Origin of the sequence: Sphingobacterium sp. HSC-15S19 (assembly GCF_050433745.1) — a bacterium.
GTDB classification, from domain to species: Bacteria; Bacteroidota; Bacteroidia; order Sphingobacteriales; family Sphingobacteriaceae; genus Sphingobacterium; species Sphingobacterium siyangense.
Genome location: NZ_JBNPWQ010000014.1, coordinates 1 through 115,343, shown reverse-complemented (window position 1 = coordinate 115,343; position 115,343 = coordinate 1). Strand labels below are relative to the sequence as shown.

The window sequence follows — 115,343 nt, the reverse complement described above, 5'->3', positions numbered from 1 at the left end:
CAAATGAAAGCTGGTGGCGGTATTGTAACCTTTGTTGTCAAAGGTGGTTTTGAGCGAGCAAAAGCCTTTGTAGATCATTTGGAAATGATTTTATATACCTCTAATTTAGGAGATTCAAGATCAATCGCAACGCATCCAGCTTCCACAACACACTCAAAATTGTCGGAAGATGAACGCTTGAACTTAGGCATCAAACCGGGTAGCATTCGGCTGTCTGTGGGTCTGGAAGATCAACAAGATATCATCAACGACATCTTGCAAGCATTAGAAAAAACAAAATAAAAATTCGCTTTGTTATAGTTAGCGAATATACATCAACTAAAAAAGCCTTTGCATAACATAAGCAAAGGCTTTTTAGATTATTCCAAAGTTATTCTTAATTCAAAGATGCGATCGCTGCCGCATAGTTTGGCTCGTCAGCAATTTCTGCAACTTGCTCTTCATACAACACTTTTCCAGTTTCATCCAATGTAATGACAACACGGCTCAACAAACCTGCCAACGGTCCATCGGCGATAGCCAGTTGATAAGCATCTGAAAAGTTTGAATCTTTATACTCCGATAATGTCACCACATTATTTAGACCTTCTGCTGCACAAAAACGACCTTGTGCAAAAGGTAGATCTTTCGATATACATAACACAACAGTATTATCTAACTGCGATGCTTCTTTATTAAATGCACGTACGGAAGCGGCACAAGTTCCGGTATCTAAACTAGGGAAAATATTTAATACAATTTTTTTTCCTTTGAAATCCGCTAGAGATTTATCGGAAAGATCGCCTGCAGTTAATTTAAAATCAGGAGCTTGCTCGCCAACCTGTGGTAAACTGCCTTTCGTGTTTACTGGATTGCCTTTAAAAGTGATTGTAGCCATATAATATGATCGTTTAATTTTTAGTATCCTTGCACTTAAAGGTACGAGCAAAAAAAATATTACACAACATTTATTAATTTTAGTCAAACATTTATTATGTTAGCATTGTATTTGAAAGAGGAATGTTAACCAAAAATAAACACTAGTATGAAGAAACTGCTATTTTCAATACTTTGTGCAAGTCCGTCACTCCTGTTTGCACAAGGATCTCAAGTGAATCTACAAAGTCCCAAAGCTGTGGGAATGGGGGGAGCAGGTTCTGCTTACTTTTTAGATGAGTCTTCCATTTTTTATAGTCCGGGTGCTTTAGCAAAAATGGACCATAACGCTATTTCAGTTGCCGGTAATGCCGTGATGTACAAATCTGCCTTTCAAGAGGTCGGCAGTACAGTTGTTTATCATACTAGAAATCAGATTTCAACTCCTTTTTCATTATTTGCTGCATTCGGCCCTAAAAACTCCTGGTGGAAAGCCGGTATTGGAGTATACACACCTTACGGTGGGGCCGTCGATTGGGGGAAAGATTGGGTAGGTAAATTCAGTTTGGTTAGCCTTTCGCTTCGTGCAATCTATATTCAGCCTACATTAAGTTTCAAACTGACTGAAAATTTTAGTGTCGGTGGCGGTTTTGTATACAACATTGGTACGGTAGACCTCGAGAATTCTGTTCCAGTATTTTACCCAGATGGTCACGCCGGATTGGCGACCCTAAAAGGAACCGGAACTGGTACGGGTTATAACGTTGGTATCCATTATAACCTAGAAGACGAATTCGCCATATCGGTAAGTTACCGTTCTAAAGTTGTCACTAAACTTAAAAATGGTGATGCAACTTTTGACGTGCCTGAATCGGTGGCTAGTAATTTCCCTGCAGGTAACAAATTCAGTGCTGAGCTACCGCTTCCTTCGACATTTGCCGCAGGCATCGCCTTCCCTATTTCGGAGAAATTGAAGATGGCTCTTGATGCAACGCTCATCAACTACGACATATATAAAGCCCTAGATTTCGATTACAAAGAAAACACACCTGTATTGCAAGATACCCATTCACCAAAAAAATACGATAAAGCAGGATCTATTAAAGCAGGATTGGAGTACATTGCTTCTGACTGCCTGCAATTGCGTATAGGTGGCGGTGTGATAGCGACACCGGTACAACAGAGCGCCTATGTCTATCCTGAGACACCCGATAACACGAGATATTTGATATCTGGAGGTTTTACGGTAAAACCATCACCAAAAATTGACGTCACAGGTTCGTTTGCTTACCAACGCATTGTGGCTCGTCCGTCAACTAATGTGGAGAGCCATCTTTCAGGTACATATGTGACAAATATTTTTGCTCCCGGTATTGGTGTAAGCTATAAATGGTAATTAACAGCCAAATTTGACTAAGATGAAAAAAAACAAACTTTATATAGCTGCGGCGTTAGCACTTTTTGCGATCGCCTCATGTAAACCTACATTGGACGAATATACGCCTTCGGCAGGATCGCTTAATTTTTCAAAATATGTTGCCATCGGAAATTCATTGACAGCAGGTTATGCAGATGGAGGACTCTACTTAGAGGGCCAAAAGGTGGCTTACCCCAATTTAATTGCAGAGCAATTAAAACAAGTGGGTGGTGGTGAGTTCAAATCGCCATTTTTCAGTGAAGATCAAGCCAATGGTTCTGGTTATATTACACTTACAGCGCTCGTCAATGGCCAGCCAGTAACGGCACAGGTAACGGATAAATTGGCCTACCGTTCTGCTTCACCAAAATTATTGACAAAATATACCGACCCGATTAACAACCTTGGCGTACCGGGCATGCGTATGGACCTTTCTAGAGTAGCAGGTATGGGTTCGTCCGCCGGAAACATGTATTTTGAGCGCTTGCTGCCCGATGCAGATGCAATGAAAACGTACTTCACTTATTCCACGACTCAAAACCACACCTTCTTTAGTTTTGCGCTTGGAAATAATGATGCGCTCGGCTGGGCGACTAACGGTGGTGTTGTAGATGGACCGACAACTGTGTTGACAGAAACGGCTCAGTTTACTGCGATTCTCAATGGCTATGTACAGGCACTGACTGAGGGGGATAGAAAAGGAGTACTAGCAACAATTCCAGATGTAACAGCAACACCCTATTTTACAACGGTAACCCGTGCTGCTTTATTGGCTGCTGTGAATGCAACAAATCCGCCGACACCGGTAACAAATATCTACATAGCAACCAAGTCAGGTCCCCGTGCTGCTACTGATCAAGATTATTTTTTGCTCCCTTTCTCTTCAACAGGATTATTGGGGAAACCAAATGCGGCACAAATTCCGTACGGCTTACACCCGCTGAACCCCGTGGAAGACAAATACGTGCTTGATGTAAGCGAAACAGCAACGGTCGTACAACGTATCAACGAGTATAATGCTGCTATCAAAGCTGCTGCAAATTCAAAAGGTCTAGCTTTAGCTGATGTGCATGAATTCTTGAATAATGTAAAAGGAGGTGTTCGTATCAACGGACTAGCGGTGAGTGCAAAATACATTACCGGAAATGCATTCTCTTTAGATGGTATTCACTTAACACCAATTGGAAACGCCCTAATGGCGAACATCTTTATCAGCGCCATCAATTCTAAATATGGCTCAAAGATTCCACAGGTTGATGTAGCGAAATATCGCGGTGTCAAACTACCCGATACCGTCACAAAATAAACAGTGATCAACATACTGACAAAAGGCAGACAAATAATCGTCTGCCTTTTTTGTATATTTCCTCTATAAATAAGTTCCTCAATAGGCAGAGGAGAGATCGATAAATTACTTTTATATACTACGCAATTATATTGCATATAAAAGGTAATTTATCTAAGTTTGTTTAGTATAGATTGAACAGAAAAAAACTCGTTTCACGTTCCACAGCCTAAACGAGCAAAAAAAGAATAAAATAAGATGAAAATCAAATTAAACCGTGTCAACCAAGCTGTGCATTTCGAAGCCAGCAGTGAATTATCCCCTGTCAAAGTCAACATCGATGGCTCGGAAGCTATCGGCGGCGAAGGAAAAGGTGTTCGTCCAATGGAATTGGTTTTAATGGCACTGGGTTCTTGTAGCGTCTTTGACCTCCATAGCATACTGGTAAAACAACGCCAGCAAATTGACGATATCCAGGTCGAAGTGGAAGGGAAACGACGCGAAGAAATCCCGCAGGTATTTACAGATATCCACATCAATTTTTTCCTAAAAGGCGAAATTGATGAGCTAAAAGCAGCTAAAGCGGCTGAACTGGCCGTTAAAAAATATTGCTCAGTACATGATATGCTTGCCGCTGGCGGTATTAATATCACGTATTCACTGAAAATAAACTAAGAAATACTTTCCTTGCATCTGATAATCCTCCACATCGCATGTGGAGGATTATTGTTTTTGATCCATGCGGTATTTATTCTCTTTTACAGGCGTATGGAGAATATAACCAAGGAAATAGAATCTGCAGCAGGATTTGACTTTGCCAAAATTAACCGAATTACAAGCGGTTCTGCTCTTCTGTTCTTGTGGGCTGATTGCTGCTCTTGACTTTCTGGTTTCCAAAATGATACCGCAGCGTTAGATTCACCTTTCTAGTATCGCGGTAATCTTTATAAAAGTTGTTTTGGTCACCATATTTGGATGATATCGTCATTTTTTCTGTTTTGAAAATGTCCATAAATGAGAGATTCACTTCAAATTTCTTTTTAAAGAATTTTCGATTTGTCATCACATAGGTACTTGAATACCCTGTAATATGAAATGGCCCCTGTATCGTGGGTGATGTAAATGTATTAACCAGTTCAAGGTTCCAACCGGCATCCTTATTCAGCACATAGTTGGTGCTTACGTTTCCGTTGCCGATATACACATCATTCTTGTGCAATACGTCATCAGTACCCATAAAGTAATTCTGGTTATACATCCCCTCTAGCTGCAGATTCAATCCCCAGCGCCCGGTCAGCTGAAAACTCTTTCCTAAGTCTATCCCTGCCCCTTGTCCTTTCTTGATATTGGTATATTGGAAAATAAGTTGGTGATTGTTGTTATCTTGGCGGGAAATTTCCATATTCGGCCACTTCTCAAATCGGTAGAATAAATCGATATTCCAGTTGTTTTTTGTCCAGGTCAGATTCAGGTTATGAACGATCGTCGCCCTTAAACGTGGATCTCCCTGAAAATAGGAAAAGCGATTATAGTAGGACTTAGCCGGATTAAGCCAGGAGTATGCTGGGCGACTAATACGCTTTCCATAGGAAAAACCAAACTGCTGATCGTCAGTCAAGGCATATTGCATGTAAAATGTCGGAAAGAGCACAAAATAATCACGCTTATTGATATCAGCTGGTTCGGATACAATACCTTCCAAATCGGTATATTCTCCCCTTAGACCTGCTTTCCAGCTCCATTTTTTCCAGGCATAGTCCAATGAGCCATACAAAGCCGCACTACGTTCTTTGTAATCAAACACACTACTTTTATCAGGCCTTTGCTTGAGCTCTCCTGATTCATCATCAAAGAAAGCAAGGGTACTCCTCGTTTTCACATCGCTAAATTTTCCACCAAACTCCAGCCCCAGCATCTTTATTTTTCCGGCGAAATCTATCTGTGAAGAAAAAAGCCGATTTTTATTTCCATTATTACTGATAAATCGGGTATCTGTCGGTTCCTCCTCCTTAAATCGCAGTGCCGTCAGCACGTCTTGATCATTTGTCGAATGATTGTCAGTGAAGTAGGATGACCAATTTATGCTCCACCTGGAATTAAGCTTCTTTGTTACCTGAAGGTAGAGGTTATTCGTTTTTGTCGATCGTTGATGATCATTAGTGGTAAAATAACTAGACTCCTGTACATGATTTTTATCGTATATAATGGTGGGCACTTCATAAATACCATAGGTTTTCGGTCCGTAATATCCATTTAGTCCAGCATTAACCGTCCAGGTTGTATCGGGTGTATAGTCTATCGAAAACACATAGCTGTTCTGACTGTTATTGGTATCAAATCGATCCATGACACCTTCCCATGAGGTTTGCTCATTCGGATAATAAACATAATTCGTTTCATAGCGTGCGTAAGTCCCTCGTCCGAAATTATAAGTACCTCGAAGATTGAATTTTTCATTTTTATAATACTGGGTCAGTCCAAACAGTTGCTTCCAGGTACTGCTTTTTTCGGCCAATGCAACCACCGTGCCTCTATAGCCATATAGGCTGGATTTGGAAAGTTTAATATTGATAATCGTGCTTCCCTCAGCTTCATATTTTGCAGGTGGATTGGTAATAACCTCTATCGATTGCACGTCGCTACCTGCTGTATTCTCCAGATAGATTTTCAGTTCGTCCCCCGTGAGCATTACTTTTCGATCATTAATGAGGACAACAATATTTTTGTTCCCCCGGACCATTAAATCCGCACCATTCACCATCACCAATGGCGTACGCTTCAAAATATCCCAGCTATTGAGTGCTGAAAGATTGGAATTCTGAACGTTGAACTCTAAGCGATCCAACTTGCGGATCAATCGGGGAGCTCGACCCACGACCTGTGCTTCTTCGAGTACCTTTGCTTCGGGAAGGAGCTCAAGTAACAAAGGGCGTGAAATGGTATCGCTGCGAAAAAAAAGTTCCTGAGACTTGAAGTTCAGATAGGTTGTCCGTAGATAGTATCCACTCGGATGATCCAGCGTAACTACAAATTTTCCAAAATGGTCAGTCTTCACTTCACGGATCTCTTGATAGTTGCTATCCAATAGCATAACGGTCGCACCCGCCAGCACAATTTTGTTTGCATCCTGTACTTGTCCCCCGATTTGTTTAGTCTGCGCCGAAAGCAACAGGGGGAAAGTCAGAAAAAATAGGATCAATTTCATGTACAAATAATTAGTCTTTTAATTCTAGTATAGCTTATCCGCATTATTCTATTTGACAATCGCGGCCATTTCATACTGATATGCTATGCTTCAAAAGTGTCTATAGTGACGGCAAATAATGGTTAATAAAGGGTTAATACTGGGTTAAGGTATATTATCTTAGCCCTCAGCAGTTATATTTGTATATGGAATTGAAGCCCAAAAGTTATATCGTTCTCTTTACATTATTTTTTGCCGTTCTTATCGGCATACAGAGCTATCAATTACACAACACCTATCAGCTCAAACAACGCGATATTTTTACCACGGTGAAAAATAAGCTGAGCAAGCTCCATGAAAATGATAGGCTTTTTGATGATGATTTAATGAGCAAAGACATTGCAAGAGATTACTACATCAAATTGGTTAAACATGAGATAACGGCCGAAAAACTAAAAGAGCTATACCGCACAAACGCCCATAAAACATCCCAAAAGCTTACACGATACGTCGACAGCTTATTTAAACCCTTGGGAATGGATGTTATCCTGAAAAAGGAAATTTTGGGTATCTACTTTAAGAACCTAGAAAAACAGATTGCGGCTGGTCCAATCACGGTTTACATAACGAATGGGACATTTCGTCAGCCTGTAGAACTCTCTTCAAGCGAGTGGATAACAGAAAAAACGGAAACACAGAAAGTCAAAGACAGTATCCAAAGCAGGGAGATCTTGTACACCTTTTTTGTTCACCGGAAGACTTCCTTTGAGGTGACAAATCTCAACTGGATATTGTTCAGGGAACTCACTTCGCTTCTACTGAGCACCCTATTTATTCTGGCCGCTTTTCTTTGGCTTTTTTATAGAACCATTCAGAATCTCAGAAAACAGCAGAAACAGATCACTGTACTGCACGATGTCGTCGACAATATTTCACATGAACTCAAAACACCTATTGCAACCCTGAAAATTGCTGCTAAAACACTTCGGAAATCAACAGACGAAAGCATTATAACCGTCATTGAACGACAAGTAAATCGCTTGGAACAAACCCTTGATCCACTTAACGAAAATCTTCAAACTATTGATCAGCCTCCTGTTAAAAGCACAGAACTACAAGCTATTTTCGACGATTTTCAACTGACCAACTCCGCTATTGCATTCCAATTAAGTCTCTTGCCTGACGGCAAACTATGCCTGAGCCCAAATGATGCGACAACACTATTTCAGAACCTGATGAACAATGCCGTAAAATATGGTGCAACTTGGATTAATATCTCTTTTGAGGATCAGAAAGGCAAACTCTCGGTTTATATACAGGATAACGGTTACGGCATGGAGGAGTCCGAGCTACCCTATATTTTCGACAAGTTTTACCGCATACAAAAAGACAATGTTCACGACACCAAAGGCCTGGGAATAGGTCTTTTCCTTGTAAAAAAAATCGTCGATCGTTATCACGGACAACTTACTGTAACCAGCGAACCCAATGTCGGGACTACGTTTAAAATCCAGCTGCCGCATGCGCTTGTCCCATCATCGGAAATATGACCAAAAACAAGGATAAGCTGTGAAAAGACAATAGACGGCCATAGACTAAAGTATTTATATTAACTCAACTACTGAAAACAAAAATGAATAAAATATTACTCGTTGAAGACGATCCCGATTTTGGTTTTATGCTCAAGCAATACCTTGAGCTATCCACATTTAACATAGACTGGATAGCGCAGCCCAATGATCTTACGGAAAATTTCCAGCAGCTAGCCGATTACGATCTGGTTATACTGGATGTTATGCTTCCTCAAATTAGTGGTTTTAGCCTGGCTAAAGAAATCAACGCCCTATACCCCACGTTGCCATTTATCTTTTTAACAGCCAAGGAGCAAAAAATAGATAAGCTCACGGGACTAAAAATCGGTGCCGATGATTATATCACCAAACCCTGTGATCCTGAAGAACTGTTACTTCGCATACAGAATATATTAAAGCGAAATCAGAAAAATAGTACCCCAAAATCGATTGCCATAGGTACGTATATTTTCTATCCCGAACAGTTATTATTAAGCCATGCTTCGAAACAATATAAGCTTACTGAACGTGAATCGCAACTTCTCCTATTTCTGTCGCAACACAATGGTCAACTTGTCACACGCGAAGAAATCCTTGAAAAGGTATGGGGAAACGCAGATTTCTTTACCGGAAGGAGTATGGATGTCTTTATTACCCGAATCCGAAAATACTTAAGCCTAGATCCCAAGCTTAGTATCAGTTCACATAGAGCAGTCGGATTTACGATTCAATTTTAAGGATTATCCGGCAATCTCTTCTTTCCGCTTGTTCCATAATTTCTCTGCCCAACGGCCGACAAACCAAAAGGACACGGCCAAAATTAAAAAGAACACTGCTCTATTGATATTATCCCAGAGATACTCGACATAGCGGGTATAGATATTGAGCACTAAAAATACAAAGCCTACTTCTCTGCTGACGTTATCTTTCGCTTTTAAGCCGTAGACAACCAGGAATACCGACACGGCAGTGGATAAAATACCCCAGTAGAACATATGGTATTGACGTACAGTCGTCCATTCATAGAAATCAGCATAATTTCCAAAAATAGAAAGGGTCCACAAGGATACCATCAGATAGATCAATCCCACAATATAACTGATGGGCTGAAAGATTTGTAGCCTTTCAAACCTGGGTTGAACCCAAACAGCCAACGCGGTTATCAGTGCCCCAAAAATGGTAAAACGCAGCGGATAGTTCATCCCCCAAAACTTAAATCCCCAATTGCTATGGTAGGCGGTCTCGGTCGCAAACCATACGCCCAAGGCCAAAAGCATAAACGTCCAAATCAGCTTACTCTCGAGCTTGACGGCAAGAAAGCCATAAATCGCCACGGAGAGTAAAAATAACAGGGAATAGTGCATCGTATCTTTATCCAATACTTTACCCATAAACCCGATACAGGCCGCAGTTCCGAAAACTCCAATCAGCATCATGGTTTCCGTGGATAGATTTTTATAAGGATAGCGTTTCTTATACCGAAAACCCAGCGTATAGAATAATACAGCCACGGCAGCGAAAAAGAAGCAAAATAGGATATTAGGTGCTTCGTAGAGTGTATCCACAAAGGCCAAGAATGATGCATCTGTAAACAACGAAAAGACAGCGAAGACCAGAGATGCCAAGGCAATCCAAAAGGCATATCTAGCCAGTTGTCCCCAATCAAAACTTTTCACGTCTAAACTATCCATCAGCTCGTTCGCTTTTTGCTCATCTAATAAGTTCTCTTTCTTCCAAAATTGGACAATATCGTCGATCGATTGTTTCTCTTGTTTGCTGACGTCGTATTTTCGCATAAATTTAGATTTACTGTGCAAGGTACATTATTTTTTTAAATCACTTGTATATCACATTTTGTTCCAAAAGTCAGAAAGGCTCGCATAATTCCTTTAAAATCTGTAATTTTGCATGTTTTGCATTTAATCCCTCACACGGGACCTTAAGGAGTTTTCATGGCAGTAAAAAGAAGCCCAGATTTGGGCGAACAAAGTGAAGTTCAGGTATTTGGAGCGCGTGCGCATAATCTAAAAAATATAGATGTTTCTTTTCCGAGAAATGAATTGGTTGTTATCACAGGTTTAAGTGGCAGCGGAAAGTCTTCCTTGGCTTTTGACACCATTTATGCCGAAGGACAACGTCGGTATATGGAGACATTCAGTGCCTACAGCCGTCAGTTTTTGGGAGGCATGGAACGTCCGGATGTGGACAAGATATCGGGCTTAAGTCCAGTGATCTCCATTGAACAGAAAACCACCAGCAAAAACCCGAGGTCCACTGTTGGAACCATTACTGAGGTGTATGACTTTATGCGTCTACTATTTGCCCGAGCAGGAGAAGCTTTCTCCTATGTGACCGGGAAGAAAATGGAGCGTATGTCGGACGATCAGGTTATCGAACGGATTTTGACTGAGTTTGAAGGACAGGCCCTGAACATCCTGGCACCAGTGGTTAAGGGGCGTAAAGGCCACTACCGTGAGTTGTTTGAACAAATCCGTAAGCAAGGCTATGTGAAGGTACGTGTGGATGGAGAAATATTGGACCTTGTTCCAAAAATGCAGGTTGACCGCTACAAAATACACGATATTGAAATCGTCGTAGATCGTCTGAAAGTAGAGCGTGAAGATAAAAAGCGCTTACAGACTTCAGTGATGCAGGCGATGAAAACAGCGAAAGGTATCATCAAGGTCTCCACGAAAGATAATCAGGAGCAATTCTATAGCCGTTATCTCATGGATGCCGAATCGGGCATCTCTTATGATGAGCCACAGCCAAATACCTTCTCATTCAATTCCCCATACGGTGCTTGTCCTACATGTGATGGTTTGGGCTATATTTTTGAAATTGATAAGAATGCCGTTATTCCGGATAAAAAACTAAGTATTCAAAAAGGTGGTTTGGCCCCTTTGGGACCTACCCGGGAAAATTGGACTTCGGAAGTATTGAAAGCTGTCGCAAAAAAATTAGATTTTACGATTACAACACCGCTTGAAAAACTAACTGAAGAACAGATTGATCAGCTTTTATTTGGCAATAAGGAAGAGCCTATCGTTGTCACGGTATCTTATGGAAGTTATGGCACACGTGAATATCGTGTTGAATTTGAAGGAATCTTTAAGATGCTGGAAGAGTTTTCGGGAAAATCATCGGATGAGGCGCCTTCTTTAGATGACTTCAGAACAAAAGTGACCTGTCCAACCTGTGCGGGAGCGCGTCTGAAAAAAGAGTCTTTACATTTTAAAATTGCGGATAAAAACATCCATGAGCTCTCAACGATGGACATTACATCCATCAAAGAATGGTTTGATCAGGTAGAAAGCAAACTTGATGAACGCCAGCTCATTATTGCAACGGAGATATTAAAGGAAATCCGCGCACGTTTAGGCTTCCTGCTGGATGTCGGCCTAAATTACTTGACCTTGGACCGTACAGCTAAAACACTTTCGGGTGGTGAAGCACAGCGGATCCGTTTGGCCACACAGATTGGTTCCCAACTGGTGAATGTACTTTATATTCTGGATGAACCGAGTATTGGGCTCCATCAGCGGGATAACGAACGTTTGATCAATGCGCTTAAAAACCTACGCGATATTGGCAATTCGGTCCTTGTTGTGGAACATGACAAAGACATGATCCTACATGCCGACCATGTTATCGACATGGGACCTGCTGCAGGCGTTCATGGTGGGACTGTGGTTGCCGAAGGTACACCAACAGAAATCCTAAAATCGAACTCTTTAACAGCAGCTTACCTCAACGGGACAAAAGAGGTTAAGATTCCCGAGAAACGCCGTGAGGGCAATGGAAAAACATTGTCATTACATGGAGCAACCGGACATAACTTAAAAAATCTGTCTGTCTCTTTTCCATTAGGAAAACTCATTGTTGTATCGGGTGTTTCAGGTTCGGGTAAATCAAGCCTAATCACAGGTACTTTATACCCGATTTTGAATAAACATTTTTTCAGAGCCAAAGCAATTCCACTTCCTTTCAAAAAAATTGAAGGGTTAGAACATATTGACAAAGTCATCGAGATCGACCAAAGTCCTATCGGCCGTACACCACGGTCCAACCCTTCGACCTATACCGGTGTATTTTCGGATATCAGAACCTTGTTTGTTCAACTTCCAGAAGCTAAGATCAGAGGCTATAAGCCAGGAAGATTTTCCTTTAACGTCAAAGGTGGTCGTTGTGAAACCTGTCAGGGAGCCGGGCTGAAAGTCATCGAAATGAATTTCCTTCCCGATGTACAGGTTCCTTGTGAAACATGTCACGGAAAACGCTACAACCGAGAAACTTTAGAGGTACGCTACAAAGGAAAATCCATTTCCGATGTACTTGATATGAGCATCAACGATGCTGTGGATTTCTTCGAAAATGTACCGAGTATTTACCGAAAGATCAAAACACTGCAGGATGTAGGTTTGGGTTATATCACCTTAGGACAGTCCTCCACAACCTTATCGGGAGGTGAGGCACAACGGGTAAAATTGGCTACTGAACTTTCTAAAAAAGACACTGGAAATACATTCTATATCCTTGATGAACCGACAACAGGTCTTCACTTTGAAGATGTCAATGTCCTTATGGGCGTTATCAATCGTCTGGTCGAGCGCGGGAATACCATTTTGATTATTGAGCATAACCTTGATGTCGTTAAATCGGCCGATTGGGTCATTGATATCGGTCCCGAAGGTGGCAAAGACGGCGGGCAGGTTCTATTTGAAGGAACACCTGAAAACTTAATTAAAAATAATAAAAGCGAAACAGCACGTTTCTTAAAATTGGAAATGTAATGCCTTTGAAACGGCAGCCGCGAAGTATTATGTTTCACGGCTGCTGTTTGCCCGGGATGGCTCGGTTATTGCGCAGGAATGTTTTCCAACTCCTTGGGCTTTGTCTTACAGGGGCAATAGATATCGAACACTGACGTTGACGGCCGAGGAATAGGACACAACTATTTATCAATGCCATCCATTTTCATTTGTATAAATGAACACATTAAAGGTTTTTGCTTTTAAAGAACATACGGAATGTCCAGTTGATTTTCATCAGTGTTTATACGCTGTAAATATGGATATTTCTTAACTTTGTATTATATGTCGGATATTATTCAATTACTTCCAGATAATGTTGCTAATCAGATTGCGGCGGGAGAAGTGGTGCAGCGACCAGCGTCTGCCATTAAAGAATTGATTGAGAATGCTATTGATGCTGGAGCTGACAAAATAAAACTTATTGTTAAAGATGCAGGCAAGTCATTGATCCAGGTCATTGACAATGGCTGTGGCATGAGCGTAACTGATGCTCGTCTTTGTTTTGAACGTCACGCAACATCGAAAATTCGTAAGGCTGAAGACTTATTCGCTATCCGTACGATGGGTTTCCGTGGTGAAGCAATGGCATCCATTGCTGCGATTGCACAGATAGAGCTCAAAACACGCCGCATTGAAGATGAACTGGGTACAGTTGTTGAGATAGAGGGATCAAAAGTTGTCAACCAATACCCGGAAGCTGTTGCTGCCGGAACAAATATTTTAGTTAAAAATCTTTTTTACAATATTCCTGCACGGCGGAACTTCCTAAAGAGCAACTCGGTAGAAATGCGTCATATCATTGATGAATTTCAACGTATTGCTTTATCGAACCCACAGATTTTCCTAACCTTACATAGCGACGGAAATGAGATCTACCATTTGCCGGCAGAGACACTAAAACAACGTATTGTCCATATTTTCGGGAACAATTACAATCAGCGACTTGTCCCTGTGGAAGAAGATACGTCGATCATCAAGGTAGAAGGTTTTGTTGGGAAACCTGAATTTGCAAAAAAAACACGTGGTGAACAGTTTTTCTTTGTCAACAAACGCTTTGTACGTGATCCATACCTGCACCATGCAGTCATGAATGCTTATGAAGATATTTTACAGGCCGAAACATTCCCTTTCTATGTATTATTTATCGACATAGATCCTGCACGCATCGATATCAACGTACACCCTACCAAGACCGAAATTAAGTATGAAGACGATAAGGCTATTTACGCCATTATCCGTTCAGCCGTAAAAAGATCGTTGGGACGGTACAATATCATGCCATCTTTGGATTTTGAACAGGAAACAAGCTTCACCAATCTTATTACAAAAAAGGCATTGGATGAAATTATCGTTCCAACGGTAACTTTTAATCCAGACTTCAATCCATTTGATACAGACAAATCGAAATCCAATTCGAGCTACACCCGTTCAGAAAGCTACGCTGAAGGACTTAACAAGAAAACAGGTGGCATACCTAGCAATTGGGATTCCCTGTACCAAATCGTCGAAGAGGAGGAATCTGTTCAGCTGCCATTGCATGCGGAGCCGGAATTGCATACGGATAGCTCACAGGTCATTCAGGTGGAGGATAAGTCATCCTCAAAGCTCTTTTTTCAGCTCCATAATAAATATATTGTCTCTCAGATTCACTCTGGATTTATTCTAATTGATCAACAGGCTGCACATGAACGTATTCTCTTTGAGCAATTTCTTGCGCAACTGGACCAACATAAAGGGCTGAGTCAGCAAAGTTTGTTTCCACAGACTTTGGACCTAAATGCTGCAGATAATGAATTAATGAAAGATCTCCTGGAAGACATCAATGGCTTAGGCTTTCAAATTCGTGAATTTGGAAAAAATTCCTATATTATTGACGGAATTCCTGCAGACTTAGGGACAGGGTTCGACGAAATAAAGATGATTGAGAAAATATTGGAGGATTACAAAAACAATCAATCTGAGTATAAGCTCGCTAAGCGCGAAAATCTTGCAAAAAGCCTTGCCCGTAATGCGGCCATTAAACCTGGTACCGCGTTGGACAATACAGCAATGGCAGAGCTTGTGGACAGACTATTTGCCTGTCACTCACCCAATATCTCCATCTATGGCAACCCTGTGATTGTAACATTTACACTGCAAGAGTTAGCGGAAAAATTTGGCAAAAATTAGAAGATAAAATATATGTTTCCACAACTGACACCTGTTATCAAGAATTTATTGATCATCAATATCATATTTTATATTGGATCACAACTTGTACCTGTAGCATATGATTATCTTGCGGTCTATTATCCGGACTCCCCTTATTTTAAAATTTGGCAGGTGATCACGCATATGTTTATGCACGACAAGAACAATATTAGCCATATCTTCTTCAATATGTTTTCCCTGGTCATGTTCGGTCCTATGATTGAGCAGGTCCTTGGTTCAAAACGTTTTTTAAATTTCTACCTGGTTTCGGGAATCGGTGCCTGGTTTCTTTATACAGCTGTAAATGGTATACAACTCTATAATTCGACAGGTTCTTTCGCTCCACTTCACGGCATAAGCGGAAACGAACTTATTGCCATGGCCAATACCGGAAATAATGAAGCACTAACCTACCTCATTCCGATGTTGGGGGCCTCAGGAGCCATTTATGGTGTTCTATTAGCATTTGCCTACCTTTTTCCAAACATACCGCTTCAATTTTTGTTTATTCCTGTACCAGTCAAAGCAAAGTATATGATCGGTGGATTCATCCTCATCGAAATTTATATGAGTTTGTCTAGACCAGGGGATTCTGTGGCTCACCTGGCTCATGTCGGTGGTGCACTATTTGGCTATCTACTGCTTAAACTGTGGAAGATTAGAAAAGGAATTTATTAATATCGTGCGCAATGAATAACATCGGTTTAAAAGATTTTTGGAGACAAACCTATAAAACTGGATCGCCCGTACCTTTGGTGATCAGTATTCAGGTCTGTTTATTTGTCCTCATTTATTTTTTAGACCTGCTCTTCGAATTAAAAATTGTACCACAAAGCTTTTTGGAGCCTACGGTGCGTCTATTAAGTTTACCGAGTAATTTCTCAAGCTTTATTGCACAACCCTGGTCATTGGTTACATCGAATTTCGTTTACGTCAAGCTCTGGACCATACTTTTTGATAGTCTCTGGCTCTATTGGGTCGGTCAGATCTTCTTTACCTTCTTAAACAAACGGCAATTTCTATTTGTCTATATCGCCTCATGGCTGCTCGGCAGCGTGCTCTATATGGGCTTTGGGTCACTTATTCCCATGCCAAGTAACTTACAGCTTATGGGAGGTTCTCTTCCCCTGGCAGCGGTATTAGCCGCGATTGTGACTTTGGTTCCCAAGTACGAATTACGCTTTCTCCTTATTGGTACTGTTAAGCTAAAATTAGTGGCCATTGTTTATTTTGGGCTAGAATTTCTTGCCCTTACGATGACCAATCGACCTGCTGCCATCTCGTATTTTGCAGTTATACTTTTTGGAATGGGATTCACTTATGCGCTAAAATCGGGAATGGACTGGTCTACGATTTTTCAGAAAAAACAACAGAAGCCTGCAAAAATGAAAGTCGTTGTAGGTAACAATATTCCGACAAATCGGAAACATCGTTATGACTTACCCAATCAGGACGAAATCGATGCTATCTTAGATAAAATTTCTGTTTCTGGCTACGACAGTCTAACGAACCATGAAAAAGAAACGCTCTTTAGGGCAAGCAATAGTGGTGACAAGGTTGATGGATAAAAGGACATTTTTAAGAAGAAAACTGGGCTTTATAAGTAAAACAATGTTCCTGGCAAATATGCTTGCGATCGTTGCATTGCTTATGAGCTATTCGGCGACCTTCATTAATCCTAAATCTTTTTGGCCCATTGCATTTATGGGCCTGGGCTACCTTCCAATTCTCCTTATCAATATTGGATTTATCTTTTACTGGCTACTCCGCAAACGAAAAATTGCACTTTATTCACTCGTTACAATCCTCATTGGATGGCCTTTTTTAACTAAACATTGGAACATTCGCAAAGAGAATGCCCCTGTATCCTCCGAGACACGTACCCTTCGCATCATGACCTTCAATGCTCATTTGTTCAAAAAAGTAAACGATGAGAAAAAAAACTTTAAAGCCGACGTTGTCCGAATTATTGACAGCATATCTCCCGATGTGATCTGCTTTCAGGAATATATTAGCAAGATTAAAGGAAAACATGTGTTCTCAGAGGAATTCAAAGATAAACTGGGCTATGATTATTTTTTCTTTGAGCCTAGTTCTAAAAACGATTACGAGGCGTATGGAATGGCTGTTCTTTCGCGTTTCCCGATCTATGATTCAGGGACCATCAGAGACAACGATTACGGAATCAACCGGATTAGTTATGTAGATATCAAAAAACAGGATACACTGATCCGCATTTACAATATACATTTACGTTCTTTTGCGCTTCAAAATGAAGACAAGGAATTTATCCAAAATCTGTCGAATAATAATGAATCGGATAATTCGAGGACACGTAAATTGAGCCGTAAACTTAAGAATGCCTTCGAGCTTCGTAGCGAACAGGCGCATTCGTTAAAGAAACACATGAATGAATGTCAATATCCTTATATTGCGGTAGGTGATTTCAATGATACGCCAATGAGCTACTCGGTCAATCTAATTGGAGACAGGCTGTATAATGCATTTAAGGAGAAAGGTAATGGCTGGGGAGTAACCCATCATGCCCTGCTTCCGATATTCCAGATCGATTATATTTTTGCCAGTCCGAAATTTCAGGTAATGAATTATCAGATTGTCAAACAGAAATTGTCGGATCATTATCCTGTATGGTCTGATCTTAGACTTAAACCTTAGGCATTTGATACCCCAACGTTTTAAGACCTATTTCAATAAATTTATCTCTTCGGTTTTTGATTTTGTAATACGCTTCACGACCAAAATAATACCGACCGACCAAGGCCTCGATATCGGATTGAATTAAATCATGTAAGTTTTTTGCTTCTTTGGCTGTGACCGCGATCCGCTTTTGGCTATTAAGATATGAAATGAATAGATCAAATTCTGTTGCTGGCAAGTGATAGCCACTAATAAAATTTTCGATAGAATATGCCGGCAGATGTTTCGTGAAACGATCATAAACAAACTCTTCGATCGCATTGGAATGAAATATCTCGCGGTACTTGGCACTGGTTTCATTGGTGTCAATCGGGATAGTCACGTCCGGAAGAATACCGCCACCACCGAAGACAAGCTTTCCTTTACTGGTTGTAAACATTTCCTTTTGACTGAATTCGGTATCCATTGTCCATAGATCGAAGCCTGTCATGTATTTTGCTGCATCAAAATTAGCGCGTGTGTATTTTCGCTGAATGCATCTTCCAAGAGGGGTATAATAGCGAGCGACAGTCAGATTGATTGCAGAACCGTCTGAAAAATCAAATTGCTCTTGCACCAAACCTTTGCCATAGGACCTGCGGCCGACAATCGTTGCCCGATCCAAATCCTGAAGAGCACCGCTCAAGATTTCGCTTGCTGATGCTGTGCTTTCATTGATCAGCACAATGACCCGGCCATCACCAAAATCGCCCGCCTTCTCAGAATAGAAATCCTGGCGTAGTTCATTCGCACCCTCGGTATACATCAACAGTCTCTTTTCTTTGAAAAATTGACCAGCCAGATCAATTGCCGTATGTACAAATCCGCCACCATTATTACGTAGGTCCAAAATAAGATCTTGAGCTCCGCTTTTTCGTAAGTCAAGGAGTGACTGCCGGAATTCATCTGCTGTCTTATGTCCAAATCTTCGAATTTTCACATAAGCTGTTTTCGGAGCGATCATATACGATGCATCTAAACTCGAAACATTTACCTGATCACGAATGACTTTTATTGGATTGCCCAATACTACTCCATTGCGTTGAATGGAGATCAATACAGCTGTCCCCTTCTTTCCGCGGATCAGTTTTTCAATTTCGGATTCCGCAACCTTTCTTCCGACAAGATCCTTATTTCCGATCTTTAAAATGCGGTCGCCAATACGCATACCTGCTTTTTCAGCGGGACCAGCTGCAACCATCCCAACAACAAGTAGCGTATCTTTCAGGCGAAAGTACTCTACTCCGATACCATCAAATGTTCCCTCAAGAGTTTCTTGCTTTGCTAGCACTTGATTGGGTTTCAAAAAGGTGGAAAAAGGATCCAGGCGGGAAACAACATGCTCAATGGCTTCATCCTGCACGGTGTCTATACTGACATTGTCGACGTAATTCTCGGAAATTAACTGAATGAGATATTGTAATTTATCGGAATTGCCATTGGAGCGCAAACTTGAAAAGGTGGTTTTCTGGTTACTTCCCTGCTCCTCGGCATAATTTTGTCCCAACAGCAAGCCGAGAAGCAATACTGCAGCATATGTAGCGGCTACAAAAATATTTCGTTTAATACTTTTCTGCATGGGAAATCTTCATGAATTACCGAAGATGAGACAAACTATTCAACAATTAATTACTTTATCAAAAATAGCAAGTTTATTCGGTTAAACGAGTTTTTGAACCCATATTTTTACATTAAAAACAAAAAATTCACGACCTTGTTTTGGCTAGCAAACAAAGCTGTCCATGATTAAAAGTCTTTATCAAAAATCATAACCAAACAGCTCGTAGGAGTGCCAAACATTTAATTTCAATAGATGACAATGATCGCTATAATTTAACTTGCAAATTCGCGTAAATTTATCTTAGTTTGAATTGAAAAAGATTCCACTTTATGCACGAAATCGAACCTTATTACAATTGGCGGGACTATTACATTGCCGCTGAAGATGAACAATCCCCATTTTATGGTACAGTCTACAGCGAATTCGATTTTGACAAACAGATCTATAATTTCCTTCTGCACCCACAATGGGACGAATTCGGTTCGCTTACCTTATATCTGAAAATACTATTTGTAGACTATGAAAAACAATACTGTATTATCGAACTGATTGGTGAATGGAATGATGCAATCTACAATGACATCATGTTGCTCAAGCGAGAGATTATCGATGTATTGATCAGTCAAGGGATCAAGTATTTTATTTTAATCGGAGAGAATGTACTGAATTTTCATGCTTCAGACGACTCTTACTACGAGGAATGGTTTCAGGATATCGAGGACGGATGGATTGCGGGTATTGGTTTCCGAGAGCATGTTATTGAAGAATTCCAACAGCAAAATATAGATTATTACATTAATTTCGGTGGTACATTGAACGTAATTCCCTGGCGGACGTTAAAACCGAAACAGGTTTTCCATCATGTGAATGATTCCTTGACAAAACGTCTTGGTTTTTAAAACCTGCTTATTGTGTCTTTATGCTTTAATCCTTGTTCTTTACTGTATTATCCTGTAACTTTGTGAGTGATGTATAATGTGCTTTGCACATATGCTTTTAATTTTTACGTTTTACTTATACTTACATACTATGTCATTCAGAATTGAAAAAGACACAATGGGTGAAGTTCAAGTACCTGCAGACAAATACTGGGGTGCACAAACAGAGCGTTCACGCAACAACTTTAAAATCGGACCGGCAGCTTCAATGCCACACGAAATCGTCGCAGGCTTTGCTTATTTGAAAAAAGCAGCTGCTTATGCTAACCACGAGTTGGGGGTATTACCTGTAGAGAAACGTGATGCGATCGCTACAGTATGTGATGAGATCTTGGCAGGTAAATTGGATGATCAATTTCCATTGGTTATTTGGCAAACGGGCTCGGGTACACAATCCAATATGAATGTGAACGAGGTTGTCGCAAACCGTGCACAAGTATTGGCTGGACATAAAATTGGTGAAGGTGAACCTGTATTAAAAGCAAATGATGATGTAAACAAATCACAATCATCTAACGATACTTTCCCTACAGGAATGCATATTGCGGCTTACAAAGCTGTTGCTGAAGTTACCATTCCAGGTGTAGAAAAATTGCGTGACACATTGGCGAAAAAAGCTGAGGAGTTTAAAAGCGTGGTTAAAATTGGCCGTACACACTTAATGGATGCTACCCCATTGACTTTAGGTCAAGAGATTTCAGGTTATGTTGCTCAATTGAACCATGGTCTGAAAGCTTTAAGAAATACACTTTCGCATTTGTCAGAACTTGCATTGGGTGGTACTGCTGTAGGTACAGGATTAAATACACCAAACGGATATGACGTTGTCGTTGCTAAATATATCGCTGAATTTACCGGCCTACCTTTCGTAACCGCTGAAAATAAATTTGAGGCATTGGCTGCTCACGACGCAATCGTTGAAACACACGGTGCATTGAAGCAATTGGCTGTTTCATTAAATAAAATTGCAAATGATATCCGTATGTTGGCTTCTGGCCCACGTTCAGGTATCGGTGAAATCTTGATCCCTGAGAACGAACCAGGATCATCGATTATGCCAGGTAAAGTTAATCCAACGCAATGTGAAGCATTGACAATGGTTGCGGCGCAAGTGATGGGTAATGATGTGGCTATTACAATTGGTGGAACGCAAGGTCACTATGAACTGAACGTGTTCAAACCATTGATGGCCGCAAACTTCTTACAGTCTGCTCGCCTATTGGGTGATGCTTGTGTTTCATTTGAAGAGCACTGTGCAGCTGGTATCGAACCGAACTACAAACGCATCAAAGAATTGGTAGACAACTCCTTGATGTTAGTAACGGCACTGAACACAAAAATTGGTTACTACAAATCAGCAGAAATCGCACAAACAGCACATAAAAATGGTACTACGCTTAAAGAAGAAGCCGTACGCTTAGGTTATGTGACTCCTGAAGATTTCGATGCCTGGGTAAAACCAGAAGATATGGTTGGAAGTTTAAAATAAGCTGTGACTTTTATTTCAATAAAAAACATACGAACAAAAACATACCTATTGGCACTTGCCATAGGTATGTTTTTCTTTTTTACTGCCTGCAAATTCAATTCGGATATGCAGAACGAAGGCGCACCCTTTTTACAGGGAGAATGGGTCCAAGACAGTATTCCAGGACAACAGCAGATGATGCAATATACCTTGACCGATTTCAAGTTTACCTGTGATTCTGTTTACGCGACCATGCACGTCAACAATAAGGTACAAACAATCCCGGATAGCTGTTACAAAAATGGATCCTGGACAGAACATGCAAAGGGTATTTATGTTTTGCGTGGAGACTCCATCATTGTCGATGGTATTTATACCAAAGAGAATGGCAAGCAGAAAATTTCAGGCTGCTATCTTTCCGGCCAGTATATCCCCCGCTTTAAAGTTGTTTATCATGCTGCGGATTCGGTGGTACTGGAAAGCAGATTAGATCAACGTCAGATCATCTTAAGAAAAACTAAAAATATTACTTGTGTCCCTCAAAAAAGGTATCAATAATTTTTAGTACAATCTATTTATTATCTTCGTACCATTATCGTACAACCTCAACCTTAAAATACAATGAACAAAGGAATTATCGCTTTGGCATTTGGCGGACTTGCCATCGGAATGACCGAATTCACGATGATGGGTATCTTGCCTGATATTGCCAAAGATCTTCATATCGAGATCCCTACTGCCGCGCACCTGATTGCACTATACGCACTGGGTGTTGTTGTAGGTGCCCCAACATTAGTCCTATTTACGGGAAAATATCCGCCAAAGAAGGTATTACTTTTTTTAATGTTGCTCTTCTTTATTTTCAACGGCCTATTTAGTATTGCTCCAGGTCAATTTTTGATCAGCCTCTCCCGTTTTATGGCGGGGCTTCCGCATGGTGCATTTTTTGGTGTTGGATCTGTTGTTGCTGCTCGGTTGGCACCAAAGGGAAAAGAAGCCCAGGCTATATCTATCATGTTCACAGGAATGACCATTGCCAATTTGGCTGGAGTACCGCTAGGAACCTACCTCGGCCATCATTATTCATGGCGTTTGACGTATGGTATCATTAGTGTATTGGGGTTAATCACTTTTGCAGCAATTTATGCTTGGATGCCAAAAATTGAAGCTTCCAAAGGGAATAACATCTTTAGCCAGCTCAACTTCTTCAACAAAAAAATTGCCTGGCTATTAATGGCTATTATCGCCATCGGTACCGGTGGACTTTTTGCATGGATCAGTTACATCGCACCTTTAGTGACCAATGTGTCGGGCATCGCTGCTGATCGCGTACCGTTGATTATGGTCCTGATCGGTGTTGGTATGTTTTTCGGGAATCTTATCGGCGGAAAATTGGCCGATACAATCTCCCCAACCAAAGCTGCGATCGCTAGTTTTTCCGCCATGGCGCTATGCCTTGTGATGGTTTACTTTATATCGCCATTGGGCTGGACAGCCTATCCTTTGGCATTTATTACTGGACTGGTATCCTTCACCATTGGTTCGCCGACACAACTGATGTTAATTCGCGCTTCAAAAGAAGCTGCAACATTGGCTGCGGCAGGTGGCCAGGCTGCCTTTAACCTGGGCAATACCTTAGGTGCATTTTTAGGTGGAATTCCAATAACCTGGGGTTTAGCTTATAACACACCTTCGCTTGTTGGCGTGGGCATGGCGAGCATTGGCGCACTCCTAACGCTGCTGTATTTGAAAGCCTACGACAGTAAAAGTCAATAAAAATAGCATAATCAAATGGCGCGAACCAGTTATATCAGTGTACTACGTATTGTTGCGATATTCCTCGTTATCTTGATTCATTCCTCTTCGGGCTACCTAAACAGCAATGAATTTGAGTCATTCGACTGGAGTTATGCCAATTGGATCAATAGCTTCTCGCGCTTTGCAGTACCCCTGTTTGTCATTATTTCAGGCGCTCTGCTGCTACAGAAAGACGAAAGCACGGGACAATTTTATCGGAAACGTCTGTTAAAAATTGTCCCGCCCTTTCTTTTTTGGACGATCGTCTATCTTCTCTATTATTTTATTCGGTACATTGATTTTGACTACATTGGTTTTCCACAAGTTATTAACATTGTGTTAATTCGCTTAAAATCAGGAACGAATGCACACCTTTGGTATCTATACATGATACTTGGGCTCTACCTTGCAGTTCCTTTCATACGCAAAATTGTTGGCAACTGCAGTAAAAGGGAACTTGAGATCTTTTTGGGATTGTGGTTTGCAGCGTTATTTTTTACGAATAAATGGTTCAATAGTTACCTACCTAATTTTGACCTGACCTTTTTCTCGGGGTATGCGGGTTACCTTGTCTTGGGGCATTATTTACGTAATTATCCAATCCAAATGGTCAAATTATCAAGTTTTACGTTTTTTCTGATCTGTTGTTTAATTACGGCTTCGGGGACATCGCATCTGAGTGTTTCTCGCGGAGAGTTTGACCCGACACTTTACAACTATCTTTCGCCAAATATCGCATTGAGTGCAGGCTTTTTATTCATCTTCGTGCAAGGCCTTAAACTCTCAGAACAGCTCAACCCCTTCTGGGAATTTATCGACATTCACAGCTTTGGCATTTACTTATGCCATATTTTATTGCTGAATTATATTCATCCTTTGCTTCCATTATCCACTTTGTGGAAAATCCCGGCAGCAACAGTGATCACCCTGTTGGCGAGTGCCTTACTGACGTATCTTCTCCGAAAAGTTCCCTACGGTAAATACGTCAGCGGCTAATTCTTTCATCGGAGCTTCGTTTTACAGTTTCTCTCCTTCGACCTTATTGTACACATAGAGATGTGCATTGGGACCATCGATCGCATGGCCTTCCTGATCCAGTCCAATCAGCTTATTTTCGCCGACCTTCAATTTCATATTTGTCTCCTTCCCTGTGAGATGAACAACGGATCCGTTGTCATGCCACATGACTTTGCCAGTATCTTCAACCTTGGTATTTTTATTAATATATTCACTGACGATGGCAAAGGTATTATCATTCTTTAAGGTGATATTGGTTTTGATACCTTCACAATCTGCACAGGGAATAGTAGCTTCATAGGTACCAGCCCAATCCAGTGAGTTTTGCGATGTATGGGCAGTATCTACTGCCGCAGTCTCATGTACTGAAGAATCTGCTGTAGCATGCGGACTCTCTTTTGAAGTTTGATTGCATGCACTTAGCGAAACGGCTGCTAAGCAAAGAAATAATACGGATAATTTCATATCTATTGTTTTTTGATGTACGACACCGTATAGCAAGCAATTTCAGCGCCAAGAAAAATCAGGCGCCCATGCTGATGCTATGAAATAAAAAAGGCTTCTTGAAGAAGCCTTTTTTATTGTAAATAACCGGATTGTTTACAGTTCAAATAATCTATTGGCTACCGCAAGGGCGATAGTGCATAAAATCCTATTCAGATTAGAATGGTAGATCATCATCATCTGATGAACCAGCCAAATCTACAGGAGCAGGCATATCTGCGTAACCTGGAGAAGATGGTGCTGGAGCAGCATTACCCAATTTTGTTACACGCCATGCAACCAATGAATTGAAATAAGTTGTTACGCCATCTTTATTAGTCCAAGGACGACCACGAAGATTAAAAGATACTTCTACCTCTTCACCAATTGCTAGGTTATCAAAAATTGACGTTCTGTCTTGTGTTGATTCAAAACGGATATACTCAACAAATTGTGGGTTTTCGGCATAAGCTACAATCATATCGCGTTTTTTGAATGATTCTGTCACTTGTTGTGTCGCTCCTATCTCGTGTACTTTTCCTCTAATTTCCATAATCAAAAAAATAAATATTAAAGCGTAAAATTAAGCAATTTTTGAGGAAGAGTTTAATTAACTTTGTACAAAATATGATGGAAGTTTTCAACACCCCCAATAAAGTTATTATAACGTGCAATAAGCGCTTATCACCTTATTTGCAACAGGAAGTTAAAGAGTTAGGTTTTGACATTGTCAGGGCATTTCCTACAGGAGTAGAATTAAAGGTCAGTATAAACGATACGATCAAGCTCAATCTGAACCTGCGCACAGCATCTCAGATTTTGTATTCGTTAAAAGAGTTTACGGCCAATAATCCGACGGAGCTCTATGACGAATTGCGTCAAATCGCATGGGAAGAACTCATTCAATTTGACGGATACTTCTCTGTCAGTTCCAATGTGGACAATGAGACAATCAGCACACCATTATTTGCAAACGTCAAGGTTAAAGATGCAATCGTAGACCGTATCAAGGAAAAAAAGGGTATGCGCCCTAATTCAGGTCCGGACAATAATAAAGCGGTTGTGCACTTGTACTGGAAAGATGACCGTGCTGAAATTTTTCTCGATACCTCAGGTGAAACACTAGCGAAACATGGCTACCGGAAAATCCCTGGAAAAGCGCCAATGTTAGAAGCCCTGGCAGCCTCAACTATTATTGCATCCAAATGGGATGGTAATTCTCCTTTTGTGAACCCGATGTGTGGATCCGGAACCTTAGCTATTGAGGCAGCTCTGATTGCTACAAACAGAAAACCTGGATTATTACGCATGAACTATTCATTTATGCATTTCATAGGTTATGATGAAACAGTTTTCTTCCAGGAGCGTCGCGTACTTAAAGATCAGATCAATAAAAAAGCGGCACCGCAAATTATCGCAAGTGATATTTCGGAAGAGGCTATCAACGTCTCCAAGATGAACGCAAGAACTGCTGGTGTAGAGCAATTAATTTCATTTGAAGTATGCGATTTTGCCGAAACACACGTTCCTAAAGAAGGAGGTGTCATTTTATTCAATCCTGAATATGGTGAACGTTTGGGCACACACAGCAAGCTAGAAATTACCTATAAGCGTATGGGAGATTTCATGAAACAGGAATGCAAAGGTTATAGAGGCTATATATTTACTGGAAATCCAGATCTGGCAAAGAAAATCGGGTTGCGTGCATCCCGACGTATAGAATTTTATAATGGTAAATTAGATTGTAGATTATTAGAATACGAATTATACGAGGGTACTCGCGAAAAAACAAAAGTATTGTATGAATAACATTATTGAGCGCACAGTAGCATTTGTGCAAGACCGGTTGAAATTTGCAGAAGCAGGCCACGATTGGTCGCATATTCAACGCGTATGGAACAATACGAAGTTAATTTTAGAAGATGAAGAAGCAGATGTTATGGTGTGCGAACTGGCGGCGCTATTACATGACATCGCTGACAGTAAATTCCATGATGGCGACGAAACAATCGGCCCTCGTGTTGCCGGAGAGTTTTTAGCAAGTCTAGAAATTTCGCCTGAGATCATTGACCATGTCAAGAAAATCATCTTCAACATGTCTTTCAAAGCAAGTTTAGGTGAAGTTTCATTCCATTCAAAAGAGATGGAGATCGTGCAAGATGCTGACCGTCTAGATGCTATTGGCGCAATAGGTATTGCCCGCGCGTTTAGCTTTGGCGGAAACAAAGGCCGTGAGATGTATAATCCCAATGTTCCCGTTCAGGAATATAAGGATAAGGAAGCGTACAAGCATTCGGAAGCTCCTACAATCAATCACTTCTACGAAAAGCTACTATTGTTAAAGAATAAGATGAATACAGAAGCCGCGAAAAGAATCGCAGCGCATCGCCATGATTATATGCTCAGCTTCCTAGATGAGTTCATGGCCGAATGGAACGGTAAAAAATAAATTACACTTAACAATTCCTAAATATAAAAGTGGTACTTTAGATCTTGTACATCGAGATAAAAAGTACCACTTTTTTTGTTCCATGTAAAATCAGCTTTTAAACAGCTTTGTAAGAAACGATCCTATCATTAGGGGTCGATTTTTTACCATAAACATCTTAATCGGTAATATAATGCCCAAAAAGAGAAATAGAATAGGAATAAATCAACGAGTGAAACGTGCAAATTATGCCGTTGAAAACAAACACTCATACATAATTATCACATGAAAAAACATATTTTTAGCTGTCTGACACTAGCCATGGTGATCTCATCGTCGGCATTATTTGCACAAACTAAGGCCATTGCACATCGTGGCGTATGGAAAAACAGCCACCTTCCGCAAAATTCCATTGCTTCTTTAACAGCAGCCCACGACCTTAAGCTCTTCGGATCCGAATTTGATGTGCATTTGACCAAAGACAATATTCTTGTGGTCAACCACGATAATGATTTCTATGGTATCGATATTGCCACAGCAACGTACAAGGAGCTCTTAGAAAAGAAGCATCCTAACGGTGAATCTATTCCCACCTTGGAAGAATATCTTAACGCTGGTAAAAAATTGAAAGGTTTACGTCTTATCCTTGAATTGAAAATCAATAAACTAGGGGTAGAGCGTACACTTGAAGCGACCACAAAAACGGTGGAAATGGTTAAAAACTTGAAAGCAGAGAAAGTCACTGATTATATTTCCTTTAGCTTTGAGGCTTGTCAGAAGATTCACGAACTGGCGCCTAAGGCCAATATTCAATACCTCACAGGCGATAAAACTCCTGCTGAGGTGAAGGCCGCAGGAATAAATGGTTTGGATTATCACTTTTCGGTTTTCAAAAAGAACGCGACATGGCTGAAAGATGCACATCAACTTGGCATGAAAGTGAACGCGTGGACAGTAAACACAGAAGAGGAAATGACAAATCTAATTAATCAGAAAATTGATTTTATTACAACTGACGAACCTGAATTGTTGCTCCGTGTATTAAAGAAATAACAATACCGTTGAAATAGTCATGTATTCTAATCAGTCGACCACTTATCAGGCCGACTTCATGAGCATGACCGTTTCAGTACCTTTTTAAAAACTAGATTCTAAATGAAAAAAAGTATTATTCTCGCTTTAGCGCTCTGCCTATCCTATCTATCTTATGCACAGGAATTTATTGCAGCAAGCTATAATATCCGTCAAAGAAATACCGTCGATGTTGACAACATGTGGAACGACCGCAAAGTTCCGCTAACCAATCTGATTAAATACCATGGCTTTGATATCTTTGGTATCCAAGAAGGTTTTTTTGATCAGGTTCAAGATCTTAAAAAGCTCCTTCCTGGATTTGATTATGTGGGTGTTGGTCGCGACGATGGTGCACAAGAGGGCGAACACTCGGCTATTTATTACAATACAAATCGCTTTAAAGCAATAAAGAGCGGAACTTTCTGGCTTTCGGCAACAGATACCGAACACCCGAATAAAGGCTGGGATGCAGCGCTACCGCGGATCTGTACCTGGGGTATTTTTGAAGACAAGGCCAACAAAAAACGCTTCATCTTCATGAACACGCACTTTGACCATATCGGCCGTACTGCACGCACCGAGAGTGCCAAGTTGATTCTAGAAAAAGCAAAAGAGTTTGCCAAAGACCTACCTTTGATTTTAACCGGCGACTTCAATGTGGATGAAAAAGATGAGGCTTATTTCACATTAGCCAATAGCAAAGTAGTCACTGACGTACATGAACTGGCAACATTCAAATATGAACCCAATTCTTCCTTCAATGGCTGGGGCAAAAGCATCAGACCAACGGGCCGCATTGATCATATTTTTATTACCAAACCTTTCCAGGTTAAAAAATATGGTATCCTGACGGACACGTATATGAATAAATTCCCCTCAGATCACTTTCCAGTAGCAACGACGCTCTCCTGGAAATAATATCATGTTAATTACAACAACCCTATAACACAAACAGTAGGTTCGCTTAGAATCTGCTGTTTTATTTTGTGGGACAGCTTTTTATTTATACCGCATCTGGGATAGCGATTCAGCACAATGTAGCGCATCTGCTACGATTCTTGACAATAGCTATGGTTCCTAGCAATTGCTTTAAACTTTCACATAAATTAACAGTCGATATGTTTAATTTTGACAACAAAACAATAACATGATGAAATTTCCACTATTATATTGCACACTATTTGTCTCAGGACTACTTTACTCCAATGCAAGTGAAGCACAGATTTTTAAGAAAATCAGTGAAACATTGACAAAAGCAAATCAGGGCCAAACTGACAGTACTAAAACGACCACAGCATCAAATACTAAAGCAACAGCATCCAAATCCAATACCTTGACGTCTTTATCCAACAAAGATGCTTCATTGGGGATCAAACAGGCTTTAAGCAATGGTTTAAATCTGAGTATCGAATCTTTAGCCAAGAAGGATGGTTTTTTGGGCGATGCGGCAGTAAAGATTTTGATGCCTGCCGAAGCACAGAAAGTAGAAAAAACGCTTCGCGCTGTTGGTATGGGAAAATTATGCGATCAGTTTATACAGAGCATGAACAGAGCTGCTGAGGGAGCCGTTAAAGAGGCTGCCCCCGTATTTGTCAATGCACTTTCAAAGATGACAATTACAGATGCGACCAATATTCTTCTAGGCAGCAAAGAAGACGCCGCGACAACGTTTTTTAAAACAAATACATCGACAGAATTAACGAGCAAATTTAGTCCAGTTATCAAATCTGCCATGGGTACAAACAATGTGGACCAGTATTGGACACAATTGACTTCAGCTTATAACAACCTCCCTTTAGGCAATAAAGTGGAGACAAATCTTACTGCCTACGTTACGCAGAAAGCAATAGATGGTCTTTTCATTAAAGTTGCCGACCAGGAGTCAAAAATTAGACAGAACATAGGCGGCAGCAGAAATACCAATATTTTACAGAAAGTATTTGGTTACGCAGACGAAAAGAAATAGAGAACAATACAATAAAAAAGGACCTGTCAACGATTTGATAGGTCTTTTTTTTAATGTGGGATCATCCAAGATTTATGTTCACATAGCTATGGGTAAAACTTTACTGTTCAAAAGCGCTACAACACATTGTATGTAGCAATAAATTATAGATAACAATAAATTCCTTGCAGCGGGAATTGGGGTTGTGCTCCCTCCTATGAGTTTCAGTTATTGTCAGTTTGTTAACAAATAGAATTAAACCTGTGGAGTAGGGACAAATTGTTTGTAAATGCAACCAAATTAAATTGCAAATAAAAAGCAATTTATCTAAGTTTGACCACCCTTATCACATTAAGGCTATTAGAAAATGAGCACATTTGAGATCAACAACATAAGTGATTTTTCGGTATCCGAAAGATTTCAACGCTATGTACAGATTGACACACAATCTGATGCAAATTCACCAACATGTCCTTCTACGGAAAAGCAAAAGAACCTTGGAAAGTTACTTGTAACGGAGTTGCTAGCATTGGGTATTTCAGACGCAGCAATGGATGAAAATGGATATATCTATGCAACTATTCCATCCAATACTGCAAAGCAAGTTCCTGTTATCTGCTTCTGTTCTCATATGGATACATCTCCGGACTCTTCTGGAAAAGATGTTAAACCACTGGTTCATCCTAATTATCAGGGCCAGGATCTTGTGCTTCCTGACGACAAGAGTATTATCATCAAATACGCCGAACATCCCGATCTAGCCAATCAAATTGGCAATGATATCATTACAGCGAGTGGCACCACTTTGTTGGGTGCAGATGACAAAGCAGGTGTGGCCGAAATCATGGATGCTGCCCGTTTATTAATGAAACATCCTGAAATCAAACATGGTGATATCAAAATTCTTTTCACACCAGATGAGGAGATTGGCAGAGGTGTTGATAAAGCAGATTTGAAACGTTTAGCAGCAGATTTTGCTTATACAATGGATGGCGAAAGAGCTGGAACCATTGAGGATGAAACATTTTCAGCGGATGGAGCTACATTAACGATTCATGGTGTGTCCGTACATCCGGGCTTTGCTAAGGGTAAAATGCAAAGTGCCATCAAAATCGCCAGTGCGGTAATTGATGCACTACCAAAAGATCGACTTTCACCTGAAAGTACCAATAAAAAAGACGGCTTTGTACACCCTGTTCATATCAGTGGATCTGTGGAAAAAGCTGAAATTCAATTTATCGTACGCGATCACGTTACAGCCAATCTAAAGAAACATGAAGATGAGCTGGAAGGCATCGCAAAATCGATTGTCGAACAATATCCAAACTGTACCTATACTTTTGTCGTAAAAGAACAATACCGTAATATGAAAGAAGTGCTGGATCAGCATCCTGAAATTATGGAAATCGGTATGGAAGCCATCAACCGTGCAGGAATGGTGGCCGAAAGAAGAAGTATCCGCGGTGGAACAGATGGCTCCCGCCTTTCGTTTATGGGCTTACCTTGTCCAAATATTTTTGCTGGAGGGCATGCCTTCCACGGAAAACAAGAGTGGGTAGCTGTACAAGATATGGAAAAAGCCGTCAAAACAATTTTGCATGTTGTATCTTTATGGGAAGAAAAAGCATAAAGGAAAAATAAATTATAATGAAAAACGACGTATTAAAAGCAATACACTACAGAAGATCCGTATTTCAAGCTTCCTTTACTGAAGAAGAAGTCAGTAAAGAGGATATCTTGAGTATCTTGGAAGCGGCCAATGCTGCTCCAACACACAAAAGAACACAACCTTGGCGTTTTGTGATCTTCCGCAAAGAAGGATTAGAACGTTTAGGCATTGAATTATCACGTATCTACAAATCGGTAACACCTACAGAGAAATATACTGAAGCAACAGAAATAACAATGGGCAAAAAAGCAACACAGTCAAACGTTGCCATTGCGATTGTTGTCAATTATACGGGTGAAGTTCCTGAATGGGAAGAATTGGCTTGTACAGCTGCTGCAGTTGAAAACATGTGGTTGGCTGCACACTCGCTAAATATCGGGGGATACTGGGCGACTCCAGGTTTAATCAATCACTTGGGTGGTTTCTTAAATCTCGAAGAAAATCAAAAATGTATCGGTCTATTCTACTTAGGACACCACCAATCTGAGGCGCGTGAACCTATCCGTACACCCATTGCAGATAAAATTCGTTGGGAAGAGTAAATCTCTATATAGAAATACAGAGCGGTCTAGCCACACTTCCAGGCCGCTTCTGATTTTTTCTTGCTACCATTTGCATCAAATAGTATGCTATTAATATAAAAAGCCAAACAACCATAGTGGGACCTTATTTTGATGACCAAACTCAATGTCATCTGCTGCAATGTAGGCATTGTTTATTCCTTTAATTTGTTTATTGGACTTGTCTCTCCCTCCTACCTCAAAGGTGTACTTTTCATCAACAATAAAATCTCCTTGCTCCGCATAGTTCACCTGATGTTGAAATGCAAGTTGGTTAACAAAAAATGTTTCCCTTAGATTTCCAGGGTTAACATTTTCATGTGCAAATAAGAAGGAAAGGTTGGTATTGTCTAGAAAAATTTTAGATGGTTTTTGTAACTGACTTATACCTTCACCCACCTTATAGAGATTATGCGTTAAACTAATTTCATCCAAATAGTAGAGATAAGACAACAGAGTTGTCCGGCTAATACCAATCTTTTCACTGAGCTTACTGATGTTAGGCACAAAAGGGACAGATTCAGCAATGATAACAAGCAATTGCTTAATCTTAATAACATAAGCGATATCTACATTTCGTAAGAGCGGCAATTCAATTTCCAGAATCATATTAATGACCTCCATTACTCGCATCTCATATAAATCAAGCTGTTCTCGGTAATAAGGATAATAACCATATTTCAAATATTTCTCAAAATGCTGAAAAGGTTTAACTATGGTATTGATTTTATAGTCCACTTTGCTATGCTCTTCTAAAATTTGATCCAGGCTAAATATTGGGAAAGTAGTTTTTGTTTCCAATGAAAGAAATTCACGAAAGGAAAATCCCTGCATTTTGTAAACTACTGCCCTACGACTTAAATCAGCACGGGCATTCAGAATTTCTAAAAGGGAGGAGCCAGTAAAGATGATCTTCATCTCAGGGTAGTCGTCATAAATATTTTTTAATATTTGGGCCCAGCCTTCATATTTATGTACTTCATCCAAAAACAGATACTTTCCTCCTTTTTGATCGAATTCATATACTAAATCCAGCAAAGACTTATTATTGAACCACACTGCATCCAAACTGATATAAAGCACTTCGTCCAACCTGTCGAACAAATTTAGCTTAATGTATTGAAGCAATAAGGTCGTCTTACCAATTCCCCTTGCTCCTTTAATTCCAATTAAGCGAGCGGACCAATTAATTTCATACATTATATTTCGCACAAAATTCATATCCACAAACCTTATGCGTCGTTTAAATTGTTGAACTAGTTCTTCCATGTGATAATGTTTATTTTGTTTGAAAAATGCCTATTTTGTTTATTATAAAAAACAAAAATATAAAAAATCGTTCACTGCACTGAACAAAAGAAACAAATATTTATCTATTTAAAGATATTTTAATAGCAAACCGCTCGGTTTCTTCCGAGCCGCCCGCTCTGTGTATAGGTTAATTAATTATACGCAATAGGCAACCTAAATCCATTTTTATTAAATATTTAATAATGAGCCCTTAACCATTTAACAATCTTGCAGGGATAATTTCGCAACATACTTGTGACAGACACTAATCAACTAAAAAGTGAAATTATTATGCAAAGACAGATCATTTGGTTAATCTCATTGACCATCATTACATTTTTTCAAATTCCAACCAACAGCTGGGCTCAGGGTACGGAAGCAACCATTACAGGTCGTATCATGGACAACAATGGCCCCGTAAAAGGAACGTCTGTATCGGTAAAAAATGAATCTACCGGGTTTAAACAAACAACACTGACGAATCAAAATGGTATCTATACCTTTCCACAATTACCTTTAGGGTCACCGTACAGCATATCAGTAAACCATGTTGGCTATGCCGAACAAAAAAAGACCGACTATAAATTAAGCTATGGTGACGAACTCAATGTAGATTTTACCTTATCATCAGCCGAAAATAAATTGGATGAAGTCATCGTTCAGGGAACTGCAGCTGATCTAAAAAACAAGATCAAGACATTGGGTGCATCCACAGCTATTACGGCCAATGATCTCAAAAAAATGCCTGTAAATGGACGTAATTTCTCCTCGCTAATTGATTTATCACCTGTTAGCAGTGGAACAAATCTAGCCGGACAACGAGCATCTTCGACCAATTTTACGGTAGACGGCATGAATTCACGGAGTACCGTCGCTGGCGGGAACAGCGGTGGCGCCTATTCAATCTCCATGGAAGCGATTCGGGAATTCAAGGTAGTGACCAATGACTACGATGTCACGTTCGGCCGCAGCGGTGGCGGAAGTATTACCACAGTAACCAAATCAGGCACCAACACCTTAACGGGAAGTGCGTTCACTTTTGCTCGTGCGGGCTGGCTTTCGAGCAAGTACAACCTGAATGGAACGGCACGTAAACAAAAATTCTCCACCTATCAATATGGATTTTCACTTGGTGGGCCAATCATCAAGGACAAAGCCCATTTCTTTGTAACCTGGGACCGTCAAATGGATACCCGCCCACTTCAGATCGCTGATATTCAAACAACCGAGGATATTGCACGTTACAAAGTAACGCAGGCTACTTTAGATGAGTTTACCCGCATTGCTGTGGGCAAATATGGCGCTAGTGCCGATCGTCTGTTTGGCTCTTTCGACAAAAAGAAAAAGACCGATGCTGCCTTTGCCCGCATTGACTGGCAGTTGAACGATAAAAACCTATTGACAATTCGTAACAACTTTGTCTACGATATGGACAATCAACAGGAAGGGGACAATACAGGGATCAATGTTTTTGAATCTTATACCAACAGAAGATACATAAACAATAGCCTAATGGCCTCCTTGCGTACGTCTATCAACTCCAAACTGACCAACGATTTGAAGGTACAACATTTCTATGAACGCTCAGAAGCACAGCATAATGTTGCTGGATTTGATCAATCACACAGTATTCCGCGTGCGATCGTCGAATCCGTTCAATCTGTAGACGGTACAAATAAATATACCAATTCAATACAGCTTGGTGGTCAGCGTTACGCGCCAGAATGGTTCAACGGAAATATGTTACAATTGGTCAACAACCTATATTATAATACAGATAAAATCAAATATACCTTCGGTGCAGATGTCATGTATACCAACATGGACTTCCGCTACGGCAGCGAAATGAATGGTCGCTTTTATTTTACCGGTCTGCAAAATTTCGACAACCTGACTCCTTATCGCTATGCCCGTGATGTATATATGACCGACAAAGAAAACACCCTGGTCAACAATCTGGCTGTAGGCCTTTATGGACAAATGGAAGCTAAAATCGCAAGAGGTCTTGATGTTGTCGGCGGCCTACGTCTAGACAACACGAAATACCTAAAGAAGGCAACATTCAACCAAACGGTCTATGACGAACTGGGTCTCTCGACCGATAATGGGATCAATACCTTTCAGATACAGCCCCGTGTGCAGTTCAACTGGGATATCAATGAAGAAAAGAAAAATATCATCCGTTTTGGCGCTGGTATATTCGGTTCGGCCCTCAACCCCTATTCTATGTTAAACAATATGTTGTTTGATGGTTCACGCATTGCCGGTGTAGATATTACTGACCCGACCTTAATTCCCAAGCCAAATTTTGCAGGATATCGCAAGGATCCCGATACAGCTCCGGGACGTGAATTGTTGGACAATCCAAAGATTGAAAAACTTGTCACCATCAATACCAATAGTAAGGATGTGAAAGTGCCGACGGTATATAAAGCCAATATCTCCATCAATCACATTTTCACACCTTCATTACGTATCGGATTAAGTGCTTACGGAACTTGGGGACGCAACAATTATATGTATGTAGATCGCAATATGGTGGAGGACCCTTACTTTAGACTTACTGCCGAAGGTAACCGTGGGGTGTATGTTCCTGCATCGAGCATCAACACGACAAATGGTGCCGCCAACTGGACCAATAGCCGTAAAACCAAACAAATAGGCCGTGTATTAGAAATGAACAGTGAAGGGAAAAATAATTCTTACACCGTTGTACTGGACGGAACTTATCGTTATTATAAGGACGGTCAGATCACCATGTCTTACACTTGGAACGATACAAAAGATAATACCTCCTATAACGGTAATGTTGCCAACTCCGCCACCCTTTCCCTGATGGTCAAAGATGATCCACGCGACTTGAGTACGATGACATATTCGGACAATCAATTCCGCCATAAAGTCGTCTTTTATGGTACCATGCCATCATTATGGGGTGTTTCGATGGGTTTACGTTTCAGCGGAATTGCAGGAACACGCTATTCTTTAGCGGTCAATGGGAATGTCAACGGTGATTTTGTAAATTCCAACGATCTTGCCTTCGTATACGATCCAAATAACAAAAACACCCCCGATTACATCAAAACCGGCATTCAAGCTATTTTAGACGATCCAAATGCAGAGCAAAGCATCAAAAAATACATCAATGGAAACCTCGACCGCATAGCCGAACGTAACGGAGGCATCAACGGTTTTTATGGCGTATTTGACTTGCACTTGGCCAAAAATCTAAAAGTTTACAAGAAACATGGCATCGAAGCTTCGATAGACATTTTCAATGTAGCCAACCTTTTGAAAAAAACTTGGGGCGTAGGACACAATCTGGGTAAACAAAATCTATATGCCATCAAAAGCTTTGATGCAGCGAATCAACAATATGTTTATAATATGAGTTCAGGCGTTGGCGTATCTAACTTAAATGGTAATCCTTATCAAGTACAACTGGGCCTGAGATATGCATTTTAAGTAATTCAGACCCTATAAAAAGAGCAGCGAGCCATTTCCTATGAAAGAAATGGCTCGCTGCTTTTATCAGATCACTTCTATTTCTTCTCAATTCCAAAACAATGCGGAGGTTTAATGACAGCTGCTTGTGCCGGATTATTTTCCGCTTTCGCGGGGAAAACAATCTTTAAACGTCCTTTTGTTCCCTGCCATTTTGGTCCATTCTGGAGAAGGCGAACCGTTTCATTATAGAGTGATTGATCGGGTTGCCCTTCGGTACTAATATTAGTGGGCACTCCATTTTTGTCGACTGTAAAATTGACAATAATTTCGCCACCTCCTGCAGGCGCTACGGACTTCTGGTTGAGGTACTGTTCAAAAATTTTCCATCCTTCACGGGGTGTTGCATCCACCCCATCCAGCAAAGGTTGAACAGATACCCTATTTTCAGGTTCACTTAATTCTACATCCGTTGTGCGCTCAGCTTTACCGCTAAAATGTTTAAAATATAACAGGGCCAATAAAGTCACAAAAAGTACACCCGCGGTAGCACCTATGGCCAAACGCTGCCATGTGAAATACTGGGCGTGTCTTGTTGCAACAGTATCTTCCACCCTACGATTCAGGCGTTGTTGCAATAGGCTCAATTGCCGGGCATCCACACCATTTTGCAATCGGTAACCATCGATGGCATCTTGTAAAAAGGGATCTTCCAACGCTTCACGTTCCAACTGAAACATCTCCTCTTTACTCATCAAACCATGGATGTAATTATGGATCCTTGATAATTGATAATTATTTTCCATTTTCTTTCCTTTCCATACAGATTTTCAGATTGCGCTTTCCATTTTGAATAGCACTTTTGACCTTATTCAAATCATATCCAGTCAAATCTGCAATATCTTTATAACATTTTTGCTCGAGATAGAACAAACGTACACATTCCTCTTGTTCGCGGTTTAAAGTTTGCATACAGCCTTCCAGTTTCTCGAAATCCTTTTCTTCCCACTTCGCTTCACTGGTATCATTTAGCTTTTGTTCGCTTTCAAACAAATTGTTTTCAATATCAACCTGCGTCGTCCGCTTATCCTTACGTAATTGCATAAGGCAATAATTTTTACTGTAAACGTGTAACCAGCTCTTAAAATTATCGACTTCATATTGACGAAGCTTCGGTATCAGTTCTTCAAATATCTGCATCACAGCATCCTGACTACGATCGGGATCCTGTAAGTATTTAAAGCACACACCATAAAGCAAAGACATATAGGGCGAATATAGTTTCCCCAGTGTAGACAAGTCACCGCTTGTTTTATAGTGTTGTAAAAGCTCTTTTTCGTTCATGCGCAAATCATTCACCTTAATGATGATTTAATATACAAATTTCCATATATAAAAAAAGGAGCTATTCAAAATTACCGAAAAAACAAAAACCGTCCCCATGATAAAATGGAGACGGTCGATAAGAATATACTATGAATTACGGATTTAATTCCCTTGTTTCCAATTGTATCGCAGTGTAACGCCGTAAGTCCTCGGATCTGCAACTACACCTGCGTATTGCCCATAACTTCCAGGTGCCGCCAGCAACTGCTCGTAGTAATCTTTATTTGTTAGATTTCTACTCCACACAAACACCGAAATACCATTCGATCCCCTGAATCCTAGCCTGGCGTTCAAGACCGAATAGGCATCAATATTTAGGTATTGGGATGGTGAAGAACTGGACGAAAATTTAGAACGGTGAAATAGGTCTGCACCTAAAAAGTAAGATCCATTAAGCCCGATCAGCTTACCGCTTTTATTCGCTTCGCCACCCAGCGACCAGGACCATTTGGAAACACCAGGAAGGACGCCACCAGAAATATCTTTAAAAGCCTGAGCTCCGCCAACCTCTTCTAAAGGGACAGGTGCATTGGTAAATTTGACATACTTGGCATCTGTATAGGCCAGTGCTCCATTCAATCGGAGAAAATGTCCGATGTTGATGTTTCCATCCAATTCAACACCCTTTACACGCACCTTCTCGGCATTGGCCAGATAACCACGGTTCACCCCTGGTTCAGGAGTCTGCACTTGGGTCTGGTAGTCTTTGATATCCGTTTGGTAGACGGTCAGATTGAGCAGTGAATTGCGTGTTGGATTCGTCTTCACACCAATTTCCTTATGACGGACAGCCTCAGGTTTTACTTCGGCGAGATCCAGCAACACTGCTCCATTGGCTGTCGGCAATCCGCCGACGTTGATACCGACAGGTTTATAGCTGATGGAATACGTTGCGTAAGCATTTATCTTTGGATTGAAGCGATATCTTGCGGAGAGTTGACCAGAGAAATTGTCTGCATCCGCATTGACATCAAAAGTCTGATTGGTATATACACCGTTCTTTAAGGCAAGCAGGGCGGGATCTGAGGTCTGCAAACCACCATAGGTCTGCCTATCGTAGTTGGCCACCTTTTTATCGTAATTGTAGCGCAGCCCTGGGAGGATATGTAATTTTGGCGTCACAGCCCAATCAATCTGTGTATAGGCTGCCAAGCTTGTGCTTTTAATCCCGTAAACGGTCTTGATTCCAAAATTGTCAAATAATCCCGGTGTCTGCCACAAAGCACTGGTAGAGCTTTTTTGAAAACGCCAAAAGGCAGATCCTGTTTCTTCGGTATGTACGGGATCTGTGCCCAGATCCTGCCAAAGGCCAAATAAACCGACAACCCCGCTAACCTTTTCACTGATTTTTCCAGAGTATCTGAACTCCTGTGACCACTGGTTATGGACGGAATTACCTGCTGAAACGGTGTATACCGGAAGTCCTAAATAATCGCGGTCATTGAGCGGGACCCATGTCCATGTCCGCCACGCAGAGGTTGAGGTCAGTGTCCCTTCTCCAATCTTGATATCGGCATTCAATGCGACCCCACCCAATTTATTATCAGCTTTAGATTGCGTATCCAAATCTATCTTACGCTCGAAGGCACTTTTATAAGGCAACTCGTAGCCCAGATCTTTAATAATTGCATCAAATTGTCTGTAGTCTGCACGCTGTGTTTTTACAACTCCGGCAACCGCCCAGCCGTAACCATCGGGTTTTTGTGATGACACATCACCCGAAAGCACCAGTTTGATATTCTCGGTTGGGGTAAACAGCAATTGCCCTCTAAAGCCCAGGTTGTTGATATCATTGATCTTCCTATTGGTATGTACATTAAACAAGTTTCCATCCCGCTGTGTGCCAGAGAAAGAAGCTCTCGCAGCCAGGTTTTTGGCCAATGGCCCCGAGATTGAAGTCTTCGCCTGAATAAAACCTTGGTTTCCGTAGCTGACTTCCACATTGGCCTCGGGTGTGAATTGTGGTAAACGTGAGGTTATATTAAATGCACCTGCTGTTGTATTCTTTCCAAAGAGTGTACCTTGAGGTCCACGTAGCACCTCTATCTGGTCGATATCAATAAAGTCCAGCCAAGTCGCGGCAGGGCGGGCGATATATACACCATCAAGATAAAATCCTACACCAGGATCGATACCATCATTGGTGAGGCCATAAGTTGAGCCCAGTCCCCGGATATTAAGCGTCGTATTACGTGCATTCGATGCATATAACTGAACTGTAGGTACAAGCTCTTTCAGTCGATTGACATTAAATGCCCCTGCATCCTCCAATGCAGCGCCACGAATAATCGATACGGGAATCGGAACATCCTGTAACTGCTCCTTACGACGGCGTGCGGTGACCACTACTTGATCCAATGCTTCCAATCGTGGGGTAAGCTCAATCACTGCTGGAGAATGGTCCACCACGATATGACGAGTTTGATAACCAACAATGGATACGATCAATGAAAATGGCAATTTTTGTCCAGTTACAAACTGGAAAACGCCTTTACTGTCGGTTTTCACCTGGTGTGTAACGGCCTCCAACTGAACCGTTACGCCTTGCAGGGGCTCTTTTGTTACGGCGTCAATTACGGTACCTGTTAACGAGGCATTTATAATAGGTTTAGGGTTTTCTACTTGCGCGTAGGTATGGTAAGAACCTGTTAAAAGCAAGCTAAAAATGACGCTAATTCGAAAAATAGCATTTTTTTTCATAAATTTATTCAGTTTAATGGTGAATCTAAAACAAGTGCCAACGCCAATCGATACTTGCTTCATTGTTAAAGCTTTGTAAAAGGGAAGCCTCGGCTTCCCTTTTCTAATATAAGAGAGTGTAAGAGAGAAATTTTAACAACACATTCGTTTCTTGTCACTTTTTAGGGTAACAACAGATCCTTCTACCGAAGCAACCAATAAATTTGTTTTTGGAGAGTAATTTTGTTTCATTCTTTTTATCTTGTTATTTTCTTTTATTTCCTGCTGCATAAACGAATCCGTATATGCACTTATCAGGCGGCAATTTCAAACAACTTTCATCACATTTCTTTTTTATAAAATCAATTTCATGGCTAGTTCGATTCATAATCAAGTCAGTCCTTTTTGCCCGCCTTCCTATTTATCTGTAAATCAGATAACGATACAAATATATAAATATTTTTTAAAAGACTACTAATTTGATAGATTTAATGATATATTTTTTAAAAAAAGCCATTAAACCTTAATTTTAAGACACTTAAAGCAAATAAAAAGTGCTTCGAATTTCTTTCAGCATGAAAAAAATCATGAAGGCAGCCATCCTAATCACCAACAATCCAGCGAAAATCAAGAAGCAAGCGATTTTATAAAAAACGAAGATCTGTGCTACGAATCAGAAAAAAATTCACGCATAAACCCTTGATGAAAAAGCATAAAAAAAGCCGTCCTAGTTAGACGGCCATCTTTACAGTCATATTTTAACGATCTATTTCACCTTGAAACACTTACCGTCTTAGCGAAATAGCACCAGAGCAATCAATAAGGTAATAATAACATTAAAAGTCTGCGCAATCAGAAAAGCATATAGCGGTTTCTTGTTATCTTGAGCAAAAAGATCCTTAAAGTTCGTTTCCAAACCAATGGATGTAAATGCCAAGGTAAACCAGAGGCCCTGTAAATTTTTCAAACTTCCTTTGACGGCATCAATCTTCTCGGGAGATATCACGAATGAAAAGAGCAGCGATGCAAATACAAATCCCAACACAAACTTCGGGAAACGTTCCCATATAATTTTTAGCGTAGGCTTATCCCGCTTGGTTTCATCATCAACCGATTTCGCATAAGTCCAATAAATACTGATTGCAAAAGCAGCCAGCCCCAACAATACGTTTTGGGAAAATTTCACAATGGTACTGATCTTCAACGCTTCTTCTCCTACCAGCGAACCTGAAGCCACGACAGCACCAGTTGTATCAATACTCCCGCCGAGCCAAGCACCGGTAACTTCTTGCGACAAGCCCATCCACTCCGCCATATAAGGCATGAAAATCATCATTGGAATCGCTGTAATAAGGACCAGTGAAATGACATAGGAAAGCTTTTTGCTATCGCCTTTGATTGCTCCCGAAGTTGCTATCGCTGCGGAAACACCACAAATAGATACTGCACTCGACAGCATCAGCGACATCTCCTTGTCAATCTTTAATTTTTTACAGATCCAGAACGCAAAGTACCAAACAGACAATACGACAGCCAGCGCTTGAATAAGTCCCAAGGATCCCGCTTTCAGGATATCCCCGAAGATCACGGTAGTCCCGAGCAGAATTAGGCCTATCTTCACATACAGCTCGGTACTGAGCGCCTCTTTAAACCAATTCGGCAGTTTAAAGCAATTGCTGATGACTAAACCGATAATCAAACTAAAAATTACAGCTTCGAGATTGTATTCTTTAACCGTTGCATTCCCTGCCAGCACCAATGCAAATACGGTAAGGATAAATACAACAGGAAATACAACGAATAAATGTTTTACAGATTTCCCCAAAAGAAAGGCACCCAATATCGCGGTAACGAATACAAAAATAAACTGCTCAAAAAGCTTCATTAAATTTGTCGGGTCGAAAACCGTTGTGACGAGTTCGGCGGAATTACTCCACGAAAAACTAGGTACCGGTGCAACAATTCCTGAGAGTGCGAGAAATATGGTAGCGATCCCCAAAATGACGACTACCCAGTCTTCTGTAAATGTAAATGATCTTGAAGATGTCATATAATGGTTAGGGTTTAAAAGGTTAAATTTAGCATAATTACAGTGACTTTCTAGGATTGTAACACAAAAATGGCCGAAGATTTCTCTCCGGCCATCAACCAAAACCAATAATCTATTATCAATCAAAAACAATATTTATTCTCATCTATCAATTTCTTTGCGATTCGCTGACGTGCATCTTTCACATTAAATGGCTGTGCTTTCGTGAATCTGCGCAAACCAACCAACATCATATTCAGTTCATCACCTTCACCAAAAGAATATAATGCTTCTTTACCGGCAGCGCTGATTTTATCAATAGCGCCATACAGATAGATCTTAGCCATATCTTTTGCATAGTCTGCTTTATCAGATCCTGTATGCAGCAATTTTTCTGCGCGCAACAAAACTGACTCGGTGATATAAACATACCCGATAATATCTGCAATATTCATGAGGATTTCCTCTTCTTTGGAAAGAGACATCATCAATTTTTGCACTGCTGCTCCCGCAATCAATAATCCTGCTTTTTTAAGGTTTGCCACAATTTTCTTTTCTGCAGCAAAAGGTGCATCGTCCTCTTCACCAAAATCCGGAATAGCGAGAAGCTCTCCGGCTACAGCTTGCGCAGGATCCATCAGATCCAATTCACCCTTCATGGCCCGTTTTAACAGCATGTCAACGACAAGCAATCGATTCACTTCATTCGTACCTTCAAAGATCCTGTTGATCCGTGAATCCCGATAAGCGCGTTCCATTGGCGCATCTGCTGAGTAACCCATTCCACCATAAATCTGTACCCCTTCGTCTACCACATAATCCAACATCTCCGAGCACCATACTTTGATGATCGCACACTCAATTGCAAACTGCTCCACCGACTTCAATTTTGCTTTTGCTTCATCCATCCCGCCGGCAATCAATGCATCGTAGGCATCATCAATATTTTGACCGGCACGATACGATGCCGACTCCACAGCAAACAAACGTGTTGCCATCTCAGCCAGCTTATAACGAATGGCGCCAAATTTAGAAATCGGCAGATTAAACTGCACACGTTCATTGGCATACTGCACCGCATGGTTGATCACCATACGTGCCGAACCGATCGTGGCAGCGCCCAGTTTTATACGACCAATATTCAGGATATTTACAGCAATCTTAAATCCATTTTCACGATCAGAAAGCATATTCTCTACAGGAACGGCGCAATCGTTGAAAAAGATCTGACGTGTTGAAGATCCCTTGATACCCAATTTATGTTCTTCGGGATTCATCGTGATGCCACCAAAATCTTTCTCGACAATAAATGCCGTCAGGTTTTTATCATCATCGATTTTTGCAAATACGATAAAGATATCTGCAAAACCACCGTTTGTAATCCACATTTTTTGTCCGTTGATCAAATAATGTGTCCCTTCGGCATTTAATTTTGCGGAAGTACGGCCCGAATTTGCGTCCGATCCAGCATTGGGCTCTGTCAAACAATACGACGCCTTCCATTCACCAGTAGCAAGCTTTGGAACATATTTCGCCTTTTGGGCATCATTACCATAATACAAAATAGGCAGCGTACCGATTCCCGTATGAGCAGACAATGCGACAGCAAAAGAAAACCCGCCACCTACCGCATCGGCAACAAGCATAGAAGTATTGAAATTCTTGCCGAAACCACCATATTCTTCGGGAATAGAAACACCCAACATCCCCAGTTCACCGGCCTTATCCATCAAACTAGGCATAAGTCCTTCTTCTTGCGCATCGATACGGTCCAGCTTGTTCAATACTTCCGTATCCAAGAAATCCAAGCAGGTCTGACGAATCATTTTGGCTTCTTCATCAAATTCTTCCGGAATAAAAACGGCTGTATAGGGAGTCTCTCTAATCACGAACTCTCCGCCTTTAATTGCTTTATTGTCCATTTTGTTTAAGATTAAGGAGCAAGGAATAAAGAGTAAAGATTGACTCTCAATACCCTATTGCTTTGCTTCTATTGTTTTTAAAAATGTTGTTATTCGTTTTTGCAGTGTAACCACTTGTTCAATTATTTTGACATTATGATCTGATGGAATGTATTCGAATCTCTCTGCAAGAACCAGTTGCGTTTCTATTTCAAAGCAGGATCCCAAAGATATTTTTAAGAAATGAGCAAATTCCTTATTTGAACTACGAGAAGATCCTTCCGCAATATTTGATGGAACGGAAACCGCACAACGTCGCAATTGACTGGTTAAACCAAATTTTTCATCAACAGGGAATAATCTGGTTGTTTCTAAAAGAATTTGAGCCAAATCCATTGCTCCTTTCCAAATTTCTAAATTCCTAAAATTATGCATCTTTTATCTTTGCTCCTTGTTCTTTACTCCTAAGATCAAAGTAACTCAAAAATACCAGCAGCTCCTTGACCAGTTCCGACACACATCGTCACCATGCCATATTTTTTGCCTCTGCGTTTCAACTCGTTTAAGACTTGGACCGTCAATTTAGCTCCTGTACATCCAAGAGGATGCCCTAAAGCTATGGCACCGCCATTGACATTTACTTTCTCTTCGTCTAATCCAAGTTCACGAATTACGGCTAGCGATTGAGAGGCGAAAGCTTCATTCAGCTCAAAGAGATCAATATCTTCCTTTTTAAGACCGGCTCTTGCCAAAGCCTTGGGTATGGCATAGATAGGTCCAATACCCATAATGCGAGGTGGAACACCTGCTACAGCAAAACTAACGAGCTTTGCTATAGGTTTTACACCAAGCTCTTTCACTTTTGCTTCAGACATCACCAAGACAAATGCAGCCCCATCAGAAGTTTGTGAGGAATTCCCTGCTGTCACGGAACCATTCGCTGCAAAAACTGGTTTTAATTTCCCTAAAGCCTCCAGGGAAGTATCAGCTCGAGGACCTTCATCCGTATCAACGACATATTCACGCGTTGCAATCTTGCCGTCTTTCAAGTAATTTTCCTTTACGGTGATAGGCACAATACCATCTTTCAAATGACCATTTTGAATAGCTGCAACTGCCTTTTGATTTGATTTAAGTGCAAAAGCATCCTGATCTTCACGTGAGACATTGTAATCTTTGGCTACAGCTTCGGCAGTCAATCCCATACCCCAATACCAATCGGGATGCTCTTTTGCTACGACAGGATTAGGAACAATTTTCCAACCTCCAAAGGGCATTCCGGACATCACCTCTACCCCACCGGCGATAATAACATCTGCCATGCCAGTCTTGATCTTTGCGACCGCTGTTGCAATAGTCTCCAAACCTGAAGCGCAGTACCGATTAACGGTTACTCCCGGGACCTTATCCGTATCCAATCCCATCAGTGAAATGAAACGAGCCATATTGAGTCCCTGCTCCGCTTCCGGCATCGCATTCCCAACGATGACATCGTCTATATCTTCTTTATTTAAATTTGGCACAGTGGATACAAGATGTTTAATAACATCCGTGGCTAAATCATCCGCCCGCATGAAGCGAAATACTCCCCGCGGCGCTTTGCCTACTGCTGTACGAAATCCTGCTACTATGTATGCTTCCATTATTTTTATTTTTTTCGTGAGTAGTGATTTTTAGTTCCGTAAAGGCTTACCCTTGGTCAGCATAAATTGAATCCTTTCAAGCGTTTTGCGTTCGGCACAAAGCTCGAGGAAAGTTTTACGTTCAAGATCCAGTAGATACTGTTCAGATACTTCGGTCGGTGACGATAAATTTCCACCACACATCACCCAGCCTAGTTTTTCTGAGATCTTTCGATCATAATCAGAGATATAATTACCTTCACGCATCGATGAAGCCCCCACATACACGATCCCTAATCCTTGGTTTCCTAAAACCTTGATATCATTGCGTGGAGCAGGCTGAACATAACCCGCATCAGCCAATTCCAGTGCCTTTGCTTTGGCATCTGCCAAAAGGCGGGCACGGTTCATTGTAACGGCAAATTTATCTTTCTGCAAATAGCCTAGTTCATAGGCTTCATAAGCAGAAGTCGAAACTTTCGCCTGCCCAATGGTCAGGAATTTATCTTTCAAGGTGTTCTGAACAATCTGATCCTCCTTAAATTCCTCCGAGGCACGTAGTGTAAATTCTTTGGTTCCACCGCCACCGGGAATAACACCAACGCCAAGTTCAACCAAGCCCATATAGGTTTCGGCGTGAGCCTGAACAAAATCAGCATGCATGGAGAATTCACAGCCCCCACCGAGGGTCATTTGAAATGGCGCAACGACTACAGGTATTGACGAATAGCGTAAGCGCATGGATGTATTTTGAAAGGCACGGACTGCCATATTCAATTCATCAAAATCCTGTTCTACGGCCATCATGAAAATCATTCCAATGTTGGCGCCAGCAGAAAAGTTCTTCCCATCATTGGACACCACTAAACCGCGATATTCCTTTTCAGCGAGATCAATAGCTTTATTCAAGCCCTGGATAACATCTCCGCCGATGGTATTCATCTTGGTATGAAATTCACAGTTAATGACACCATCGCCAAGATCAATAATAGAAACCCCCGTATTTTTCCAGATTGTATTACTTTCCCGAATATGATCCAATACGATCAGATCTTCCGTTCCGGGAATAGCTTTATAAGATTTGGTCGCAATATCATAATAGTGACGTACACCATTTTCAATTTTATAGAATGATTCACATCCCGCTTCCAACATCTCGTGTACCCAGGAAGCAACCTCCCCATCCTGACCTGGAAGTCGTTTTTCTTCGGCCTTAATTTTAGCTAAGGTCTCTCGGACACCTAGCGCATCCCATACTTCAAATGGTCCTAACTCCCAACCAAATCCAGCACGCATGGCATCATCAATGCGGAAGAAGTCATCTGTAATTTCGGGAACACGGCGGGACACATATTCAAACAAGGGATAATGCATGGCACGGAAAAGTTCCGCCGCTTTATCTCCCCCTTGTTCATATACTTTCATCCGCTTGCGGATATCCTCCACAGGCTTGGTGGCTTCCAAAGTTGCTGATTTCACTTTTTGCTGTGAACCAAATTCCAGTGTTTTTAGATTTAGAGACAAAATCTCCGAATTACCATCGGCAGCTTTTACTTTTTCATAAAACCCTTTCTTGGTTTTCTCACCCAACCATTTATTCTCTACCATCTTACTGATGAATGTTGGAAGTTGAAAGACACCCTTGGCTTCATCTTCAGGCGCATTTTGTGCCAGCCCATTGGCAACATTCACCAGGGTATCAAGCCCTACAACATCAGCCGTACGAAAAGTTGCCGATTTGGGATGCCCCATTGCGGGACCGGTATATTTGTCGACCTCTTCCACGGTTAACCCAAGAGGTTCCACCAAATGAGTAACCGCCAACATCGAATAAACACCGATACGATTACCAATAAATGCAGGTGTATCTTTACATAATACAACAGATTTTCCCAGCATCTTATCGCCAAAATGAAGAATAAAGTCAACGACCTCAGGCTTCGTGTGCGGTGTGGGAATAACCTCCAATAAAGGAAGATAGCGTGGCGGATTGAAGAAGTGTGTACCGCAGAAATGATCTTTAAAATCTTCACTTCTGTCCGCTGTCATTAAATGAATAGGAATACCAGAAGTATTGGAAGTAATCAATGTTCCAGGTTTACGAAATTGCTCAACACGCTCAAAAACAGACTTTTTAACATCAAGTCGCTCAACAACAACCTCTATGATCCAGTCCACATGAGCAATGTCTTTTAGATTATCATCAAAATTACCTGTTTTGATACGTCTGACAAATGACTTGCTATAAATTGGCGAAGGGTTTGTTTTTAAAGCCGTTTCTAGGGAGCTGTTGACAATTCGGTCCCGAACAACCTTACTCTCCAGCGTGAGACCTTTGGCTTGTTCCGCTGGCAGCAGTTCACGTGGAACGATATCCAACAATAAAACCTCAACACCAATGTTAGCAAAATGACAAGCAATTCGCGAGCCCATAACACCCGAACCGAGAACCGCCACTTTTCTAATATTTCTGTTCATCATAACATATTTATTATGCACTTCTGTACATTTGGTTTAACTTCTAAACGATTACTTCTTCCTTGTAACTGGTTGCAAGCTCATTGAGTTTCGCTAAAGAAGCAATCAATTGATCACGTTCATTTTCTGAAAAATTATCCGCTAAGTATTGATTGAAATTACGCACCACATCCTTGGCAATTCTTCTTTTCTCCCGACCCAATTCAGTCAAGTATACTTTTACAGATCTCTTGTCGGTCTCACTCGTCTCACGGTATATAAATCCCAATGACTCCAAATTATTCAACACCCGAGACAAACTAGTTGTTTTAACTCCTGTCAAATTTGCAATCTGAGAAACAGGTGTACCCTCTTTATGAATGTTAATCAAAATATAACCTGCGGCCTGGGTAAAACCGTACTGCGAAGCAATTTGATTATATTTATTGGCAATTGTCTGCCAGCCTGTTTTTAAAAAATAGTCGATTGTCTGATTTTGGTTCATAAGCGTACTCACAAGCTTTTTGTTATGCTTGCATAACAAATATACCAGTTAGTAATCAAAATAACAAGATCCAAAATATAAATTTTGTCATATATTCGTCAGCATGACTGCGCTTCATATTTCTTAGCTGAATTTGCCAATAATAGAAAATGTGGAAAACTTTTAAGCACTGAAATACAACTAAATAAAACAAAACACAAAACTTTTATTAACAGCCCCTGTTTAATAATCAAAATTAATTCCGTTAACTTTGTCCTGAACAAACATCAACACCGTATGGCTTTAGTAAACATACCTCGCTTGGACTTGCTACATTATACTCAAGGAACCCAAGAACAACGAAATCAATTCATCCAAGATATTGGCAAGGCTTTTAACGAAACGGGCTTTGTAACGATTGCAAATCATGGCTTATCAAAAGAGCTGATTGAAGAATTATATCAGGTAGTTCCTGAGTTTTTTGGTTTGCCGACCGAGACGAAGGAAAAATATGAATTTCCAGAACTTGCAGGTCAACGTGGCTATACAGCAAAAGGAAGAGAAAAAGCGAAAGATGCGAAGACTCCTGATTTAAAGGAATTTTGGCAACGCGGTCAAACGATCGTTGGTGAAGAATACTCCAAAGCAGATTTTCCGGACAATCCTGAAGTGGCTGAAATACCTCGCTTTAATGGTGTGACAGCGGAGGTCTATAAAAAATTAGAAGATACAGGCCGGGACTTATTAAAAGCGATTGCTACCTACCTTGATCTGGAAGAAGATTACTTTGAAAAATATGTTATCAATGGTAATTCTATTCTACGTGCAATACACTACTTTCCAATCAGCGATCCTGATGCCTTATCTCCAGATGCCGTACGTGCAGGCGCTCACGAAGATATCAACCTTATCACCTTATTGATTGGGGCTAGTGCGGATGGACTTGAAGTATTGACAAAAGACGGAGAATGGTTCCCTATCAAAGCCAAAGGTGAAGATATCGTCATCAATGTGGGTGATATGTTGCAACGGTTAACAAACAATAAGTTGAAATCCACTACGCATCGCGTAGTAAACCCGCCACGTGAAAAAATGGGCACTTCCCGTTTTTCTATTCCATTCTTTTTACACCCAAAATCCGCCATGAGTTTGGCTTCATTAGATTCCTGCATCGATGCAGAACACCCGAAAGTCTATGAAGATTATACCGCCGGTCAATACCTGGATGAACGCTTAAGAGAAATCGGATTAAAAATGTAACACTCCGCATCATTTAAATTGGTTTAAATGAGCAGAACAGCATATAAAAAAGAAATGGCCGATCCTAGAATCGGCCATTTCTTTTTTATATGCTATGAAAGCTATTTCAATTTATAACCTATACCGACATTCATAAAGATATTATGCAATCCAAAACTAATACTTTCAAATCCGGTTTTCATAATATTATTGAAGCCATAATCCAACTGTGCCAACGCAAAGAATCTTTTGTCGATAGCATAATGGGCTCCCAAACTCATACCAACATCAATACTCCTAACACTTTCCGAGAAATCATAATCGGCATTATCCACAACAATCTTATTTCCAGTAGGTTCTTCATGTCTAAGATAGCCATTGTAAGCCTCACCATAGAATTCCTTTTTTACCGCAAAAGAAATATAAGGACCTGCCTGCACATTCCAACGATTTGAAAGCTGATAAGTCGCTTGAATCGGCACAGACAGATACAGATTATGCACTTTAGTTGTAATATCACCGGTATAATAACCTCTCAACTCCTCTTTTGCATCATTCACAGCATTGAATGTCGTCTTGTATCCTTTAACAGTCGCTTTCGTATCCATTCCCTTTCCTTCGAAGACGAGTCCCAAAGATACTCCCCATTTGGGATCAATACGATAGTTTGCCCTTGTTCCGACAAAAAAGGGAACATTCGGATTATAGCTTTTAATTTTTCGGATCTCACGTGGCAATGAAAGCGGTGCGGCTCCGCCGATCTTACTGCCAACCATCACATCAAAACCTAATTTACTTTCACCCGATGTATTTTCCTGCGCATTTGCAACAGACCCTATCAAAACCATCGCAGCCACTGCGATTGTATATTTTATCATTTTCATTATTTCTTCGTTACAATTTTGAGATCATCCACCGTTAACTTACTACCGACAGCACCAATAAAATTATCACCATATTTACTCGAAGACATCACAATAGCAATGCTATAATCCAAATTGGCAACGTCAGCATCAGTTACTTTCGCCGTGTACTTAAATGGCAATGTAAACTTGACAAAACCATTGGTCGCTGTTGCGCCACCATTTTCCAGCCTGGCTATAGCCACTATACTTGGATCTTTCAAAATATTATGTCCGGTCAAATAGGAAACTTTCTTCTTCGGATCAGGCTCCGAATCCATCAGCTGCTTGCGATTATAAAAAACCGCATAGATATCACAGGAATCTTTGGTATTGACCGGCTTCATGTTTTCGTCCGTCACCGTCGCGCCAGGACTATATTTATAGTAACCTTCCAAAACCAACGGTATCTGATTGAAAGGAAGACCAAACTGCGTTGCCGAAAGTGGATCTGTCAATACAGGCCCCGTATCAAACGCTCCTATAAAAAGATTTCCGGCAGCAATAGGTTTCTTGAACATCGCCCCAAAAGCACCGGTCAACTTCGTTTCCAATAAAGCCGCTTTCGATCCTGAATGTGCATCCGAACTCGTTTTAGTAGGATATGACTCGGGCTCCTTTGTACCTCCTCCCAAGCTCAATGTCAAGGAGAAACTTGGATTTCCGGAAGCCCAATTATAGAAATCCTGGCCATCAATTTTATTGTAAAATATGGTGTATTTATCATCTTTATCGATCGCCGTATCTTCAAAGCCATATTCTGTTGGAACAAATCCACCATCTGTTTTCACAATTTTAATCAGGTAGTTCTTTGTAAACTGATGATCTTCGGACGTAACTTTATAATATACGCCGTTTTTTAGCAATTCATCAACAATTACTTTATTCATATCCTGAGTTCCGACCGGCATTTTCAAAGAATCCTTCAAAAGCTCAATCGAGGCACCAGGAGTCAGGTCAAAAGTCATATTCAACTTGGTAAGATCATGAATATTGGGCTGAAGATAAAGTGTAACTTGCGTATTTGAGATGACCGGGTTCAGCAAGAAGACATCTTCATCGGCATGAACACCGACAATATCCGCTTCCATATTTAGCGCTTCTTCCTTTATACAACTTCCCAAACTGAAAAGAAGCATAAAACAGATTAACCACGAGTAATTTCGTGTTCGTTTCATAAAAATAATATTTAGTGTAAATTTAATGATCGATGTTATTGAGCGATACATCGAGTTAGCAAAGCTACTATTCCTCGCTCCAAAAACAGCCCTTTTAATACCTTTTATGCACCAAGCAACTAATTCTTTACACGTAAACCACACTTAGCGCCCACTTATTTCTTGTCTAATCTTCACAGGCAGGCTTTCGACAATAAGTTGATAGCTATGCAAAATTAACTCTTCAAGCTTTCTATCATCAAGTTCCCGATTAGCAATAATGGTATTCCAATGCTTTTTATTCATATGATACCCCGGAAGCACTGTGTGTTCATGCCTTTCACGCAGTTCAATTGCCCACTCCGGATTACACTTCACATTAAACCGAAGCTCATCAATCTGATCCAGTCCCACCAATAAAAAAATCTTGCCACCAACCTTAAATACCAGTGTATCCGGACCAAATGGCGTCTCCTCCATAACTGGCCCAATAGACAAACAATATTCTCTCAGATCTTCAATGTTCATATTTTTTTGTTTTAGTTATCCTTTAAGTTAATCTGAATGCCCTTCATAAAATGGACAATAATCCATATAAAGCTAACAAAAACAGCGGATCGTTTTACTTAAAATCTTTTAATCTTTAGCAAAGACGATATTAAACCTATTGGCAATAAAGCGATATGGATACAGAGAAAAACAAATGCGGAATAAACTGGAATTAGACAATGAAAAGCATAGGACAACTTCGGTATTTATAGGAATTATCGACGGATATGAAGCGGTACTCATTCGGAGCTTCTTCGCTTGTAACCGAAGAAGCTCCGAATGAGTACCGAACAAGTACCGAAGAAGCACCGAACAAGCAGCGTTAAAAGGCAGAATATATTATACTGAAATAGGCTTTGTCTTATACTGAAATAGGTTTACATTTACCGAACAGATTACTATATAGATTTTACATCCTATTTTTTCTACTGGATTTGGTTGTCATTGTCCGTTTTCTGACTGTTATCGGTTGTCCTTTCCCTAACCACAGTTTCCCTAGTTTTGCTGCGGAACTTTTTTGACTCAGCGTTACGTCTTTGAAACATTTTGGGAACTTTTTGGTTCTGCAATTGCTGATGTGCCTGCTGGGGAGACATCATATTGCAGGACATATGTGGCCTAAAATGATTGTATATATTGACTGCCTTGACCAGCTGTGCAAGTGCCGTTTTGTAGTCCGGAAAGGTCTCAGCCATGCGATATTCGCTTTTTAGGATGCCATTTAGCCTTTCTGCCACGGCATTGTCATATGGGCTCCCGGATTGCGTCATGCTTATTGCGATCCCATTTTCCTGCAATATAGTGACATAATTTGTGCTGCAATATTGGATGCCCCGATCCGAGTGGTGGGTCAGACTGCTCTGCGGGTAGATTCGATGTGATATGGCCATCCTGAGCGCTGATATACAGGCCTGGGCTGTTGGTCTGTGGGTAAGTTTGTATCCCACGATCTTTCGGGAATAGGCGTCTGTGACCAGGCACAGGTAGATCCATTTGTCCCGGATGCGGATGTAGGTGATGTCACTTACCCATATCTGCTCGGGGCGCAGGGCCTGCCTGCGCTGCACAAGGTCGGGCCACTTTTTGAAACGGTGATCGGATTGGGTGGTGATGGCATACCTGCGTTTGCATTTGACCAAAAGGTCATTCTCACGTAACAGCCTGAAAAAAGCGTCCCTTCCCAGTCCAGTCATCGCGCTGCCCATTTCTTTGGCCAATATGCTGCGGAGTTTAAGGGTACCCATACGATGGGAGTCCTTCCGAATTTCACGTACCCGCGCCAACACAAGACCACTGCGAACGGAATATTCCTGCTCTCTGCCCATATATTTATAGTAGGATTGCCTTGTTCTGCCAAATAGTCCACAAAGTTTGGAGACCGAAACATTCTGGTAACACGACTTCATTTCTTGGACGATTTGGCCCCAGACTTTTTTACAAAATCAGCCCCATGGAGCTCCTCCGCTTTTTTGATCAGCATCTCCAGGGCAGTAATTTTGAGGTTCGCCTGGAAGAGTTCATCCCTGAGATCCTGCTCATTTTTCAACCCGATATCTTCTGACTCCACAGCCTGGGGAACTTCCAGCTCCAGATTGCTTTCCCACTGCTGGTACCATTTCATAAAATACCGCGGAGTGGCTTCCCTCGGAAGATTGTACTTCTGGGCAAGTTGCGAATAACTCAGCTTGCCCGCAAGGTATTCTCTGGAAACGAGGATTTTGAAGCTATCGCTGTAAACTTGCTGTCCCCCTGATTTACGTTTTGTCATACGCTTTTTCATAATATTAAATTTAAGATTTTAATATTCGTTTTTTGTAAACCTTTTTCAGGAATGGACACTTACATATACCGAAGTTAAACGCGGACTGTTACAGCGAATTCTTTCACCTTTTCAAACCATGCTCAGGAAAGACCAGGTCTACTCCTGAGATGATTATCCGGTTAAACTTAAAAATTGCCAGTCTATTATAAAGATGTATTTTTTCTTATTTTTCTAGCAAAGCCTGGATTTCCTTTTGGATTTCGGTTCCTTTATCGGCATTGTACCACTTTTGAATCTCCTCTTTGATTTCGGAGAAATCTGCCCCTTGCGCCTTCATCTTCAAAAACAGCTCCTGGCAAGCTTGAGGTCTTGGACCCCAGACAGCCAAATCCTGCCCCTGTCCATTACGTATCACTAGAATTGGAATAGATTTACCGCCGTTGGTTAAATAAGAATCGATCAGAAACGGAGCGCTGTCACGCAATTGGATATCCACCCTGATATTGGGATTTTTTGAGGCCATCTTCGCCAACATAGGCACCGAATGCGCTGCATCCCCGCACCAAGGTTCAGTAATAATGATCCATTGTTGCTTTTCAGTAATTGACTCCACAAATTGTTCAAAAGTCGACGTTGGTTCAAAGCGTTTTAACCAACGGCCCATTCTTGTCCAGTTCATTTTTGTGTACTGATAATATTCATCATCTTGATAGGCAGGGTGATTCTCAGGATGATTTAAGATATCTTCGAATTGTTGTAAGTAATTTTCAAACGTCATAATACCAATTTTGTGCAAAGGTAAATTTTACTTCTAACTTTCTCAAAAAACCTTCCGCCAACAATCTGTATTGAATGCAATAAAAAAAATGATGCTCAAAAAGCACATGTAGAGCAAGAAAAAATGTGATTTCCTCTGCCTTATATACCAAAGATTTTACATTCAGAAGAGATGTTTTACATTTATTAACGATTAAGTAAATTATCTTTGAAAGATACAACCCGTACATGAAAAGATTAGTTCAATTAATACTTTTACTATTTATCGTCATCAACAGTGCTTACTCCCAAATAAACATCAAGGGGAGGATTCTAGACAAGGCGGATGACAAGCCCCTGACCAATGCTTCCATTATTTTACTGAACCGCGATTCAGTCCTCCGTTATTTTAACCGAGCCAATGAAGAAGGAAAATTCCAGGTCAAAAATATCAAACCCGGGAGCTACATTATTTTGGCCACTTACCCTAAATTTGAACTATATAGTGATACGATCCAAATTGCAGACAAAGATCTCGACCTGCATGATATCAAAATAAATTCCCAAAGAAATGTGTTGCAGGAGGTGATTGTCACCCGACGTCTTCCAATTACACTGAAAGGCGACACCATCGAATATGATGCGGCGAGTTTTGCAACAGAAAAAAATGCGAAGCTAGAGGATTTACTACGTCGTCTACCCGGTTTCACGGTTACCGGAGATGGAAGTATCACGGCTCAAGGAAAATCTGTACAGAAAGTGTTTATCGATGGGGAAGAATTTTTTGGCTATGATCCTAAAATAGCCATTCGAAATGTACGGGCAGATGCCGTTGACAAGGTGCAGCTCTATGAGAAAAAATCGGAGGAAGCTGAGCTGTCAGGCATCGATGATGGCGTAAGAATTCAGACAGTTAATGTTGTACTCAAAGAGAAAGCAAGAAAGGGTGTCTTTGGAAACATGGAAGCATTGGCTGGATCAAAAGAATTGTATGCGGGAAATCTCTTTGCGGCGAAATTTAATAAGACTGAGCGGATTGGCATCACCGCGAGTCACAACAACATGGGCAGTTCAAGCGGCCGTGAAGGCTCTCTACGCATGAACAACCAAATTACGGGCGAACCTCTGAACACAAACCTTGGTGCCAATTATGAAAATCAGTTCTTCAAAAAAGCCCTAAAAGTCAATGCCAACTATGGTTACGACAACAACAGCAACAGGAATCACTCGGAGACTTACAATAAGAATGTACTGCCAGACGAGTCCATTCAGGAAAAAAACAGCAAAAACGATAATGAAAGGCATAGTCGAAGCAATGGTTTAAGGTCAAACCTTAACATACGACTGGATTCCACGCAAACTATGGACCTGCAATCCAATGCCAATTGGGCCACCAACGCTAATCTAACCTATACAGACAGCAAAACGGGCGACGGATCAGGTAATCCGATCAGCGACTTTAGAGAGAACAATCAATCGAACTCTTCAAGCTCTAACAATAATTTTCGGTTAAATTATAGAAAACGGTTAAAAGCGGGTCGTTCCGTCAACCTAATGGTCGGGAATAACCACAAAGAGTCAAATTCAGACAGCAAAGTCTATTCGCGAACCTATTTCTACAAAACAGGAGACAGCACAATTATTGATCAAGATCGGCACGGACGGACTAGCGGAAATGACTTCAACTCGTCAATTAACTTCAATAACCGAATCAGTGACTATATCAATCTAGCTTTAGGTTATAGCTTCAATCATTCGAAGAATACAAATACCCAAAATTCGATAGACAATATTACCCAAAAGTTTGATTCGCTGTATTCTCAAAACCAGATCGACAATAACACCAATCAGGGCGTTAATGTGAATTTTTCCTATCGTAGGGAAAAGTTGGAGATCAATTTTTCCAACCGTACGTTCTATAAGAATCAGAAGTTAAATGATAGTTATAGGTCAATCGATCTCGCCCGGAATTTTTGGGACAACAATTTAAATGTTGATGCGAATTATCGCCTTTCAAATAGCAAAAATATACGTTTAGCTTATCAAAGTTCGAATATCATTCCATCCTTTGATCAGTTACAACCGCTGCAACCTCAGACCAACCCTTTGTTTCAACAAGTTGGTAATCCTGACCTAAAACGTGCGGTGAACAATAATATTTCGGCCAACTATAATGCTTTCAGTTTATTGAAAGGAACCAACATCAATATCAACGGAAACTTATCTTTCGTAAATAATCCGATTGTCAACAAAACAACCATACTGGACAACTCTGCCCAGATCAGTACTTATGAAAATCTATCCGGCAAATCCAACTGGAATGGTGGTCTGAATATCAACCATATGCAGCCTTTGGCCAATCGACGTATCAATTTTAACAAAAGTGCAAATGTTAGATTTAACAACAGCTATAGCTACACCAAATTTGAAGGCGGACAATCCGGTGGCGAGTTTCTGCTGAACAATGCAAAGAATACCAACTTTAGCCTAGGTTCAAGCTTAAATGAACAAGATTCAGAAGGGTTCGATTTCGACCTTTCTGCAAACGCCGGCTTCAATATCCAACAAAACTCGATCAACACACAATACAACGCAACAAGTTTTCAAGGTGGGACCTCGGCCTATGTCAAATACTTTCTACCAAAGAAGTTTAATATCATGGCCAACCTTTTCTATAGCTACACAGGACCTACAAAACTCTATAAGAAATCAATCAATCAATTTTATACCAATATCGAATTGGAGAAAAAAGTACTGAAAGATGAGAGCATGACACTCAGCGTAAAGGCCTTTGACCTTTTCAACACCTTTAACAACACACGCCGTAATGCGAGTGACACCAACTATTCCGAATCTGTTCAACAGGTATTGACGCAGTATTTTTTGGTCGGTGTAAAATGGGATTTCAACAAATATCTAGGGAAAGGAAATGATTAAAAAAATATATTTAACACTAATCATCTGCTGCTTGTATGGTTTATCCCTTCAGGCACAATACGCCTATTTTGGAAGTAGGGGTACCATCAGTTTTGACAAAGTTACCTACACAAAAGCACGCATACGGCAGATGTCCAACGACATGAACTCGAAAGGAATGGACAGGGGTATGGGAATGATGGAATATCTCGACAAGCTACCGGATTCACATACAGAAAAATTAAACTTCTACTTTGATGAGAATTCTACCCTGTTGATGCCCGAGGAAAGCGAGGGTACCGAAAAGCAACGTGCTGAAGTAAAAATGGCTGCACCTACGATAAGTTCGGCAAATGGCAGAAGGGGCAGATCTCAGGGTGCGGCCCGAAGCGGAGGAAACCAAAGGGGGCAGTTTAGAGCTGGCGCCAACAAGAATGGCAAGGTCCTCTACCAGGATCTGAAAGCTGGTACAGCAGACATCCAGCTTGATATCGACGAAAAATACATTCTTTCGGAAACATTGGACAGCATCACTTGGCGTTTCACCGAAGAGTTCCGCAATATTGCTGGTGTAAATTGCCGTAGAGTCAACGGTGCCACCAAAGACTCACTTTATCTGATTGCCTACTATTCGGAAGAAATCCCAGTATCGGCCGGACCAGCCTTGAGCCATGGCCTCCCGGGAATGATATTGGGTCTTGTCATCCCAGAAATGCACATTCAATATTGGGCTACCAATATCGCCTATACCAATAAACTTATTCCTTCTGACTGGCGGGATAAGAAATCAAAAAAAATGAAACTTGCCGAATTTTCGGAAATCTTTGGCAGATATATGCCACGCAATCGCCAAAACGAGTCAGCAAAAAAAAGGATATTAGAGCAACTGGTGTATTGAAAATGTCAGTTTGGCAGTACCTAAAGACAAATTGATGACAAATAGTGTTTTTTTTACAAAACTTTTGGATTGGCATAAGGGTTGATAATAGACTGATAGAATTTATTAAGTAAAAAATTAAAACACAAGATATGTCTAAAATTATAGGAATTGACTTAGGTACTACAAACTCATGTGTTGCCGTAATGGAAGGTAACGAGCCTGTAGTAATTACGAACAACGAAGGTAAACGTACAACTCCTTCGATCGTAGCTTTCGTAGAAGGTGGCGAGCGCAAAGTTGGGGACCCAGCAAAGCGTCAAGCAATTACTAACCCGCATAAAACTATTTATTCCATCAAACGTTTTATGGGACTTTCATACGATGAAGCTGTGAAAGAAGCTGAACACGTACCTTATAAAATCGTTAAAGGTGACAACAATACACCTCGTGTAGAAATTGATGACCGCAAATATACACCACAAGAGATCTCTGCCATGATTCTTCAAAAAATGAAGAAAACAGCTGAGGATTTCTTAGGTCAAGAAGTAACTGAAGCTGTTATTACAGTTCCTGCATATTTCAACGACGCACAACGTCAAGCAACAAAAGAAGCTGGTGAAATCGCTGGTTTATCTGTAAAACGTATCATCAACGAACCTACAGCTGCAGCTTTAGCTTACGGTTTAGACAAAGCACACAAAGACATGAAAATTGTTGTGTTTGACTGTGGTGGTGGTACACATGACGTTTCGGTATTGGAATTAGGTGACGGTGTATTTGAAGTTAAATCTACTGACGGTGATACACACTTAGGTGGTGATGACTTTGATAACGTAATCATCAACTGGTTGAACGAAGAATTCAAAAGTGAAAACAATGGCTTTGACTTGAAAAAAGACCCAATGGCATTGCAACGTTTGAAAGAAGCAGCTGAGAAAGCGAAAATTGAATTATCAAGCGCAACTTCTACTGAAATCAACTTGCCATATATCACTGCTGATGCAACTGGTCCAAAACACTTAGTTCGTTCATTATCACGCGCTAAATTTGAAGCTTTGGCTGCTGACTTGATCAAGAGAACAATTGCTCCTTGTGAGTCTGCATTGAAAAATGCTGGTTTCAGCAAATCTGATATTGATGAAATTATCTTAGTAGGTGGTTCTACTCGTATCCCTGCAATCGTTGATGCTGTAAAAGCATTCTTCGGAAAAGAGCCTTCTAAAGGTGTAAACCCAGATGAAGTTGTAGCTTTAGGTGCTGCTATCCAAGGTGGTGTATTGACAGGTGAAGTAAAAGACGTTTTATTATTGGATGTTACTCCACTTTCATTAGGTATTGAGACAATGGGTGGTGTGATGACTAAATTGATCGAAGCAAATACAACAATTCCAACTAAAAAATCGGAAACATTCTCTACTGCTTCAGACAATCAGCCATCTGTAGAAATTCACATCTTACAAGGTGAACGTCCTATGGCAAACCAAAACCGTACAATCGGCCGTTTCCATTTAAATGACATTCCACCAGCTCCTCGTGGCGTTCCTCAAATCGAAGTTACTTTTGATATTGATGCGAATGGTATCATCAAAGTATCTGCAAAAGATAAAGCTACTGGAAAAGAACAAAATATCCGTATCGAAGCATCTTCAGGTTTGTCTGACGACGAAATCAAACGCATGAAAGAAGAAGCTGAAGCAAATGCTGATGCTGACAAAAAAATGAAAGAAGAAGCTGACAAAGTAAATGCAGCTGACGCTTTAATCTTCTCAACTGAAAAACAATTGAAAGAATATGGCGATAAAATTTCAGCAGATAAAAAAGCGCCAATTGAAGCTGGCTTAACCAAATTAAAAGCTGCTTACGAGGCGAAAAACTTTGCTGATATCGACGCTGCTTCCGAAGAATTGCAAAATGCTTGGAATGCTGCCTCTGAAGAAATGTATGCTGCTTCTCAAGGTGGTGCACAACAACCTCAAGGTGATGCAGGTCAAGCTCAAGGTGGAAACCAAGGTGGTGATGATGTAACTGACGTAGATTACGAAGAAGTGAAGTAATCACTCCTCCTCATAAAAAAAGCTCCGGGATTAATCCTGGAGCTTTTTTTATGGCTATCATTTTCACTATCTCACTTCACATTCAACGAGATCCTGCTTATGTATTTCTAACTACTTCTTATTTTTATAGTGACTTAATATTCCTTTGTCCAATGTCGCCCATATACCTGCTGGCATAGCCGCCTTCTTTAAGGCATTATTTGTCCAGGTATTGCAAGAATAAAACATGCTATAGGCTCCCTTTGCTTCATAAAAAGCATCTGAGTCACCATACTGTGCATCTGTTTTCACCAAAATAGTTTCCGCTTGATTTCGATCCAACGAATCTTCTATATATTTTATCAGATCCCTATATTGGGATCTACTGATCTGATAAGCAAAACATAACTCATCCTGCTGAACCGTATTGTAATAGGTCACATGAATGGCAGACTCCCCCAATCCAAAGGCAGCAACAAAGGCCGTCGATGCTTTTAAATCCTTCCATTCTGGTGTGTCCAAATAGAATCCTTTATCACCCCAACCGATACCCACATACCGATATCCGCTATGTTTCCCAACCGTATTTCCATAAGGAAATAGTTGCGACCAATCCATCTCTTCGTTAACGACAGGCAATACAATATCGGTATGAATACCATTGGACTGAACAAAAACCTGAATCGTCTTCTCTTCGTCTATATTCTTCGTTGGAGCCGAAATTCTTGACAGACTGTATTCAGCAACAATATAGAGCACACAAAAAGACAACAATCCTAAAATAATATAACCAAACACCTTAAGAATTTTTTTCATCTAAGATCTATTTCCGCTCAATTAATCTAGCGCACAGGTCAAAAAAAACCTGTATTGCTTGACAATACAGGTGAAAGATAAGCTATTTCTTTTAGCTCTTAAAATAACTTTTCAGGATATATTCCATCAGCTACTAATTTCGAAATCGATTCTTGTACGATAGGTTTATCTTCTTTATAAGTTACGCCAAACCATTTCGAAGAAGTTGGGATCACTTTAAAATCAGCCAACTTATGTTTCACCATATAATCCGGTACGGAAGGAATGAAAAATTCTGCTTTTAAATTCTCCTTATTTTCCTCAACAAATGCAGGGAACATCGCCTGCGCCACTTCGAAAATCTTTGGTGTAAAACCCCAAAAGTTCATCGAAACGCGGGTTTTTGGATCTAGGTCTGTTTCAACACCATTTTCTTCATAAACGATTTTGCGATCGTCACCTTCACCTTTGTAGTATATATTTGTACGTTCAGTTACACTTTCCATGTGTCCAGAAGGGGTAACCTCACATACTCCGCGTGAAACATAACCATAATCAGACATGGTATTTCCAACCTGGAAGCCCATCAATGACATTTGCTCATCAGAAACTTCGGTTGTTAAGAATTCGGCCATTTTTTGAAAAGAATCCGAGCCATAGAAATCGTCTGCATTGATTACACAAAAAGGTTCATGCACTTTATCCTTAGCGCTCATCACCGCATGGGCAGTACCCCAAGGTTTAGTTCTTTCGATAACGTGGTTAACGCCAAATTTCGTTAGGTCAAAATCTTGAAAAGCGTAATCTACTTCTATTTTACCTTTCAATTTTTCATCAAAAACTTCTTTCATTTTATCTAGGAACTCCTCCCTGATAATGAAGACAACTTTTCCAAATCCTGCGCAAATGGCATCGTAAATTGAATAGTCAATAATTGTCTCGCCGTGTGGGCCAAAACTGTCGACTTGTTTTAAAGAACCATACCGGCTAGCCATTCCTGCTGCCAAAATCAAAAGGGTTGGTTTACTCATATTTAAATTGCGTTAATAGAATTTTCTTTTCGTCCGCAAACTTAGCTAAATTTGCCCTTAAAAGCAAATTTAGCTAAGTTCAGCTCCACCTTCAAAGGTATAGTATTGAAACGAAAAGAATCAAAAAATTATTGTTATTTCTTTTTTAAAAATGCGTTTAATAAACCCGTCGCTAATTTGCCCAACAACTTAACTCCTTCCCGTGCTAGCGTCGTTGTCGCAGTTCGTTGTGCAGCCTCCAAAGGCGTCTGTCTTCTGGAAGAAGGCCGACTTGCCTTCTCTGCTTCTTTTTCCTGTGCCGCACGTTGTTGTTCCTGCTCAGCGGCCTGCATTCTTTCATCTATGATTTCAGCTGCAGAACGATTTTCCTGTCGCTCCTGGTATTTAGCTTTCAAATCAGACTGATTGATAATCTGGTTGATTGTTGCATCAGCTGCAGGCCCCATCACGGCACGTGCTGGTACCAAATGCGTAGCAACAACCTCTGTAGGAATACCTTTGTCGTTCAATACGGTAATCAATGCCTGTCCCGTCCCCAAAGCGGTCAACATCTGATCAATTTCATAAAAATCAGATTTTGGATACGTTTTGACTGTCTTCTTTAAGTTTTCAGCATCGTTGGGTGTAAAGGCACGCAATGCATGCTGCACCCGATTTCCCAATTGCGCCAATACAGACTCCGGTACATCGGTTGGAGACTGTGTACAGAAGAAAACACCTATCCCCTTCGAACGGATAAGACGAATAATCTGATCCACCTGTGTCAAAAAGGCTTTAGGAGCTCCGTTGAACAGCAGATGGGCTTCATCAAAGAAAAAGACCAGCTTCGGTTTATCCAGGTCGCCAACTTCGGGCATATTTTTAAACAATTGTGCCAATAAACTCAATAAGAATGTAGAATACAGTACAGGTTGATCTTGCACATCGGAAATATTCAACAGGCTAATCACGCCTTTCCCATCTACTTTTTGAAACAAATCGTTGATGTCAAACTCTTTCTCGCCAAAGATATGAGCCAAACCTTGCTGCTCCAAAGCGACGATCTTACGCAGGATAGTTCCCGAGCTGGCGGAACTAATCTTACCATAATCGCTTTTGATTTCTTCGCTACCAGGTCCTTCTGAAAGGTAGCTTAGCAGTTTTTTGGTATCTGAAAAATCGATCAATGGCATTTGATGATCTTGCGCATATTTAAACATTGCGGCCAATACCCCTGTTTGTGTTTCATTGAGTTCCAGGATCCGGCCCAGCAAGACAGGTCCGAAATCTTCTACGGTAATCCGCATAGGAATCCCCTTATTGCCAGAAAGTGAATACAGTTCAACGGGAAATGACGACGGCTCAAACGGCACGCCCACGGCGTTTCCCCGATCAATAAGGGCCTGATTGGTGACACCTGGTTCTGCTAAGCCTGATAAATCGCCCTTGACATCCAGCATAAATACAGGTACAGAGGCATCCGACAACTGTTCGGCGATTAATTGTAGCGTACGCGTTTTACCGGTTCCGGTGGCCCCGGCAATAAGTCCGTGACGGTTCATCATTTTCAAGGCTAGATTCACTTTTGCCTCAGCCAAAATTTCACCATTGAGCATTCCCGCTCCCAGATAGATAAATGCTCCCTTGGGATTATAGGAGGCCTGGACCTTCTCAATAAATTGTTCTTTATTTGCCATACGAAAGGCTTAATATTTATAAATCAAAGAAAATTGAAAACTTTTCAAAAAATAATCTCTTCGTCACAATTTCGTGCCAAATTTTATTTTTAGTGCACTATTAATTTGAATTTAACATAGAATTACTATTTTTACGATGTAAAACAGTAAGATTAAAGGTAATAAAAAATGTTAAATAAGCGGTTTAGATTTGTGGCAGCATTCCTTTGTGCTATCATCTTTTTCACAAAGATGGCCATCTCTATTTCGCCTATTTTTTCCAACAGCTTAGATCAAAGCACCATCTTACAGGTCGTTTTACAACTTGAAATCGAAAACAATAACGGTGCAAGTAACGACACACTTGAAACCGCCTCAAAATTTTTCAATACAAAAACAGAAGAACCTATTGTATTTGAAACCATTATCGTTGAGAACCAAGGAAAACAGAAGAATTATCTTAAAAATGAGAAAAGCATTTTAGCTTTCCATCCTACGGTTCCAACACCGCCTCCTAACTGTTAATAAAGGCATCCCTCGGGGATGTACTTCCATCGACCCGCATGCAAAAGATAAAGCATGTGCGGTATCCTTGATTTTTCTGAAGTAACCTATCTGCTTTAGTTCGGTTGAATCTTATCGTTGAGCTTTCTCAGCAAGACACTTTGTCAATGCTCTTGAAGGTCAGATGATATAACGATACACAGCTACAGCTCACTAAAGGTTGCCTGATGAAAACTTTATTTATAGATAAACACAAATTTTATGTTTGGAACTCGTACGTCGGCTTTTCTGAAACTATCGAAAAGAGACTTAAAATATGACTTCCCTGCTAGTGTTGTGGTGTTTTTGGTGGCACTTCCATTATGTTTGGGAATTGCAATGGCCTCTGGTGCGCCATTGTTTGCAGGATTATTGACTGGTGTAATTGGTGGAATTGTTGTCGCTTCAATCAGTAAATCACCACTCAGTGTAAGTGGGCCAGCTGCTGGTCTTACCGTTATTGTCTTAGGTGCTATTCAAAGCCTGGGCGCATATGAAACCTTTCTACTTGCCGTCGTGATCGCTGGTGTAGTGCAGGTCATTCTTGGTATATTAAAAGCCGGGATGATCGGCAATTATTTCCCTTCAGCGGTCATTGTCGGTATGCTTGCCGCGATCGGCATCACAATTATCATGAAGCAGATTCCTTTGGCATTGGGCTTAGTGGAAACACATGCCTTCGAAATGGACAATGGACATGGTATTGGCGCCTATTTTGATACGATCGCCTCTGCGATCAACTTTGGTGCATTGATCATCTGTGCACTATCATTGGCAATTCTAATCTTCTGGCCATCTATTCCAAAGCTTAATAAGGTTCCGGCCCCATTGGTTGTCGTGATTCTGGGCGTAAGCTTAGCTTATTTTTTCAACGGCTCAGCGCTCCAATTGCACGATAAACAATTTGTTTTGGTCCCTATTGTAGGTTCTTTTGCTGAATTCACAGGATTATTTACCCTACCGGACTTCACACAGATTGTCAACAAAGATGTGTGGATAGCTGCATTTACGATTGCAATTATTGCAAGTCTAGAAACCTTATTGAGTATCGAGGCGGTTGATAAAATAGACCCTTACAAAAGAAATACGCCAACCAACCGTGAACTCGTTGCACAAGGAATCGGTAATATGACCAGTGGACTTCTAGGCGGTCTACCCTTAACATCCGTTATCGTACGCTCATCAGCAAACGTCAATGCAGGTGGAAAAACAAGACAGTCTGCTATCATGCATGGTATGTGGCTATTGGTCGCTATGCTCGCTATCCCAACAATGCTGAATATGATTCCTTTGGCCTGTTTAGCGGCTATCCTTCTCCATACAGGGTATAAATTGGCTAAACCAAGCCTATTCACCTCAATGTACAAAAAAGGCTTAGATCAATTTATTCCATTTTTTGTCACCATTGTAGCGATCGTGTTTACCGACCTTCTTATGGGTGTAGGAATAGGTATTGTCGTGGCGACATTCTATATTTTGAGAGCAAATATGAAAAATGCTTTCAAATATAATATTGAAAAAGACAATGAAGAAGATAAGGCCGTCATTACATTAGCGGAGGAAGTATCCTTTTTGAACAAGGTTCCTATCCAACAGAAATTATACAGCTTACCAAAATCTATCAGTAAGATCCGCATCGATGGAACATTCAGTAAATTTATAGACAAGGATGTCATCGAAGTCATAAAAGATTTTGAGCAGAACGCGAGAAGTAAGGGAAAAGACATCGAGCTTTTGCAGGTTGTCTATAAAAAACCCTCCTCATAAGGGAAAGGTTTTCGACGTATCGCGTAAGCCATTACGTTCCATCGTTCTACCAGCACCCTTGGTTGAAACAAGAGGAAGGATTATTGAACATCAAGAACAGATTTTCAATAAAAAATAAGTTGTTTGAAGTAAACAATGAATTTAGACATTTGTATTATTATAATAAAATCGAAACGATGCCTTTGGGCAAGAGTGAAATAAGAAGAATATGGAAAATAAAGATTTAAAAATAGGATTTGACAATATCATAAAAGGAAATAAAGAGTGGATGGAATTCGTAAAGAATGACGCTACGGGACGCTTCCAACAACTTGCTAAAGGTCAAAATCCGGAAATTCTTTGGATCGGTTGTGCAGATAGCCGTGTGCCCGCAAATGAATTGACCGGTACAAAGCCGGGGGAGGTTTTCGTTCACCGTAATATTGCCAACATGGTCATTCACTCGGATATGAGTATGCTTTCCGTATTAGACTATGCCGTGAATGTGCTGAAAGTAAAACATGTGATTATCGCTGGTCACTATGGCTGCGGTGGTGTTGCGGCATCTTTAAGCCGTAAGCAGTATGGTATTATCGACAACTGGTTGGGCCATATCAAGGATGTCTATCGCTTACATAGTGCAGAGATCGATGCGATCCAGGAACATGATAAAAAAGTAAATCGCTTAATCGAGCTCAACGTACAAGAACAGGTTTTCAATCTTTGTGCGACGTCGATTATCCAAAACGCATGGAAAGAGCGTAATGATCTTGCGGTACATGGAATGATTATCAATATCGGCACGGGAGAATTGATCGATCAACACTGTACCTTTACCAATAATGATGAGCTAGGTGAAGTCTTCGCTTATAAATAGAGTAGTAACAAAAATCGGTAAAAAGGGACGAAATTTCGTCCCTTTTTTATTTGATATCCCAACGTTATTAAGTCTCTCCATTCCAACAGATACAGCTGCAATATTCAACCGCTCATGCTAAGCCGAATATCTACGATCTCCTAGCTAATATTTCACGGCGAATAATTAACTTTGTATTATGAGTGAAGAAAAATCATTAAATTTTATCGAGGAAATTGTCGAAGAGGATCTTCGTACAGGGAAGCATGGCGGACGTGTATTGACACGTTTTCCTCCTGAGCCAAATGGTTACCTCCACATTGGTCACGCCAAATCCATCTGCTTGAATTTTGGATTAGCACAGCAGTATAATGGCAAGACTAATCTACGTTTTGATGACACTAACCCTGTCACTGAGGACACTGAGTATGTTGAAAGTATCAAGAAAGATATTCAATGGCTTGGATTCCAGTGGGCAGAGGAATTATATACTTCAGATTATTTCGAGACACTATATAGTTATGCCGTTGATCTAATTAAAAAAGGTCTAGCTTATGTCGACGACAGTACTGCTGAAGAAATTGCAGCAGCAAAAGGTACCCCAACAGAACCGGGTGTTCCCACTCCCTATCGCGATAGGTCTATTGAGGAAAATCTAACCTTATTCGCGGCTATGCGTGCCGGTAAATACCAAGATGGTGAAAAAGTGCTACGTGCAAAGATTGATTTAGCTAGCCCCAATATGCATTTGCGTGATCCTTTGTTATACCGCATCAAACATGCGCATCACCACAGAACAGGGGATCAATGGTGTATCTACCCAATGTATGATTTTGCGCATGGACAATCAGATTCCATTGAGAAAATTACACATTCGATCTGTACGCTGGAATTTATTCCACACCGTCCACTTTATGATTGGTGTATTGATAAATTGGAGATTTTCCCTTCCAAACAATACGAATTTGCACGTTTGAATATGACTTATACCGTCATGAGTAAACGTAAATTGCTGCAGTTGGTCAATGAGAAGTTTGTTGAAAGCTGGGACGACCCGCGTATGCCTACGATCTCAGGATTGCGCAGAAGAGGGTACACACCTGCGAGTATCCGCAACTTCTGTGAAAAAATCGGCGTTCAAAAACGTGAAAACATGATCGATGTCAGTCTTTTGGAATTTTGTATCCGTGAGGATCTCAACAAAACGGCATGGCGCAGAATGGCTGTTCTTGATCCAATCAAATTGGTGATCACCAACTATCCTGATGGTCAGGTAGAGGATCTTCTTGGCGAGAACAATCCAGAAGTCGAAGGTGGTGAAGGTTCACGCTCCATTCCATTTTCAAAGGAGCTCTGGATAGAGCGCGATGATTTTATGGAAGATGCACCAAAAAAATTCTTCCGTTTAGGCCCTGGGCTTTCTGTACGTTTGAAACATGCTTACATCGTCACCTGTCATGATTTTGTGAAAGATGAAAATGGCCATGTAACGGAAGTTCATTGTACGTATGTTCCAAACTCAAAATCGGGAGAAGACACTTCGGGATTAAAAGTAAAAGGAACAATCCACTGGATCTCTGTTCCACATGCAAAAGAAGCCGAAGTGAGACTGTACGACAGATTGTTCAATGATGAAAATCCTGCCGCTGCAGAAGATTTTAAAGCATCGATAAATCCTGAAAGCCTACATATCATTGAACGTGCTTACATTGAACCGGATCTTGCAAATGCAACCCCGGGGAAAGGATATCAATTTATACGATTGGGGTATTTTACCTTAGATACACATTCAACTCCAGCTCATTTAGTCTTTAACCGTACGGTTACATTAAAAGATTCTTGGGGTAAGGAAGTAAAGAAAAACGCGTAAAATCGTAACCCATAAAAAGAAGAGGTTGGAAGTGATTCCAACCTCTTCTTTTTATAGTGTATTCTTATCCCCAATATTCTCCAACATGCTGGATTTATATCCCCATTAATCTGGCTAAACTACAGCTCTGTCAACCTCTTGGAACATCAGCTCTCATAGATAAAGCTTCCCAAAGAATCCACTCCTGCTCGAAAATGACCACCTTTTATCAGGTTAGCTCGTTCTCAATCCAGATAACTGCTTGAAAACTGCCTGCCCGTTTACTTTCTTCGAACTGAAAAACTACAACAGCCGATTTATGCCCTCCCGTACTTCTCTTTTTTTTACAGCAGTAATTTATAAAGGTACATCATCTGCAATAAGAAAAACATCGTATCATTCATTTTTCAACCTGATTATCGTCACTCTTTTGCCGTGATTTTAGCAATAGTTTTACAGCAAACAAAATACCCTTAATGATATGAAAAAGCTACTTTTAATTGCACTGACACTCACCCTAGGCGCACTAAGTTTACAGGCACAAACAATCCCTAATCAACGCTGGCAAATGAGACTCAGAGGTGTGACAGTCATGCCAAACGAATCGGCCAATATTAATACCATAGGCGGAGACGTCGACATCAATACGAAATTTATCCCTGAACTGGACTTCACCTATTTCTTCACAAAAAACATTGCTGCGGAATTGATCCTTGGGACTACAAAACATAAAGTTAATACAACCGGTTCAAATTTAACTGCCATTGGTGGCAGTTCATCCAGCAATGTCGATCTTGGCAGTGTATGGCTCCTTCCTCCGACACTGACAGCTCAGTATCATTTCTTCCCCGATGGTGCCATTAAACCTTATGTAGGTGCAGGAATAAATTATACAATATTCTATAGCGTCAACGCGGGACAAACGGTAAAAAATGTAAAATACGATAATGCTTTCGGTTTTGCGACTCAGCTGGGAATTGATTTTAAGCTATCTGAAAAATATTTCGTGAATTTGGATGCGAAGTACATTCTTTTAAAAACCGATGTCAATGTTGATGCATCAAATCTTGCACCTAACTTATCCATACCGGCAAAAGTTGACATCAATCCCTTCCTGCTCGGCTTTGGAGTCGGCATGAAATTCTAATCATTTGGCTCATTCCCTATCCTATATGTATCGAGGCCTCTTCCAATATTTTAGAAGAGGCCTCATATGGTTTTTTCACCTCAAGCATAGCAGTCAATTTGCCGTTTAGGCAGACTGCGTAAATTTGGTTCAGTGTGTCATCAAAATTATTCTACTCCGTACCAATTTTGATATTGCTGTCTCAAGCGCTCAACACGTGCCAATCGCTTGGTATCTTTTGCTTCCAATAAAATAGCCTGGTACCGGTCTACAGAATCCAAACCGGTCTGAATATCATTCCACTCGAAGCTCAGGTTTTTCTTATCCGTCACCAACTGATGTAGATACTCCATATTTTCAGCCACATAATCAAGGTTTCGGTCCATCATCCTGTTGGCTAGCTGCGGTTGTCCCGAACGATATAGACTATCGATAATATCGGCATAATTGATGGCATCTGACATCGCATATACGCGATCGGGTAATTGATCGTATGCTTTTTTCGCTACTTCCCCAGCTTGTTTGACCTGACCATTGGCCAAGAGTATCCGGGCGGCTTTTCCAAATATATCACGGGCGTACATACTTGTAAAGCGAAACGAATCGGTATCCAAATACTGTGCATTTTTAACATTGCCCCACTGATACGTATGCATAATATTGTTATATAATGCTTCCATATTAACTAGCCCGGCCTGCTCATTTCGTTTTCCTGTCGACTGATCTGTAGCAGCAACAGGCATCAATCGGGAAGTAAAGCCCTCATTGACCAGGTATTTATCCAGACCCAATTTAATGTCACTTGGCAACATGTTCGAAAAATATATCGGTCTGTCCCAATGGTTATTTTCAAGCACCGATAACAGGGTTAAATCCGCCCTGGTCAGATGATCATTCGGAATTTCCCATTCCATTGCAGAAACAATAGCATCCTGAAAATAAGCCGGAACCGCATTTTTCTTAACCACCTCCTCTTTATCAACGCGCAATTGGACTTTCTTGGAAGGGAAATAGTTTTCCATATCACCTGAATTCAGCTGAACTTTATACTCCGGATCATCCGATGTGACAAACTGCAATAATTGCTGTATATCCACCGCATTATCAAGCTGTCTATCCACAAAAGGGATATAATCACGAACGCCTTTTTTTGTCTTTTCAGCTGGGATCGTCACGGGAAGACCTGCCGCTTGATACGTCGGCTGCTTCGCCTGCTGCATATACCAATCGCCAGTCAGATAACTTAATACCACAACCCGAACATCCGGGCGTACTCCTTCCACTTCTTGCAAATACCATACAGGAAATGTATCATGATCTCCATAGGTAAATAGAATAGCATTTGGAGCGCAGGATTCTAAATAATTACGTGCCATATCCCTTGCCAGCGATTTTTCAGAACGATTATGATCATCCCAATTTTGATGGGCCAAAATAATGGGACCGCCCAATAAAGCGAAAGAAATACCTGTCGCTAACGCATACCGTGTTTGTACAAAACGATTGAGAAACCGAACAAATGCTATTGCTCCCAGTCCGATCCAGATCGCAAACGCATAAAAAGATCCTACGTAAGCATAATCTCGTTCCCGAGGTTGCATAGGAGTTTGGTTAAGATAAACAACGATCGCTATTCCCGTAAACACAAACAGTAAGGTCAAGACCAAGGTATAAGGTTTATTGTTTCGATACAACCAGATCGCTCCGGCTATTCCCAGTAGCAATGGAAGGAAAAAATAGGTATTCCGGCTCGGGTCATGCTCCTGTGATTGGGATATTTTATCTTGCCCTCCCAAACGCCAATTATCCAATGGTTTAATCCCCGACAACCAGTTGCCGTCACTATAGGTCCCATACCCCTGCCTGTCATTCTGTCTACCGACAAAATTCCACAAGAAATATCGGGTGTACATATCACCCAGTTGAAAATTAAAAAAGAACTTAAAATTATCCGAGAACTGTGGCTGCTGCCCCTCCTTCAAATTGAGGTAACTCCTATAATAAGCCTGATGGGCTCCATCTTGACTATATATGCGGGGAAAGAAAGTTTCCTTATCAAACGTATACTTATCGACCTGACTAAAAGGAATATACCCTGATTCATCTTTGCGATAACCGGTTTTACTCTCGACACCAACGACTTGTGAATCATAATTGGGTCCTTTGAGTAAAGGTTCCCGGATATATTGCTCCCGGCTCAGATAACCCAAAAAAGAAAACACATTGTCCGGCGCATTATTGTTTAACGACGGATTGGCTTTTCCACGGATTAAAACCATGGTATAGGAGCTATAACCAAATAGAATAAAACAAAAGACCAGCAGCCCGGTGTGCAGTGTGTATTGCCGCTTTTTATAAGAATAATATAGCCCATAAACGAGGAAGCACCCCAACAGCAGACAAAAGAAGAAGATGCCTGAGCCAAAGCCCAAACCTAGCGAGTTTACAAATAAGAGGTCTACCTTAGCTGCGAGACCGACCAACCATTGAATAATTCCCCACAAAACAGCCCCCAAGATCAGCACTCCTACCAAGAAAGCTTTTATTGTACCTTTCACACTAACCTGTCCTGCTCTTCTGAAATAGACAACCATCGCTATAGCCGGAATTGCCAACAGATTTAATAGGTGCACTCCGATCGAAAGGCCCATAACAAAAGCAATAAACACCAGCCAACGATCGCTACCTTCCTCATTTGCACGGACTTCCCACTTTAAAATTGCCCAAAAAACAATCGCAGTACACAATGAAGACATCGCATATACCTCGGATTCAACAGCCGAATACCAGAATGAATCACTGAAGCAGAAAGCCATTGCACCAACTAAACCCGCAGCAAAAATTTGGAAATAATTCGATAATTGAACTTTCTCTTGCCTGTTGAGTATCTTTTTGGCAATTGCTGTTATTGTCCAGAATAAAAATGTAACAGTAAGCCCACTGCAGATTGCGGATCCAATATTCATCCAATAGGCGATTTTACCTGCATTACCCAAAGCCAGGTTGGAAAATATATTCTGAATAAGAAGAAATAATGGTGCTCCCGGTTGGTGTGCCACTTCCAGCTTGTAGGCACAGGCAATAAATTCACCACAATCCCACCAGCTTACCGTCTTTTCAACGGTGGCGATATATACACATGTAGCAATTAGTCCGCAAGCAAAGCCGAGTAGAGAATTTAATCTAGTGTACGTCATAAGGTCAATTTGGTCTATTGTTAAAATCCTTTTTAGCACTTTAAGTTAAAAAGTTATCCTGACTCCAATAAGTTAATTAACACTATTTAACACAAGTACCTGACTATAAACAGGCTATTAAACCAAACAGGCTATTAAACCCTGAATATAGAGATCGACCTAAAACCACACGATCGAAATTCTGAACTTATTATAAGCTTTCACAACGAATACTACCCCAAAAAAAAGAGAGCTTATGCGCTCCCTTTTCGTATTATTTTTATGAGTTAGGCTAGTTTTTCAACAATCTTCTTTGTTGGACCAGGATTACTCATCGTATAGAAATGTAATACCGGAGCGCCAAATTTAATCAGCTCCTGACATTGTTGCACCAACCACTCTTCACCTACTTGTCTAACGTCGGCATTCGTTTTACATGCTGAAACAGCATCGCTCAGTTCCTCCGGAATATCTAAATGAAATATCCTTGGTAGGGTAACCAACTGTTTTTTCGTTGTCAGTGGTTTCAATCCTGGAATAATAGGCACATGGATTCCATTGTCCCTACATTTTGTTACAAACTCCTTATATTTTTCAACATTAAAGAACATCTGAGTCACAATAAACTCTGCTCCCATATCGACTTTTTGTTTCAGGTATTTAAAATCAGTATTGAAATTTGGCGATTCAAAATGCTTTTCGGGATAACCCGCTACACCGATGCAAAAATCAGTCTTTTCCGATGTGATAATGTCTTCATGCAGATACTTTCCTTTATTCATATCAGTTACCTGTTCCAGTAGGTCTGTTGCAAAGGCATGTCCACCATCGGTCGGTATAAAATCGGCATCGCCCTTACGTGCATCGCCCCGCAATACCAAGACGTTATCTATCCCCAGAAAGTTCAAATCGATCAATGCATTTTCAGTTTCCTCTTTTGTAAAACCACCACATATCAAATGGGGCACCGCATCTACTTTATATTTATTCATGATTGCAGCACATATCGCCACTGTCCCAGGACGTTTACGATAGGAAACGCGTTCCAGTAATCCACTCGCATGCTCTTTATAGATATAATCTTCCCGATGGTAGGTTACGTCGATAAAAGGAGGTTTAAACTCCATCAGTTCATCCATGGTTTTAAAAATACTTTGGATGCCCTGCCCTTTCGCCGGTGGCAATAGCTCAAAAGAAAACAATGTTTTTCCTTTGGCATTCTGGATATGATCGATAATCTTCATTAAAAAACTGTTTTTAGTTTGGTTGGCTTACATCGAAACGCACACGTCGAGGAATCGTTTATCTACATGTAACTTATCTTTCCCACATGGAGTAGGGTAGAATTTAGCACCTTGAACAATACAGGTTGCTAAGGCTTCAACGGGTCTAGTCCCTCGGCCTTTCTCTATAAGCGTTGCTAATATCGTTTTAAAAAATCAAAAGACAAAAATATTTTTTCGAAAAAGCAAAAATAGCGGCAAAAAGATTGCAATAAATACGGCTTCAGGTTTATTCCCAGGCAACAACAGGAATTTAGGCTCCACCAAATATAAAAGACTCTAAAAAAAGATAAAATTAACGATCGCGGATCATCGACAGCGAAGAGACTGACTACGTCACAACAGGATCGGCTAAAGATTCGTTGCTAGGGAATTCCGTAGATTTTTGAGATAAAATGTAATCAGTAAGAGTCCCGTAACATGGTACTCCTCTTTCGATCCATATTTAAAACCATCAAATAAATATTTGTAGGCGATTAATGCATTTTTTTCGTTGTAAAATAACTCTTTCCAAGAATCGGGAACATCTGCCCATGCCTTGAGCACAATGCCATTCTCAGCATAAATAATGGGTGATTCAACACCATCCATTCGATAATCGTGATGTGTGCCTGAACTTGATATGTGCTGGAAATAAGCGATAGAATAATCTACAAAATTCAATGCCCTGGCTTTTATCTCCATTTCACTTTCTGATTTTACAGGGGCATTTCGCCATAGATTCACTTGGCTATCAAATTTGCTCGGGGTCTCCCGGATAGGGGTTTTATCTAACGCAAAGTTGATATAAAGTTTTTCACTTGTGGGCACACGTGCTGAGCTAAACTGTGAAAAATCACCTCTCAGCTGAACAAAATCGTTTTTTACCTTAACAATATCCAAAGCGAGACTACCCTTTTTCTCATCGGTCAATTCTAATCGATCGCCGTCGAATCTATACTTACCGAAGAGTAGGATATCATCGATCGCCATGACAAACTTATCTTTATCATGGAGGGAGAGAAAGGACCGGTATATCGTAGGGTCATTACCATAGACATCTGCCTCCACATTTTGGGGTGATTCTCTTTTTACTTTATGATACTCCTCATTTGAATAGCCCAATATCATTTGGTAATTGCCTTCAGGAAAGTCCTTTTTCTTCCCAAAGAAAGCACAAGAAGACAACGAGAATAGGAATAGCAGCAGTAATAACGGTTTCAAAATAAATCAATAATTATGGCCAGTAATAATATACAGACCAAGATAAGAAATTACTGCAATAATTCGTGTACCGCTATTTATTTGAATAAGCTTGGGGATATGCTTATTCTTTATAAAGATCCACCAAGCCTTCTGGCAATTCAACTTCAATGATCTCCTCTTCGCCATCGATTCCTAAGATCAAATCATCGGACAATGGGAACATCAGTTCTTTGCCATCCATATTTACCGAAGCGACAAATTGTTGTGGAAATTCCTGAACATCTGTTATTTGCCCCAATTCACCATGGTTTTCATCAATCACTAAAAAACCGATTAAATCAGTATATCTAAAATCATCTGGATCGCGCTCGGGCATCTTATCATTGGAAAGATATAGCTTTTTACGTACAAGTACTTGAGCCTTATCGATATGATCCACATCCTCAAATGTCACATACGCTGTACTATTTTTTTGAAATTTAATGGTATCAACAAAATAAGGAACAAGTTTTTTGTTCACTTCCACAAAGACAACATCGATATTCAAACTCTCGTATTCCTCGAATTCAAAAAATAGTTGTACTTCTCCTTTAAGACCTCTTGTTTTACTGATGTAACCGATGTAAAAGCTTTGATCAATAGTCATATATTTCGTATTTAGCGATTAGCTGTGAGACATGATTTGGCAAACCATTAGCCTATTGGCTGTTTCAAAAAAAGCCGACTCAAGATTGAGTCGGCTTTCTCGAATACTTTATGAAAGAATTAACCTTCAGTTTCTTCTGATGCAGGAGCTTCAGTCTCTTCAGCAGCAGTTTCTTCCGCTACAGGAGCATTTTTAGCAGCTACAGCAGCAGCTTTTTCTTCTTTTTTCTTAGCTTCAGCCACTAAAGCAGCTTTTTTAGCTTCAGCTTTAGTTTGTGCTAAACCATCTTTTTTACCAGAGATTCTTGCATCATTAGCTTCAGTCCAAGCTGTAAATTTAGCTTCAGCAGCAGCTTCATCAAAAGCACCTTTTTTCACACCACCTTGCAAGTGTTTTTTGTAAAGAACACCTTTGTAAGAAAGGATAGCGCGAGCAGTGTCAGTTGGTTGAGCACCTTTATTCATCCAATCCAAAGCTTTTTCAAAATCCAAAACGATAGTTGCTGGATTTGTGTTTGGGTTGTAAGAACCAATACGTTCGATGAATTTACCGTCACGTGGAGCGCGAGAATCCGCTACGACTACGTGGTAAAAAGGACGTCCTTTTTTACCGTGTCTTTGCAATCTGATTTTAGTTGCCATTTTTTAATTTTATTTTATGTATTCAACATATCCCCCGAGCTTCATACTAGAGGGGATGCAAAGATAGTTATTTTTTTCTAATCATCATTATAATTTAATAAAACTTCACTGAAAACGACAGGGTTAGCTCTTTCAACAAGCTCTTTCAACCGTAATACCTGCCCCTTAGACCTTCATCTTTTCTTGCTTCCATACGGAAGCTACAACAAACTTTTCAAAAATCAAGACAAAAAACAGTTCCTTCCTTCAAAAGGACATCTTTACCAAATCGGTAAGCAGGATGAACCGTTTGGGTACAGTACCTTCGAAATAGTCATCGACATTTTTGCCAATTCACTTTTTACTTTCTACCTTCATTCTATGAAATCTGTTGCGCCATTAAAAATACTAAAAGCTTCGGCCGGTTCGGGAAAAACCTTTAGCTTGACTTTACACTATCTCACACTCCTACTCTCCAACGAGAATAGCTATAAGGAGATTTTGGCGGTGACATTCACCAATAAGGCAACCGCCGAGATGAAAGAACGTATCCTCTCGGTACTCCATGGCTTGGCAACAGGCGATCCTAACCCTAAAATTGAAGATTTCAGAAAGCTTTTACTCCAGCAGCAGCCAGACTGGAATCCGCATCTGGTACAAGAGAAAGCTTTTCGGGTGTATCGACGTATCCTACATGACTACAGTCATTTTACCATAAGTACAATTGATGGATTTTCCCAAAAAGTTATTCGCGCATTTACGTATGAACTCAATCTTGATGCTGCTTATAAGATTGAAATGAATGTCAATAAAGTGAAAAATGACCTGACAGTCATGCTTAATCAATTGCTGGATGAACGACCCGACCTACTGGATTGGATTATCGCTTATGCGGAAAAGAAAATAGCAAAAAATGAAAATTGGAACTACCGCCAACAACTAATGGGTTTGGCAAGTCTTATTTTCTCTGAAAATTTTCAGGAATTTGATGGCTACATCAATTCTGCCAATCCAAAGGAGGTTTTTAATCTCCTCAATCAGGAAGTTGAACAGAAGATAAACTCCTTCACGGAAGCGCTCTCCATGACAATTGAAGCCTTTAGTGAAACATTCAGGAATTTTAATATCTCCGAAAGTGACCTTAAAGGTAAATCGCGCAATAAAATAATCTCCGCTAGCAAAACCAATAAAAAAACGGAAAAGCTGAGCGCTTCCGAAATTGCCAAGGTACTGGAAAAGTATCTCCAGTTGATCGACAATGAAGATGCTTTTACAGATAGTGACAAAAATATACGGCATGATCTTATCGCCGCACTCAGCCCCATTCTGGCATCGTTCCAAAAGCTACACGATAATCTATCGGCTTACATTGCTTATCAAGCGGTACAAAGTAATCTCTATTACCTACGCCTGCTCAAGGAAATGAGCGACTTACTGACGCAATGGCGGCGGGATAATGGTGCTCAATTAATTTCCGACTCGCAGATTTTATTAAACAAACTCGGACTTGATGAAAATAGCGATCCAACATTTATCTGGGAGAAGATCGGCAATCGTTTTAACTACTTTTTGTTTGACGAATTTCAGGATACCTCGCGTATTCAGTGGAAAAATTATAGTCCACTACTGATCAATGCATTGGCAGATGCCAAAGGCACAATCAGCGAACACCTGATCGTTGGGGACGTCAAACAGAGTATTTATCGCTGGCGAAATGGGGATTGGCGCATACTCCTGCAACAGGTAGAACAACAGGTTGGTCATACTTTTCACTTAGACGAGGATAGCAGAACCACCTTTATCGAAAACGGAAGCCTTGACACCAATTTTAGAAGTCTTCCAAATATCATCCATTTAAACAATTACCTCTTTAGCAGTATTCCCCAGCATCTGCAACAGGTACTGAATGAAAAAGTATTCGAAAGCCTTGATGAAGAAGGTAAACAGTGGTGGATTTCTACTGGCAATGACACGATGCTGGTCAAAGCTTATGAAAACAGCCAACAGGAAATACCTGAACATAAAAAAGGGAAACTTGAGCAATTAGGATCTATCGAAATCTCTTACATTCCTGTCTCTGATGGACGCTACAGAAGAAATCAGGTTATTGAAGAATCGCTACTCCAACTATGTCAGAAAATAGGCGACTGGCTCGGTAGTGGACGATATCAGGCGCAGCAGATCGGTATCCTGGTACGGAGTAATGTGCAGGCTAAATTGGTTATCCAAAAGCTCATGGACTTCAAAAAAGAGCAGCAGCTTACATTTGAAGTGATATCTGGTGATGCATTATCCTTAGCAAGCAATGATGCTGTACTATTGTTGATCGAAACGTTGAAGGCTTTAGTCTATAATTCGGACAAACATACCATCCATAAAGCAAAGATGGGCTATCTATACCAGCATATTCAAAATAAGACAATCGATCAGAATGCATGGTTAAAATTTGCCGGCAATGACATCCGCGCACTTAAAGATTATCTCCCTGAGGCGCTGATTGACTCCTGGGAAATGGCGCAGAAACAGCCTTTAGTTCATTTAATTGAAAAACTCATTGAAATCTACGGTTTCACCACCACAGACAATATCCACCTCCCTTACCTCCTAGCGTTCAAAGATATGATCTCAGCTTTCTCCACCAATGGCGAACGTGGCATTATACAGTTCCTGGAGTTTTGGGAAGAAGATGGCAACCGGGCGGTGCTCCCTTCCAACGGAGAAATTAATGCGATCGAGGTAACAACAATCCACAAATCAAAAGGTCTAGCCTATGACGTTGTGATGATTCCATTCTGTTCATGGGATCTCGATGGCATGATCAATGGCGATTTTTGGATAGAGACTTCGGATACTCCTTTTGCCCAATTGGGAAAAATTCCAATAAAATATACATCTACAGTCGGCAAATCTGTATTTTTCAAGCAATATTTTGAAGAAATGCTGTTCAACTACATGGATGCCCTCAACACATTCTATGTAGCAACAACACGTGCTGTTGAACACCTCTATATTACGGCACCTTCCTTTAAAGAATCTGTTGACAAAAAAACAGGTGAAATTACAGGATATGATATTAAAGACGAATATATCAGCGATGTGCTCTATCAAGTCTTAGATAGCCCGATAGCTCCGTTTGCACTGGAAGAAAAAGGTGTATACATCGATCAAACGATCGAACAAAAAAAACATCAGGCTCAAAAAGACAATATTATTTCCCTTCGCCATTACCCCATTTCCAAAGAATTAGAAATGGCCTTAGAGAAATCCAGTACACGTAACATCAATGATATTATGATGCTCGAGAAAGCCGCGCAGTACGGCATATTGGCCCACGATATTATGGCTCAAATTTCAAAGGAAGAAGACATCCATAAACTGGTACGCCAACTGATCCAGGAAGGAATCCTTTCCAAAGAGGAAGAGCCTTTTCTCATGCAGGAGATCAATCAGATCTGGAAGCACCCCCTAATCAATAAATGGCTCACCGGAAACTATAAAATCTGGAATGAAGCAAGCATTATTACCGCCAAGGGTGAGACCATTCGTCCAGATAAAGTCTTCACCTCCGTGGAAGAAACAATCGTTCTGGATTTTAAATTCACACAGACAGACTATATCGGGCACAAGTACCAAGTCGACAACTATAAAAAGAATTTGGAGAACCTTGGCTATAACAACGTTAAAGCCTATCTCTATTATGCGAAATCAAATCAATTAACTGAAGTAAAATAATAGCACGATGCAGACAGCCTTTCTAAAATTAGTAGCAGCAGACATTCAAAAACGTTTTGGAAACGATCTGAGTGAAATTGCCATCGTGTTTAATAATAAACGGCCGATTACCTACCTCAAAAAACATCTTGCTGAAGTGTATGGTCAGGCGATCTGGTCGCCGCAGTTTTTTACGATTCAGGAATTTTTCAGACTTTCGACGGATGATACCGAAGCCAGTCCTTTAACCCAATTTTTTCATCTGTTTAATATTCATAATGAGTTATTGGTAGCTGAGGGCAGGCAACCAGAAACGCTGGAAGAGTTCTATCCCATTGCCGAAATTATATTGAGTGACTTCGGTCAACTGGATTATGATCTCGTTCCCATCGAGCAGATCTATCTAGAACTTTATGACAATACCAAAATCGACATTGCTTTTCAACATCTCACGCAAGAACAGCAAGGGTTTATCCGTCAATTTTGGCAGTCCTTTTCTATTGCGGGGCATAGTGGAGTACAAGAGCGCTTTCTTCAACTTTGGAAAAGACTACCGGTATTATATAATCGATTTAAAGAAAAGCTTAAAACAGAAGGCCAAACCAACTATCCAACAATCTACCGTGATCTGGTTGAAGGCAAGGCTACACATCAGCAGTTTGCATCTTCCTTTCAGCATATCCTTTTTGTCGGTTTCAATGCTTTAAATAAAGCCGAGGCAAAATTATTTAGACAATGGCAGGACAAAGGCAGCGCACTATTCTACTTTGATGCCGATGCCTATTACCTGGAGGACACTATGCAGGAGGCGGGACTTTTTATCCGTCGAAATATTTTTCAAACAGGTTTGGTCAATGCCCTTGGCGATAGCCCGAACATTATTGGCAATAGAACCTCTACCGTAAATCTATATGCCAGCACCGGAAAGATCAGCCAAACAAAACTGCTCTATGATATCCTCGAACAGCACCATAAAACGGAACAGACCTCTGCCATTCTTCTAGCAGATGAAAACCTGCTTGTTCCTTTGCTGCAGAGTCTACCCGATGTCAACCCCAACATCACAACGGGATATCCACTGACACAGTCTCCTATTTTCGGTATCCTGGACCTATGGATGGATGTACATTTGGAGATATCACAGTTCAAGAGGCGGAAGATTCCTTATCAGGTCATAGAGACCTTCATCAACCATCCGCTCAGCATGGTTTCTTTAGCAGATAAACTTCAGATCCAAAAAGAGATTGCCGACAAACAGCTCTTTGAGATCGCATTGGAGGAACTTCATCTCAAAAGCTCCCTGCCTCAGTTTTTTGTGCCAATCGAAAATTCGGCGCATTTGATCCCTTCGCTCATTCTGATCGTCGAAGACCTGTTGCATAGCATCTCTTCTCAGGAGCGTATCCGCCAAATTGACAACAACCTCTTGATCGAAACGAAGAAAACGCTGAACCAGCTGCTACTGGGCTTTGAAACAGTTGCGCCCTTAAGCATCAGCTTCCAGATTGGCCTGATTAAAAAAGCAATCGCCCCAATAAATTCGGCGATAGAGGGAGATCCACTAGAAGGAATTCAGATTATGGGACTCTTGGAGAGTCGTTGTTTAAATTTTGACAACGTATATATTCTAGGCGCAAATGAAGGCATTCTACCCAAAACGTCCAATTCACCGACCTTTATACCCAATAGCCTGAGAAGCGCTTATGGCCTCCCCATATTAGAGAATCAGGATGCCCTGTCAGCTTATTTATTCTATCGCCATTTTCAATACAGTGAAGGAATACATATTTTCTACAATGGCTTAGTAGACGAAAGCTCTACCGGCGAAGAAAGTCGCTTTATCAAACAGCTGGAGTTTGAAAGTAAATTTCAGTTTGACCGAAAAATTCAACAACAGACCATCCAATTTGCGGATAAGGCGCAAGAGATTGTCATCGAGAAACGTGGTCAAGTCTGGGAAAAGATGTATCAGGATTTTATCGTCAACCAGAAAAGGATATCTGCAACGGCACTAACAACTTATCTGCAATCCCCGCTACAGTTTTTTTTAAAACACATTGCCGGTATCAAAGAACCACCTTCAATCTCTCAGGAATTTGAGATGAATAAACTGGGAACTGTCATCCATAATGTCATGGAGAAGATATTCCTACCTTTCAAGGGGCAACAGGACTTTACACCGACAACTGTCTTACGGCACGAGATCGACAAAATAGAAGCACAGGTGATTCGAGAAATAGGCCTGCAATATCAGATCGAATTAAAGACAACCCATGATTTAAACAGCCTGCAGCGGATCATGCTGAAGATTGCCTGCGAGTATGTCAAGATGTATCTTGAATATGACATCAACAACTACAAAGCATTTCGGATTATTGAACTCGAGAATGACAACGATTATGTACTGCCCTTTCCTATTGAGATCAATGGAGAAGAACAACAGGTCACACTTTACGGCATCATTGACCGTGTAGATGAGGTCGTAACACACGACGATCGTATTATCAGTAGAATTGTTGATTACAAGACTGGTGGAGACTCGATCATATTCAAAGAAATCGACCAGGTATTTACGCCAAATACCGAAAATAAAGCCATGGTGCAAACGCTATTCTATGCCTATGTATTTGAACAGAAAACAGGAAGAAAACAACTCGAACCCCATCTCTATGTCGCCCGTAAAATGCGGGAAGAAGGGACATTATTCAGTGGTAAAGAGGGAATATTGACTGATGAATTCCTTGCTTTCCAGAAAGAAAATTTTGTCAGATTCCTGCGAGATATTCTTCAGGAAATCTTTAACCCAGATGTCCCATTTCGGCATAACCCGGACTCTATGATTTACCCAAGCGACCCTTATACACTATTCTATCGGGAAGCTAGCAAATGGGGCGATGCAGAAGAATGAATATAGCAAAGACTTTAAGGAGAGGTCAAACTAAATGCTACATATCAAATACATTTTAAAGACAAAAGGGGACATTTTACTGTCCCCTTTCTATATTAACGTTTGTTTCTTTTAATTGCATTATTGGCTCGACGTTTTGCTGTATTAATTTTATAATGGAACCAATGGTCTTTGAAGATCTTTCGCATCGTATTGTCAAAATGCCTTGTGATAAACAGATTACGCGCCCCCTGCAATTTCTCACTGATCGAATTTGCTAACGCCCTAACAGAAATCGAATAGCCCTCTGTCTCATATTGAATATAGTGCCACCAGCCTGCTGGCATATATAAGGTCTCTCCAGGATGGATCACCGCCTCATAGCCCTCCAGATATTTAATTCCGGGATATTCCTCTTCACTGCTATATTTGGGGTTTGCAATACTATGAAAATTGTATGGCAATTTGTACATCAAATCAGATTGATCATTTGGAAAAAGCCAAATACGTTTTAATCCTTGGAATTGAGAAATAAACACGTGTGACATATCAATATCGAAATGATTACGGGTACTTGACCCCTCTCCACCAAAGAACATAAATGGTAACCATTGCAATACCTTACCGCCTGTAACATCGTTATAAATAACATCGTGTTTCAGTTCAGGACGTATCTTGAGTAGATTGAACAAAAACAACCGTAACTCTGTAGGTTCTTTTGTGATCAGATCCAAATATTCTGCAAATGTCATATGGCCAACAGGAGCACTGGCAGCACGGTCCATTGATTCTTCCTCTTTTCCATAGACATCTATCTTTATATCTCCTGCGATTTCCTTAAAGTAATCATAACTCCATTTCTTCCACGCTGGACTTTCTGCACTGATAAAATCTGATATAATTACAGGAAAACCTGGTTTCAGATAATTCTTTAAAAAGTCCTCTGATTGAATGCCCGAAATTTTATCAACTTGCTTTAACTTCACGACTGACTAATTTTGCTTAATTACAAACATAAAAAAAATATTCCTATCAAATTTTAAAAATACTGCCTATGCTTTATTTTTAATTGGAATAAATTATTCCAAGCAATTTAATAGAAATATACTTAAAATCTCAATGACCATCGTCACTTTTATTACATTTTAACATCATCGATTTGACTCGCCACCATTTCTATACCCCTAAAGATAAAAATACAATTCATCTATCTTTTATACAAGATGAACATACCCTACAAATTGATCATCCGGCCAATTCATAAAATTGTCATCGTACCATTCCCGATTCGGAATGATAAAACTCAACAGCAACGCCCGTAAAAGTCTTTACAGATCCTTGCGGATCTTAAACTGCACAAATAACAAAAAAAGGGTCTTAAGAACCCTTTTTTTGTTATTTACCTTATGTTAGGCTATTACTTATTTACCTTTTTGATATATTCTTCAACAGCCATCGTCATACTAGGAGCTTTTGGTGTTGGAGCAGGGATATCTAAAATCAATCCGTGATCTAAAAGTGCCTGTTGAGTAGAAGCACCAAATGCTGCAATCCTTGTATTATTCTGCTTAAAATCAGGGAAGTTATCGTATAAGGACTGTACACTTGAAGGACTAAAGAACACGATAACATCGTAGAAAACATCTTTCAAATCAGTCAAATCGCTTACAACAGTTCTAAAAAGCACAGCCGGTGTAAATTTATAGCCGTTTTGTTGTAACCAATTACTTGTTTCCTCATTGGCTACATCCGAACAAGGGAACAAGAAATTCTCCCCTTTGTGTTTTTTCAGCACCTCTTCAAGGTCTTTCGCGGTCTGTTTACCAAAGAAAATCTTCCGTTTTCTATATTGGATATACTTTTGAAGATAGAGGGCAATCGTCTCTGAAATACAGAAATATTTCATTTCTGCAGACACTTCAAATCGCATCTCTTCACAAATTCTAAAATAATGATCTACAGCATTTCTGCTCGTAAATATTACAGCAGAATAATCTGCTAAATTAACCTTATCCCTACGCACATCTTTGGCAGGAACTCCTTCTACGTGTATAAAACCTCTAAAGTCTAATTTTAACCCGTATTTCTTTGCTAAATCATAATAAGGGGACTTATCGTTTTCAGGTTTTGGTAAAGTCACCAGTACACTTTTTACCTTCTTTGCTCTTTCTACGTCTGAAGTTTGCATATTAACCAGTTTTAGCTCAATAATCTTAACAGTATTAATATTGGTGCTATTTCTAGGCAACAAAGGTACAAAATTAAATAGGAAATTGAAAATTTATACATAGACATAATATGAGTCGCTGTCTTAAGAAATCGATAGAAAAAGAGTAAGGCCGCTCCAACAATAGCCAAATGCAGTACAACTCCTACCGATGTCAAAGGCACAAGACTCAAAATTAATAGTACAGGAAGCATTAAAAAAAGTGTGTTGAAATAAATCAGATACAGCACGGTCACATATTCCTTTACCAACTTTCTAATTTGAAAAACAAAGGATAAGAATCGGATAAATCCGATTTTTAACGCAAACAAAACACCAACCATTCCCGCAGTCTTCATATAATTGGGAAAAGTAATAAAATCGAATCTATTTAATTCATATGCATAAAATAGACTTACAAATAAGCCTATTGCCCCAGAAAATAATATAAATAGAAAAATAAATGGCCAAGATGTCAGGATCGTATCCTCTTTGCTTACAGACAATAAGACCCTATCATCCCAGTACCCCTGAAAAACCAATTTAATATCAGAAGGGAAAAATACCCGAATCAACCCAACACCAAAAATTAATGCGAGAACTGTAAATAAAATCCAGTTTTCACGATGAGCCTTGAGCGTTCCATATTGCCGATCCAAATTGCTACTTCTTAATTTGCTCTGAAAATACTGCTGAACATCAAAATTATAAATGTTATGAATCCTTAAACCTTCCCCGTTCACTGTTACGATCCGATATTGATTCTGTAACGCAGGGTTCAAGGATGCCAAAACTTTCTGGTTTGGTGATTCAACAGAATCCTTTACGATATTTAGACTATCAGTACTAACTGTGCTGCTTTCCTGTACAACCGTCCGAAAAGTCCGCCGCTGCGCATTCAACCCCGTAATTGAAAACAGCAGAAGTACTACAAATAGAATATGATATTTGAAGATAGTTACGCTCATTAAAATGAATTGTCTCTTAACGGTAATGAAATGCTCATGAACCGTCTATATTCGAAACTCTTTAATTGTGGTCGTAAAGTTAGGATAAAAAGTTATATTGCATTCAAAAAATCTTCAGAGAACATGTACAAAGAAATCATACGTTGTCAATGGTGCGGATCTGATCCGCAATATGTCGATTATCACGATAAAGAATGGGGACGACAAGTCCGCGATGACAAAACTTTATTTGAATTTTTGATATTAGAGTCTGCACAAGCCGGCTTAAGCTGGATCACGATTCTTCGTCGAAGAAAGGCATACCAAGAAGCTTTTGCCAATTTTGATGTTGATCAAGTCGCTGCTTATACCAACGAACATGTCGCTAGACTTTTGGTCGATTCAGGAATCATCAAACACAGGAATAAAATTGAATCCACCATTACCAATGCACAGCATTTCAAGAAAATCCAAGCAGAATATGGTAGCTTCTACAACTATTTATACACCTTTTTGCCCGAAAAACAACCGATCGTCAACCACTGGACCAGTCTGCAACAGGTACCTGCAACTACAGCTATTTCTGATAAAATAGCAAAAGACATGAAGAAAAGGGGATTCAAATTTTTCGGTTCTACCATCTGTTATGCTTATATGCAGGCCGTTGGAATGGTGAACGACCATATCGAAACCTGTTCGTTTAAATAAGTTAACCATTAAAATGCGCATAGGTTTCGCAAACACCAATTTATAGGAATCAAAACTGGTTTTCTACCCATAAAAACAGACCGTTAAGAACAGCAATACAACATATGAATCAAATCGACCTAAAACAAAACCAATTGGTATTAAAAGAAAAAAGGGGGCCTCTAATTGCCAGACTATTCATCTATTTACTTACCATATTTTCTATAATTCTACCCCTTGGTGGCGTCACTGTCAATGTATCCAATAGCGGGCTGACAATTGTGAGTGTTATCATGCTTGGCTTATTTGGATTAATAGCATACTATATGCTCCGTGTCTCATTATGGAATACCTATGGCGCTGAAATTATTGAATTTCAAAAAAACAAAATCAACTACACCGCCGACTACCAATGGTTTAAAGGGGGTCAAAAAGAATTTGATTTTGAAAAGATAGACTTTACAATACAAAAATCGGGCTATGAGGAAGATTACAAAGGTGTTTTAGTCATTAAATTTGATGAAAAGGAAATATTTGAAACTGTCTCCAAACTACCGTTATCAGAATTAGAAATTTTACGCATAAATCTGAAAGAATTATACAACGATCAAACACCTGAATAGATCAAAATTCTATAGTTAAAATCTAATGATCACTTGTTAGTACATTAGACTGCTACGTTTTTATAAATATCAGGGAGATTCCGACAAAGACCATTAAAGTCCATACCGTACCCAACCACAAATTCTTTACTTATTTCAAAGCCAACATAGGTCAATTCCTCGAAATGATACTGCAGCGCCTCGGGTTTCACCAAAAGTGCACAGGCAATCACACTCGCTGGCTTTAATTTTTTTACGGCATCCAAGGTATACTTCAGGGAATGCCCGGAGTCGACAATATCTTCTACAATAATCACATCACGGCCTTCAAGATCGATACCAAGTCCTAAAAGCTCGTTTAATTCAGATTGCCCGGTTCCAATATAAGAAGCCAACTTAATAAACGACATCTCACAAGGAACATCAATTTGCTTAAGCAAATCTGCCATAAACATAAAACATCCATTCAAGACGCCTATAAAAACAGGCTGTTTGTGTTCATAACGCAGGCTGATATCAATCCCCATCAAGCGCACTCGTTTCTGAATTTGCTCCTCTTCAAATAAAGGTTCGAAAAGCAATCCGTCAATTTCTATCTTTTTCATGCTAATATTCTTCTTTCAACACAGGCACTATTTGTGTGTGTCGTTTTCTTTTTCCTCTTTTTTACGCCCTAATATCTTGTCAAATAGCGATCGTTTTGGTTTCTCCTGCTCACTAGCCTCCTCCTCTTTCTTTTCTGTTAGATCCATTTGTTTTAGCTTCTTCGGAACAGATACATGCTCAAGATTGTCGGTAGGAGAACTACTTTCGAGACGATCGAACAACAATGGATCATCTCCCATATCAAATACATCAACAGAATCTACCACAGCTGGTCTTGCTGCCCGCAGATGCGGCTGTAGAACAACTTCATAAAAACCATAATTTGAAGTTGTTGAATCCACACTAATCTGCCCTGTTTTGGTCATAATATGACCATATGTATTAAAATAGCGCAACATATTCCCTTTCAGGTGCCCTGTCCAGTCAAAAAAGTTGAGTCCCTTTTTGGGACGCGGAACAATGCTCGACAAAAATATACTTTCTCCAAGCCCTAATTGCGCTGGTGTTTTCCCAAAATAATAGCGTGCAGCTTCGGTAATACCATATACATTATTTCCCCACTCGATGACATTCAGGTAAACCTCGTACATGCGTTTTTTACTCACTTGCTGCGAGCGTTCCATCAGCCATACCAGCAAAATTTCCTCCAGCTTCCGTACAACCGTCTTATTGCGATTTAGAAAAACATTTTTCACCAGTTGCATTGATATCGTACTCGCCCCGCGCTTAAATCCTTTTTCCTTAATGTTTGTAGCAATAGAGAGTTTAAAAGCTTTCTCCTCAAAGCCCTTGTGCTTAAAGAAAAATGGATCTTCGGTATTGATCAAACTAATCTGCATATAACGGGATATTTGATCTATAGGTGTAAAATTAGGATTTTGAGGTCCGACAACAATTTCCCGCATCGGCTTACCATCTTCATAGGCTGTATACGTGAATGGTGTATTTAACATCGCAATATCGGCCTCCCCCCATTTGACAACCTTTAAATCCCTATCATCCATTTTGGAAGAGAAAAGAAGCTTTTCGGGCTTTTTGATTTCGAGAGCAAAGTTCAGATCGTATTGAATATGCCCCTCCACCTGAATACCGTCTAAGCCAGGAAATAATCCAACTGGCATGGCATCAAAAAAGTGCTGCGCCTCTATCCTATCGGTATGAATGGCGAGGAAGAGTTCTTTTTCCGGCTTGTGCACATATTTGATATAAGGAGAAAACACGAAATCTTTGACCTGAACGGTACTTTCTTTGCTCACTTCAATCGATGATGCTCCAATATTCAATGCCCCCTGCATGATGGCCTCAGGAAAGATAACATCTTTACTAGAAATACGCCAGTGATTTACTTTCAGATTTTTAAATCCCCATTGCCCATGCAACTCCAGTAACTCCTTATTTCTTCTATGAGCCTTGTCCAATCGGAAGGATATTTCATCAAAACTTACCGCGAGACCAAATTTGCGCTGTAATAGTGGAAGATTTACCTCCTTTTTATCGGAAAAAAGACGAAGGTCACATTCTTGATTATCTGAATCAATCGTTCCGGTCAGATTCCAGGCCGCCTCATGGTCATTTAACAGAAACTTGGTTTCCATATCTCCGCCGTCTATCACAGCAGAAGGAATTACAATGCGTTGTGAAGTACTGTCGTCACGATAGGAAAGCTCAAGGTTCTTGAGATCGAGGTCATTTGGAATCTTAAAAAATACATTTTTCAACAATCGATCTGCCAAGGCCGCCAGATTCTGCTTTGGGTTATCATTTTCAACAGTATCCTTTTTCTGCTTCTTGAACAGGAAATCGTAGTTACTGATCGAATCCTTTTTAACAAGAGAAACCTTCCCATTATCTAAAAGAACTTGTCCTAACTTCACATCCCCAAATAACAAAGGCCACAATTTTACAGACACTGTCAAATCATTGATTTGAGCCAATTGATCTCTATTTTTGGGCAATAGCTGTATATTCTTAAACTGTACGGCATTAATCCCCTGGAAAGCATAATATTGAATCTTCAATTCCATATCATACTTTTCAAGCAACTTCGCTTTCGCTTTGTTGATTGCTCCCATGAGCATGGCATCTCTTTTCTGATAAGCATACGTGCCTACTGCGATCGCCAAAACCAAAATAGCAGCTAAAGCGATATAAAGCCATCGCCATTTGCGGGACTTAAAAGATGTTATAAATCGATTGAACATAATTATTACTTAATGCAAATTCGTGCATATCAACAGTCAAACTTAGATAAATTTGGCTGCATATACAATTATAATTCACTGAAACAAGGATGGCCTTTATCCCTTTCTACAGTCCGACAAAATTATTTAGAAAACAGGTTGGTTACCCGAAAACGAAAATGTACTGGATAACGGATCTTTCCTAAAGATTAGGAGTACGATACAGTAATCTTAATCCCATTAAAAACAAAGAAATGACATGAAATTGATCCGCAATGAGTAGTTTTGTAATCCATGATTACAAATGAATAATAGATGGTTACCAAAGAACAAATATTAAATGCATTATCCTATGTTGAAGAGCCTGATTTGAAAAAGGATCTTGTAACATTGAATATGATTCAAAATATCGAGATCGAAGGTGAAAAAATTTCTTTCGATGTCATTTTAACTACACCAGCTTGCCCGCTTAAGGACCATATTGAGCATGCCTGCCGAAACGCCATAGCCCATTTCATCGACAAAAACCTCGAAGTTCATATCAATATGACTTCCAATGTGATCGGGAAACAAGGCGCGCAAGTGTCGGGTATTAAAAACATCATCCTGGTATCTTCAGGCAAAGGTGGAGTTGGTAAATCTACTGTCGCTGCAAATCTTGCACTTGCACTCCATGCTAAAGGAGCTAAAACAGGTCTTTTAGACGCCGACATCTATGGGCCATCGCTTCCAATTATGTTTGGCCTAGAAGGTGCCAAACCGGGTTCGATAGAAATGCCAAACGGCCAGGTTAAAATTGAACCGCTTGAAAAATTTGGGCTGAAATTACTTTCAATAGGATTTTTCACCGATCCAAACCAACCTATTCCATGGCGTGGACCGATGACGACCTCGGCCATCAAGCAGCTTTTTAACGATGCACATTGGGGTGAACTGGATTATTTGGTTGTTGATATGCCTCCGGGCACGGGTGACATCCATATCACCGTATCACAGACATTCCCGATTGCCGGTGCTGTGATTGTCACAACCCCACAGCACGTTGCCCTGGCTGACGCTGTCAAAGGAATCGGAATGTTCTTAATGGATAGCATCAATATTCCATTATTGGGTGTCGTGGAAAATATGGCCTATTTTACACCAGCTGAACTGCCAGAGAATAAATATTATATTTTTGGTAAAGATGGTGGAAAACGTCTTGCAGAAGAATATAAAGTTCCTTTCCTTGGTGAAATCCCTTTGTTAAAAGGCATTTCTGACGCAGGAGATAATGGTTTCCCTGTTGCCATAGATACCGAAGATCCTGTAACGAAATCATTTTTAACGATCGCAGAGAAAGTTGCCCAGCAACTTTCCATTATCCATAGCCAAGGGAGATAGTTAGTTAATAGTACGCTCTTGCGCTTCACCATAAAAAGGCTTTCATACGTATGAAAGCCTTTTTTATGAAATGTCATCTAATGATTAGATAGCAAGCTCCAGCAATACCGGGCAATGATCGGAATGTACCGCATCCGGCATTATACTGGACGATTTGATTTGTTCCGCCAAAGGTTTTGAAACCATATTATAATCAATACGCCAGCCCAAATTCTTTGCACGAGCCCCTGCGCGATAGCTCCACCAACTGTAGTGGTGTGGATCAGGGTTTAAATGGCGGAAAGAGTCAATATAACCCGAATTAATAAAATTCTCCATCCATTCGCGCTCTTCCGGAAGAAATCCCGAAGAATTTGCATTTGATTTTGGATTGTGAATATCGATGGCACGGTGACAAATATTATAATCACCACAAACGACCAAATTCGGTTTTTCGATCAAAAGCTTATCGCTATATGACTGAAAATCCTCCAAAAAACGGTATTTAAAATCCTGTCTCACATCTCCTGTTGTACCTGATGGGAAATAGGTACTCATCACGGAGACCTGATCAAAATCAGCACGGATAATACGTCCTTCAAAATCATAATCTTCATGGCCGCAACCATACTCAATATGCTTAGGTGTGATCCGCGTAAACAAGGCGACTCCGCTATAGCCCTTCTTTTGAGCTGGATACCAGTAATGCTCATAGCCCATCTGCTCCAACAAAGCAATTTCGGGAATCTGATCCGGTGTAGCTTTAATCTCCTGAAGACATATGACATCCGCATTTACAGTTTTCAACCAGCCTAACCAATCTTTCTTCAAGGCTGCACGTAAACCATTCACATTATAGGTTACTATTTTCATTTTTTGAGTATTGAGATTCTAAATAATAGGAAAAAAAGCGCTTCAATCCCTGATTTGCGACTTCATAAAAACATTAATAATCCTTAGAAGAGAACAGATCACCGATTTTAGAAAAGATACCAGTCTGAGGTTTTAGACCTTTCAGTTCCCGCTCTAAGTTTAACGCTTCTCGCCTCGTTAGCACATGCATGTTCATCTTTTGGTCGACTTCTGGTCTATCGTGCTTATCTGTTTTCACAGCTGCAATCTGATCGATAACATCCACTCCCTTGACCAACTCACCAAATACAGTATAATTCCAATCCAAATGAGGTGCACCACCAATAGTTGTATAAGCCTGACGCTGTGCTTCCGAAAATTTCTTACCATTCATCCGTGTTTGCTCCAAACGATTAAGATCTTCAGGTGTGAATACCTTTCCCTGAACAAGATAAAACTGAGAACCCGAAGAAGCTTTTGCGGGGTTGTTATCCCTAGCCGCTCCAATGGTCCCTTTTTTATGGAACAAACCGTCCTGAATCTCTGCAGGAATGGTATACCCTGGTCCTCCATTACCCAGCTGCGCTCCTCCAACTGCATTTCTTGAGTCAGGATCGCCTCCCTGGATCATAAAATTCTGGATGACGCGATGGAACAAGGTTCCATCGTAGTATTTACTTTTTGCTAATTTCACGAAGTTATCCCGATGTTTTGGTGTCTCATTGTACAACCGCAGCACACAGGTCCCCTTGTCAGTGACGATCTGTACATATTTAAACTCGGGTTTAGCCGCAAATGCCAAAACCTGCAAAAAGCAGAATACTGCTATTAAACTAGCCTTTAAAAATCTCATCTGTTAATAATTATATGTTCCCATTTAGAACTTCCTATCTTTTCATTTGTGTTATCTTCTAGATAACGTTTAACTCTTCAAAATAATTTATGATCAAGGACTTCATAATCAGTTCTTGCTCCAAAAGAGTATAGTTAGGAATAGGTTTTACCAATTCCCAATGTGGCCACCCTTCTTCATCCAGACCTTTCAGATTATAAAATCCCATAGCACTGAAAAGACGACACGTCGCAATGTGCATCAACTCTTCTTTTTCTCGTTTTGAGAATTTTTGGGCACCTTTGCCCAATTCCTGAACACCAATAAGGAATAAACAAACCTTGATGTCAGGCTTTTCCATATCGAATAGCGAAGCAATTTCATCCTGTAGGATGTTCCACTTCTTGTTTACTTCTGCTGCCTTCATTTTTTTGTTTTAAACAAACTAAGATAAATTTACGATGATTTGCAAGCAAATTAACGCACAGATAAATATAGTTATGCTGTTGGATTCCCTCCTTTGGCAATAACCTCTGCACAACGTTGATCAATCATCTGAAACACGGGATCGAACAAATTATCATCAAAATATGGATCAGGAACAACATCATCTCCCAAAAACAATTTAACTTTGTGCAGATCTTCCTTATCAATCACCTGAGCGCATACATCTGCATAGTTTTGTCTATCCATTACAAATATAAGATCGTATTCGGAAAAAAATTGCGGTTTGAAATGCCGAGCCCGCTGACCGGAAATATCGACACCATATTTCTTTGCAATTGCTATAGCTCTACGATCGGGGGCTTCACCAATATGCCAGTCGCCTGTACCCGCCGATTCAACGACCCAGTTTAATTGATTATCTGCTGCTTTTTGTTTCAATATACCATGTGCAAGGGGAGAACGACAGATATTTCCCAAACAAACCATTAAAATCTTCATCTCTATAATTTTTAAAAGCTATCAAAGAGTAACAATACCACGCTATGATCCAACTAAACGGCGCAAAGAACGCGATTAGCCGACATAATCAGGTTTTCATGCTTGTCAATAGCAAAATATGTAATAAATCACAAGGCCAGAAAGGCCCAGCATAAAAAGTGCTGGAACTGTATCGGCACTTCATTCCGCAAAATAGCTAAACTAAAATGATTAAGGAAACAACCGGCTTAAAATTGACTTACTTCTTACCAAGTGTCCTAGCTTTCCCATAAAGTCCTTCTGATTCCGGATCCACCGCCAGCAATGAAAACAGACGGGAGAACTTTGCTGTCCAATACCCCAATTCAATGAAGCCAATGAGACTAAACACTTTTCATTAAACCAAATGTAACGAGCTGAATGATATCGTCATAAAAAATACGATCAATAACACAAAGCATAAAAAAGGTGGCCTAACCTTACGGTTAGAACCACCTAAACTATATTAATCAACCAATTCTTAATTCAATGCTTAATATTCTACAGGGAAGCTCAATTGAACAGCACCACCTTGCGGAGATACTCCTTTCAATCGTACAATATTGCGTTGCGTTGCACCAAGCGCTGTTTCAACATCATCTACTGTATTGACCGCTTTTCCATTCACCTCTGTAATGACCAGTCCACGCTCTACACCGAAATAATCAAAGATACCACCACGGTTCACCTGAGTTACAACAACTCCGGAATTTACGCCCAATTCCTTTTTCTTCTGAGCTGAAGCAGGAATAAAGCTTGCTCCTAATTTATTATAGATCTCCGTTGCACTTTTCGAAGCTTTTCCGCCAGTGCTTGCAGTCTTTAAGGATTCTTCGCCTTTCAATGTCATGGTTACTTGTTTCTCTTTACCATCACGTTTATAGGTAACGTTCACCTTATCTCCAGGACGCGCACGGCCTATAGTTTCACTTAAGACCGGTGAACCTGTAATCACTTTTCCATTGATTTTTGTCAAGATATCTCCTTTTTTGATACCGGCAGCCTCTGCAGCACCGCCACCAACTACATCTTGAACATATAAACCATCCACATCTGTAAAACCTTTTTCCTTGGCCAATTCAGGTGTTATTTCAGTATAAGTAACACCTATATAACCACGTTTTACATTACCGTATTCGACAAAGTCATCAACAATCTTTTTCACTAAATTAACTGGAATCGCAAAACCATAACCCGCATATGTTCCTGTTGGAGAGGCTATGGCAGAGTTAATACCAATCAATTCTCCTGAAGCGTTAGTCAAGGCTCCGCCACTGTTCCCTTTGTTGATAACCGCATCTGTTTGAATAAAGGATTCGATCGCTGAACTTACAGGGATTTGATCCTGTCCACCACCAAATGGATTACCACGTTGTTGTTGACCTTCATTCAAAATACCAATCTGACGACCTTTAGCACTAATGATACCTGCGGTCACTGTAGATTGAAGTCCAAGTGGGTATCCGAAAGCCAGTACCCATTCACCGACATTGACATTATCTGAGTTACCCAATTTGACAACAGGAAGGCCCTTACCTGATACTTTCAACAAGGCTAAATCTGTGTTCGGATCACGTCCGATCAATTTGGCTTCAAACGTACGTTTGTCTGTTAATACGACTTCTATTTTATCTGCATCTTCAACGACGTGGTTGTTGGTTACAATATAACCATCATCAGAGATAATTACACCTGATCCGGATGCCTGTATAGGTTGCGATTGCATTTGACGACGTCCACCACCCTGTGGCATCCCAAAAAACTCTTCAAACATATCGAACGGAGAACCTTGCGATTGCTGCGACCCCTTACGACTATATGTTGTTTTAATATGTACAACCCCAGGTGATACCGCCGCTGCAGCTTGGGTAAAATCAGGGTTACCTGTTGAGGACATCACCCCAGTTGGATTGTTTGCGAAATAAACCTTTTGTTTGTCTTCGAAAGACATACCATCAAACTTCTTATTCTCAATAAGCTTGTAACCTCCTAATGCTACCGCTCCACCGAAAACAGCTGTTAATAGCGTTAAACCGACCTTATTCATAAACTTATTTTTATTTTAAAATGTCTTATAAGCTGATAACTTTTGCTCTTAAAATTACCGATTTTATTCGGATATGTTCAAATGTAATACCATTTCGAAGCCTTCGGAAAATCCGACACGTTAAAAAATGTTAATTACTAGACAAATGCAACCATTTTAACAAATCTTAACTTTTCTCCGTTTTTTTGTAACAAAAAAACGTACTTTTGTTACTACAAATCAACGTAATGGCATCAAAAGTAAGATTTTCAAAATATCAGGGAGCAGGCAATGACTTCATTTTAGTAGACAATCGCAACAAAGCATTTGACCGCGCAGATGAAGCATTGGTAGAAAAGCTCTGTAACCGCCGGTTTGGCATTGGTGCCGATGGTTTAATGCTCTTACAAACCAAAGAAAATTACGATTTTGAGATGATTTATTATAATGCCGACGGTAGAGAAGGCAGCATGTGTGGTAATGGGGGGCGTTGTATCGTCGCTTTTGCACGCGACTTAGGCATTATTACTGACAAAACTGTCTTTTTGGCAGTAGACGGTATACACCAGGCCTCTTTATCAGCAGACCTTGTCAATCTCCAGATGATCGATGTAACGGATTTTACCCGTGATGGAGAAGCCTATCTGTTACAAACCGGTTCTCCACATTATGTTGAGTTCGTAAAAAATCTGCAGGATAAGAATGTCTTCCAAGATGGCTACGCAATTCGCAATAACGCTACTTATGGAAAAGAAGGCATCAATGTAAATTTCATTGAAGCTGAAGGAGATGGTTATTTCCTCCGTACATTTGAGCGCGGTGTTGAAGATGAAACCTATGCCTGCGGCACTGGAGCAACTGCCGCGGCCATGGCTGTCGCCTTGCAGCAAAATTTAGAAGGTGATATCAATATTCCTATCCGAGTATTAGGAGGACAGCTGTATATCTCCTTCCATAAGAAAGGCTCCCATTTCTCAGAGGTGTTCTTAAAAGGGCCGGCACAGTTTGTCTTTGAAGGGAACTATTAGATTTTTACTCCTATAGCGATCAAGGCTAATTGCAACCCAAATTTTCAGTCCAAGCAAATCAAGCCGTGAAATAGGGCCTACGCCCCTTGATATTTAACGACACCTGTGCACAACCTCATAATGAAGGTTAGTACGAGATCTTAACTAGCTATCCCTTAGAATCGATTTTTAAAATTTCAACGCGCAAATTGCGATTAATGGTATATTTTATTGTATATTAGAAACCTTTATTTATAAGGTCCGCTATTTTTAATGCAACAGTCAAAGTCATTTCCAGTATATAAAATCGTTTATTCTATATGTGAGCACCCCTATCTTGGCTATCTTATTGAGCCACACATGGTCAAACTCAATCCCAATGGGACTTACTCACTACGCTATCAACGTATATTTAGCAATACTGTAGATGCTTACGCCGCTGAATTGGATGAATTAGATTACAAACTAATTCGATTGCTCGATGAAATCGAACAAACTCACCTCATTAAAAAATACTACAAAAAAGCAATTAGACCTGTCGATTTCTTTTCCAAAGTTTTCGATAAAAAGCTACATGAGCTTCTTCGTCCTAAAATTGATGAAAAAATGATCCAATTTTTTGAAGCTGTTGGAGACAAACCGCTTTTCATGATGAGCAAAGATGGTTATCCAGCAGATCAAGAAATTAAATTGGCAACCTCCGCGGCATCGATTCTATTTCATTTTCGACGAAACGAAGAAGAAACACGTTATTTCCCGACAATCAAATACGAAAATCAGCGTCTGGAGTTTATGTTCAAAAATGCCATTGTCTTGACCAATGTACAAGCATGGTTACTTCTAAACAATACCCTATATTATTTCGATCAGGCACTTGAGGGCAAGAAACTCAGCCCTTTCCTAAATAAACGTTACATTTCTGTCGGTAGAAGTACCGAAAAAAAATATTTCGAAACCTTTGTATGTGGGCTGATTGAACGCTATCATGTCTATGCCGAAGGATTTGAAATTCAAACCCACCAACACCAAGCAATTCCACTCCTCCATTTGATTTATATTGAAGACGGGGCATCGCAATTACAACTGCAATTCAAGTACGGGCCGCACACCTTTACCGCAGGAGCCGAGAATAAAGTTACTGTTCGTATGGAATATAATGAGAAAGATGATCAATATATATTCCACCGTGTAAAACGATCTTTGCAATGGGAAGAACAACAACATGAAAGCTTAAAAAAATTGGGGCTACAGGATGTCGACCTCCAACTCGGTTTATTAACGCCAACTACCCATAATGGAAAACGGCTTTCAGTATTTGACTGGATGAACAACCATCAAGAACAACTTGAGACTCTAGGATTCCACATTATACAAAATAGTGAAGAAAAACGCTTCTTCATAGGGCACACCTCCTTAGATATCTCCATTGATGAAGACAATGATTGGTTTGATATCAGCGCTATCGCAAAATTTGGTCCCTATGAGATCCCATTTATCCAGCTGCGCAATCATATTCTTAATAACATTAAGGAATTTACCTTACCGAATGGAGAAATTGCCATGATTCCGGAAGAATGGTTTGCAAAATACAATCATCTCTTCCAATTTTCTGCAGATCGGCATGAGCTCAAACTAAATAAGGTACATATTGGTCTACTCTTTGAAATTAGTGAGCATACACAGCTGGTATTTACACGAAAACTACAGAATCTAGCCAACTTTGAAGAGATTGCTGATATTCCCGAACCAAAACATTTCAAGGGAAATCTTCGCCCATACCAAAAAGCAGGATACAATTGGTTTAATTTTTTGAAGCAGTATAAATTTGGCGGCTGTCTTGCAGATGATATGGGTTTGGGTAAAACCATACAGACTTTAGCCCTATTGCAACAGCAGAAAGAACAACTCCAAGACGAACAGGATATCCGTACCTCACTTTTGGTGTTGCCAACATCATTGGTATACAACTGGCAGAAAGAAGCACAGCAATTTGCCCCACAGCTTAATATCCACCTTCATACCGGAAACAACCGCATCAAAGATGCTACTCTTTTCGCCAAATATGATTTGGTAATTACCACCTACGGAATTGCCCGTATTGACGAAGAAACCTTGAGTGGCTTTTATTTTAATTACATTATCCTCGATGAGAGCCAGAATATCAAAAACCCAACTTCCAAATCGTTTAAAGCCATCAAAAGCCTAAAAAGCAAAAACAAATTGGCTTTGAGTGGAACTCCTGTAGAAAATTCCGTTTCGGATCTTTGGGCACAGATGCACTTCACCAATCCAGGACTACTAGGCAGCTATACTTATTTTCAAAAGGAATTTGTACAGCCCATAGAAAAGAAAAAAGATGAAGAAAAAGCACAGCGTCTTCAAGCGATTGTCAAACCATTTATATTAAGACGTACAAAAGATCAGGTGGCAACAGAATTACCGCCAAAAACTGAACAGATCCTTTATTGTGAAATGACTGAAAAACAATCCGAGTTGTACGAAAAAGTCAAATCTGAATATCGCAATGCAATTCTTGACGGACAATTGGACAGCAAGCCTAAATCTACGCAAATTGCGTTGTTGCAAGGCCTGACAAAGCTCCGACAATTAGCCAATCATCCCAGAATGGTGGATGAGAAATTCTCGGGTGATTCCGGCAAGTTTGAAGCTGTCATTGAAACGCTTGAGATGGTCATGCGAAGAGGCAACAAAGTGCTGATTTTCTCCCAATTCGTAAAACAGCTCAATATTTTCCGTCAGTATTTCGATCATAAAGGAACAAATTATGCCTACCTGGATGGCGGCACAAAGAATCGGGATGAAGCCGTCAGCCAATTTCGTAAAAACAACGATACCAAGTTATTCCTTATATCGATAAAAGCAGGTGGGGTGGGACTCAATCTGATTGAAGCTGACTATGTTTTTATTCTGGATCCGTGGTGGAATCCAGCTGTGGAACAACAGGCTGTAGACCGTTCACACCGCATCGGTCAAACGCGCAACGTGTTTATCTATAAATTTATCAGTAAAGATACCGTCGAAGAAAAGATATTAGCTTTACAGAATAAAAAGAAGTCGATTGCACAAAGCCTGATCACGACAGAAGAAAGCTTCATCAAGTCACTATCACAGGAAGATCTGCAGGAACTTTTGGCCTAAATAAAAACATTACTGTTTATATTCATTAATCTTCGCCATATATATCGATGGACGGATACCCGTTACACGCGTAAAAATATTGCTAAAAGAAGACAGCTCATTGTACCCTACACGCATGGCTATTTCTAGAATGGAATAGCTATTCTCAGACATCAGTTCCAGAGCTTTCGCAATTCGTATGGCTCTTAAAAAACGGATATAACTAATCCCCATATCTTCTTTAAACAACCGTGACAACGAGCGGCTGCTCATACCAAAGCGCACAGCAACCTGTTCAATGGTAAATGCTTGATCAATATTGCTATTCAGATATCTCGCTACGCTCCTGAGTTTTTCACTTTTAGGATAAGGATGCTGCATCGGAAAAGCATCTATTGGTGAACTCGTATCCGGAATAATCGCCATCATCGCACGCAAGAGACAGTACTTTGAATAATCAGCCGTTTTGCTGATCCCTCCGCTCCAATCCTGAGCAAATAAAAACATTTCACGCACCAGATCATTGCTTAGAAATATATTTGGCGTTGAAAGTACGGACGGCATATGCTGCTTCTCCTTGAAATAAAAACTATATAGCGGAATACGAGAGCTTGTACTTTCCAGATGATAAGTTGTATTTTCCGGAATCCACATATAAAACCTTGCGGGCAAATACCAGTGCTTTGTTGTTGTAAACACATGAATAATACCACCGTCAGCATAGAGCAGCCGCGCCTTTTTATGTTTGTACTCACGAGAATCGATACGATCGACATACATATGGTCTACATAAAAATCATATTGGTCAGCATCAATAGCTACAAGTTTTTCCTCTTCCATAACTTAAAATTACACTTTTCCTACAACATGGCGCAAATGAACATATATCCGTCCGACTATACAAAACAAAACGTTTCTATTCCACAGTATCTTTGTACAGCCATATGCTCATGCTCTCAGAGGAAGTTTGCTCGTATTCCGGTTAATTCTGATTAAGTAACACAGAAAAATTGCTACTCCGAGTACATCATAAGCGGAACTGAATACTGGCACAACAGACTTTAATTAAATTTTTAAAAGTCTCCTACAACATCGGATCAAATAAAAAGGCTCAACTGTAAATTTAGATGATTCTAAAAGTACACAGTTCGCCTGTGTTGACACACTATAAACACATAAAGCAGACTATTAAAATTACGCAATCAAAATAACAATGAATAAAAAAGATAAAAAAGACAAAACAAAAGGATTTAATAAAATGCTCGTCATATTTGCCAGCCTATTATTATTGACCGGTATTGGCGTCTTAGTCAGACACCTTATTTTTACCAATCAATATGTAACAACAAATGACGCACAAATTGATCAATACTTGACACCTATTGCCAGTAGGGTCTCTGGTTTTATCAAGGAGGTGCGATTTGAGGAAAACCAATATGTACATCGGGGCGATACCTTATTAATTATAGACGCCAGTGAGTATCAAACCAAGGTCGATATGGCGAATGCCGAACTCCAAAGTAGCCAGAGCAATGCTGAGGTAATCAGCAAAACAGCCAATGCAATAGCCAATAGCATTTCTGTTCAAAAGGCAAGATTAGAAGCGGCAAAAGTAAGTGTATGGCAGACCGAACAGGATTACAAGCGATTCAAGAATTTATTTGAAGCAGAGGCTGCGACCCAACAACAGTACGATAATGCCAAAGCAGCATATGATATAGCATTGGCACAACTGCACACCATAACCGAAGAATATAATTCAGCCCAACTAAACACCAACAAAGAAAAAGCAAGCGAACTACCGGCAAGAGCCAATATCAATATTAAAAAGGCCGCAAAAACAAATGCACAGCTTTTTCTTTCGTATACCGTAGTTACAGCACCTTATGATGGCTTTGTTGGAAAACGAACCATCCAAGCAGGTCAGTATGTAAAGGAAGGTCAGACACTTGCCAATGTCATTAGTGAAGAGAAATGGATCAACGCTAACTTTAGGGAAACTCAACTCGAAAATCTTGCAGAAGGCACTATCGTTACTATACAGGTCGACGCTTTTCCCAAACTCAGTTTTAAAGGAAGAATCCACTCATTTTCTCCGGCATCAGGTTCCAAATTTGCCCTGATACCACAAGACAATGCAACCGGAAATTTCGTAAAGATTGAGCAACGGATTCCCATTAAAATTGTATTTGATCCAAATCAGGATCTCAAGAAATTACGTGCAGGTATGAATGTCGTTGTCCATGCCGCCCATCAATCCTAATCGCCCATGAGTACGAACAAATCTTTATACTACAGCTGGGTACCCGAATGGATAAAACTCCCGCTAATGATCGTAGCGATGTTCCCACATCTCATGCTAATGTCGCTCTTCCATTCCAATACGGCATTTACCGCTTCGGCACTGGATATTGAAGCTGAGGATATTCAGTATTTTCTATCCTTGATGTATGGTGCCATTGTCGTTACCTTACTCATATTTCAACGGCTGTTTTCGTTTTTTAGGGTAAGGACATACATACTCTTGACCTGTAGCCTCTCCATCCTTATTCTACTCGGTATTTCACTTACAAGAGACCCTTTCCTTATTGGTATTCTCCGCGTGATCGAAGGTATTTTCTGTGTGTTGGAAGGTGCATGCTTTCTTCCACTGCTTATGATGCAGATTAAGCATACCAAAAGCCGAACGATCGCCTATTTTTTCCTATATACCTTTATGCTTACAGGATCAACTTTAACGACATCCTTACTCAAAGAAAGCATAATGGACTATGGATGGCAAGATATGATCCATGTCGTACTCTATTGGCATTTGATAGTGATTGCAATAGCCTTGCTGTTACTCAACAATAATCGCTTGGGTAAAAAGTTTCCACTCTATCAACTGGATCTGGCCAGCTGTCTATTTTTATTGATATCATTGAGCTGCGGGGCCTACGTTTTAATTTATGGTCGCAAATACTATTGGTTTGAATGCTCCAAGATCACCATCAACTTCGCACTTTTCCTTATTTTCGGAGCACTTTTCATCATTAAACAGCGGATTGTCAAAAGACCGCTGTTTCATTTTGAGATCCTCAGATACAAAAATGTGATCTTTGGTGTTATCCTATTTTTTCTCTTTTATATTATTCGCAGCTGTCTCAATAATGTATACACAGTGATGGCTACCGTATGGAAGTGGCCCTGGCATTATATTGTTGATGTACAGTACATCAATGTCCTTGGTACAATACTGGGTGTTGGCAGTTCAGGATTCTTACTCCTCCGCGATGTATCTCCTAAATATATCTTTGGTTTTGGCTTTTTGATATTGGCGACTTCATGTTTTTTATTTGTACCTATATTTTACCCTGATACCACAATCTGGGCAATCAGGCTTCCTTTGTTTATTCAAGGAATCGGACAAGGATGGCTTTTTACACCACTGGTTATTTATATTTTGACAGGTGTAGAATCCCATCATGCTGGCAATGCAGGCCTCATGGGCACAACCGTTCGGTTTTGGAGTACGAATGTCGGATTTGCACTTATTCAAAATGCCAGCTATACACTAAATCAAAAGCATTATATTCAACTCGAACAGACACTGAATACAAGCAACCCACTGACAATAAACTATTGGAATACATTAATGGACAAATATACCGGAATATATGGAGATCAAATAGCAGGTCGTATTGCAAGCAAAAGTATTTCGGGAATCCTAAGTCAGCAAGCATCACTAATCAGTAACATGGAGATATTTACTTATCTGGGAATCCTGGGAATGCTGGTCACAGGGCTAATATTTTTATTCGGCCCAGCCAAAACACTTTTCATGCGCCTAAGAATCCCATACTTGTAAATGAGGCAGCTAAATCTCCTATATACAACTTTCATGCTTTCGCAAGCAGTAACAGCAATGAAAGCGAACCGAAGATTCTTTCGGCCTAATAAACCAAGTATCACGAGCTCATTGATGCCTTCATAAAAACAATACGCATCAATTAAACTGGTTCTTTCAAAAAAAGGGGCTGTTTGCAAATCAATGCAGACAACCCCTCTTTGGTATCTCGTACTTAATCTATTTAAGCATCAAATTCTTTAAGAGCTTTTTTCACACGTGCTATGACCTCGTTTTTACCGAGCAATTCAACAATCTGAAAGACATCTGGTCCAAATTTACCGCCTACCAACATAATCCGGAATGGCATCATCAGCTCACCCATTTTCATTCCCGATGCCTGAATCGCATCTTTGAAGAAAGGCTCCAATTCAGCAGCTTTCCACGTATCAAATTCTTCGAATGACTGGTTTATACCCTCAAAAAATGCTGTTTTTTCAGCAGTCCACTTAGGCTTCACAGCATTCAAATCATATTCCGCAGGTTGCAAAAAGAAGAAAGACGCCTGACTCCAAAAGTCCTCAACAAAAGTTAAACGCTCTTTCACAGCATCCAATACCCTGCTCACGTAAGCTTCATCGGCATCTACTTGATGATCTTCCAATACTGTTTTGATCTTTGGCAACAAGGATTCTGTCGACGTGCGTTTAATCCATTCATGGTTGAACCATTTTGCTTTTTCAAAATCAAATTTCGCACCAGCTTTACTGATACGGTCAACACCAAATTTCTGAATCAATTCATCTAAGGAGAAAAGCTCCTGTTCGGTGCCATCATTCCAACCTAACACGCCGAGCATATTGACAAAAGCCTCGGGTAAGAAGCCCATCTCACGGAATCCTTTTGTTGTATCGCCAGATTTAGCATCGGTCCAGTTCATAGCATAAACAGGGAAACCCAAACGATCACCGTCACGCTTGCTTAGTTTACCGTTTCCATCTGGTTTAAGGATCAATGGAAGGTGCGCCCAGCCTGGCATACTATCCCCCCAACCAAGGTATTCCCACAATAAGATGTGGATAGGTGCCGAAGGCAACCACTCTTCACCACGGAATACATGCGATATTTCCATGGCCTTATCATCTACAACAACAGCGAGGTGATAAGTCGGCATGCCATCTGCCTTAAGCAATACCTTATCATCGACAAGATTTGTATCAAAAGCAACCTTTCCACGGATCATATCAGTGAACGATACCGTTTCATCAGTTGGAATCTTTATACGGATGGTGTGCGGTGTGCCCGCATCCAATAATTGTTGAGTTTCAGCGGCAGACAAACTCAATGAATTACGTAATTGAAGTCTGTTCTCGTGACTATATCGAAAATTAGGCTGTAACTTACGCTGCTCATCCAGCTCCTCTGCTGTGTCAAAAGCATAGTAAGCATAACCATTCTCAATCAGCTGTTCAGCATATTTCCGGTAAGATGGTTTTCGCTCACTTTGACGGTAAGGTCCGTACTCGCCTCCTTTTAATGGGCTTTCATCTGGAGTCAAACCACACCATGCTAAGCATTCGTTGATATATTCCTCAGCACCTGGGACAAAACGAGTTTGGTCCGTATCCTCGACACGTAAAATAAAATCTCCCTGATGCTGACGCGCATAGAGAAAATTAAACAAAGCTGTACGTACCCCACCAAGGTGAAGACCACCTGTCGGGCTTGGTGCAAAACGCACTCTTACTTTTCTTTCTGAACTCATGGCGCAAAATTACCACAAAATTTTTGATTTGGGCGGCACGATAACCTCATCAATGAAATAAAAGTGCAGAAAACAGACATTTATTCAGTAATTTGCAAATGAAGGACACGAATACGGAATCATGAAACCCTATCAGATTAGCCAGCAACGCTGGAAATTTATCTTGCTTATCTTTGCAGCAGTCATTGCTGTCGCCTCCCTGGTTTATACCAATTACCTCGTTCGAAATCTTGCACATGCCGAACGTTCGAAGGCTGAGGTATGGGCTATGAGTACCAAAAATATAATGACCATGCCCGACGTTGATGATGAATTCATTACATTTATTTACGCCGTAAGAGACAGTCTAAATTTACCCGCAATTATTACTGACGACAAGGAAGACATCATTTTCTGGCGTAACCTCGATTCCACAAAGACAAATATTAAACCCGGACACAACGACAGTGTTACAAAACATCTCGATTATGATCCCGTTTATTTTCAAAAACAGCTTGCGTTTATGAAGAAAAGCCATCCGCCTATTACGTTGGAATTGGAAAATGGACAAAAATGGCATGTGTATTATAAAGATTCATGGTTTTTGCAACAGTTAAGGGTGTTTCCTTATGTACAACTATCGCTGATTGCCCTCTTTCTCATTATTGCTTATACCGTTTTCAATTCTATCCGGAAATCTGAACAAAATCTCGTTTGGGTAGGGCTAACAAAAGAAGCCGCACATCAATTGGGTACCCCTATTTCATCGTTGATGGGTTGGTTAGAATTGATTCGCATAAAATTTGATGCCGAAGAAGATGACACCCTAAATGAAATGGAAAATGACATTAAGCGACTTGAAATCGTCGCCGACCGCTTTTCAAAAATAGGATCTACTCCCGTACTGACTAACCATAACCTGTATGATGTCATCAAAAATTACATGGATTATTTTCGCATACGAACCAGTAATAAAATTGCTTTCGAATTAAAAGGAGACACACATCTTGAAGCACAGCTTAATATTCCACTCTTTGATTGGATTATCGAAAATTTATTGAAAAACGGAGTAAATGCCATTGGCACAGAAGGAAAGATAACTGTTAATATTTCAGAAAATATTGCGAAAGAAGAAATTTTTATAGACATTAGTGATACGGGCAAAGGAATTCCGAGATCTAATTTTGAATCTGTTTTCCAGCCGGGGTTCACAACACGGAAAAGAGGTTGGGGGCTTGGCCTTAGTCTGACAAAAAGAATGGTGCGGTACCACCAGGGGCAAATTTTTGTAAAAGAATCTGAAGTAGGTAAAGGAACAACATTTCGAATAATCTTAAAAAGCAACTTAAAATATGAAGCCACTCAAATCTGACGAATATCCAGCGGTCTACGCGCCTTATATTGAGACTGTCGTCGATAATGTGTTCGATGCACTAGAAGAACAAACGCTCTCCTTTCCAGCATTTCTGGACACGATACCAGAGGAAAGAGGTAATTTTAAATACGCCGAAGATAAGTGGACAATCAAGGAAGTTGTTGGCCACGTCATCGATAATGAGCGTATCATGGCTTATCGGGCATTGCGTTTTTCACGTAATGACCTTAAAGAGCTCGCTGGATACGACCAAGACTACTTCATTCAGTATTCCCGTTACAACGATCGCACTTTAGAAAGTCTGAGTAAGGAATTTACTTTTCTTCGCAAAGCGAACATGATGCTTTTCAACAGTTTTAATGAGGTTGAATTGGAACGTAAAGGGATGGCATCTGAACGGCTAACAAGTGTAAAAGCACTCTTGTATGTCATTGCTGGTCACCTTAATCATCATCGCATCATTATTCAAGAACGTTATTTAAACTCAGACGATGTCAAAAATTTGGTTTCAGCATTACAGCATTGAGGAAATAAACGTATTTTTCAACAAATACCTATCGGGTCTGCTCGAGATTCAAGCGACAGAAATTGATGACAACTCCATCACGGCGACCATGCCGGTAACAGATAAAGTCAAGCAACCACATGGTATTTTACATGGCGGCGCTTCTGTCGTTCTGGCGGAGTCTTTGGGAAGTATCGCATCTAACCTCGTGGTTGATCCAGAAAAATACCGCGGAGTTGGACTTGAAGTAAATGCCAATCATATACGCCCGGTAAGTAGCGGCGTAATAACAGCAAAATGTAGCCCAATACACATTGGTCGATCCACACATATTTGGGAAATAAAAATGTACGATCGCTTCAACAAATTAAATTGTATCTCAAGACTTACAGTAGCTATCGTTCCAAAATAACGATAACTATACGGCTCTTGCTAACTCGATTTATCACCACGTTCCAATTACAATTCGACAATATTTATAAGCAAAGAAGGATAAATTTCACAATTTATCCTTCTTTTTTTTGTCAATTAATTATCAAAATCCCCCAAAAATATGCCTTTATTTATTTCCAATATTCAAGAAATTTAAGTAGTCTTGTAGGATGGATACTTTAAAAATCAGTAATTATGAAGCGCAATCGTTTGTTCATTCCTTATTCCTGCTGATTTACCAATCCTCGAACGATAACTTAACTAAATATAATAAAACAAAACATGACCACTAATCCTAACGTTGGTAAAACAGCTTTCCGCCCTATGGCCATCTGCTGTGGTTTATTTTTTATCCTCGGTTTTATTACCTGGGCAAACGGAACCTTAATTCCATTCTTAAAAATTGCTTGTAACCTCGAAACAGATTTGCAAGCTTTCTTCGTAACCTTTGCTTCCTATATTGCTTATTTTTTCCTAGCACTTCCAAGCTCAGTCATCATTAAAAAAATTGGTTTCCAAAATGGTTTAGTTGTCAGTCTTATTATATTAGGTTTAGGATCTTTGATCTTTATTCCTGCGGCAGATAATAGAAGCTACGGCCTATTTTTAACAGGAATTTTCATCCAAGGTTCAGGAATGGCATTATTACAAACAGCCGTTAACCCTTACTTAAGTATTATTGGTCCCATTGATAGCGCTGCACAACGTATTTCAATAGCTGGATTTTTCAATAAATCGGCTGGTATCATTGTACCTATCCTTTTCGGAACACTCTTTTTAAAAGATGCTCAAAAGGTAACAGCAAAATTGGAAGCAACAACGGATCTTGTCCAAAAGAATGCGATCTTAGATGATCTTCTTCAACGCGTACATACTCCATACATCTCGCTAGCAATTATATTCGTTGCCTTCGCAATATTCTTAAAGTTCACACACCTGCCTGAGGTCGATGTGGATGCAGAAGAAGAAACCAGCGCAGAAAGCGGAACTGTGGCAGCAAAGAAAACATCGATATTTCAATATCCACATTTGTTCTTGGGAGCTTTGGCAATCTTCTTCTGTGTGGCCGTCGAAGTTATGGCGGGAGATATCATTGGCGTCTATGCACGCGAACTGAAAGTTGATCCTTTCTTTACAACCTATGCAACAGCATTTACACTCGCTTGTATGTTGATCGGTTATATTATTGGTATTATTTCTATTCCAAGATTTGTATCACAACAAATGGCCTTACGCATTTGCACAATCATTGGCATCACATTCACCATTATTTCTGTTTTTACGACTGGTACAACTTCATTTATATTCGTTGCCTTGTTAGGAATCGCTAACTCCCTCATGTGGCCAGCGATCTTCCCGCTAGGAATTAAAGGCCTCGGAAAGTTCACGAAAACAGGGTCAGCCATCATGATTATGGGTATTGCAGGTGGTGCTATATGGCCTTTGATCTACGGATTGTTAAAAGATCATTTACATATTGATTTTCAACATGCATTCCTATATGCAATGATTCCGGGCTATCTATACATTATGTTTTTCTCTATAGTAGGCCATAAAGTTGGCAAAACGAATTAATGTAAATCCATCTTATATTTTAGGAAAAAAGGGCATCTAAAAAATAGATGCCCTTTTTTCTTAAAATTCTTCCTATTTTTAGGAGATAGATGCTGTAAGAGCCATTAAATATTACAGCCATGCTATAATCAGATTTTCTGTTTTTCAACAGGAGAAATAGAAGTTATGATCAAATGCATATCAAGAGCATATTGAACCACAGGATTAAGCATACAACAAACAAACAATGATACAGATGAAAAAGAATCTTTTTGCAATTGCCATTGCCGCAACAATGATGTTTACGGTCAACGAATCTTTTGCTCAGCTAAAGCTACCTGCAGCAAGTAGCTCACAGACAGTTACACAAGGTTTAGGTATTGAAAACGTAACCCTTAATTACAGCAGACCTAGCGTGAACGGTCGTAAGATTTTTGGTGATCTTGTTCCTTACAACGAAGTATGGCGCACAGGTGCAAATACAAATACCACATTAACTTTTGAAGGGGATGTTGAGCTGAATGGACACAAGCTTTCCGCCGGAACCTATGCTCTTTTCACAATCCCCAACAAATCGGAATGGACGATCATCATCAGTAAAAACACAAAACAATGGGGCGCCTATACCTATAAACAAAGTGAAGATGCTTTGCGCTTCAATGTGAAACCTCATACGCTAGCAAATCCAGTAGAAACTTTCAGCATTTCTTTCGACAATGTTACGCCTACAGGTGCTGTATTGAGTTTGGCTTGGGAAAAAACGTCAGTAAAGGTTGATCTCAAAGTCAATCAACAGGCTAAAATATTAGCTTCCATCGACGAAGCTATGAAGGGCGAGAAAAAACCTTATTTTGCCGCAGCCCAATATTACTTCAGTAATAACTTAGATCTAAATAAAGCGCTAAACTGGTATGACGAAGCCGCCAAAGCTCAACCTAAAGCTGCCCACGTCCTTTATTGGAAAGCAAAAGCTCAATTAAAAGCTGGAGATAAAAAAGGTGCAATAGAAACTGCAACGAAAGGTCTTGAAGTTGCCACAGCAGATAAAAATAGTGAATACATCAAATTGAACACACAAGTTATCAACGCTGCAAAGAAATAGGTATTTATAGCTAAAAAATGCCCCCAGAAAGTATCTCACTTTTTGGGGGCATTGCATTTAAAGCCTTTTTTATAAATCGGCTTTTAGTTTTATAGCTCGTCTTTTAGCAATTGCTCAAGTTCTTCTGGTGAAACGTTCATATTGACATTTCCGTCTTTCGCAAAAGAGATCTCACCGGTCTCTTCAGAGACAATAACAGCAATCGCATCCGAGATTTCCGTCACCCCAATAGCAGCGCGATGGCGTAGTCCGAATTGCAGCGGCAAATCCTCACTATCCGACAATGGTAGCACACAAGATGCTGTCATAATCTTAAAATCAACAATAACGACTGCTCCATCATGCAAAGGACTATTTTTATGAAAGATACTTTCAATCAGGCGCTTCGAAATATGGGCATCGATATACTCACCACTACTCTGATAATACTCCTCATCAAAATATTTTGAAAAAACCAATAAAGCACCTGTCCGTGTACGCGACATGCTTCTACAGGCTTCAATAACCGGTTTTAAGTCTTCCGTCAAATCCTTTTGTATAGCTTTCTTATTCCCGATAAATGACCAAAAAACTTTTTTCCGTTTCATGGATATGTTCTTCCCAACGTGCAGTAAGAACCGCCTGATTTCCTGTTGGAACACGACAATCAATGCAATGGACCCTACAGATATAAAACCGCCGAATATCTCGGTCAGTAAACGCATGTGCATCTGCTTAACGACTATATAAACACCATAAAACAGTGCTACACCAATCAGGATATTAACAGCAATGGTCCCTCTAATCAAACTATAGATATAGTAGATAATAATCGCTACCAATATGATATCAATAACGTCCAATAGGCGAAAGCCGCTAAACAGGCTATAGTCGATTCCATCCATATATGCAAGTTAAAAAAAAATAGATATTATTTGTATTTTTACAACATAACATACAGGAAAATGACTAGACTTTCAGTAAATATCAATAAAATCGCAACGCTCAGAAATTCCAGAGGTGGCAATAATCCTAATCTAGTATCTGCAGCATTAGCCTGTGAACGTTTTGGAGCACAGGGTATCACTGTCCACCCGAGACCTGATGAAAGACATATTCGCTATCAGGATGTCTTTGACTTAAAAGCAGCAATCCAGACCGAACTCAATATTGAAGGAAATTGCCAGGAACAGAAATTTATTGACCTTGTATTGGCCAATAAACCAGCACAAGTAACCTTAGTGCCAGATACCGAAGGACAATTGACCTCGAATCATGGCTGGGATACCATTAAGAACAAAGCCTACCTACAAGATATGTGCAAATTGTTCAAAGATGCAGGTATACGTGTTTCTATTTTTGTTGATCCGGTTGAAGAAATGGTAGAGGCTGCGGCAGAAACAGGAACAGATCGCATTGAACTTTACACAGAAGGTTTTGCCACGGAATATGGCTTTGACAAGGAACTCGCTATAAAACCGTATTTCAAAGCTGCATTAAAAGCACGTGAAGTCGGTTTAGGTCTAAATGCGGGCCATGACTTAGATCTCAACAATTTGCAATATTTCAACCAACATATCCCTGAACTCCTGGAAGTAAGTATTGGCCATGCCCTCATCTCTGATGCACTATACCAAGGATTAGAAGAAACAATCAAACGTTATCTGGCTTGTTTGAAGTAATAGCATGTTCGGCGAAGAGCGCTAACTTTATAAATGAGCTTCTTGTGATCTACCGAATTGCACAAAAATGCATAAATAGAAAAGGGCTTTCTTAAATGGACTGCCCCCAAAAGATTGGACAAATTTAGTTAATTAGATTTGTAATAATGAGCTCGATATTCTGTCGGGCTCATTCCATTTAAATTTAGTTT

Annotated in this window: 91 protein-coding genes and 1 riboswitch (1 of these 92 running past the window's edge); of the genes, 48 read left to right on the top strand and 43 right to left on the bottom strand. The window is 40.3% G+C overall.

The features are described 5' to 3' along the window. Positions 1 to 282: the 3' end of a trans-sulfuration enzyme family protein gene (locus L1283_RS13390; RefSeq protein WP_075994398.1), read on the top strand. 891 nt of this gene lie to the left of the window's left edge; the window shows 282 of its 1,173 coding nt (coding positions 892–1,173); its start codon lies off the left edge, out of view; it ends in the stop codon at positions 280 to 282. 94 nt (positions 283 to 376) lie between these two features. On the opposite strand, the gene tpx is transcribed toward L1283_RS13390, so the two are convergent. Further along, positions 377 to 877, bottom strand: a complete 501-nt coding sequence (gene tpx / locus L1283_RS13385) for a thiol peroxidase (RefSeq protein ID WP_429626256.1) — start codon at positions 875 to 877, stop codon at positions 377 to 379. A 147-nt stretch (positions 878 to 1,024) separates the two neighbouring features. Between tpx and L1283_RS13380 the strand changes: the two genes are divergently transcribed. The 3 genes from L1283_RS13380 to L1283_RS13370 all read left to right on the top strand — a co-directional run bounded on the left by L1283_RS13380 (position 1,025) and on the right by L1283_RS13370 (position 4,232). Next, entirely contained in the window at positions 1,025 to 2,251 is a 1,227-nt protein-coding gene (locus L1283_RS13380; RefSeq protein ID WP_429626255.1) for an OmpP1/FadL family transporter, read from the top strand. Positions 2,252 to 2,273: 22 nt separating this feature from the next. Beyond that, positions 2,274 to 3,578, top strand: coding sequence for an SGNH/GDSL hydrolase family protein (locus tag L1283_RS13375; RefSeq protein ID WP_429626254.1), 1,305 nt, complete (start codon positions 2,274 to 2,276; stop codon positions 3,576 to 3,578). Positions 3,579 to 3,815: 237 nt separating this feature from the next. Next, the gene (locus tag L1283_RS13370; RefSeq protein ID WP_046673691.1) at positions 3,816 to 4,232 is read left to right on the top strand and encodes an OsmC family protein; all 417 of its coding nucleotides are present in this window, start codon (positions 3,816 to 3,818) and stop codon (positions 4,230 to 4,232) included. Between the two features lie 157 nt (positions 4,233 to 4,389). Here L1283_RS13370 and L1283_RS13365 read toward each other — a convergent pair whose 3' ends face one another. Next, positions 4,390 to 6,762, bottom strand: coding sequence for an outer membrane beta-barrel family protein (locus L1283_RS13365; protein ID WP_429626253.1), 2,373 nt, complete (start codon positions 6,760 to 6,762; stop codon positions 4,390 to 4,392). Between the two features lie 185 nt (positions 6,763 to 6,947). Between L1283_RS13365 and L1283_RS13360 the strand changes: the two genes are divergently transcribed. Further along, complete coding sequence (locus L1283_RS13360; protein WP_286848302.1) at positions 6,948 to 8,291, top strand: sensor histidine kinase; 1,344 nt, start codon at positions 6,948 to 6,950, stop codon at positions 8,289 to 8,291. An 83-nt stretch (positions 8,292 to 8,374) separates the two neighbouring features. After that, complete coding sequence (locus tag L1283_RS13355; protein ID WP_046673688.1) at positions 8,375 to 9,049, top strand: response regulator transcription factor; 675 nt, start codon at positions 8,375 to 8,377, stop codon at positions 9,047 to 9,049. Between the two features lie 3 nt (positions 9,050 to 9,052). Here the strand turns inward: L1283_RS13355 and L1283_RS13350 are convergent, their stop codons facing one another. Continuing rightward, complete coding sequence (locus L1283_RS13350; protein ID WP_070570250.1) at positions 9,053 to 10,108, bottom strand: DUF2157 domain-containing protein; 1,056 nt, start codon at positions 10,106 to 10,108, stop codon at positions 9,053 to 9,055. Positions 10,109 to 10,264: 156 nt separating this feature from the next. Here L1283_RS13350 and uvrA point away from each other — a divergent pair, with 156 nt between their 5' ends. The 5 genes from uvrA (at position 10,265) to L1283_RS13325 (ending at position 17,992) form a co-directional block, all read left to right on the top strand. Then, positions 10,265 to 13,105: an excinuclease ABC subunit UvrA gene (gene uvrA / locus L1283_RS13345; RefSeq protein ID WP_070570252.1), complete on the top strand. Its 2,841-nt coding sequence runs from the start codon at positions 10,265 to 10,267 to the stop codon at positions 13,103 to 13,105. 303 nt (positions 13,106 to 13,408) lie between these two features. Continuing rightward, entirely contained in the window at positions 13,409 to 15,295 is a 1,887-nt protein-coding gene (mutL, locus tag L1283_RS13340) for a DNA mismatch repair endonuclease MutL (RefSeq protein WP_286848300.1), read from the top strand. 12 nt (positions 15,296 to 15,307) lie between these two features. Further along, complete coding sequence (locus L1283_RS13335; RefSeq protein ID WP_286848299.1) at positions 15,308 to 15,994, top strand: rhomboid family intramembrane serine protease; 687 nt, start codon at positions 15,308 to 15,310, stop codon at positions 15,992 to 15,994. Between the two features lie 11 nt (positions 15,995 to 16,005). After that, positions 16,006 to 16,884, top strand: coding sequence for a rhomboid family intramembrane serine protease (locus tag L1283_RS13330; RefSeq protein ID WP_429626252.1), 879 nt, complete (start codon positions 16,006 to 16,008; stop codon positions 16,882 to 16,884). Continuing rightward, positions 16,829 to 17,992: an endonuclease/exonuclease/phosphatase family protein gene (locus L1283_RS13325; RefSeq protein WP_244294384.1), complete on the top strand. Its 1,164-nt coding sequence runs from the start codon at positions 16,829 to 16,831 to the stop codon at positions 17,990 to 17,992. Before L1283_RS13330 ends, L1283_RS13325 begins: the two co-directional genes overlap by 56 nt. Here L1283_RS13325 and L1283_RS13320 read toward each other — a convergent pair. After that, a complete protein-coding gene (locus L1283_RS13320; protein ID WP_286848296.1) occupies positions 17,982 to 19,592 on the bottom strand; it encodes a S41 family peptidase in 1,611 nt (536 codons plus the stop codon). The two genes, L1283_RS13325 and L1283_RS13320, sit on opposite strands and share 11 nt — an antisense overlap. Before the next feature lie 311 nt (positions 19,593 to 19,903). Between L1283_RS13320 and L1283_RS13315 the strand changes: the two genes are divergently transcribed. The 5 genes from L1283_RS13315 to L1283_RS13295 all read left to right on the top strand — a co-directional run bounded on the left by L1283_RS13315 (position 19,904) and on the right by L1283_RS13295 (position 24,773). Further along, the gene (locus L1283_RS13315) at positions 19,904 to 20,473 is read left to right on the top strand and encodes a hypothetical protein (RefSeq protein WP_075994411.1); all 570 of its coding nucleotides are present in this window, start codon (positions 19,904 to 19,906) and stop codon (positions 20,471 to 20,473) included. A gap of 130 nt (positions 20,474 to 20,603) precedes the next feature. Further along, positions 20,604 to 22,001 carry a class II fumarate hydratase gene (fumC, locus tag L1283_RS13310; protein ID WP_088163154.1) on the top strand — a complete coding sequence of 466 codons (1,398 nt, stop codon included), beginning with the start codon at positions 20,604 to 20,606 and terminating at the stop codon, positions 21,999 to 22,001. Positions 22,002 to 22,049: 48 nt separating this feature from the next. Continuing rightward, entirely contained in the window at positions 22,050 to 22,538 is a 489-nt protein-coding gene (locus tag L1283_RS13305; RefSeq protein WP_220801574.1) for a fumarate hydratase, read from the top strand. A gap of 63 nt (positions 22,539 to 22,601) precedes the next feature. Beyond that, entirely contained in the window at positions 22,602 to 23,756 is a 1,155-nt protein-coding gene (locus tag L1283_RS13300; protein ID WP_286848294.1) for an MFS transporter, read from the top strand. A gap of 15 nt (positions 23,757 to 23,771) precedes the next feature. Then, positions 23,772 to 24,773: an acyltransferase gene (locus tag L1283_RS13295; RefSeq protein ID WP_286848292.1), complete on the top strand. Its 1,002-nt coding sequence runs from the start codon at positions 23,772 to 23,774 to the stop codon at positions 24,771 to 24,773. 21 nt (positions 24,774 to 24,794) lie between these two features. On the opposite strand, the gene L1283_RS13290 is transcribed toward L1283_RS13295, so the two are convergent. Both L1283_RS13290 and L1283_RS13285 read right to left on the bottom strand, forming a co-directional pair. After that, positions 24,795 to 25,259, bottom strand: coding sequence for a copper resistance protein NlpE (locus tag L1283_RS13290; protein WP_075994998.1), 465 nt, complete (start codon positions 25,257 to 25,259; stop codon positions 24,795 to 24,797). Positions 25,260 to 25,455: 196 nt separating this feature from the next. Beyond that, positions 25,456 to 25,830 (bottom strand): DUF3127 domain-containing protein, encoded by a 375-nt coding sequence (locus tag L1283_RS13285; RefSeq protein ID WP_075994416.1) that lies wholly within the window; start codon positions 25,828 to 25,830, stop codon positions 25,456 to 25,458. A 77-nt stretch (positions 25,831 to 25,907) separates the two neighbouring features. Between L1283_RS13285 and L1283_RS13280 the strand changes: the two genes are divergently transcribed. From L1283_RS13280 to L1283_RS13250, 7 genes are all read left to right on the top strand, one after another. After that, positions 25,908 to 27,086 (top strand): THUMP domain-containing class I SAM-dependent RNA methyltransferase, encoded by a 1,179-nt coding sequence (locus L1283_RS13280; RefSeq protein WP_145327563.1) that lies wholly within the window; start codon positions 25,908 to 25,910, stop codon positions 27,084 to 27,086. Beyond that, on the top strand, positions 27,079 to 27,726 hold the full coding sequence (locus L1283_RS13275; RefSeq protein ID WP_088163158.1) for an HD domain-containing protein: 648 nt from the start codon (positions 27,079 to 27,081) through the stop codon (positions 27,724 to 27,726). Before L1283_RS13280 ends, L1283_RS13275 begins: the two co-directional genes overlap by 8 nt. A 264-nt stretch (positions 27,727 to 27,990) precedes the next feature. Beyond that, positions 27,991 to 28,758, top strand: a complete 768-nt coding sequence (locus L1283_RS13270) for a glycerophosphodiester phosphodiesterase (RefSeq protein ID WP_088163159.1) — start codon at positions 27,991 to 27,993, stop codon at positions 28,756 to 28,758. A 102-nt stretch (positions 28,759 to 28,860) separates the two neighbouring features. Then, positions 28,861 to 29,697 carry an endonuclease/exonuclease/phosphatase family protein gene (locus L1283_RS13265; RefSeq protein ID WP_088163160.1) on the top strand — a complete coding sequence of 279 codons (837 nt, stop codon included), beginning with the start codon at positions 28,861 to 28,863 and terminating at the stop codon, positions 29,695 to 29,697. Between the two features lie 229 nt (positions 29,698 to 29,926). Beyond that, a complete protein-coding gene (locus L1283_RS13260) occupies positions 29,927 to 30,745 on the top strand; it encodes a DUF4197 domain-containing protein (protein ID WP_286848289.1) in 819 nt (272 codons plus the stop codon). Between the two features lie 346 nt (positions 30,746 to 31,091). Beyond that, positions 31,092 to 32,354 carry a peptidase T gene (gene pepT / locus L1283_RS13255; RefSeq protein ID WP_286848287.1) on the top strand — a complete coding sequence of 421 codons (1,263 nt, stop codon included), beginning with the start codon at positions 31,092 to 31,094 and terminating at the stop codon, positions 32,352 to 32,354. 17 nt (positions 32,355 to 32,371) lie between these two features. After that, entirely contained in the window at positions 32,372 to 32,935 is a 564-nt protein-coding gene (locus L1283_RS13250; protein WP_286848285.1) for a nitroreductase family protein, read from the top strand. Between the two features lie 90 nt (positions 32,936 to 33,025). Here the strand turns inward: L1283_RS13250 and L1283_RS13245 are convergent, their stop codons facing one another. Next, positions 33,026 to 34,222 carry an ATP-binding protein gene (locus L1283_RS13245; RefSeq protein WP_429626251.1) on the bottom strand — a complete coding sequence of 399 codons (1,197 nt, stop codon included), beginning with the start codon at positions 34,220 to 34,222 and terminating at the stop codon, positions 33,026 to 33,028. A gap of 312 nt (positions 34,223 to 34,534) precedes the next feature. On the opposite strand from L1283_RS13245, the gene L1283_RS13240 reads away from it, so the two are divergent. After that, on the top strand, positions 34,535 to 37,708 hold the full coding sequence (locus tag L1283_RS13240) for a carboxypeptidase regulatory-like domain-containing protein (RefSeq protein ID WP_429626250.1): 3,174 nt from the start codon (positions 34,535 to 34,537) through the stop codon (positions 37,706 to 37,708). Between the two features lie 77 nt (positions 37,709 to 37,785). Here L1283_RS13240 and L1283_RS13235 read toward each other — a convergent pair whose 3' ends face one another. The 9 genes from L1283_RS13235 to L1283_RS13195 form a co-directional block, all read right to left on the bottom strand. Beyond that, entirely contained in the window at positions 37,786 to 38,493 is a 708-nt protein-coding gene (locus tag L1283_RS13235) for a hypothetical protein (protein ID WP_429626249.1), read from the bottom strand. Further along, entirely contained in the window at positions 38,483 to 39,031 is a 549-nt protein-coding gene (locus tag L1283_RS13230) for an RNA polymerase sigma factor (RefSeq protein ID WP_075994424.1), read from the bottom strand. The genes L1283_RS13235 and L1283_RS13230 overlap by 11 nt, the downstream gene beginning before the upstream one ends. 144 nt (positions 39,032 to 39,175) lie before the next feature. After that, positions 39,176 to 41,773, bottom strand: coding sequence for a TonB-dependent receptor (locus L1283_RS13225; protein WP_075995000.1), 2,598 nt, complete (start codon positions 41,771 to 41,773; stop codon positions 39,176 to 39,178). A 772-nt stretch (positions 41,774 to 42,545) separates the two neighbouring features. Continuing rightward, positions 42,546 to 43,802: a YeiH family protein gene (locus L1283_RS13220; protein ID WP_429626248.1), complete on the bottom strand. Its 1,257-nt coding sequence runs from the start codon at positions 43,800 to 43,802 to the stop codon at positions 42,546 to 42,548. A 122-nt stretch (positions 43,803 to 43,924) separates the two neighbouring features. After that, positions 43,925 to 45,703 (bottom strand): acyl-CoA dehydrogenase family protein, encoded by a 1,779-nt coding sequence (locus tag L1283_RS13215; protein ID WP_429626247.1) that lies wholly within the window; start codon positions 45,701 to 45,703, stop codon positions 43,925 to 43,927. Positions 45,704 to 45,757: 54 nt separating this feature from the next. Beyond that, positions 45,758 to 46,117 (bottom strand): four helix bundle protein, encoded by a 360-nt coding sequence (locus L1283_RS13210; protein WP_075994426.1) that lies wholly within the window; start codon positions 46,115 to 46,117, stop codon positions 45,758 to 45,760. Between the two features lie 35 nt (positions 46,118 to 46,152). Then, positions 46,153 to 47,325 (bottom strand): acetyl-CoA C-acyltransferase, encoded by a 1,173-nt coding sequence (locus L1283_RS13205; RefSeq protein WP_075994427.1) that lies wholly within the window; start codon positions 47,323 to 47,325, stop codon positions 46,153 to 46,155. Positions 47,326 to 47,355: 30 nt separating this feature from the next. Next, positions 47,356 to 49,785, bottom strand: a complete 2,430-nt coding sequence (locus tag L1283_RS13200; RefSeq protein WP_286734439.1) for a 3-hydroxyacyl-CoA dehydrogenase/enoyl-CoA hydratase family protein — start codon at positions 49,783 to 49,785, stop codon at positions 47,356 to 47,358. Positions 49,786 to 49,825: 40 nt separating this feature from the next. Then, entirely contained in the window at positions 49,826 to 50,266 is a 441-nt protein-coding gene (locus L1283_RS13195) for a MarR family winged helix-turn-helix transcriptional regulator (protein WP_075995002.1), read from the bottom strand. Positions 50,267 to 50,542: 276 nt separating this feature from the next. Between L1283_RS13195 and L1283_RS13190 the strand changes: the two genes are divergently transcribed. Beyond that, entirely contained in the window at positions 50,543 to 51,505 is a 963-nt protein-coding gene (locus L1283_RS13190) for an isopenicillin N synthase family dioxygenase (protein ID WP_088163168.1), read from the top strand. Between the two features lie 101 nt (positions 51,506 to 51,606). Here the strand turns inward: L1283_RS13190 and L1283_RS13185 are convergent, their stop codons facing one another. The 6 genes from L1283_RS13185 to L1283_RS13160 form a co-directional block, all read right to left on the bottom strand. Continuing rightward, on the bottom strand, positions 51,607 to 52,362 hold the full coding sequence (locus L1283_RS13185; protein WP_232475631.1) for a porin family protein: 756 nt from the start codon (positions 52,360 to 52,362) through the stop codon (positions 51,607 to 51,609). A 5-nt stretch (positions 52,363 to 52,367) separates the two neighbouring features. Continuing rightward, on the bottom strand, positions 52,368 to 53,564 hold the full coding sequence (locus L1283_RS13180; RefSeq protein WP_286848277.1) for a PCMD domain-containing protein: 1,197 nt from the start codon (positions 53,562 to 53,564) through the stop codon (positions 52,368 to 52,370). A gap of 144 nt (positions 53,565 to 53,708) precedes the next feature. Continuing rightward, positions 53,709 to 54,071, bottom strand: a complete 363-nt coding sequence (locus L1283_RS13175) for an MmcQ/YjbR family DNA-binding protein (protein ID WP_088163171.1) — start codon at positions 54,069 to 54,071, stop codon at positions 53,709 to 53,711. A gap of 446 nt (positions 54,072 to 54,517) precedes the next feature. After that, the gene (locus L1283_RS13170) at positions 54,518 to 55,498 is read right to left on the bottom strand and encodes an IS3 family transposase (protein ID WP_429626246.1); all 981 of its coding nucleotides are present in this window, start codon (positions 55,496 to 55,498) and stop codon (positions 54,518 to 54,520) included. Beyond that, positions 55,495 to 55,872, bottom strand: a complete 378-nt coding sequence (locus tag L1283_RS13165; RefSeq protein WP_286848000.1) for a transposase — start codon at positions 55,870 to 55,872, stop codon at positions 55,495 to 55,497. The genes L1283_RS13170 and L1283_RS13165 overlap by 4 nt, the downstream gene beginning before the upstream one ends. Before the next feature lie 205 nt (positions 55,873 to 56,077). Further along, positions 56,078 to 56,632, bottom strand: a complete 555-nt coding sequence (locus L1283_RS13160) for a thioredoxin family protein (RefSeq protein WP_145329043.1) — start codon at positions 56,630 to 56,632, stop codon at positions 56,078 to 56,080. Between the two features lie 227 nt (positions 56,633 to 56,859). Here L1283_RS13160 and L1283_RS13155 point away from each other — a divergent pair, with 227 nt between their 5' ends. The 3 genes from L1283_RS13155 to dnaK all read left to right on the top strand — a co-directional run bounded on the left by L1283_RS13155 (position 56,860) and on the right by dnaK (position 62,460). Continuing rightward, positions 56,860 to 59,547, top strand: coding sequence for a TonB-dependent receptor (locus tag L1283_RS13155; protein WP_429626244.1), 2,688 nt, complete (start codon positions 56,860 to 56,862; stop codon positions 59,545 to 59,547). Beyond that, entirely contained in the window at positions 59,540 to 60,424 is an 885-nt protein-coding gene (locus tag L1283_RS13150; RefSeq protein ID WP_145329039.1) for a GLPGLI family protein, read from the top strand. Before L1283_RS13155 ends, L1283_RS13150 begins: the two co-directional genes overlap by 8 nt. A 131-nt stretch (positions 60,425 to 60,555) precedes the next feature. Further along, a complete protein-coding gene (gene dnaK, locus L1283_RS13145) occupies positions 60,556 to 62,460 on the top strand; it encodes a molecular chaperone DnaK (RefSeq protein WP_075994436.1) in 1,905 nt (634 codons plus the stop codon). 111 nt (positions 62,461 to 62,571) lie between these two features. On the opposite strand, the gene L1283_RS13140 is transcribed toward dnaK, so the two are convergent. From L1283_RS13140 to L1283_RS13130, 3 genes are all read right to left on the bottom strand, one after another. Further along, on the bottom strand, positions 62,572 to 63,255 hold the full coding sequence (locus L1283_RS13140; RefSeq protein WP_429626242.1) for a TIGR02117 family protein: 684 nt from the start codon (positions 63,253 to 63,255) through the stop codon (positions 62,572 to 62,574). 98 nt (positions 63,256 to 63,353) lie between these two features. Further along, positions 63,354 to 64,265 carry a sugar phosphate nucleotidyltransferase gene (locus tag L1283_RS13135; RefSeq protein ID WP_088163177.1) on the bottom strand — a complete coding sequence of 304 codons (912 nt, stop codon included), beginning with the start codon at positions 64,263 to 64,265 and terminating at the stop codon, positions 63,354 to 63,356. A gap of 134 nt (positions 64,266 to 64,399) precedes the next feature. Continuing rightward, positions 64,400 to 65,941, bottom strand: a complete 1,542-nt coding sequence (locus L1283_RS13130; protein ID WP_333886267.1) for a helicase HerA-like domain-containing protein — start codon at positions 65,939 to 65,941, stop codon at positions 64,400 to 64,402. Positions 65,942 to 66,109: 168 nt separating this feature from the next. Here L1283_RS13130 and L1283_RS13125 point away from each other — a divergent pair, with 168 nt between their 5' ends. The 5 genes from L1283_RS13125 to L1283_RS13105 all read left to right on the top strand — a co-directional run bounded on the left by L1283_RS13125 (position 66,110) and on the right by L1283_RS13105 (position 72,061). After that, positions 66,110 to 66,445, top strand: a complete 336-nt coding sequence (locus L1283_RS13125) for a hypothetical protein (RefSeq protein WP_232475633.1) — start codon at positions 66,110 to 66,112, stop codon at positions 66,443 to 66,445. A 240-nt stretch (positions 66,446 to 66,685) separates the two neighbouring features. Then, positions 66,686 to 68,230 (top strand): SulP family inorganic anion transporter, encoded by a 1,545-nt coding sequence (locus tag L1283_RS13120; protein WP_088163179.1) that lies wholly within the window; start codon positions 66,686 to 66,688, stop codon positions 68,228 to 68,230. A gap of 208 nt (positions 68,231 to 68,438) precedes the next feature. Continuing rightward, complete coding sequence (locus L1283_RS13115) at positions 68,439 to 69,086, top strand: carbonic anhydrase (RefSeq protein WP_075994442.1); 648 nt, start codon at positions 68,439 to 68,441, stop codon at positions 69,084 to 69,086. Positions 69,087 to 69,264: 178 nt separating this feature from the next. Further along, positions 69,265 to 70,935, top strand: a complete 1,671-nt coding sequence (locus L1283_RS13110; RefSeq protein WP_429626238.1) for a glutamine--tRNA ligase/YqeY domain fusion protein — start codon at positions 69,265 to 69,267, stop codon at positions 70,933 to 70,935. A 460-nt stretch (positions 70,936 to 71,395) separates the two neighbouring features. Beyond that, positions 71,396 to 72,061: an OmpW/AlkL family protein gene (locus L1283_RS13105; RefSeq protein ID WP_088163182.1), complete on the top strand. Its 666-nt coding sequence runs from the start codon at positions 71,396 to 71,398 to the stop codon at positions 72,059 to 72,061. 146 nt (positions 72,062 to 72,207) lie between these two features. Here L1283_RS13105 and L1283_RS13100 read toward each other — a convergent pair whose 3' ends face one another. The 5 genes from L1283_RS13100 to L1283_RS13080 form a co-directional block, all read right to left on the bottom strand. Next, positions 72,208 to 75,237: a protein O-mannosyl-transferase family gene (locus L1283_RS13100; protein WP_429626236.1), complete on the bottom strand. Its 3,030-nt coding sequence runs from the start codon at positions 75,235 to 75,237 to the stop codon at positions 72,208 to 72,210. Positions 75,238 to 75,503: 266 nt separating this feature from the next. Beyond that, complete coding sequence (metF, locus tag L1283_RS13095; RefSeq protein WP_088163184.1) at positions 75,504 to 76,460, bottom strand: methylenetetrahydrofolate reductase [NAD(P)H]; 957 nt, start codon at positions 76,458 to 76,460, stop codon at positions 75,504 to 75,506. A gap of 70 nt (positions 76,461 to 76,530) precedes the next feature. Next, a riboswitch (SAM riboswitch) is annotated at positions 76,531 to 76,633 on the bottom strand. Between the two features lie 217 nt (positions 76,634 to 76,850). Continuing rightward, positions 76,851 to 77,702 (bottom strand): hypothetical protein, encoded by an 852-nt coding sequence (locus L1283_RS13090; protein WP_157698588.1) that lies wholly within the window; start codon positions 77,700 to 77,702, stop codon positions 76,851 to 76,853. Positions 77,703 to 77,805: 103 nt separating this feature from the next. After that, positions 77,806 to 78,330: a ribosome maturation factor RimM gene (rimM, locus tag L1283_RS13085; protein WP_075994448.1), complete on the bottom strand. Its 525-nt coding sequence runs from the start codon at positions 78,328 to 78,330 to the stop codon at positions 77,806 to 77,808. A 119-nt stretch (positions 78,331 to 78,449) separates the two neighbouring features. Beyond that, complete coding sequence (locus tag L1283_RS13080; protein WP_075994449.1) at positions 78,450 to 78,971, bottom strand: 30S ribosomal protein S16; 522 nt, start codon at positions 78,969 to 78,971, stop codon at positions 78,450 to 78,452. 183 nt (positions 78,972 to 79,154) lie between these two features. On the opposite strand from L1283_RS13080, the gene L1283_RS13075 reads away from it, so the two are divergent. Further along, entirely contained in the window at positions 79,155 to 82,682 is a 3,528-nt protein-coding gene (locus L1283_RS13075; protein ID WP_429626232.1) for a UvrD-helicase domain-containing protein, read from the top strand. Between the two features lie 7 nt (positions 82,683 to 82,689). After that, a complete protein-coding gene (locus L1283_RS13070; protein ID WP_429626230.1) occupies positions 82,690 to 85,569 on the top strand; it encodes a PD-(D/E)XK nuclease family protein in 2,880 nt (959 codons plus the stop codon). Between the two features lie 95 nt (positions 85,570 to 85,664). On the opposite strand, the gene L1283_RS13065 is transcribed toward L1283_RS13070, so the two are convergent. From L1283_RS13065 to L1283_RS13055, 3 genes are all read right to left on the bottom strand, one after another. Continuing rightward, entirely contained in the window at positions 85,665 to 86,534 is an 870-nt protein-coding gene (locus L1283_RS13065; RefSeq protein WP_286734407.1) for a cupin-like domain-containing protein, read from the bottom strand. A 431-nt stretch (positions 86,535 to 86,965) separates the two neighbouring features. Next, positions 86,966 to 87,736 carry a uroporphyrinogen-III synthase gene (locus tag L1283_RS13060; protein ID WP_075994453.1) on the bottom strand — a complete coding sequence of 257 codons (771 nt, stop codon included), beginning with the start codon at positions 87,734 to 87,736 and terminating at the stop codon, positions 86,966 to 86,968. Positions 87,737 to 87,747: 11 nt separating this feature from the next. Continuing rightward, positions 87,748 to 88,722: a DUF4271 domain-containing protein gene (locus tag L1283_RS13055; RefSeq protein WP_429626227.1), complete on the bottom strand. Its 975-nt coding sequence runs from the start codon at positions 88,720 to 88,722 to the stop codon at positions 87,748 to 87,750. A 123-nt stretch (positions 88,723 to 88,845) separates the two neighbouring features. On the opposite strand from L1283_RS13055, the gene L1283_RS13050 reads away from it, so the two are divergent. Then, positions 88,846 to 89,409 carry a DNA-3-methyladenine glycosylase I gene (locus L1283_RS13050; RefSeq protein ID WP_429626225.1) on the top strand — a complete coding sequence of 188 codons (564 nt, stop codon included), beginning with the start codon at positions 88,846 to 88,848 and terminating at the stop codon, positions 89,407 to 89,409. A gap of 104 nt (positions 89,410 to 89,513) precedes the next feature. Then, a complete protein-coding gene (locus L1283_RS13045; protein WP_286848900.1) occupies positions 89,514 to 90,011 on the top strand; it encodes a hypothetical protein in 498 nt (165 codons plus the stop codon). A gap of 44 nt (positions 90,012 to 90,055) precedes the next feature. Here the strand turns inward: L1283_RS13045 and hpt are convergent, their stop codons facing one another. Together hpt and L1283_RS13035 are read right to left on the bottom strand one after the other, a co-directional pair. Next, entirely contained in the window at positions 90,056 to 90,595 is a 540-nt protein-coding gene (gene hpt, locus L1283_RS13040) for a hypoxanthine phosphoribosyltransferase (RefSeq protein WP_429626223.1), read from the bottom strand. Between the two features lie 27 nt (positions 90,596 to 90,622). Next, the gene (locus L1283_RS13035) at positions 90,623 to 92,797 is read right to left on the bottom strand and encodes a transglycosylase domain-containing protein (protein WP_429626221.1); all 2,175 of its coding nucleotides are present in this window, start codon (positions 92,795 to 92,797) and stop codon (positions 90,623 to 90,625) included. A 294-nt stretch (positions 92,798 to 93,091) separates the two neighbouring features. On the opposite strand from L1283_RS13035, the gene L1283_RS13030 reads away from it, so the two are divergent. After that, a complete protein-coding gene (locus L1283_RS13030; protein ID WP_286848895.1) occupies positions 93,092 to 94,156 on the top strand; it encodes an Mrp/NBP35 family ATP-binding protein in 1,065 nt (354 codons plus the stop codon). An 84-nt stretch (positions 94,157 to 94,240) separates the two neighbouring features. Here L1283_RS13030 and L1283_RS13025 read toward each other — a convergent pair whose 3' ends face one another. The 5 genes from L1283_RS13025 to L1283_RS13005 form a co-directional block, all read right to left on the bottom strand. Next, positions 94,241 to 95,008, bottom strand: coding sequence for an exodeoxyribonuclease III (locus L1283_RS13025; protein ID WP_075994460.1), 768 nt, complete (start codon positions 95,006 to 95,008; stop codon positions 94,241 to 94,243). Positions 95,009 to 95,081: 73 nt separating this feature from the next. After that, complete coding sequence (locus L1283_RS13020; protein ID WP_088163194.1) at positions 95,082 to 95,840, bottom strand: peptidylprolyl isomerase; 759 nt, start codon at positions 95,838 to 95,840, stop codon at positions 95,082 to 95,084. 58 nt (positions 95,841 to 95,898) lie between these two features. Further along, positions 95,899 to 96,246: a hypothetical protein gene (locus L1283_RS13015; RefSeq protein WP_075994462.1), complete on the bottom strand. Its 348-nt coding sequence runs from the start codon at positions 96,244 to 96,246 to the stop codon at positions 95,899 to 95,901. Positions 96,247 to 96,317: 71 nt separating this feature from the next. Next, positions 96,318 to 96,764 (bottom strand): low molecular weight protein-tyrosine-phosphatase, encoded by a 447-nt coding sequence (locus L1283_RS13010; RefSeq protein ID WP_075994463.1) that lies wholly within the window; start codon positions 96,762 to 96,764, stop codon positions 96,318 to 96,320. 511 nt (positions 96,765 to 97,275) lie between these two features. Beyond that, a complete protein-coding gene (locus L1283_RS13005; protein ID WP_088163195.1) occupies positions 97,276 to 98,829 on the bottom strand; it encodes a Do family serine endopeptidase in 1,554 nt (517 codons plus the stop codon). Between the two features lie 227 nt (positions 98,830 to 99,056). On the opposite strand from L1283_RS13005, the gene dapF reads away from it, so the two are divergent. Together dapF and L1283_RS12995 are read left to right on the top strand one after the other, a co-directional pair. Next, on the top strand, positions 99,057 to 99,836 hold the full coding sequence (gene dapF / locus L1283_RS13000) for a diaminopimelate epimerase (RefSeq protein WP_088163197.1): 780 nt from the start codon (positions 99,057 to 99,059) through the stop codon (positions 99,834 to 99,836). Between the two features lie 252 nt (positions 99,837 to 100,088). Beyond that, positions 100,089 to 102,974: a DEAD/DEAH box helicase gene (locus L1283_RS12995; protein ID WP_075994466.1), complete on the top strand. Its 2,886-nt coding sequence runs from the start codon at positions 100,089 to 100,091 to the stop codon at positions 102,972 to 102,974. Between the two features lie 9 nt (positions 102,975 to 102,983). Here the strand turns inward: L1283_RS12995 and L1283_RS12990 are convergent, their stop codons facing one another. Beyond that, positions 102,984 to 103,793 carry an AraC family transcriptional regulator gene (locus L1283_RS12990; protein WP_429626215.1) on the bottom strand — a complete coding sequence of 270 codons (810 nt, stop codon included), beginning with the start codon at positions 103,791 to 103,793 and terminating at the stop codon, positions 102,984 to 102,986. Positions 103,794 to 104,166: 373 nt separating this feature from the next. Between L1283_RS12990 and L1283_RS12985 the strand changes: the two genes are divergently transcribed. Continuing rightward, a complete protein-coding gene (locus L1283_RS12985) occupies positions 104,167 to 105,216 on the top strand; it encodes an HlyD family secretion protein (protein ID WP_429626213.1) in 1,050 nt (349 codons plus the stop codon). A gap of 6 nt (positions 105,217 to 105,222) precedes the next feature. Further along, positions 105,223 to 106,800, top strand: coding sequence for an MFS transporter (locus L1283_RS12980; protein ID WP_088163200.1), 1,578 nt, complete (start codon positions 105,223 to 105,225; stop codon positions 106,798 to 106,800). A 223-nt stretch (positions 106,801 to 107,023) separates the two neighbouring features. On the opposite strand, the gene gltX is transcribed toward L1283_RS12980, so the two are convergent. After that, a complete protein-coding gene (gene gltX, locus L1283_RS12975; RefSeq protein ID WP_088163201.1) occupies positions 107,024 to 108,544 on the bottom strand; it encodes a glutamate--tRNA ligase in 1,521 nt (506 codons plus the stop codon). 121 nt (positions 108,545 to 108,665) lie between these two features. Between gltX and L1283_RS12970 the strand changes: the two genes are divergently transcribed. The 5 genes from L1283_RS12970 to L1283_RS12950 all read left to right on the top strand — a co-directional run bounded on the left by L1283_RS12970 (position 108,666) and on the right by L1283_RS12950 (position 113,491). Beyond that, on the top strand, positions 108,666 to 109,895 hold the full coding sequence (locus L1283_RS12970; RefSeq protein ID WP_075994471.1) for a sensor histidine kinase: 1,230 nt from the start codon (positions 108,666 to 108,668) through the stop codon (positions 109,893 to 109,895). Continuing rightward, positions 109,876 to 110,424: a DinB family protein gene (locus L1283_RS12965; RefSeq protein WP_088163202.1), complete on the top strand. Its 549-nt coding sequence runs from the start codon at positions 109,876 to 109,878 to the stop codon at positions 110,422 to 110,424. Before L1283_RS12970 ends, L1283_RS12965 begins: the two co-directional genes overlap by 20 nt. Next, positions 110,390 to 110,815, top strand: coding sequence for a hotdog fold thioesterase (locus L1283_RS12960; RefSeq protein WP_046673622.1), 426 nt, complete (start codon positions 110,390 to 110,392; stop codon positions 110,813 to 110,815). The genes L1283_RS12965 and L1283_RS12960 overlap by 35 nt, the downstream gene beginning before the upstream one ends. A gap of 302 nt (positions 110,816 to 111,117) precedes the next feature. Next, complete coding sequence (gluP, locus tag L1283_RS12955; protein ID WP_075994474.1) at positions 111,118 to 112,410, top strand: glucose/galactose MFS transporter; 1,293 nt, start codon at positions 111,118 to 111,120, stop codon at positions 112,408 to 112,410. 235 nt (positions 112,411 to 112,645) lie between these two features. Next, on the top strand, positions 112,646 to 113,491 hold the full coding sequence (locus L1283_RS12950; RefSeq protein WP_088163797.1) for a DUF2911 domain-containing protein: 846 nt from the start codon (positions 112,646 to 112,648) through the stop codon (positions 113,489 to 113,491). 89 nt (positions 113,492 to 113,580) lie between these two features. Here L1283_RS12950 and cdaA read toward each other — a convergent pair whose 3' ends face one another. Beyond that, a complete protein-coding gene (cdaA, locus tag L1283_RS12945) occupies positions 113,581 to 114,375 on the bottom strand; it encodes a diadenylate cyclase CdaA (RefSeq protein WP_046672648.1) in 795 nt (264 codons plus the stop codon). 60 nt (positions 114,376 to 114,435) lie between these two features. On the opposite strand from cdaA, the gene L1283_RS12940 reads away from it, so the two are divergent. Further along, a complete protein-coding gene (locus L1283_RS12940) occupies positions 114,436 to 115,152 on the top strand; it encodes a pyridoxine 5'-phosphate synthase (protein WP_088163203.1) in 717 nt (238 codons plus the stop codon). The last annotated feature ends 191 nt before the right edge of the window (positions 115,153 to 115,343 follow it).

What these genes read in the sequence shown, in the direction of transcription:
- tpx (WP_429626256.1), bottom strand. Translation starts at nt 877, where the DNA reads ATGGCTACAATCACTTTTAAAGGCAATCCAGTAAACACGAAAGGCAGT.
- L1283_RS13380 (WP_429626255.1), top strand. Translation starts at nt 1,025, where the DNA reads ATGAAGAAACTGCTATTTTCAATACTTTGTGCAAGTCCGTCACTCCTG.
- L1283_RS13375 (WP_429626254.1), top strand. Translation starts at nt 2,274, where the DNA reads ATGAAAAAAAACAAACTTTATATAGCTGCGGCGTTAGCACTTTTTGCG.
- L1283_RS13370 (WP_046673691.1), top strand. Translation starts at nt 3,816, where the DNA reads ATGAAAATCAAATTAAACCGTGTCAACCAAGCTGTGCATTTCGAAGCC.
- L1283_RS13365 (WP_429626253.1), bottom strand. Translation starts at nt 6,762, where the DNA reads ATGAAATTGATCCTATTTTTTCTGACTTTCCCCCTGTTGCTTTCGGCG.
- L1283_RS13360 (WP_286848302.1), top strand. Translation starts at nt 6,948, where the DNA reads ATGGAATTGAAGCCCAAAAGTTATATCGTTCTCTTTACATTATTTTTT.
- L1283_RS13355 (WP_046673688.1), top strand. Translation starts at nt 8,375, where the DNA reads ATGAATAAAATATTACTCGTTGAAGACGATCCCGATTTTGGTTTTATG.
- L1283_RS13350 (WP_070570250.1), bottom strand. Translation starts at nt 10,108, where the DNA reads ATGCGAAAATACGACGTCAGCAAACAAGAGAAACAATCGATCGACGAT.
- uvrA (WP_070570252.1), top strand. Translation starts at nt 10,265, where the DNA reads ATGGCAGTAAAAAGAAGCCCAGATTTGGGCGAACAAAGTGAAGTTCAG.
- mutL (WP_286848300.1), top strand. Translation starts at nt 13,409, where the DNA reads ATGTCGGATATTATTCAATTACTTCCAGATAATGTTGCTAATCAGATT.
- L1283_RS13335 (WP_286848299.1), top strand. Translation starts at nt 15,308, where the DNA reads ATGTTTCCACAACTGACACCTGTTATCAAGAATTTATTGATCATCAAT.
- L1283_RS13330 (WP_429626252.1), top strand. Translation starts at nt 16,006, where the DNA reads ATGAATAACATCGGTTTAAAAGATTTTTGGAGACAAACCTATAAAACT.
- L1283_RS13325 (WP_244294384.1), top strand. Translation starts at nt 16,829, where the DNA reads ATGAAAAAGAAACGCTCTTTAGGGCAAGCAATAGTGGTGACAAGGTTG.
- L1283_RS13320 (WP_286848296.1), bottom strand. Translation starts at nt 19,592, where the DNA reads ATGCAGAAAAGTATTAAACGAAATATTTTTGTAGCCGCTACATATGCT.
- L1283_RS13315 (WP_075994411.1), top strand. Translation starts at nt 19,904, where the DNA reads ATGCACGAAATCGAACCTTATTACAATTGGCGGGACTATTACATTGCC.
- fumC (WP_088163154.1), top strand. Translation starts at nt 20,604, where the DNA reads ATGTCATTCAGAATTGAAAAAGACACAATGGGTGAAGTTCAAGTACCT.
- L1283_RS13300 (WP_286848294.1), top strand. Translation starts at nt 22,602, where the DNA reads ATGAACAAAGGAATTATCGCTTTGGCATTTGGCGGACTTGCCATCGGA.
- L1283_RS13295 (WP_286848292.1), top strand. Translation starts at nt 23,772, where the DNA reads ATGGCGCGAACCAGTTATATCAGTGTACTACGTATTGTTGCGATATTC.
- L1283_RS13290 (WP_075994998.1), bottom strand. Translation starts at nt 25,259, where the DNA reads ATGAAATTATCCGTATTATTTCTTTGCTTAGCAGCCGTTTCGCTAAGT.
- L1283_RS13285 (WP_075994416.1), bottom strand. Translation starts at nt 25,830, where the DNA reads ATGGAAATTAGAGGAAAAGTACACGAGATAGGAGCGACACAACAAGTG.
- L1283_RS13280 (WP_145327563.1), top strand. Translation starts at nt 25,908, where the DNA reads ATGGAAGTTTTCAACACCCCCAATAAAGTTATTATAACGTGCAATAAG.
- L1283_RS13275 (WP_088163158.1), top strand. Translation starts at nt 27,079, where the DNA reads ATGAATAACATTATTGAGCGCACAGTAGCATTTGTGCAAGACCGGTTG.
- L1283_RS13270 (WP_088163159.1), top strand. Translation starts at nt 27,991, where the DNA reads ATGAAAAAACATATTTTTAGCTGTCTGACACTAGCCATGGTGATCTCA.
- L1283_RS13265 (WP_088163160.1), top strand. Translation starts at nt 28,861, where the DNA reads ATGAAAAAAAGTATTATTCTCGCTTTAGCGCTCTGCCTATCCTATCTA.
- L1283_RS13260 (WP_286848289.1), top strand. Translation starts at nt 29,927, where the DNA reads ATGATGAAATTTCCACTATTATATTGCACACTATTTGTCTCAGGACTA.
- pepT (WP_286848287.1), top strand. Translation starts at nt 31,092, where the DNA reads ATGAGCACATTTGAGATCAACAACATAAGTGATTTTTCGGTATCCGAA.
- L1283_RS13250 (WP_286848285.1), top strand. Translation starts at nt 32,372, where the DNA reads ATGAAAAACGACGTATTAAAAGCAATACACTACAGAAGATCCGTATTT.
- L1283_RS13245 (WP_429626251.1), bottom strand. Translation starts at nt 34,222, where the DNA reads ATGGAAGAACTAGTTCAACAATTTAAACGACGCATAAGGTTTGTGGAT.
- L1283_RS13240 (WP_429626250.1), top strand. Translation starts at nt 34,535, where the DNA reads ATGCAAAGACAGATCATTTGGTTAATCTCATTGACCATCATTACATTT.
- L1283_RS13235 (WP_429626249.1), bottom strand. Translation starts at nt 38,493, where the DNA reads ATGGAAAATAATTATCAATTATCAAGGATCCATAATTACATCCATGGT.
- L1283_RS13230 (WP_075994424.1), bottom strand. Translation starts at nt 39,031, where the DNA reads ATGAACGAAAAAGAGCTTTTACAACACTATAAAACAAGCGGTGACTTG.
- L1283_RS13225 (WP_075995000.1), bottom strand. Translation starts at nt 41,773, where the DNA reads ATGAAAAAAAATGCTATTTTTCGAATTAGCGTCATTTTTAGCTTGCTT.
- L1283_RS13220 (WP_429626248.1), bottom strand. Translation starts at nt 43,802, where the DNA reads ATGACATCTTCAAGATCATTTACATTTACAGAAGACTGGGTAGTCGTC.
- L1283_RS13215 (WP_429626247.1), bottom strand. Translation starts at nt 45,703, where the DNA reads ATGGACAATAAAGCAATTAAAGGCGGAGAGTTCGTGATTAGAGAGACT.
- L1283_RS13210 (WP_075994426.1), bottom strand. Translation starts at nt 46,117, where the DNA reads ATGCATAATTTTAGGAATTTAGAAATTTGGAAAGGAGCAATGGATTTG.
- L1283_RS13205 (WP_075994427.1), bottom strand. Translation starts at nt 47,325, where the DNA reads ATGGAAGCATACATAGTAGCAGGATTTCGTACAGCAGTAGGCAAAGCG.
- L1283_RS13200 (WP_286734439.1), bottom strand. Translation starts at nt 49,785, where the DNA reads ATGATGAACAGAAATATTAGAAAAGTGGCGGTTCTCGGTTCGGGTGTT.
- L1283_RS13195 (WP_075995002.1), bottom strand. Translation starts at nt 50,266, where the DNA reads ATGAACCAAAATCAGACAATCGACTATTTTTTAAAAACAGGCTGGCAG.
- L1283_RS13190 (WP_088163168.1), top strand. Translation starts at nt 50,543, where the DNA reads ATGGCTTTAGTAAACATACCTCGCTTGGACTTGCTACATTATACTCAA.
- L1283_RS13185 (WP_232475631.1), bottom strand. Translation starts at nt 52,362, where the DNA reads ATGATAAAATATACAATCGCAGTGGCTGCGATGGTTTTGATAGGGTCT.
- L1283_RS13180 (WP_286848277.1), bottom strand. Translation starts at nt 53,564, where the DNA reads ATGAAACGAACACGAAATTACTCGTGGTTAATCTGTTTTATGCTTCTT.
- L1283_RS13175 (WP_088163171.1), bottom strand. Translation starts at nt 54,071, where the DNA reads ATGAACATTGAAGATCTGAGAGAATATTGTTTGTCTATTGGGCCAGTT.
- L1283_RS13170 (WP_429626246.1), bottom strand. Translation starts at nt 55,498, where the DNA reads ATGAAGTCGTGTTACCAGAATGTTTCGGTCTCCAAACTTTGTGGACTA.
- L1283_RS13165 (WP_286848000.1), bottom strand. Translation starts at nt 55,872, where the DNA reads ATGAAAAAGCGTATGACAAAACGTAAATCAGGGGGACAGCAAGTTTAC.
- L1283_RS13160 (WP_145329043.1), bottom strand. Translation starts at nt 56,632, where the DNA reads ATGACGTTTGAAAATTACTTACAACAATTCGAAGATATCTTAAATCAT.
- L1283_RS13155 (WP_429626244.1), top strand. Translation starts at nt 56,860, where the DNA reads ATGAAAAGATTAGTTCAATTAATACTTTTACTATTTATCGTCATCAAC.
- L1283_RS13150 (WP_145329039.1), top strand. Translation starts at nt 59,540, where the DNA reads ATGATTAAAAAAATATATTTAACACTAATCATCTGCTGCTTGTATGGT.
- dnaK (WP_075994436.1), top strand. Translation starts at nt 60,556, where the DNA reads ATGTCTAAAATTATAGGAATTGACTTAGGTACTACAAACTCATGTGTT.
- L1283_RS13140 (WP_429626242.1), bottom strand. Translation starts at nt 63,255, where the DNA reads ATGAAAAAAATTCTTAAGGTGTTTGGTTATATTATTTTAGGATTGTTG.
- L1283_RS13135 (WP_088163177.1), bottom strand. Translation starts at nt 64,265, where the DNA reads ATGAGTAAACCAACCCTTTTGATTTTGGCAGCAGGAATGGCTAGCCGG.
- L1283_RS13130 (WP_333886267.1), bottom strand. Translation starts at nt 65,941, where the DNA reads ATGGCAAATAAAGAACAATTTATTGAGAAGGTCCAGGCCTCCTATAAT.
- L1283_RS13125 (WP_232475633.1), top strand. Translation starts at nt 66,110, where the DNA reads ATGTTAAATAAGCGGTTTAGATTTGTGGCAGCATTCCTTTGTGCTATC.
- L1283_RS13120 (WP_088163179.1), top strand. Translation starts at nt 66,686, where the DNA reads ATGTTTGGAACTCGTACGTCGGCTTTTCTGAAACTATCGAAAAGAGAC.
- L1283_RS13115 (WP_075994442.1), top strand. Translation starts at nt 68,439, where the DNA reads ATGGAAAATAAAGATTTAAAAATAGGATTTGACAATATCATAAAAGGA.
- L1283_RS13110 (WP_429626238.1), top strand. Translation starts at nt 69,265, where the DNA reads ATGAGTGAAGAAAAATCATTAAATTTTATCGAGGAAATTGTCGAAGAG.
- L1283_RS13105 (WP_088163182.1), top strand. Translation starts at nt 71,396, where the DNA reads ATGAAAAAGCTACTTTTAATTGCACTGACACTCACCCTAGGCGCACTA.
- L1283_RS13100 (WP_429626236.1), bottom strand. Translation starts at nt 75,237, where the DNA reads ATGACGTACACTAGATTAAATTCTCTACTCGGCTTTGCTTGCGGACTA.
- metF (WP_088163184.1), bottom strand. Translation starts at nt 76,460, where the DNA reads ATGAAGATTATCGATCATATCCAGAATGCCAAAGGAAAAACATTGTTT.
- rimM (WP_075994448.1), bottom strand. Translation starts at nt 78,330, where the DNA reads ATGACTATTGATCAAAGCTTTTACATCGGTTACATCAGTAAAACAAGA.
- L1283_RS13080 (WP_075994449.1), bottom strand. Translation starts at nt 78,971, where the DNA reads ATGGCAACTAAAATCAGATTGCAAAGACACGGTAAAAAAGGACGTCCT.
- L1283_RS13070 (WP_429626230.1), top strand. Translation starts at nt 82,690, where the DNA reads ATGCAGACAGCCTTTCTAAAATTAGTAGCAGCAGACATTCAAAAACGT.
- L1283_RS13060 (WP_075994453.1), bottom strand. Translation starts at nt 87,736, where the DNA reads ATGCAAACTTCAGACGTAGAAAGAGCAAAGAAGGTAAAAAGTGTACTG.
- L1283_RS13055 (WP_429626227.1), bottom strand. Translation starts at nt 88,722, where the DNA reads ATGAGCGTAACTATCTTCAAATATCATATTCTATTTGTAGTACTTCTG.
- L1283_RS13050 (WP_429626225.1), top strand. Translation starts at nt 88,846, where the DNA reads ATGTACAAAGAAATCATACGTTGTCAATGGTGCGGATCTGATCCGCAA.
- L1283_RS13045 (WP_286848900.1), top strand. Translation starts at nt 89,514, where the DNA reads ATGAATCAAATCGACCTAAAACAAAACCAATTGGTATTAAAAGAAAAA.
- hpt (WP_429626223.1), bottom strand. Translation starts at nt 90,595, where the DNA reads ATGAAAAAGATAGAAATTGACGGATTGCTTTTCGAACCTTTATTTGAA.
- L1283_RS13035 (WP_429626221.1), bottom strand. Translation starts at nt 92,797, where the DNA reads ATGTTCAATCGATTTATAACATCTTTTAAGTCCCGCAAATGGCGATGG.
- L1283_RS13030 (WP_286848895.1), top strand. Translation starts at nt 93,092, where the DNA reads ATGGTTACCAAAGAACAAATATTAAATGCATTATCCTATGTTGAAGAG.
- L1283_RS13025 (WP_075994460.1), bottom strand. Translation starts at nt 95,008, where the DNA reads ATGAAAATAGTAACCTATAATGTGAATGGTTTACGTGCAGCCTTGAAG.
- L1283_RS13020 (WP_088163194.1), bottom strand. Translation starts at nt 95,840, where the DNA reads ATGAGATTTTTAAAGGCTAGTTTAATAGCAGTATTCTGCTTTTTGCAG.
- L1283_RS13015 (WP_075994462.1), bottom strand. Translation starts at nt 96,246, where the DNA reads ATGAAGGCAGCAGAAGTAAACAAGAAGTGGAACATCCTACAGGATGAA.
- L1283_RS13010 (WP_075994463.1), bottom strand. Translation starts at nt 96,764, where the DNA reads ATGAAGATTTTAATGGTTTGTTTGGGAAATATCTGTCGTTCTCCCCTT.
- L1283_RS13005 (WP_088163195.1), bottom strand. Translation starts at nt 98,829, where the DNA reads ATGAATAAGGTCGGTTTAACGCTATTAACAGCTGTTTTCGGTGGAGCG.
- dapF (WP_088163197.1), top strand. Translation starts at nt 99,057, where the DNA reads ATGGCATCAAAAGTAAGATTTTCAAAATATCAGGGAGCAGGCAATGAC.
- L1283_RS12995 (WP_075994466.1), top strand. Translation starts at nt 100,089, where the DNA reads ATGCAACAGTCAAAGTCATTTCCAGTATATAAAATCGTTTATTCTATA.
- L1283_RS12990 (WP_429626215.1), bottom strand. Translation starts at nt 103,793, where the DNA reads ATGGAAGAGGAAAAACTTGTAGCTATTGATGCTGACCAATATGATTTT.
- L1283_RS12985 (WP_429626213.1), top strand. Translation starts at nt 104,167, where the DNA reads ATGAATAAAAAAGATAAAAAAGACAAAACAAAAGGATTTAATAAAATG.
- L1283_RS12980 (WP_088163200.1), top strand. Translation starts at nt 105,223, where the DNA reads ATGAGTACGAACAAATCTTTATACTACAGCTGGGTACCCGAATGGATA.
- gltX (WP_088163201.1), bottom strand. Translation starts at nt 108,544, where the DNA reads ATGAGTTCAGAAAGAAAAGTAAGAGTGCGTTTTGCACCAAGCCCGACA.
- L1283_RS12970 (WP_075994471.1), top strand. Translation starts at nt 108,666, where the DNA reads ATGAAACCCTATCAGATTAGCCAGCAACGCTGGAAATTTATCTTGCTT.
- L1283_RS12965 (WP_088163202.1), top strand. Translation starts at nt 109,876, where the DNA reads ATGAAGCCACTCAAATCTGACGAATATCCAGCGGTCTACGCGCCTTAT.
- L1283_RS12960 (WP_046673622.1), top strand. Translation starts at nt 110,390, where the DNA reads ATGTCAAAAATTTGGTTTCAGCATTACAGCATTGAGGAAATAAACGTA.
- gluP (WP_075994474.1), top strand. Translation starts at nt 111,118, where the DNA reads ATGACCACTAATCCTAACGTTGGTAAAACAGCTTTCCGCCCTATGGCC.
- L1283_RS12950 (WP_088163797.1), top strand. Translation starts at nt 112,646, where the DNA reads ATGAAAAAGAATCTTTTTGCAATTGCCATTGCCGCAACAATGATGTTT.
- cdaA (WP_046672648.1), bottom strand. Translation starts at nt 114,375, where the DNA reads ATGGATGGAATCGACTATAGCCTGTTTAGCGGCTTTCGCCTATTGGAC.
- L1283_RS12940 (WP_088163203.1), top strand. Translation starts at nt 114,436, where the DNA reads ATGACTAGACTTTCAGTAAATATCAATAAAATCGCAACGCTCAGAAAT.